Annotated in this window: 78 protein-coding genes, 6 tRNA genes and 1 pseudogene (1 of these 85 only partly in view); 41 read left to right on the top strand and 44 right to left on the bottom strand. The window is 48.5% G+C overall.

The annotated features are described in order from the left end of the window. The 8 genes and pseudogenes from EXT46_RS09275 to murB form a co-directional block, all read right to left on the bottom strand. Nucleotides 1-77: pseudogene (locus EXT46_RS09275) on the bottom strand (elongation factor Tu); the annotation flags it as partial. A 134-nt stretch (nt 78-211) separates the two neighbouring features. After that, nucleotides 212-287 (bottom strand) — tRNA-Thr (locus EXT46_RS09270). A 13-nt stretch (nt 288-300) separates the two neighbouring features. After that, nucleotides 301-375 (bottom strand) — tRNA-Gly (locus EXT46_RS09265). Between the two features lie 46 nt (nt 376-421). Continuing rightward, a tRNA-Tyr gene (locus tag EXT46_RS09260) sits at nt 422-506 on the bottom strand. Nucleotides 507-547: 41 nt separating this feature from the next. Then, nucleotides 548-623: transfer RNA gene (locus EXT46_RS09255), tRNA-Thr, on the bottom strand. A gap of 117 nt (nt 624-740) precedes the next feature. Then, nucleotides 741-1,445, bottom strand: a complete 705-nt coding sequence (locus tag EXT46_RS09250) for a type III pantothenate kinase (RefSeq protein WP_130146833.1) — start codon at nt 1,443-1,445, stop codon at nt 741-743. Next, a complete protein-coding gene (gene birA, locus EXT46_RS09245) occupies nt 1,442-2,428 on the bottom strand; it encodes a bifunctional biotin--[acetyl-CoA-carboxylase] ligase/biotin operon repressor BirA (RefSeq protein ID WP_130146831.1) in 987 nt (328 codons plus the stop codon). The genes EXT46_RS09250 and birA overlap by 4 nt, the downstream gene beginning before the upstream one ends. Beyond that, nucleotides 2,415-3,425 carry a UDP-N-acetylmuramate dehydrogenase gene (gene murB / locus EXT46_RS09240; protein ID WP_240701114.1) on the bottom strand — a complete coding sequence of 337 codons (1,011 nt, stop codon included), beginning with the start codon at nt 3,423-3,425 and terminating at the stop codon, nt 2,415-2,417. Before murB ends, birA begins: the two co-directional genes overlap by 14 nt. A gap of 136 nt (nt 3,426-3,561) precedes the next feature. On the opposite strand from murB, the gene EXT46_RS09235 reads away from it, so the two are divergent. Continuing rightward, nucleotides 3,562-5,400 (top strand): M1 family metallopeptidase, encoded by a 1,839-nt coding sequence (locus EXT46_RS09235; RefSeq protein ID WP_130146827.1) that lies wholly within the window; start codon nt 3,562-3,564, stop codon nt 5,398-5,400. 81 nt (nt 5,401-5,481) lie between these two features. Here EXT46_RS09235 and EXT46_RS09230 read toward each other — a convergent pair whose 3' ends face one another. Then, nucleotides 5,482-6,072, bottom strand: coding sequence for a DUF2057 family protein (locus tag EXT46_RS09230; RefSeq protein WP_130146825.1), 591 nt, complete (start codon nt 6,070-6,072; stop codon nt 5,482-5,484). A gap of 98 nt (nt 6,073-6,170) precedes the next feature. On the opposite strand from EXT46_RS09230, the gene EXT46_RS09225 reads away from it, so the two are divergent. Both EXT46_RS09225 and EXT46_RS09220 read left to right on the top strand, forming a co-directional pair. After that, complete coding sequence (locus EXT46_RS09225; RefSeq protein ID WP_045979365.1) at nt 6,171-6,536, top strand: histidine triad nucleotide-binding protein; 366 nt, start codon at nt 6,171-6,173, stop codon at nt 6,534-6,536. Between the two features lie 216 nt (nt 6,537-6,752). Then, nucleotides 6,753-7,409 (top strand): response regulator transcription factor, encoded by a 657-nt coding sequence (locus tag EXT46_RS09220; protein ID WP_022946419.1) that lies wholly within the window; start codon nt 6,753-6,755, stop codon nt 7,407-7,409. 338 nt (nt 7,410-7,747) lie between these two features. On the opposite strand, the gene EXT46_RS09215 is transcribed toward EXT46_RS09220, so the two are convergent. The 3 genes from EXT46_RS09215 to EXT46_RS09205 are packed head-to-tail and all read right to left on the bottom strand — an operon-like array spanning nt 7,748 to nt 8,959. After that, the gene (locus EXT46_RS09215; RefSeq protein ID WP_240701113.1) at nt 7,748-7,954 is read right to left on the bottom strand and encodes a 4-oxalocrotonate tautomerase family protein; all 207 of its coding nucleotides are present in this window, start codon (nt 7,952-7,954) and stop codon (nt 7,748-7,750) included. Nucleotides 7,955-7,964: 10 nt separating this feature from the next. Beyond that, nucleotides 7,965-8,333 carry a nuclear transport factor 2 family protein gene (locus EXT46_RS09210; RefSeq protein WP_022943678.1) on the bottom strand — a complete coding sequence of 123 codons (369 nt, stop codon included), beginning with the start codon at nt 8,331-8,333 and terminating at the stop codon, nt 7,965-7,967. Beyond that, a complete protein-coding gene (locus tag EXT46_RS09205) occupies nt 8,330-8,959 on the bottom strand; it encodes a glutathione binding-like protein (RefSeq protein ID WP_130146821.1) in 630 nt (209 codons plus the stop codon). The genes EXT46_RS09210 and EXT46_RS09205 overlap by 4 nt, the downstream gene beginning before the upstream one ends. 191 nt (nt 8,960-9,150) lie before the next feature. Here EXT46_RS09205 and EXT46_RS09200 point away from each other — a divergent pair, with 191 nt between their 5' ends. Together EXT46_RS09200 and EXT46_RS09195 are read left to right on the top strand one after the other, a co-directional pair. After that, complete coding sequence (locus EXT46_RS09200; protein ID WP_205988235.1) at nt 9,151-9,450, top strand: helix-turn-helix domain-containing protein; 300 nt, start codon at nt 9,151-9,153, stop codon at nt 9,448-9,450. 95 nt (nt 9,451-9,545) lie between these two features. Next, a complete protein-coding gene (locus EXT46_RS09195) occupies nt 9,546-11,705 on the top strand; it encodes an ATP-binding protein (RefSeq protein WP_022943681.1) in 2,160 nt (719 codons plus the stop codon). Here the strand turns inward: EXT46_RS09195 and EXT46_RS09190 are convergent. The 7 genes from EXT46_RS09190 to EXT46_RS09160 all read right to left on the bottom strand — a co-directional run bounded on the left by EXT46_RS09190 (nt 11,702) and on the right by EXT46_RS09160 (nt 18,791). Then, a complete protein-coding gene (locus tag EXT46_RS09190) occupies nt 11,702-13,111 on the bottom strand; it encodes a mannose-1-phosphate guanylyltransferase/mannose-6-phosphate isomerase (RefSeq protein ID WP_130146817.1) in 1,410 nt (469 codons plus the stop codon). The two genes, EXT46_RS09195 and EXT46_RS09190, sit on opposite strands and share 4 nt — an antisense overlap. A 55-nt stretch (nt 13,112-13,166) precedes the next feature. Continuing rightward, nucleotides 13,167-13,814, bottom strand: a complete 648-nt coding sequence (locus EXT46_RS09185) for a glutathione S-transferase family protein (RefSeq protein WP_240701117.1) — start codon at nt 13,812-13,814, stop codon at nt 13,167-13,169. 80 nt (nt 13,815-13,894) lie between these two features. Further along, the gene (locus tag EXT46_RS09180; protein ID WP_130146813.1) at nt 13,895-14,668 is read right to left on the bottom strand and encodes an amidohydrolase; all 774 of its coding nucleotides are present in this window, start codon (nt 14,666-14,668) and stop codon (nt 13,895-13,897) included. Nucleotides 14,669-14,670: 2 nt separating this feature from the next. Beyond that, nucleotides 14,671-16,401, bottom strand: a complete 1,731-nt coding sequence (locus EXT46_RS09175; RefSeq protein ID WP_130146811.1) for a DUF4153 domain-containing protein — start codon at nt 16,399-16,401, stop codon at nt 14,671-14,673. Nucleotides 16,402-16,488: 87 nt separating this feature from the next. After that, nucleotides 16,489-16,728 (bottom strand): VF530 family protein, encoded by a 240-nt coding sequence (locus tag EXT46_RS09170; RefSeq protein WP_053911091.1) that lies wholly within the window; start codon nt 16,726-16,728, stop codon nt 16,489-16,491. 147 nt (nt 16,729-16,875) lie between these two features. After that, nucleotides 16,876-18,357: an FMN-binding glutamate synthase family protein gene (locus tag EXT46_RS09165; protein ID WP_045979377.1), complete on the bottom strand. Its 1,482-nt coding sequence runs from the start codon at nt 18,355-18,357 to the stop codon at nt 16,876-16,878. 128 nt (nt 18,358-18,485) lie between these two features. Then, entirely contained in the window at nt 18,486-18,791 is a 306-nt protein-coding gene (locus EXT46_RS09160) for a DUF6482 family protein (protein WP_022945016.1), read from the bottom strand. A gap of 100 nt (nt 18,792-18,891) precedes the next feature. Here EXT46_RS09160 and EXT46_RS09155 point away from each other — a divergent pair, with 100 nt between their 5' ends. From EXT46_RS09155 to EXT46_RS09145, 3 genes are all read left to right on the top strand, one after another. Then, nucleotides 18,892-19,590: an RNA pseudouridine synthase gene (locus EXT46_RS09155; RefSeq protein WP_130146809.1), complete on the top strand. Its 699-nt coding sequence runs from the start codon at nt 18,892-18,894 to the stop codon at nt 19,588-19,590. A 61-nt stretch (nt 19,591-19,651) separates the two neighbouring features. Beyond that, nucleotides 19,652-20,029, top strand: coding sequence for a BlaI/MecI/CopY family transcriptional regulator (locus EXT46_RS09150; RefSeq protein ID WP_022945014.1), 378 nt, complete (start codon nt 19,652-19,654; stop codon nt 20,027-20,029). 1 nt (nt 20,030) lies between these two features. Next, a complete protein-coding gene (locus tag EXT46_RS09145) occupies nt 20,031-21,230 on the top strand; it encodes a M56 family metallopeptidase (protein ID WP_130146808.1) in 1,200 nt (399 codons plus the stop codon). Nucleotides 21,231-21,309: 79 nt separating this feature from the next. Here the strand turns inward: EXT46_RS09145 and EXT46_RS09140 are convergent, their stop codons facing one another. Next, complete coding sequence (locus EXT46_RS09140) at nt 21,310-21,693, bottom strand: MAPEG family protein (protein WP_130146806.1); 384 nt, start codon at nt 21,691-21,693, stop codon at nt 21,310-21,312. Nucleotides 21,694-21,920: 227 nt separating this feature from the next. On the opposite strand from EXT46_RS09140, the gene EXT46_RS09135 reads away from it, so the two are divergent. The 3 genes from EXT46_RS09135 (at nt 21,921) to EXT46_RS09125 (ending at nt 24,957) form a co-directional block, all read left to right on the top strand. Continuing rightward, nucleotides 21,921-22,775, top strand: coding sequence for a hypothetical protein (locus tag EXT46_RS09135; RefSeq protein WP_022945011.1), 855 nt, complete (start codon nt 21,921-21,923; stop codon nt 22,773-22,775). Between the two features lie 9 nt (nt 22,776-22,784). Continuing rightward, entirely contained in the window at nt 22,785-23,909 is a 1,125-nt protein-coding gene (locus EXT46_RS09130) for a DUF4785 domain-containing protein (protein WP_130146804.1), read from the top strand. Nucleotides 23,910-24,084: 175 nt separating this feature from the next. Next, on the top strand, nt 24,085-24,957 hold the full coding sequence (locus EXT46_RS09125; RefSeq protein ID WP_130146802.1) for a DMT family transporter: 873 nt from the start codon (nt 24,085-24,087) through the stop codon (nt 24,955-24,957). Between the two features lie 97 nt (nt 24,958-25,054). Here the strand turns inward: EXT46_RS09125 and EXT46_RS09120 are convergent, their stop codons facing one another. Next, nucleotides 25,055-25,576, bottom strand: a complete 522-nt coding sequence (locus tag EXT46_RS09120) for a hypothetical protein (RefSeq protein WP_130146800.1) — start codon at nt 25,574-25,576, stop codon at nt 25,055-25,057. Nucleotides 25,577-25,785: 209 nt separating this feature from the next. Between EXT46_RS09120 and EXT46_RS09115 the strand changes: the two genes are divergently transcribed. Then, nucleotides 25,786-26,253 carry a hypothetical protein gene (locus EXT46_RS09115; protein WP_130146798.1) on the top strand — a complete coding sequence of 156 codons (468 nt, stop codon included), beginning with the start codon at nt 25,786-25,788 and terminating at the stop codon, nt 26,251-26,253. On the opposite strand, the gene EXT46_RS09110 is transcribed toward EXT46_RS09115, so the two are convergent. From EXT46_RS09110 to EXT46_RS09100, 3 genes are all read right to left on the bottom strand, one after another. Further along, complete coding sequence (locus EXT46_RS09110) at nt 26,250-26,567, bottom strand: multidrug efflux SMR transporter (RefSeq protein ID WP_022945006.1); 318 nt, start codon at nt 26,565-26,567, stop codon at nt 26,250-26,252. The genes EXT46_RS09115 and EXT46_RS09110 overlap by 4 nt on opposite strands. Next, the gene (locus EXT46_RS09105) at nt 26,567-28,099 is read right to left on the bottom strand and encodes a carbon-nitrogen hydrolase family protein (RefSeq protein ID WP_045979388.1); all 1,533 of its coding nucleotides are present in this window, start codon (nt 28,097-28,099) and stop codon (nt 26,567-26,569) included. Before EXT46_RS09105 ends, EXT46_RS09110 begins: the two co-directional genes overlap by 1 nt. Nucleotides 28,100-28,170: 71 nt before the next feature. Continuing rightward, nucleotides 28,171-29,079, bottom strand: coding sequence for a LysR family transcriptional regulator (locus tag EXT46_RS09100; RefSeq protein ID WP_045979389.1), 909 nt, complete (start codon nt 29,077-29,079; stop codon nt 28,171-28,173). A 103-nt stretch (nt 29,080-29,182) separates the two neighbouring features. Between EXT46_RS09100 and EXT46_RS09095 the strand changes: the two genes are divergently transcribed. Both EXT46_RS09095 and EXT46_RS09090 read left to right on the top strand, forming a co-directional pair. After that, a complete protein-coding gene (locus tag EXT46_RS09095; protein ID WP_130146796.1) occupies nt 29,183-30,037 on the top strand; it encodes a type 1 glutamine amidotransferase domain-containing protein in 855 nt (284 codons plus the stop codon). Between the two features lie 12 nt (nt 30,038-30,049). After that, on the top strand, nt 30,050-31,204 hold the full coding sequence (locus EXT46_RS09090) for an iron-containing alcohol dehydrogenase (protein WP_130146794.1): 1,155 nt from the start codon (nt 30,050-30,052) through the stop codon (nt 31,202-31,204). Between the two features lie 40 nt (nt 31,205-31,244). Here EXT46_RS09090 and EXT46_RS09085 read toward each other — a convergent pair whose 3' ends face one another. Further along, complete coding sequence (locus EXT46_RS09085) at nt 31,245-31,931, bottom strand: SDR family oxidoreductase (protein ID WP_045979392.1); 687 nt, start codon at nt 31,929-31,931, stop codon at nt 31,245-31,247. Between the two features lie 122 nt (nt 31,932-32,053). Between EXT46_RS09085 and EXT46_RS09080 the strand changes: the two genes are divergently transcribed. Continuing rightward, nucleotides 32,054-36,226, top strand: a complete 4,173-nt coding sequence (locus EXT46_RS09080) for a DEAD/DEAH box helicase (protein ID WP_130146792.1) — start codon at nt 32,054-32,056, stop codon at nt 36,224-36,226. Between the two features lie 67 nt (nt 36,227-36,293). Here EXT46_RS09080 and EXT46_RS09075 read toward each other — a convergent pair whose 3' ends face one another. Next, complete coding sequence (locus tag EXT46_RS09075; protein ID WP_165381095.1) at nt 36,294-38,126, bottom strand: fasciclin domain-containing protein; 1,833 nt, start codon at nt 38,124-38,126, stop codon at nt 36,294-36,296. Between the two features lie 306 nt (nt 38,127-38,432). Between EXT46_RS09075 and EXT46_RS09070 the strand changes: the two genes are divergently transcribed. The 6 genes from EXT46_RS09070 to EXT46_RS09045 all read left to right on the top strand — a co-directional run bounded on the left by EXT46_RS09070 (nt 38,433) and on the right by EXT46_RS09045 (nt 46,481). After that, the gene (locus EXT46_RS09070; protein ID WP_130146790.1) at nt 38,433-40,574 is read left to right on the top strand and encodes a TonB-dependent siderophore receptor; all 2,142 of its coding nucleotides are present in this window, start codon (nt 38,433-38,435) and stop codon (nt 40,572-40,574) included. A gap of 9 nt (nt 40,575-40,583) precedes the next feature. Further along, on the top strand, nt 40,584-41,798 hold the full coding sequence (locus EXT46_RS09065; RefSeq protein ID WP_130146788.1) for a PepSY-associated TM helix domain-containing protein: 1,215 nt from the start codon (nt 40,584-40,586) through the stop codon (nt 41,796-41,798). 183 nt (nt 41,799-41,981) lie between these two features. After that, complete coding sequence (locus EXT46_RS09060) at nt 41,982-44,309, top strand: TonB-dependent receptor (RefSeq protein ID WP_130146786.1); 2,328 nt, start codon at nt 41,982-41,984, stop codon at nt 44,307-44,309. A gap of 47 nt (nt 44,310-44,356) precedes the next feature. Beyond that, nucleotides 44,357-44,644: a hypothetical protein gene (locus EXT46_RS09055; protein WP_022944995.1), complete on the top strand. Its 288-nt coding sequence runs from the start codon at nt 44,357-44,359 to the stop codon at nt 44,642-44,644. Further along, nucleotides 44,641-46,248 (top strand): PepSY-associated TM helix domain-containing protein, encoded by a 1,608-nt coding sequence (locus tag EXT46_RS09050; RefSeq protein WP_130146784.1) that lies wholly within the window; start codon nt 44,641-44,643, stop codon nt 46,246-46,248. Before EXT46_RS09055 ends, EXT46_RS09050 begins: the two co-directional genes overlap by 4 nt. Continuing rightward, nucleotides 46,245-46,481 carry a hypothetical protein gene (locus tag EXT46_RS09045; protein WP_130146782.1) on the top strand — a complete coding sequence of 79 codons (237 nt, stop codon included), beginning with the start codon at nt 46,245-46,247 and terminating at the stop codon, nt 46,479-46,481. The genes EXT46_RS09050 and EXT46_RS09045 overlap by 4 nt, the downstream gene beginning before the upstream one ends. Before the next feature lie 5 nt (nt 46,482-46,486). Here EXT46_RS09045 and EXT46_RS09040 read toward each other — a convergent pair whose 3' ends face one another. From EXT46_RS09040 to EXT46_RS09030, 3 genes are all read right to left on the bottom strand, one after another. Next, nucleotides 46,487-47,221 (bottom strand): SDR family oxidoreductase, encoded by a 735-nt coding sequence (locus EXT46_RS09040; RefSeq protein ID WP_130146780.1) that lies wholly within the window; start codon nt 47,219-47,221, stop codon nt 46,487-46,489. A 39-nt stretch (nt 47,222-47,260) separates the two neighbouring features. After that, entirely contained in the window at nt 47,261-48,187 is a 927-nt protein-coding gene (locus EXT46_RS09035; RefSeq protein WP_022944991.1) for a prohibitin family protein, read from the bottom strand. An 80-nt stretch (nt 48,188-48,267) separates the two neighbouring features. After that, nucleotides 48,268-49,140 carry an MBL fold metallo-hydrolase gene (locus EXT46_RS09030; protein WP_130146778.1) on the bottom strand — a complete coding sequence of 291 codons (873 nt, stop codon included), beginning with the start codon at nt 49,138-49,140 and terminating at the stop codon, nt 48,268-48,270. A gap of 227 nt (nt 49,141-49,367) precedes the next feature. Here EXT46_RS09030 and EXT46_RS09025 point away from each other — a divergent pair, with 227 nt between their 5' ends. Beyond that, the gene (locus EXT46_RS09025) at nt 49,368-50,462 is read left to right on the top strand and encodes a GGDEF domain-containing protein (protein WP_240701112.1); all 1,095 of its coding nucleotides are present in this window, start codon (nt 49,368-49,370) and stop codon (nt 50,460-50,462) included. On the opposite strand, the gene EXT46_RS09020 is transcribed toward EXT46_RS09025, so the two are convergent. After that, complete coding sequence (locus EXT46_RS09020; RefSeq protein WP_130146776.1) at nt 50,459-52,717, bottom strand: penicillin acylase family protein; 2,259 nt, start codon at nt 52,715-52,717, stop codon at nt 50,459-50,461. The genes EXT46_RS09025 and EXT46_RS09020 overlap by 4 nt on opposite strands. 153 nt (nt 52,718-52,870) lie before the next feature. Between EXT46_RS09020 and ycaO the strand changes: the two genes are divergently transcribed. The 6 genes from ycaO to folX all read left to right on the top strand — a co-directional run bounded on the left by ycaO (nt 52,871) and on the right by folX (nt 61,893). Next, complete coding sequence (ycaO, locus tag EXT46_RS09015; protein ID WP_026111117.1) at nt 52,871-54,631, top strand: 30S ribosomal protein S12 methylthiotransferase accessory factor YcaO; 1,761 nt, start codon at nt 52,871-52,873, stop codon at nt 54,629-54,631. Between the two features lie 142 nt (nt 54,632-54,773). Beyond that, on the top strand, nt 54,774-59,177 hold the full coding sequence (locus EXT46_RS09010) for a PAS domain-containing protein (RefSeq protein ID WP_130146774.1): 4,404 nt from the start codon (nt 54,774-54,776) through the stop codon (nt 59,175-59,177). A gap of 95 nt (nt 59,178-59,272) precedes the next feature. After that, nucleotides 59,273-60,103, top strand: coding sequence for an ammonia-dependent NAD(+) synthetase (nadE, locus tag EXT46_RS09005; protein WP_053911067.1), 831 nt, complete (start codon nt 59,273-59,275; stop codon nt 60,101-60,103). Between the two features lie 151 nt (nt 60,104-60,254). Further along, nucleotides 60,255-60,962: a dihydromonapterin reductase gene (folM, locus tag EXT46_RS09000; protein ID WP_053911066.1), complete on the top strand. Its 708-nt coding sequence runs from the start codon at nt 60,255-60,257 to the stop codon at nt 60,960-60,962. 11 nt (nt 60,963-60,973) lie between these two features. Continuing rightward, nucleotides 60,974-61,528 carry a GTP cyclohydrolase I FolE gene (gene folE / locus EXT46_RS08995; RefSeq protein ID WP_022944983.1) on the top strand — a complete coding sequence of 185 codons (555 nt, stop codon included), beginning with the start codon at nt 60,974-60,976 and terminating at the stop codon, nt 61,526-61,528. A gap of 8 nt (nt 61,529-61,536) precedes the next feature. Further along, entirely contained in the window at nt 61,537-61,893 is a 357-nt protein-coding gene (folX, locus tag EXT46_RS08990; protein ID WP_022944982.1) for a dihydroneopterin triphosphate 2'-epimerase, read from the top strand. A 28-nt stretch (nt 61,894-61,921) separates the two neighbouring features. Here folX and EXT46_RS08985 read toward each other — a convergent pair whose 3' ends face one another. Both EXT46_RS08985 and EXT46_RS08980 read right to left on the bottom strand, forming a co-directional pair. Further along, nucleotides 61,922-62,380 (bottom strand): YqaA family protein, encoded by a 459-nt coding sequence (locus EXT46_RS08985; RefSeq protein WP_130146847.1) that lies wholly within the window; start codon nt 62,378-62,380, stop codon nt 61,922-61,924. A gap of 38 nt (nt 62,381-62,418) precedes the next feature. Next, on the bottom strand, nt 62,419-62,733 hold the full coding sequence (locus tag EXT46_RS08980) for a DUF4870 domain-containing protein (RefSeq protein ID WP_045979475.1): 315 nt from the start codon (nt 62,731-62,733) through the stop codon (nt 62,419-62,421). A gap of 267 nt (nt 62,734-63,000) precedes the next feature. Between EXT46_RS08980 and EXT46_RS08975 the strand changes: the two genes are divergently transcribed. Beyond that, the gene (locus tag EXT46_RS08975; RefSeq protein WP_022944979.1) at nt 63,001-63,471 is read left to right on the top strand and encodes a DUF2721 domain-containing protein; all 471 of its coding nucleotides are present in this window, start codon (nt 63,001-63,003) and stop codon (nt 63,469-63,471) included. Nucleotides 63,472-63,603: 132 nt separating this feature from the next. After that, nucleotides 63,604-64,053 carry a cytochrome c gene (locus EXT46_RS08970; protein ID WP_022944978.1) on the top strand — a complete coding sequence of 150 codons (450 nt, stop codon included), beginning with the start codon at nt 63,604-63,606 and terminating at the stop codon, nt 64,051-64,053. A gap of 115 nt (nt 64,054-64,168) precedes the next feature. Here the strand turns inward: EXT46_RS08970 and EXT46_RS08965 are convergent, their stop codons facing one another. Continuing rightward, nucleotides 64,169-67,561: a S8 family serine peptidase gene (locus tag EXT46_RS08965; protein ID WP_130146772.1), complete on the bottom strand. Its 3,393-nt coding sequence runs from the start codon at nt 67,559-67,561 to the stop codon at nt 64,169-64,171. Nucleotides 67,562-67,723: 162 nt separating this feature from the next. Then, nucleotides 67,724-68,359 (bottom strand): cytochrome b/b6 domain-containing protein, encoded by a 636-nt coding sequence (locus EXT46_RS08960; protein ID WP_130146770.1) that lies wholly within the window; start codon nt 68,357-68,359, stop codon nt 67,724-67,726. An 82-nt stretch (nt 68,360-68,441) separates the two neighbouring features. Between EXT46_RS08960 and EXT46_RS08955 the strand changes: the two genes are divergently transcribed. Next, nucleotides 68,442-69,158: an AzlC family ABC transporter permease gene (locus EXT46_RS08955; RefSeq protein ID WP_130146768.1), complete on the top strand. Its 717-nt coding sequence runs from the start codon at nt 68,442-68,444 to the stop codon at nt 69,156-69,158. After that, nucleotides 69,158-69,457: an AzlD domain-containing protein gene (locus tag EXT46_RS08950; RefSeq protein WP_026111113.1), complete on the top strand. Its 300-nt coding sequence runs from the start codon at nt 69,158-69,160 to the stop codon at nt 69,455-69,457. Before EXT46_RS08955 ends, EXT46_RS08950 begins: the two co-directional genes overlap by 1 nt. A 33-nt stretch (nt 69,458-69,490) precedes the next feature. On the opposite strand, the gene EXT46_RS08945 is transcribed toward EXT46_RS08950, so the two are convergent. Then, nucleotides 69,491-69,679 (bottom strand): hypothetical protein, encoded by a 189-nt coding sequence (locus EXT46_RS08945; protein WP_130146766.1) that lies wholly within the window; start codon nt 69,677-69,679, stop codon nt 69,491-69,493. Nucleotides 69,680-70,019: 340 nt separating this feature from the next. Between EXT46_RS08945 and EXT46_RS08940 the strand changes: the two genes are divergently transcribed. Further along, nucleotides 70,020-70,811 carry a YggN family protein gene (locus EXT46_RS08940; protein WP_130146765.1) on the top strand — a complete coding sequence of 264 codons (792 nt, stop codon included), beginning with the start codon at nt 70,020-70,022 and terminating at the stop codon, nt 70,809-70,811. 9 nt (nt 70,812-70,820) lie between these two features. Here the strand turns inward: EXT46_RS08940 and EXT46_RS08935 are convergent, their stop codons facing one another. Then, on the bottom strand, nt 70,821-72,266 hold the full coding sequence (locus tag EXT46_RS08935) for a PLP-dependent aminotransferase family protein (protein ID WP_130146845.1): 1,446 nt from the start codon (nt 72,264-72,266) through the stop codon (nt 70,821-70,823). Between the two features lie 92 nt (nt 72,267-72,358). Here EXT46_RS08935 and EXT46_RS08930 point away from each other — a divergent pair, with 92 nt between their 5' ends. Next, nucleotides 72,359-73,306 carry a DMT family transporter gene (locus tag EXT46_RS08930; protein WP_130146764.1) on the top strand — a complete coding sequence of 316 codons (948 nt, stop codon included), beginning with the start codon at nt 72,359-72,361 and terminating at the stop codon, nt 73,304-73,306. Here EXT46_RS08930 and EXT46_RS08925 read toward each other — a convergent pair. Next, entirely contained in the window at nt 73,263-74,126 is an 864-nt protein-coding gene (locus EXT46_RS08925) for a diacylglycerol kinase family protein (RefSeq protein ID WP_165381093.1), read from the bottom strand. The two genes, EXT46_RS08930 and EXT46_RS08925, sit on opposite strands and share 44 nt — an antisense overlap. A 277-nt stretch (nt 74,127-74,403) precedes the next feature. Here EXT46_RS08925 and EXT46_RS18890 point away from each other — a divergent pair, with 277 nt between their 5' ends. The 4 genes from EXT46_RS18890 (at nt 74,404) to EXT46_RS08910 (ending at nt 76,029) form a co-directional block, all read left to right on the top strand. Beyond that, nucleotides 74,404-74,544: a hypothetical protein gene (locus EXT46_RS18890; protein ID WP_022944967.1), complete on the top strand. Its 141-nt coding sequence runs from the start codon at nt 74,404-74,406 to the stop codon at nt 74,542-74,544. A 173-nt stretch (nt 74,545-74,717) separates the two neighbouring features. Continuing rightward, nucleotides 74,718-74,808, top strand: a tRNA-Ser gene (locus EXT46_RS08920). Nucleotides 74,809-74,831: 23 nt separating this feature from the next. Beyond that, a tRNA-Ser gene (locus EXT46_RS08915) sits at nt 74,832-74,924 on the top strand. Nucleotides 74,925-75,414: 490 nt separating this feature from the next. Further along, on the top strand, nt 75,415-76,029 hold the full coding sequence (locus EXT46_RS08910) for a flavin reductase family protein (RefSeq protein WP_022944966.1): 615 nt from the start codon (nt 75,415-75,417) through the stop codon (nt 76,027-76,029). On the opposite strand, the gene EXT46_RS08905 is transcribed toward EXT46_RS08910, so the two are convergent. Next, the gene (locus EXT46_RS08905) at nt 76,007-77,122 is read right to left on the bottom strand and encodes an aminotransferase class V-fold PLP-dependent enzyme (protein WP_130146762.1); all 1,116 of its coding nucleotides are present in this window, start codon (nt 77,120-77,122) and stop codon (nt 76,007-76,009) included. The two genes, EXT46_RS08910 and EXT46_RS08905, sit on opposite strands and share 23 nt — an antisense overlap. After that, nucleotides 77,122-78,297, bottom strand: a complete 1,176-nt coding sequence (locus EXT46_RS08900) for a monodechloroaminopyrrolnitrin synthase PrnB family protein (protein WP_130146761.1) — start codon at nt 78,295-78,297, stop codon at nt 77,122-77,124. The genes EXT46_RS08905 and EXT46_RS08900 overlap by 1 nt, the downstream gene beginning before the upstream one ends. Nucleotides 78,298-78,413: 116 nt before the next feature. Here EXT46_RS08900 and EXT46_RS08895 point away from each other — a divergent pair, with 116 nt between their 5' ends. The 3 genes from EXT46_RS08895 (at nt 78,414) to EXT46_RS08885 (ending at nt 81,461) form a co-directional block, all read left to right on the top strand. Beyond that, nucleotides 78,414-78,899: an Lrp/AsnC family transcriptional regulator gene (locus tag EXT46_RS08895; RefSeq protein WP_045979413.1), complete on the top strand. Its 486-nt coding sequence runs from the start codon at nt 78,414-78,416 to the stop codon at nt 78,897-78,899. Between the two features lie 80 nt (nt 78,900-78,979). Beyond that, entirely contained in the window at nt 78,980-80,320 is a 1,341-nt protein-coding gene (locus tag EXT46_RS08890; protein WP_130146760.1) for an alpha/beta fold hydrolase, read from the top strand. 1 nt (nt 80,321) lies between these two features. After that, nucleotides 80,322-81,461, top strand: coding sequence for a GNAT family N-acetyltransferase (locus tag EXT46_RS08885; RefSeq protein WP_130146759.1), 1,140 nt, complete (start codon nt 80,322-80,324; stop codon nt 81,459-81,461). On the opposite strand, the gene EXT46_RS08880 is transcribed toward EXT46_RS08885, so the two are convergent. The 5 genes from EXT46_RS08880 to EXT46_RS08860 all read right to left on the bottom strand — a co-directional run. After that, nucleotides 81,432-82,028: a DUF938 domain-containing protein gene (locus tag EXT46_RS08880; protein WP_130146843.1), complete on the bottom strand. Its 597-nt coding sequence runs from the start codon at nt 82,026-82,028 to the stop codon at nt 81,432-81,434. The two genes, EXT46_RS08885 and EXT46_RS08880, sit on opposite strands and share 30 nt — an antisense overlap. Continuing rightward, a complete protein-coding gene (locus EXT46_RS08875; RefSeq protein WP_240701111.1) occupies nt 82,021-84,093 on the bottom strand; it encodes a S9 family peptidase in 2,073 nt (690 codons plus the stop codon). Before EXT46_RS08875 ends, EXT46_RS08880 begins: the two co-directional genes overlap by 8 nt. A 58-nt stretch (nt 84,094-84,151) precedes the next feature. Further along, nucleotides 84,152-84,721 carry a hypothetical protein gene (locus tag EXT46_RS08870; protein ID WP_022944957.1) on the bottom strand — a complete coding sequence of 190 codons (570 nt, stop codon included), beginning with the start codon at nt 84,719-84,721 and terminating at the stop codon, nt 84,152-84,154. A gap of 211 nt (nt 84,722-84,932) precedes the next feature. After that, complete coding sequence (locus EXT46_RS08865) at nt 84,933-88,055, bottom strand: efflux RND transporter permease subunit (RefSeq protein WP_130146757.1); 3,123 nt, start codon at nt 88,053-88,055, stop codon at nt 84,933-84,935. Between the two features lie 9 nt (nt 88,056-88,064). Further along, nucleotides 88,065-88,172: the end of an efflux RND transporter periplasmic adaptor subunit gene (locus EXT46_RS08860; protein ID WP_240701116.1), read on the bottom strand. It continues 987 nt past the right edge of the window; 108 of the gene's 1,095 nt are visible here — the last part of the coding sequence; the start codon falls outside the window, past its right edge — the gene reads right to left on this strand; its stop codon occupies nt 88,065-88,067.

The following is an 88,172-nucleotide window of genomic DNA, read 5'->3' as shown; positions in this document are numbered from 1 at the left end:
GTTTTACCGTGGTCAACGTGGCCGATTGTACCTACGTTTACGTGCGGTTTCGAACGTTCAAACTTTTCTTTTGCCATGACGGAACCTATAAGTTTTTGTGTATCTAGATTACATATCAAACGATCGACGCAAGCGCCGGTCAATTCAATTCTTCAATTATTGAATATTTTTTAGACAAATCAAAGGGAGTAATTCAGGAAAAGTCAGGGACTGGTGCTGATAGGCAGATTTGAACTGCCGACCTCACCCTTACCAAGGGTGCGCTCTACCAACTGAGCTATATCAGCACACCAGAAAAACTGGAGCGGGCAGCGGGAATCGAACCCGCATCATCAGCTTGGAAGGCTGAGGTAATAGCCATTATACGATGCCCGCTTTTAGGAACCTGTTCTTAACTACCTCTAACCGTCAAGAATAAAAGTGGTGGAGGGAGCTGGATTCGAACCAGCGAAGGCAATGCCGTCAGATTTACAGTCTGATCCCTTTGGCCGCTCGGGAACCCCTCCACGCTAAAATTCTTTCTAAAGCCTTTCCAAGTTGAGGAAAATGGTGCCGACTATCCGAGTCGAACGGATGACCTACTGATTACAAGTCAGTTGCTCTACCAACTGAGCTAAGTCGGCACTGCTTTAGTACGGGGCGAGATTCTAAGGCATGGTTTTGAGTGATGCAACTATAAAATCAAAAAAAGTTACGGTTTCGTGCTTAAACGTTCAATATTCGCGCAGAACTGCGGGTTTTTAAACAGTTTGCGCACCAATTCGCCACTTAAGTAAGCCTTCAAAAACAAAATGCGGCCGATACACACTTGCCCTCAGGTGGTTATGTAACGCTAAACCATCACCGCCAGTTATATATAACTGCGCCTGATCGCCATGACAATAATGTGAAAGAACATACTCCACGGCTCCCAAAGCACTGAGCAAGGCACCATTTTTTACTGCACTGGGTGTCGAGCGCCCAGGACTGATATGGCGACGCAAGCCATCAACACTGAACACCTTCTGTGCGCGACTAACAATACTGTGCTCGGTAAGATCGAGACCAGGCAAGATATAGCCACCTAAATGTTGGTGTTCACTGTTTACCACATCAATCGTCAGCGCTGTGCCCGCATCCACAATCACAGTCTCGCCTTGCGGGTTTTCACTGTAACCGGCGATCACCGCCAACCAGCGGTCAACCCCCAAGGTATTGGGGTTTTCATAAGCGCACTGCAGCTGCTGCCAATGGCCACTCACGCGAGCATAGTGCACTTGCTTACCTTGCGCTGCCGCCAATGCCAGCACCTGAGTGAGCGCACTGGATTCAGCAACAGCCGATACCAGCACCTCCTCCACATGTGACCAAGGCACTTCTTGCAGCCCCACAGCACTGAGCTCACTTTGCTCTGTGGCCAACATTAGTTTTACTGCCGAATTACCAGCATCTACTAGTAGTTTCATGTCGTCGCTCGCAAACTGATTTCGCCACCAAAATAGCGCTTACTCTGGCCATCAACACGGATCACCACCGCGCCCTGTTCATCAATACCCTCACAAATTCCGCGCCAATGGTTGTTGCCAGAGCTCAACTCCACACATTGACCGGCAAACGCATGCACATCATTCCATTGCTGATGCATATGCGTTAACCCCTGACGCTGATACTGATATAAGCGTTTTTGTAAGAAGCAAGTCAACGCCGCCACTAGTTGGTTTTTGTCTAATTCGGTCGTAAATTCGTTAAGGTCACACCAAGGTTGGTCGATATGCTGAGCCGCGTTGTCGGGCATACTGACATTCAAGCCGATACCAATCACCAAGTGACAGGGCCCCTCGGCGGTGCCGTCAAGCTCAACCAATACTCCGGCTAATTTTCGCCCAGCGACCAACACATCATTCGGCCACTTTAACTGTACTTCTAAGCCATAAAGCGCTTTTAAGCAGTCATAAATGGCCAAGCCGACGGCAATAGACAGCCCCATTGCAGCATGCATGCCATCGTCTAAGCGCCAGTAGTAACTGTAATATAAATTCGCCGCAAAGGGCGATTGCCACACTCTACCGCGACGCCCTTTGCCTTGGCGCTGCATTTCCGCCACTAATACCGTATCAGGCTCAAGGCTATTCGCCTGGATACGGCGCATAAGCTCACTGTTGGTAGAATCGATAATCGGTTGTACTTCGAAGCGCCCCGCCTGCCCTTGTAATTGCTCATACACCTCGGTAATTGCTGGTTGAGATAATAAGCTTAATGGTCGGCTAATACGGTAACCCTTACCATTGACCTTATAAATGTCGATGCCCATTTCTTGCAGCGAGTGGATATGTTTGGCAACTGCAGCGCGGCTTATGCCCAGTTCGTCCCCCAGCACTTGACCAGACAAAAAGCGTCCTTGATTGAGACGCTCTAATATAGCCAGCTTATTGCCATCAGGCGCTTTCATTGTCAGCCTCCACATGGATTTCACCTTGTGCGCCCAGCAATCGCACTTCATGCTCCAAAGCAATGCCAAAGTGCGCCAAGATAGTGCGCTGAATATGTTGAATCATTGCCATAAGTTGCTCTGCGGTGCCCGTGCCACGATTCACCAAAACTAAAGCTTGCTTATCGTGTACAGCAATATCACCAATGCAATAACCTTTTAACCCTGCTTGTTCAATTAGCCAACCCGCCGCAACTTTTTGGTACTCGTTGTCCACATCGTAACAGGGCATATGGGGGTAGCGTTGTCGAAGACTAGCCACTTGTTGGCGCGGCAAAATTGGGTTTTTAAAAAAGCTGCCTGAATTAGCTAGTTGATAGGGGTCAGGGAGTTTACTTTGGCGCACAGCGACCACTTGCTCAAAAATTTGTTGTGCTGTGGGTTGATACAGCTCTTGCAATGGCCCATAACTGGTATTTGCCTGCCAAGCTTTCGGTAACCGCAAACCCACCCGAGTAATAATAAAACGCTCTTTTAAGGCATGTTTAAATATCGAGTCGCGATAGCCAAACTCACACCCCTCAGCACGCAAAGTGTGAAAGCAACCCTCAGTAATATCGTAACCTTGAACGTAATCTACAAATTGTGCCAATTCAACACCATAGGCCCCAATATTCTGCACAGGTGCTGCGCCCACGGTCCCGGGGATCAGTGCTAAGTTTTCTAACCCTGGCATTGCCAAGGCTAGGCTTTGCTGCACCAGCTGATGCCAGTTTTCACCTGCTTCACAATGCAGTAGCCACGCATCGTTATGCTCTTCTATTACCAAGCCTTTGTTGGCAATTAACACCACGCTCCCCTGATACGGGGCTGTAAAAATAGTATTGCTGCCCTCACCCAGCACGCAAAACGGCTGCTTAAAATCAATATCATGCAGCTGCTCAGGTTCTTCGACGATCAACAGTTGTTGGCACTGGGCCGCAAGGGCAAAAGTATGAAGGCTTTGTAATGCAGGCAAAAGGCACTCTCTTGTCATTAATTTATTACTTAAGGCAAAACTAGTGTAACCCAAGGAGCTCGTCTGACATAGCTGTCAGTGCTGGTTGAGATCTGGTATAACGAGTTCTTCTTATTTCGCTCGTTCTGAGGATACTATGAAATTAAAACCACTCGCTTTGGCATTGGCCATGGCAGGCTTAAGCCAGCATGCGTTAGCAGCCCAAGATGAACACACCTATGCCAACTTAGATGAAGTTGTCTCAACTCACCTTTTTTTAGACTTAGATGTTGATTTCGCCGACAAACAACTTGAAGGCTTTGTGGAACATAGCCTAGAGTGGAAAGATAAAAGTGCGCGCACCTTGGTGCTTGATACTCGCGATTTGGAAATTGATCGCGTTATTTACGAAGACAATCAAGGCAAATGGCATAAAGCAGACTTTACCTTAGCCCCGCGCAACGATGTTAAAGGCGCCAAGCTGACTATTCGCTTCGCAAAGCAGGCTCCTAAAGTACGAATTTACTACAACAGCTTGCCACAAGCTTCTGGCTTGCAGTGGCTTACGCCAGAGCAAACTGCCAGCAAAACCCAGCCGTTCATGTATAGCCAATCGCAAGCTATCCATGCCCGTAGCTGGATCCCAGTTCAAGACACGCCAGCGATGCGCGTAACCTACAGCGCCCGCATTGAAACACCAGAAAACGTGCGTGCAGTAATGAGTGCCGACAACACCGGGGCTTTCATTAAAGACGGCGATTATTTCTTCGATATGCCGCAGGCTATTCCTCCTTATCTGATCGCTATCGGTGCCGGTAATCTGGAATACAAGGAAATGTCGCATCAAACCGCTATTTTTGCTGAGCCTCAAATTCTTGATGCGTCAGTCGCCGAGTTTAATGACACTCAGGCGATGATTGATAAGACCGAAGGTATGTATGGCGAATACGCATGGGGCCGCTACGACTTACTCATGCTGCCGCCAAGCTTTCCGTTTGGCGGTATGGAAAACCCGCGCCTATCCTTTATCACCCCCACCGTTGTCGCCGGTGATAAGAGTTTAGTGAACCTTATCGCTCATGAGCTGGCCCACTCTTGGTCTGGTAACCTGGTAACGAACGCGACTTGGGAAGATTTATGGCTTAACGAAGGTTTTACCTCATATGTGGAAAACCGCATCATGGAAGAGGTATTTGGCCGCGAGCGCGCAGTGATGGAGCAAGCTCTGGATAGCGCCGGGTTACGCGCTCAACTAAAAACCATTGACGCTCCCGATACGCGCCTAAACTTAAAGCTAAACGGCCGTGACCCAGACGATGCCTTTAGCTCAGTGCCATACACCAAAGGTCAATTGTTCCTTATCTACTTGGAGCAGCAATTTGGTCGTGACACCTTCGATACCTTTGTGAAGCAATACTTTAGCGATCACGCTTTCCAATCTGTGACTACCGACGAGTTTGTGGCCTACTTAGACAAGCATTTATTAAAAGCCCACCCTGGAGTGGTCAGCTTAGAAAAAGCAAAAGAGTGGATTTACCAGCCAGGGTTACCCGCCGATGCGCCTAACCCCACCTCTGATGTGTTTGATAAAGTAGATGCACACACTCAAGCTTGGCTAGCAGGCGATAAGCAGCTCAGCGACTTGCCAACGGCTGACTGGACTGTGCACGAGTGGTTGCACTTTTTGAACAATCTGCCGCGTGATTTAAACAATGATAAAATGGCAGAGCTAGACGCACAGTTCAACCTCACGGCATCGACAAATAAAGAAGTGGCATTTGCATGGTTTATGTTAGCGGTAGGTAATGGCTATGAAGCGATTTACCCCGCGTTAGACCAGCACTTGAGCAGCATTGGCCGCCGTAAACTCATTGTGCCCTTATACAAAGCACTTATCGCTAACGGCAAGCGCGATTGGGCGTATGACGTTTATCAGGGTGCACGCCCAGGCTACCACCCCTTAGCACAAGGTACGATCGACGCCTTATTCAAGTAACTGGGCTTTGCCAGTTTAAACGTTGCAAAAAGGGCGAGAAATCTCGCCCTTTTTGACCTTGTGACAACAGTGCTAGTTTTACTATTGTTGCTTTGCTTTTACTTTCTCCAAGAAAGCTTGGCGCTCTTGCGCACTGGCTTGCTGCCACCAAAAGTCCAGCATAGCCGCAGCACTGACGTTGTTATTAACCACAACTTGGGCCGCTTCAAGGCTCTCTTTATCAGGGTTATTGGCGCTGACTACCGTCTTCACCTGTGGTGCCTCAGCTGGCGCAACAGAAGCCATCGGCGCCGCTAATTTTTGCCCCCGCGCCTGTAAACGCACTGTCGGTGCTTCGGCATAAAGCTCGGCCGCTGCGGCATTACTGGCACGCTCAAAGATCACATCGTAATCCTCGCCCGCTTTTACCTCTAAATTTACCCAAAATGGTTCTGACTCCACCACTTGATGATCATCAAACCCACTTTCATACAAATCGCTGTATTGCAGCTTCAAGCGGTATTGCCCTGGGGCTAACTCCAATTCATCGACCGTTGAGAAAAATGACTGCTCTATCTCTTTATCATCCACCTGTAACGGAATAATTTCCTCAGGGAAGTACACCATCTCGGCCTGCACCTGAGGGGCCAAAGCCAGTGTTATTAGGCTGGTCATTATCGTTTTCTTCCACATAGTCATTTCCTTGTTAGCAAATGGATTAAGCTTCAGTTTGACACTTCTGCTTTTCTTTGTCATTACTGGCTCATCCATGAAAAGATAAGGACCACACCGTGAGTGAAGAAACCATTTTCAGTAAGATTATTAACCGCGAAATTCCAGCAGATATCGTGTATGAAGACGAACATGCTTTAGCATTTAAAGATATTAATCCCCAAGCGCCGTTCCATGTGCTTATTATCCCAAAAACCCCGATAGCCACCATTAACGATATTACCGACGAACATGCCGCCACAGTCGGGCATTTGTATGTTGTTGCTGCAAAACTAGCTAAAGAACAAGGCTTTGCAGATGAAGGTTATCGCGTAGTAATGAATTGCAATGATCATGGCGGACAAACTGTTTACCACATTCATTTGCACATGCTGGCCGGCAAAGAAATGGGTTGGCCTCCTTATCAGGATAAGAAAAAAGTATAACTTTCGCTTATCTTTTATAAGGTTAACAAATATGGGCAGAGGTAAAGAAGGTGTTATCATTGGCTCCACTGCCCTGTACCTTGCATTCTGCCTGTATATACCCAGAAGTTGAAGATTATTAATCTTTTTTCACTAATAATTCTGAGCCACCTAATACAAAAGAAGTGAGCTCCATGATACGATAGTGGCAATAATGTAAAAGAGCCGCTAACCACAATGAGTAAGACTGTCTTTCTATTACTTGAACAAGACCCCATCAACCAAATAGGCGTCAATGTCCTTGAGCCACTTCTGCGTACACAGGGACTCGAAGTCCATAAAGGCACCGACGTTGCTCAGGTTAAGCCTGGCACCACTTACTTATTTATCGAAACATCATCAGACGATGCGTGGAGTCGCTTAAAAGAGCACTTAGTCAATTTAAAAGTGGAATGTGACATTGTGCTGTTCAATCTAGATGAGAATCCAGAGCTCGCTAATCGGGCGCTACTAAGTGGTATTCGTGGCGTATTTTACACCACAGATAATGCCGATGTGATGATGAAAGGCATTCGCTTACTTCAAGAAAACCAGTTGTGGTATCGCCGTGATGTTATGTGTAACGTGCTGAACCGCATGCTGCAATTTAATAAAGATTCGCTGCACAAACTCACCGAAGGTGATATTGAGCCGGTGAAGCTGACCAAGCGCGAGAAAGCCATCGTCGCGTTAATGAGTAAAGGCGCTAAGAACAAAGAAATTGCCGAAGACTTAAATATCAGCCCGCATACGGTAAAAACTCACTTATACAGTGCATTTCGTAAGACCAAGTGTCGTAACCGTGTGGAGCTATTATCTTGGGCTCAAACTAACATGCCCAATGAATTACGCTAATCGCTAATATCAAAAAAGCCGGCTATTGCCGGCTTTTTTGTCGGTAAATTGTATCTGCGGCTAAATATAACGCATGCGCTATAAGCTGAGATAAACGCTGAGTTTTGTTGCGAAGGAATAAAAGATAACAGGTGCCTGACATAGATTGCATAGCGTTATTATGCGTAGTAAGCAACTACAGATAACCAATAAACAGATAAAGTTAGCATCTCAATATTCAGGACCACAGCCAACACGCACGTCAACATACCAGTAAGACCTTACAAGGTAGCATACCTTGTAAGGGTAAGATGCACCATTACTAGCGCGAAGACTCTGTATTAGTGTGCCGGGCGGGGCTATTCAAGCGCTGCTCGTCGGTATTGATCGACCGGCAGGCCACCAATACCCCAGCTGTCGAGTTCGACTTCATCAATCACCACCATAGTGGTCGCTGGGGACTTATTTAATACCTCAACCAGTAACTCGGTAACCCCTTTTATTAAGGCTGATTTTTGCGCTTGGGTGACTCCCTCTTGCGTTACTTTAATATTCACATAGGGCATATCCTTCTCCTTACTTATCAATAATATGAAATACTTTTGCAATAATGCGCCACTGCCCAGCACTGCGTACCAGTGACAATAAATCAACATAGTCCTGAGCACCGATAGAGCAACGCACCCTAGCCTGTGCGGTGTTGTCGCCAAGCAGCTCTATTGCATCTATGCTGTCTTGACGCTGCTCACCGCAAGAAGCGGGCGATGTACGCTGAGCGATCACCTCACGATAGGTGGGCATATCGCGATACAGCAAAGGTTGCTTATCTGCGCTCACATAAATAGCTTGGGGATGAAAAACGCTATCGAACTTCTGCAAGTCGCAGTGGTACAAGGTATCGAAGTAGCGTTGCAACAACGCAGTAATTTCTGGCAACGGCTTCATGAGGTGACCTGCTCAGACACCAGCCCTTCGGTGTGCATCGCTTTGCGCACACTTGCACGAGCATTAACTCGCTGCCAGAAGACATTAATGGCAGGCCATGGCGTCAGTGAAAAGCCAATAAACTGTGACCAGTTAATAATGACAAAGGCATAGGCATCAGCCACGGTAAAGGTATCGCCTTGCAAATATAAGCTGCCAGTACTTAACTGAGCTTCAATCGGTGCGAGACGTTTGCCAATTTTCGCCTGTGCCGCCTGGCGCTGTGTGGCTGTCAATTCAGCTCCTGAGAAAAAGGGGCTAAAGCTCTTATGCAGCTCAGAGCTTAGGTAAGCAAGCTGCTCACGAAGCTGATAGCGCTGCCATGTGCCAATGCTGGGAGCAAGCGCTAGCTGTGGTTTTAGATCGGCTAAATACTCAAGAATGGCAGGATTCTCGGTCAGTATTCTTTGGTTATCAACGGCCAGCGCAGGCACATAGCCCTTGCTATTAATTTCGCTGTAGTTACCCCCTATCTCGGTTTGACCTTTATCGGTATCAACACGCTCAAGTTTAAAGTCGACCTCGAGCTCATTGAGGATAATATGCGAGGCCATAGAGCAGGCGCCAGGTTTGTAATAAAGCTTCATTTCACGGTATTCCTGTTGTTGTCCTTGTGGAGCTTTAGATAATATCTAATGGAAATTAGATTACTAGAAGTAACCATGAATTTGGTGCTAGAATTGGGTTACCGCACAGAAACTTAGTCACTCTTATGTCATTGAAAGTTAGGCTGAATAAAAGTCCTAAACCACCCCAACCCTGTATGCTTACAGAATGTATGGCGGTCATTTCCGGTGCCTGGGCGCCCAATGTGATTTGGTGTTTACGCGCTGGACCGCGCCGCTTTAATGAGTTGCGAATTGATATCCCACCGATTTCGGCAAAGGTACTTTCAACTCGCCTAACGGAGCTATTAGAGCGCGGCGTTATTGTCCGCCATGTACGTGATACCTCTCCACCCTCGGTGGAGTATGAGCTGACCGAGCTTGGCCACGAACTTATTCCAGCATTAGACGAAATCGTGAAGGTCGGGCACAAACTTAAAACCATGGGCTATCTACAAAAGCAGTACGACTAGCACCATAACCACGGATGAGTTATGACTTTTCGCATGGTCATCGAGTGAATTTTGCGTATAGTAGTGGCTATCTAACGTAAACTTTTAACTTGTTGATGCTCGACGCAAAAGCCCTTTTTTACACCAGTGCCGCAGCCGTATTTGTTATGGCGCTACTGAACTTTATTACTTGGCGGGCCAACCGTAATTTTGTCGGTATTGGCTTGTACGTGTTTTATCCCGTGTGCTTGTTATTGGCGATTTTACTGTTCGCGTTGAAGAGCACCGTTGATGTGGGCTCACAGGCGTTAGTGGTACTGGCTAACATTAGCTTTATGCTCGGCTCCATTATTCATGTGTTAGCCATCAGCCGTTTTTTAGATTACAAAGGTTTTGTTACCACCTTATTTATTTTCGTTAGCGCTTTTTTACTCCTTGGCTTTACCTACTTTATGTTCTTCGACAGTAACTTACGTACTAGGGTGCTGCTGTCAGATTTACAACATATTGCTGAAGCACTGTGTCTAACCTACATTGTTATTCGCTACGGACGACATAAATACCCCAGCGCCAGTTTGGTGTATTTAATTGCCTTAGTGATGTGTTTAGGCATATTCAGCGCCCGCACAATTTGGATTGGCGATATCGACCGTTTCAGCCTGATCCGTAATGATTGGTTTAGTATGACGCTGCTAATTAATGGCGTGCTAGCGCCGATGCTCTACGCTGCTGGTTTGGCGTTATTCTGTAACGAGCGTCGCGAGCTTAACCTTAATCAACTCACAGCCAAGGCGCAGAAAGATTTAGAAATTCGCGGCCTGTTTTTATCTACCGTCAGTCATGAGATTCGCACCCCACTCAATGGCATATTAGGTAGTGCGCAATTGATCATGAACCAATCCAATAACCCCAAAAACAAACCCTATTGTGAAGCCATTATCAACTCAGCCGAGTCGCTTAACTTGCTCATTGATAAAGTCCTTGAGTATGCGAGCTTGGACCAAAGTGATGAAGCCCTCTTTGAAGAAGACGTAGAGTTACGCACTTGGATTAATAACCTGTGTTTGTTGCTAAGCCCGCTGGCAGAGCAAAAAGGGGTCAAGTTTGAGTTGAACTTTAACTTGCCGCGACAAGCCTGTTATTACTGCGACCACCAAAAAATACGGCAGGTACTGATTAACCTAGTAGGTAATGCCATCAAATTTACCGACCGAGGTGAAGTGATTCTACAAGTAGACTTATTGCGTGAAGGCCAAGAAGAGCACACCCTACGCTTTAGTGTTATTGATTCAGGCCCTGGCATAGAGCAAGAAGAAATTCAGTATCTAACCGAACCTTATGTGCAAAGTAGCGCCGGTAAACTCAAGGGCGGCTCTGGCCTGGGCTTAGCAATCACCAGCCGGCTGCTAGAACACTTAGGCAGCCAGCTTATTATTGATAGTGAAGTTGGCAAAGGCAGTACCTTTAGCTTTGATATGCGCTTAACTGTGGGCGAGCTTAGCCTCGTTGAGAAACGTCCGCAAACGACCCATTACCTCACCGGCCTTGATGTGTTGTTAGTAGAAGATCTCGACCTTAACCAAAAGATTGCCATAGAGTTTATGGCCGAGGACGAGCATCGAGTGAAGCTCGCTACCGATGGCCATAGCGCCATTGAACTGATGCAGCAGTATCATTTTGATGTGGTGTTATTGGACATGAATTTACCCGACTTAAGCGGCCAAGAGGTGATCCGACGCTTGAAAAATATCGACCATCGCAATCATCGCACGCCGTTTTTAGCCTTTACTGCCAGCCTCAGCCCCGATGAAGTGAAAGAATACTTGGCTTTGGGGATCAAAGACATTGTCGGCAAACCTATAAAACAAGAAAAGCTGCGCCAAGCATTAAGTGACTCGCAGTCCAGTCAAGCACCTAATTTGAGCGTTGAGCTTAAAGATGTGCTCTACGATGAAACCGCCGCAGAGCAAATGGCCAATACCTTTGAAGAGCAAGAGCTGACCTCTATTTATAATGAGTTCGTGCTTTCAGCCCGTAACAAACTGCTGCGTTGCCAGCAACTTATGGCCAGTGATAAAGAGCAGTGCATCAAAGTGTTACACCGCCAAGCCAGTACAGCTTTGCAACTCGGGTTTAATCGCTACGGCATGGCGTTAAAGAAAATTGAACGGCGATTGCTTGAGGATAAGCCGCTAGATACTCACCTAAGCGATTGCCTTGAGTTATGGCAACAAAGCTTAGAGCTGTACCTTAAATCAATGCGCGCCCAAGTCTAACGGCCATAATCATCATCAAAGCGGACGATATCATCTTCTTCAAGGTACGCACCGCTTTGCACCTCAATCACCCGCGCGACAGTGTTTGAGGCGTTGCTCAGGCGGTGTTTTTGTCCCGCAGCGATAAAAGTTGATTGTCCGGCGCTAAGCTGGCTTTGCTGGCCATCAATCTCCACCAGCACAGTGCCGCTAACAACCACCCAATGCTCAGCGCGATGTTGATGTAGCTGCAAAGACAGTCGCGTCTTGGCATGAAGCATAATGTGCTTTACTTTAAAACCTGCCCCCTCATTAAGCACCTCGTAGCTGCCCCAAGGTCGAAATACTTGGCGGTGACGCAAACGCCGCTGTGGGTATTGCTCACTGACTTGGCTAAGCAGAGCTGGCATAGTGTGCAGCTGCGATTTGGCTGCCACCAAGGTGGTATCACCGCTTTGCACCACGGCCAAATCATGCACTCCTAAGGTCGCCACTACCTGATGCTCGTCAGTTACCACTAAGTTGTTATGACTATCTTGCAGCACCGCTTCGCCAATCACCGCATTGCCATGATGATCTTGCTCTGTGTGTTGCCATACTTGCGCAAAGCTGCCTAGGTCGGCCCATTGCAGTGGCAACGGGCAAGTAAGCACCTGTTCGCTATGCTCCAGCAGAGTATAATCAATAGAGTCACTGGGCACGTGTTGCCAGGCATCGGCATCGACACGAACAAAATCAAGATCGCGGTGAAAGTGCGCCGCTTTGCGCAGCGCAGCCATCATCTGTGGTTGGTGTTGCTCTAGCTCTCGCACAAAACAGCCACTGGTAAACAAAAACATACCGGAATTCCAGTAGTAATTCCCGTGTTCGATATACTGCTGCGCTAGCGCGTATGAGGGCTTTTCCTTAAAGTGCTGTACATGAAATAGATTGGTCGCCTGTTCTGCGGCTTTACCTTTTAAAATGTAGCCATATTCTGTGGCGGCGCGCGTGGGTTCAATGGCGAACGTAAGTAGCGCCTGATCACTGTGCTGCGCTAACGCCGGTAAACGCTCAATTAAACACGCGGGATTGGCAATCGCATGATCCGCCGGGGTCACAAATAAGCTGGCACTGGGATAATATTGCTGTGCCCACAGCGCGGCAATAGCCACCGCTGCGGCAGTATTTTTGCTCTGTGGCTCGAGAATAATGGCGCAGGGTTCAATGCCTACCTCCAGTAGTTGCTGCGCGACCATAAATCGATGTTCGGCGTTACACACCACCAGCGGTGGCAGTAAGCAGTGATGCTGTACTCGCAGTGCTGCTTGCTGTAACAGTGACTGCTCACCATCGAGGCATAAGAATTGTTTTGGACGGTCTTGGCGCGATAACGGCCATAAACGCGTACCGCTGCCGCCCGCTAAAAGCACAGGTAAAATCAACATACCAGCTCAGAACTAATAATCGAATAACGATTATACCAGTTCTTCATGGCGTTGATTAAGCCTTGGGTCGATCTGGACCTGGATCTCCATACTGAGCTAGTTGCTCTTGCAGTGCCGCCTGAAATGCGGGCCGAGCACAGGCCCGCTGAAGGTACGCATTACAGGCTTTAAATTCGGCCAAGGCGTCAAAGCGCGCCACTAACCGCAGTACATCGGCCATTAAAATATCGGCGATAGAAAAGTCGGCGGCCAACCACTGCCGCTGCGTCAACACTTGCTCCATGTGCGTCAGTCGAGCGCGTAAAAAGGCATCTAACTGCTTTCGGGCTGGGGTGTCATTGCTATCACCAAAGAACTGGTAAATAGACCAGGGTAAACTAGCGGCTTCAACCGAGTTTAACGCTGCAAAAACCCATTCAATCACCTTACTCCGCTCGCTGGCAACACTGGGCATCAGTACCGTGCTTTTCTCGCCGAGATGTAACAAGATAGCGCCGCTTTCAAACACCGACAGCTCACCATCTTCGAGCCAGGGAATTTGCCCAAACGGTTGCCGGGCAAAATGCTCAGCGCTTCTATTTTTAAATGCCACAGTGGCAACGCGGTAATCGAGACCGGCTTCTTTTAATGCCCAACGTACGCGCAAATCACGCACATAGCCGCGCGGTAGTTCTGGCACCCAGTCGTAGGTGAAAAGAGTCATCTGAGTCACCGCACACCTCCTTGTTATTGCTAATCCTCTTAGCCTAGCAGCTTAAAAGTGATTATGCCGTGGCCAGGGGTTTACAAATTGAGCTCAAAGTCATCCGCATCCTGCCATGCGGGAAAAGACTCCTTATAGTCCTCTAACTGCGCTAAATCCAAGGTAACCGTAATCGTCTGGGCCTTATTATCCTCGCCATAAGCGAGCTGCTTGCCATCGAAGCGATAAGCTGCGGTGCCGCCATTGTGCTCAACACCTTGACCATCTTCACCAACCCGGTTGACCGCTAACACGTAACACTGGTTTTCTATGGCCCGGGCTTTTAATAACGTATCCCAGGCATCGCGCCGAGCAGCTGGCCAATTGGCAATATTAACCATCACATCATAATCATTACGGTTACGTTGGAATACGCCAAAACGCAGGTCATAACATACTTGAGGAAGGACTCTGACCCCTTTTACGGTGAACACCTTGCGCGCTGTGCCGGCGTCCATGTGCTCACCCTCTTTGCCTAAGCAAAATAGATGGCGTTTGTCGTAATAATCCAGCTCGCCATTGGGCTGCACCCAATATAGGCGGTTAAACTTGCCTGTCTCGTCGGCACTAATAACACTGGCGCACAAAACCGCTTGGCGGCGCTGGGCCTGGTCTTTAAGCCAAGCAATAATGCGCTCACTGTAACGCTCCACATTTGGTTCGGCGACAGCGAACCCAGTGGCGAAGGTCTCGCTCAGCAAGATTAAATCAACCTCTGGTAGCGATTGCAGCTGCGTCGCTAAGTGTGCGAGGTTTGCCTCTACGTCCAACCAGTAAATGTCATGCTGTAGCAAAGCCACGGTTAGTTTCGACATCGTTACTCCTGTTGCTCATAGATATTTACTGGCACCGATAAACGCGCCCCACCTATATTGATATGCTGCCATTGCGGCGTTGTTAAAGTAAACTCCCCTGCTGCCAAAGCCTGCTTAATTTGCTCTTCATCGTCAGTGGCGTTGGCTACCTGCAAGTGATAACTCTGCCACTGCTGTTGCTGGTTTTCGGTGAACATCACCCCTTGCAGATAATTGTGTTGCTGGTGCAGTAATAGCCATTCTAACTGCTGATCTTGGTTCACATCGGCAGCGATGAGGTACAAAGAAGCTCCCTGGCCATAATATTTGTAGAAGTTACTGCTATGGATAAACTGTAACAAGCTGGAAGGAGGTTGATTAGCTGCATCAGCAATGCGCACCCCTTGCAGCCATTGTGACTGCCATTTTTCAAAGTCGCTGGGCTCATCACGATCAGCATATAAGCGAACTATACGCGCTTTGAGAGAGTCATTGTCAGTATGCTGTTGTATTTGCTGCAGCGCCTCAAAGCCTGCCTTGCCAAGTTCCCTGTAAAAGTAATACACATCAAACTCATCGGCACTGACCTGCCCCGATTGCAACCGTTGCACTTGGCTTTGCGCACTGAGCTGTTGCAAATTAGCAAGCGGTGAATTAACCGCCAACAACGCCGCGAATAAAGCGGCGCAGCCGATAACGTTGATTTTATGCACCCAAATTAGCCACTGCTGACGCTTGATGATAATAGCTCCGCAGTAACTGAAGGCAAAGTACGTCAAGGTGGCGCTGATCAGCACTCCCCACCCCCGGCTCACTGTTAGGCCATACTGTTCAATACGCAGCCACAGGCCGTAATGTGCCAACATTGCGTATAGCGGTAAAGTCAGCAGCGCCAATAGCATCATCCCACGCCACCAGCGATAGTAAGGCAGAGCATCGGTTCGGCTGTACACGGTATTGAAGAAGAACAACAAACTCGCTTGCATCCACAGCAGCATTAAGGTGCTGTTCTCCAGCTGCCAGAGCGACTCTAATCCGGTAAATGGCAGACTGGCGATAAAGGTAATGGCCAGCACAGCAAGCACGGGCAGTAAAAATTTTGCTAAAATTTTCAGTAGCTTTTCAATATTTTCGACAGCCGAAAGCAGGCTTCTAAGGGCAATAGCAGCCCCAGCAAACGCACAGGTAAGCACTGGAATACTAACCCAAGGTTCATCGAGCAGATCAGCTAAAACTTCAATGCCAATGGTGCTGAATAGCTCGCCACCAAGAAGCAAAATAAGCCATAAAGCTAAAGCAAAGAAGCAGCATAAACTAAACTGAATAAAGTGCTGCCAAGATAGCTCGTACAACTGCCGATAGGTGATCGACTCGCCCCGGCTATATAAAGTAGCTACATTAAGTAGCTTTAACGTGGTGATTAAGGCACATAATACAAAGGTGACAATCAAGGCGTCGTTATTAAAGAGCTCTTGTTGTGGCTGCTGCGCACCGATATACATCCCCAACACACTCAACAACAGCGAGTAGGGCGCGGCTAAAGTTAAAAAGCGCCGCCAACCTGCGCGTTCTAATCGCAGGTAACATAATCCAGGAAAGACGATAGTCAGGGTAACTAAACCCACCAACCAGGTGGGCGATTGCGCTGGCCAGTTGCCATTGTCAACGGCTAAGTACAGCCACACCAGCAAGGCACTTTGCAGCAAAGCCTGAGGCACTAACCACCGTAAAATAAAGTGCTGTTTCTCGGTCATGAGTATGTTCCTATCCTTAGTCGTTCACACTCACCATACGCTATTTTTAGCACCTTGCGCAAAATCCTTATCGGGACACGAACAACATTATTGTTGGGCGTTGTATGGCCACGTGTGGAAGGTTTTAATATACAGCTGCTCTACTTCCTCTCTCGCCCAAGGCGTACGACGTAAGAACTTCAGTGATGACTTCACCGAGGGATCATTCTTAAAGCTGTTAATATTGATGTGCTGCGCTAGCACCTGCCAGCCATAATGCTCGACTAGACGAGTCACTATTTGTTCCAGCTTAACGCCATGCAGGGGGTTATTGGGTTGATTATCCATTGTACTTAGCCTTTTAAACAGGGCGCGATTGGCCTCATAGCGCTAAGAATACCATGCAATGCGCAGCGACTGGAAACTGCCGCTGTGCATTGTCTAGCGCACTGCTAATCATTGATTGTAACAACAACTCCTAGCTCTTTAGCGGCGTCATTTATAATGCGCGTACATCTCATCCAAGGTTTGCGACAAACCATCTTCTTGCACCACGCGCACATGCTGACGATTCAGACCACGTATGTTATTCACCCCACATGAGTGAGCAATCAGACCGATGCCATAGTGGATATATTTATTGTAGTTAGCAACGCGCTGAGTTTTATCAACTACATCAAGCCCTTTCATCAGTTTCGGGTTGTGGGTGGTGATCCCTGTTGGACAAGTGTCTTTGTTGCATTGCAGCGCCTGAATACACCCCAAGGAAAACATGTGGCCACGAGCCGAGACCACAAAATCGGCGCCCAAGGCAATCGCCCAGGCCACTTTGGAAGGCACAATCAACTTGCCAGAAACAATGACACGAATACGACCACGTAATCCATTACGCTCAAGCAAGTCGACCACCCAAGGCAGGCTCTCTTTCAATGGCAAACCAACCGAGTCCAGCAGCGGTTGAGGGGCAGCACCGGTGCCGCCATCAGCGCTATCAATAGTGATAAAATCTGGCGCACTGTGCTCGCCACGTTGTTTAATCAGGGCCACCAGTTGCTCAAGCCACTGGGTTTCCCCTAATACCGCCTTAAATCCCGTAGGTTTCCCCGTCACCTCACGCACGTGGTTTATCATATCCAGCAAATCACTGACGCTTTTAATTTCCGGATGTCCATTCGGGCTTATGGAGTCTTTGCCCTCAGGAATACCACGAATTTTGGCGATTTCAGCGTTGACCTTAACCCCAGGTAACATCCCGCCTTTACCGGGCTTTGCACCTTGACTCATTTTGATCTCGAACATTTTCACTTGCTCATGGGCCGCCACTTCCTTGAGTTTATGATCACTGAGCTGGCCATGCTCATCACGCACCCCATATTTGGCGGTGCCAATTTGAAAGACAATATCGGCGCCCCCCTCAAGGTGATAGGGGCTCAATCCCCCCTCACCGGTATTCATCCAGCACCCCGCTTGGCGGGCTCCGCGCGATAGCGCCAACACGGCGCGTTTAGATAAAGCGCCATAACTCATGCCAGAGATATTAAACACCGCCTTCGCGGTGTAGGGGTGGCGAGATTGCTCACCGAGCACAATCGGCTCAGGGTCGATGGCGTCTTCTTCTAAGGTGGGAAAGGCACAATTCATAAACATAATAGTGCCGGCTGGGTCTAAGCTTTGTGTGGAGCCAAATGCGGAGGTGCGATCAACATTTTTCGCAGCTTTGTATACCCAGCTGCGCTCGGCACGGTTGAACGGCATTTCCTCGCGGTCCATGGCGAAGAAATATTGCCGAAAAAACTCGCCTTGGCGCTCGAAAAAATAACGAAACCGACCAATTACTGGATAGTTTCGACGAATTGCATGCTTGTTCTGATTAACATCAACAATATAAAAATAAATCACCACCAGTACGATGATGCCCAACGCCAGTAAAAACAGACTGGTCAAAAAGTCGATGGCGTAAATGAAAAAGTCGCTCATCAGCTAACCCCTTGTTGTCCCTAATGCTATGCAGATTTACATATAGTGAGGCAATTGACCAGACTGTTAATAGGGTTATTTTCTTTCTACCTAGAGTACAGCGATTGAAACAGAAGTACGCAGCACCATTAGTAATAACCGTTTTTGCCGTAGGGCACTTCTAAAGTGTTATCTTGTTGGCGGGTCGGCTGACCACACATTTCATCGTAAGCACTGCTATGGCGCAGTACCATGGCGTGATAGGCAATATCATCGAACAGCTTTTGAATATGCAATGGGCTATTGGCTTTGAGGATCTCGCCACGAGGGTCTTTGACATAGTATTCAATATTGTTGATTACTACCGACACTTGATACAACGCCATATCCAATGAGTGGATCACTACTTTTTGAATCGGTTGATGATGCTGCAGGTTAGTAAAGTCGATACCCATGATTTGCTCCAAACATTAAGGTTTAAAGCTATACGTAAGCAAAGGCCATGGCGATTAAAGCATGCTATGATGGCCTTGCCCATTAGTTATAGTAATAATCATGTCACCGCCTATTCGTGTCGCTAAGTTTTTATCTCATGCTGGGGTTTGCTCACGCCGCCAAGCCTCAAGACTGATTACCGCCGAGCGAGTGAGGGTCAACGGTGCCTTGGCGCAACACATTACCCATGTCAGTTCCCATGACCATATCACCGTGGATGGCGAGGAAGTGCTGGGACTGGCGCCGAAACGTTATTTTGCTTATCACAAACCAGTGGGCATTGATTGCAAGCTGCAACCACACAATCCTCATAGTCTTATTCATCACCTCCCAGCTGGACCCCGTGTCTACCCGGTTGGTCGCCTTGATAAAGACTCACGCGGATTACTGATATTGACCAATGACGGTGCGCTGTGCCAACGCCTCTCACACCCCGACTTTGCACATCAAAAAGAGTATTGGGTTGAAGTTGATAAACCATTAAACCCCGAGTTTTTTGTGCACATGCGCAGTGGCATTACTCTGGGCGAACACACGACGCGTCCCTGTGTTTGCGAACCTCTTTCAACAACTCGCTTTAAAATCATCCTGACCCAAGGGCTTAACCGGCAAATTCGTAAAATGGCGAAACACTGCGGCTACCGGGTTACCGACCTTATGCGTGTGCGTATAGGAGACTATGTACTGCAACCCGAGCTGATCAACGAACACCATTTTCAAGCACTGACAGCGGAGCAGGTGTACGGATTACAAAAATAACTTGACGACATTGACTACAAGTGTAATCTTTAGTTTAAGAATTACATTTGTGAGCAATACTATGATCGAGTTGTCGAAAGCCGAATTTGCCGTTATGGAAGCCCTTTGGCAAGGCCATCCAGCGAAAGCCAGTGAGGTGGTTGCACGCCTGAGCGACGACACCCAGTGGCATGAAAAAACCATAAAAACGCTGCTAGGCCGACTAGTAAAAAAACAGGCGGTCAGCTTTGAAAAACAGGGCCGTTTATACAGTTACACACCCACAATTGGCCGCGAAGAATATACCCTCAAGCAAAGTAAAAGCCTAATACAACGATTTTTTAGTGGCCGTATTGCGCCATTAGTCAGTGGTTTTGCGAAAACAGAGCAACTGTCACAGCAAGATATCAACGAACTCAAAGCCGTTATAAAAGAGTGGGAAGACCAACAAGGAAAGTAATATGTTTGCCTGGATCATCGCCCAACAAGCTTGGCTCTCTGCGCTGTTAATAACACTTATTATTGTCGAGCGCTATGCCCTTAAATCATTGACCGCCCGTTTTATATACGGCCTGTGGCTTGTGGTTCCTGCAGCGCTCATCGCGCAACATGTTGAGCTCACCCAATCGGTGGCATCAGCCACAGTGCTAAACAGTTACATCGTGACGCCTCTACAGCAAGCGAGTACGCACGTTAGCATGAATTGGGAAATCACTTATTGGTTTGTGGTCACGGTGTTATTGCTAGGTGTTCTCATGCAGCATGCACAGTTTCAACGCCGCATAGGCGCTAAACTGACCAGCACCGCTAACGTAAGCAATGCATCACTGCCTATCTACGAGAGCACAAAAATAAACTCCCCCATGCTTGTCGGCTTTATAAGGCCACGTATTGTGCTACCCAGCTACCTGGTAACACAGCATAACCCCGATACCTTGGCTTTGATGATTGAACATGAGCTTGTGCACCTAAGACGCCATGACAACATCATTAATGCCGCTGCCTTAGGTTGTGTGATTTTAATGTGGTTCAACCCACTGACATGGCTAGGATACTTCAGCTTAAGACGCACCCAAGAGCTGGCCTGCGATGAACTGGTATTGGCAAATAAATCGGCCACACAGCGCTTGCTGTATGGCAAATCTATGGTCGAATGTGCGAGTCGTTCGCAACTGCACAGCTTGGCTTATTCATACTACGGAGATAAAAACATGATGTTACAACGCTTACATAATATGCAATCGGCCAATCGGGGTCATATCGTCGCTAAAGTGCTGAGTATTTTACTCGCACTCGCGAGCCTCACGCTGATTGCCACAACACAAGCAGGTGAAGGACGCAATCAAGACAAAGCCGACCAACCGCAAGCAGTGATGCGTATAGAACCAAAGTACCCAATTGAGGCTGCGGAACAAAAAATTTCCGGTTCTGTGGTTTTGCGATTCCAAATTGGCGAAGATGGTTCGGTGAACAATGTCTCGGTGGTGAAATCACAGCCAGCCCAAGTGTTTGACAAAGAGGCGGTGCGCGCGCTTGAACAATGGCAGTACCAGCCTTATCCGGATCCTGAGCATGAGCACCTAGTGCAACTTGATTTCAAACTCAGCAACGACGTGCAATTGCCTGACTTAACCGAGCGCATTAACGTCACTTCGCACTAATTCGCGACTAACAAAAATATAAAGCAAGACCCTTAAATTAGGTGCTTGCTTTGTGTTTTTCGTTAACACCAGAAAAGTGCTAAATACTCAGTGCGATCATAGCAATGGGGCAGGCATAGGAAACCGCCCAAATTAATGAGCGCAGCAAATGTAAATCAAACCAATAGCAAAGACAGTACAACACCCGCGCAACAATATAGCTGATAGCCAAGGTATCCATAACCGCAGCTTGTTTATTGGCGCCAATCACCACAGCTAACGCCACAGCAAAAATAATCAGGGACTCGAAGCTATTTTGGTGCGCTGCTAACGCTCTTGCGCCAAAGCCAGTAAGCGCTTGTTGTTGCGCCCTAGGATGGCGATTATCGTACCCCCCTTGCTGTTTCTGCGCCCAAGCGAGCGGCGCTTTGGCAAGTATAGGTAACACACAGGCGATCAACGCACACACAACTAATACACTCATAATCGTTCCTTTTTAAAGGCCACAGGCTTGGTACTACCCTAATCCAATGATAAGCCCGGTGCTAGGTTATTGTTTTTTACGCATCACAGCTCCTATTTTAGCCCCTAAAACAGACACCAAGGTTAAATAATTGTAAATTACAGCTTGCAATTGTACCTCTTTAGTCTATTTTCTGATCGGAGGTCACACCTCTACCCTGATGGAAATAACAATCAACAGGAACACACATGAAAATAAAACTAATCTCTCTCGCGCTTACGCTCGGAATGAGCCAAGGCGTTTTCGCAACTGAGGGCGTTGCCTTCATCCACGGCACAGGCCAGCAAAGCGATGCCTATAACGACTACTGGACCAGTGGTTTTGTTGATAAGGTGCGTCAAGGCATTGCCAACCCCAATAACTTTACGGTGATTAATTGTGACTTTGAGCAGTTTATGTGGGCCGAAGGCGCCGCAGGTTGCCTAGCCGATTCATTAAACAGCTTTATTGCCAACAAAAATATTACTGACTTAACGCTGATCACTCATTCAAACGGCGGCAATGTGGTGCGTTGGATCCTCTCCAACCCCACGTGGGATAGCCGTTACCCAAGTATCATCAATAAAGTCAATCACACCATCGCCTTGGCCCCCTCCAGTGGCGGCACCCCTTTGGCCGATGCGGTGATTGCCGGTAACACCTTTGAGCAAGGGTTAGGTTGGATCCTCGGCTACGGCAATGACGCAGTAAAACAGCAACAAGTGTCTTGGATGGCTGCTTATAATGCCGAGTGGTTAAAAGGTACGCCGAATCGCCCAACTCTCCCCTCACGTTTTGAAACAGTGATCGGCAGTGACGTTGAGTCTGCGGTGTGGGATTCGGATAGTTATTGCGGTGGTTATCAAAATCAAGTTGGCCTAGAGGTCACGCAAAACTGGCTTGATAACTGCTCCGACGGCTTTCTGGAGTGCAGTTCTCAAGCTCTAGCGGGCTCGGTATGGTTTACCGATAAATCACGCACCCGTGGCAGTGAGCCACTAAGCCACCAGCAAAGTCGTCGCGACTGCTTTGGCCTGGGCGATATGCTGAAAAACAGAATATAGGAGCCAGACATGAAATACACACTAACCCTGAGTGCTCTGGCCATGATGACCAGCGCCGCAATGGCCAATGAACAAACCATATATCAGTGGCCTAATGTATATCAAGGCGACAACACCAGCTTGCAACAGTTAACAAAAAGCAGCCATGAATACTGGCAAACGGTCAGTGGTCGAGAGCTCAAACAAGGTGTGGCTGTGCACGTCACCCAAGCCGACCACCTCATCCGCGTTGCACCAAAAGCGCGCTTTGACAGCGGCACAGTGATTAAACCGCAACAATTGCAAATGGATAAACTGCAACTGCGAGATGCAAAAAGCAACGCCTCACTGGCGCTAAAGAGCATAGCCGCGCAGCAACAAATGCAGCAAGCGGGCTTTAAAGATGGCAGTGTTGCCATTCAGATCAAAAATGTCAGTGCGCAAAACAAGCCGATGCTACAAAGTACTCAGTCACTGGGTGACGATGACCAATATCTGCTGCATGTAGTAGAGAAAGATTCACCCTATGCACTGAAAGCCCACGCCGATTTCAGAGTCGATGAACAACAGCGTTCTCTTGCTATGGATTTATCTATGGCGCAGCAGGGCAACGCTAGCAAGGCTGCCAACAATGTTTCGCTGCGTGTTCACAGCCCGGTGGATGAACAACTCTCTGCTCGTTACGCCAACGGTAAAGTGATTTTCAGCCAGCCGTTACAGCATGTAGGAGCGGCGCAAGGATTTTATGAAATAGAAGCCGACACCACAGTAAACATTAACGGCCAACAGGTTAAACGCACCATAAAACTGCCTTTTGTGTATAGTAAAGACACTATTACCATGAAAACCGCAAAAGTCAGTGCGCTCGGTAATAACCGTTTCCAAGCCAGCGTACCGGTGAGTGTGAGTGATGAAGGCCGTTACGCTATTCGCGCTACGCTGCAAGGAATGGTAGCAGGTAAGGCAACCAAGCTGGCTACTGTCGAGGTCGCGAAAGCGATAAAAGGTGTTGATACTTTTACCCTGCCTTTCGATGTTGCCACAGCGGCAACGGGGCCATTCAAGTTGGTGGATGTTGAGTTAAGTGACCACACTCGGATGCTGAAATTCACCCCCACACAGAAGTTTGTTAAAGGCCCGGTAGCCGGGTTTTAAGCGCACGATGATATGCACCCAATATCAGGCTTGGCTTGGTATTGGGTTTACCCTAGCTACGCCTACAAGCACCTTGGGGTAGTTATTACCTTGGTTAATAATGAGTATCTAATTTCCTCATTAGCCAACGCTACAACACCATGATAACTTAAAGTTTTTCTTATTGGTTGAATTCATGGCTTGGGTGTTGTTGACATTGTTAGCGGCCTTTTCGCAAAGCTGGCGCAACGCTCTGCAGAGCCAGCTGAGTTGCCATACCTCCAGCCTTGCGGTCACCCTTGCACGGTTTATCGTTGCCGGCCCACTCGCTGGTGTTTATCTTGCTGTGCTTTACCAAGTTCAACCAACCCAGCTGATCACCCCATCACCGACCTTACTCTACTACGTCGTTGGCGCAGCGCTGATGCAAATACTCGCCACCGCCTTGATGGTACGATTATTCAAAATGAACAACTACGCTGTGGGCGCAGGGCTGGCAAAGAGCGAAGCCTTGGTCGCAGCTATTTTAGGTATGTTGTTTTTTGGCTCAACGCTCTCGTTATTGGGCTGGTTTGGGGTTATTCTCGGCGCCATTGCGGTCATGCTATTGTCGGGCCCAAGCTTGCGCACTCTCAATGGGCCAACGGTGTTGCTGGGGCTTGCCTGTGGCAGTAGTTTCGCCCTCACCTCTTTATGGGTGCGCCAAGCGAGTCTCAGTTCGGGACTGACCTTTCCGCATAGTGCTGCTTGGGTTTTATTATTTGTACTTACCCTGCAAACCCTCATTTTACTGGCCTATCTCGGCTATAAAGATCGGCCCGCATTATTAAGCTTATGGCGATACCGGCGACTAACGGCTTGGATCAGCTTAACCAGCTGCATTGGCTCTATTGGCTGGTTTAGTGCTATGAGTTTAGAGCACGTCGCCTATGTAAAAACCTTGGGCCAAGTGGAGGTATTTTTCACCATGCTAATCTCCTATCTATGGCTCAAACAGCCAGTAAAACGCCGTGACAGCCTAGGCCTGCTGCTGATTGCTATAGCAGCTATTGCAGTGATGTGGGGATAACAGCGGGTTATATGTACTAACATCGCGCTGTATATTGCCACGCAGTGGAGGCTCAGTACGCACGTAGGTGAATGCCGAGCCAAAACATTTATTTCGACTATTTAATAAACGTACCCGATGTATCGAAGCCAAAGGTAGTCGACGTTGTTGTGACATCGTCTTCACCAAGCTCTGAATTATAGACGGTGATATCTGTATCACTCACTTCTATGCGGCTGATATTACTCGTCAGTGTAAAGTCGCCGATCGCTTCCAGGCTAGAATGTTTATAAACAAACCCTTTTAAGGCCAGCAGTTTATTCCCCGAGTAATACTTCACGAGCGCATAATCAACACCGTCTTTGTTGACGAAAGTGATACTCGGCGTGTGCCCTTGTATCCTGGCAGCCAAAAATGGCACCTTATTCTCATCGTAACTGAGAATATAAGTGTCTTGGGTCGGCAAGCAAATTCCTGATTTATCTTTATGGAGAAGCTTTACCTGAGTAAAATCCACATCGGCTTTGTTATTAACAACTTCAATAGGCTTAGTAACTTTGATAGCGAGGCAATCAGAAGCACTAACGAATTGGCTTAATAAAAGAAAAATAATCGAAGCGAAAAAGCGATAGCTCTTCATTGTTTAAATCTCCTAGTTTAACTTTAAAGCATCTTCCCTTACTTGTTGTCGCTGCCCGCCTTTTCTGCGTTAGCTTAGAGCTCAGCGATTAATTGAGAAAGCCTCTGTTGTATAGGCACCGCTTTTAGGCTCAAAATTGCTTATCTCATTTATTTAATAGCCATTGTATGTAGTAATATTGTTGGGCACGGATAGAAAAGGAACACCCCATGCAAGGAACTAAGCAGCTCACTTATATTACCCTTATCGTTATTCTCTTAACAATGTTCACTGCACAAGCTCATTCTGAAGATAAAGAGCTAACTTCCATAACGGATAACCCAGGTTTTAACTACTTTAAATCTACCTTATTACAAGTTATCGAGCAAAGAAGACCTGAACTATCGGGGCAGCACCACTTTTATGTGGCTCACTACCGCGAAGGCAGCGAATACACTTATATGTTTTGGCAAGAAGCAAGGCTATTTTGGATTTTACACCTAGGTACCCCTGAGGAATACGGTTGGATGTCAATGCTATTACCTAGTAGTGGCGAGTTACTGCATATCGATAAGGATGTCGTCGCCACTCAAGAGGAGGTGGGCACAAGCATTTATATGGTAAGCCAACAATGGATAAATGATAAAATTTTTAAGTGTGTGGTCGACGGTGATTTAATCACCGTCACCTACCCCTAGTTCGCCACCTTTAAGGTAATCACCCCAGCGATAATCAATAACACACCGAAATAGCGCATTAATGATGAGCTGTCGCCGTAGAAGAACACCCCAACCAAGAAGGTGCCTGCGGCGCCTATGCCTGTCCAAACCGCATAGGCAGTGCCAATTGGAATGGTCTTTTGCGCCAGCCAAAGTAAAAAGCCACTAACACCCATAAATACAATTGCCATGGCTATCCCTAACCAGCGCGTTTGTGGCTCCTGAGCCAGTTTTAACCCTACAGGCCAACCAATTTCAAATAACCCTGCGCAAATCAAATACAACCACGCCATTAAGAGGCTCCTTTAACTAACTTCACTTGGTATAGATCATCGCGACGATCCTTAAGGTTGCGCACTGTGCCTTCACTGTGGAGAATTTTCAACTTATCCATATCAAGATCGGAGAACAACAACATCTCAGTGTTAGGCGTGGCTTCGTTCAAGCAAGCATCATGAGGAAAAGAAAAATCCGATGGCGTTAATACCGCAGCTTGCGAGTACTGCACGTCTAAACTTTCCACTTCCGGTAAATTACCCACACTGCCTGCGATGACTACATAGCATTCATTTTCAATGGCGCGCGCTTGGGCACAATGGCGCACGCGTAAGTAACTGTTTTTAGTATCAGTCCAAAAGGGTACAAAGAGAATATCCAATCCCTGCTCGGCAAGAATACGCGCCAGTTCGGGAAACTCTACATCGTAGCAAATCTGAATTCCGACTCGTCCGGCATCAGTATCAAATACCGCTATTTTATCACCACCTTGGATCACCCAGTCATTGGCCTCATGAGGGGTAATATGGATTTTGCGCTGTTCATCCACTTTACCACTGCGATGACACAGGTAACTGACATTATAAATAGTGTCATTCTCAGCAACCGGCATTGAGCCGGTAATAATATTGGCGTTGTACTCCACCGCCATACGCGACATCGCATCAACGAGCGTGCTGGTATACTCAGCTAAAAAGCGAATCGCCTCGGTCTGGCTGCGATGTTCTTGTATGCCCATCAACGGCATATTGAAAAACTCAGGGAAGAGAATGAAATCGCTTTGGTAGTCGGAAACGGTATCGACAAAATACTCCACTTGCTTAAGCAGCTCATCGACGCTTTCAACACTGCGCATCTGCCATTGCACCGCACCCACACGAACAATCGATTTGGTGCTTTCAATAACCGTATCGGTAGGCTCAAAGAGAATATTATTCCACTCCAGTAAGGTGGCATAACCCACCGATTCTTCATCCTCTGGCAGATATTTCTTTAACAGCCGCTTGACCTGAAAGTCGTTGGCAAGCTGAAAGCTGAGGATTGGGTCATACACCTCTTTCCTATCCACCTTTTCGATGTATTCCATAGGCGACATCTGGGCGCGATAGTTGTGATAGAGCGGTATACGGCCTCCGGCTAAAATAGCCCTTAAATTATACTGCCGACATAACTCTTTACGCGCATCATACAAACGTCTTCCTAAACGCATGCCTCGGTGACTCGCAGCAATCGCCACATCTAAGCCGTACAATGCATCGCCATTAGGGTCGCTAAACACTCGGTCATGGCCATCGACGATATCATCATAGGTATGAGGGTTAGAGAAGCGCGCATAGTCAACCTGCACACTGAGGGCGATGCCTACTAACTGCTCATCATCAACAATGCCAATTTGCCCTTCGGGAAACTGGTCAATCAAACGGAAAATCGTGTGGCTAGGCCAGGCACCACCTAAATCGGGGTAAGCTTCGTCCATCAGTGTTTTAATCTGTGGGTATTGCTCTTTGGTCAGATTACAAATGGCTAAGCGGGTTTTTTCTACCGACATCATTCCCTCCCATGGGCACTGTAAAACTCTATTGTGGTGTTAGTGCAGGCAAAACAAAAGAGCCAATACACTTATTCGCGATGAAATGCGTAGCGATTAATGTTGGAAAACGCCATCATAATGTCTCGCGCATAGTTAACTCTAGGGTGTGCCAACGCGCCTTTACGCCAGGCCAGATAAATATTGTTTTCCGGTCCTTCGGGGCCCAACTGCACCAAACGTCCGCTGCGAATATCGTCATGACACAAGTAGTCCGGCAACACCGAATAACCCACGCCGGTGCGCACAATCCCCGCCAGAGCACGAATATCAGGGCAGGTAGCGACGATTGGCGAGCGGCAATGAGCTTTAAAAATCACATCAAAATATTCTCGAATAAGCGGTAGCTGAGCATCGTAGCTCACCACTGGTAAAGTGTTTAAAACGCTGGCATCGATTGGTGCTTGGGCAAGCGCATCGGCAAGCAAGCGATGTGCAACCAGCATCAGCCTCTCACTATCGAGCACCTGATAGTCATAAACCTTGCTATCGGGTAATGAAGCGGTGATCGCTAAATCGGCATTGCCGCTGTCCAGTGCCGAATAAATTTGCTCGCGGTTACCGGGCAAGATGGTGACCGTCACATTGCCCCCCTGCAATAGATTTGCAAGCTGCGCGGAGGCCACGTAACTAATGTATTCGGCGGGCCCGGCGAGGGTAATGGTTCCTTGCACATCGGTAGAGCGACTGCGCGTTGACGCCATTTTTTGTTCTATGGCATCGAAATGGCTACCCAACTGGGCCGCCAACTCATGCGCTATGTTGGTCGGCTCAACCCCGCGATGACGGCGCGTAAAGAGCGATTTTCCCACGGCCGACTCCACTGTTTGAATATGCGCTGTCGCCGCCGGCTGTGATAACCCCAGATTTTTCGCCGCTCGAGAGATATTCAAACAGCGATAGACTTCAACGAAGGTTCGTAATTGCACAAAGTAAGACATAAACTGATATCAGATATTTTATACCTAACCCAAATTAAACTGAATTCTGCTTATTATAGCCCTCCGCTATACTTGTCTCATCCTAAACTTGATTGGAGCAAGTATGCGTATCAAATCAATTACCACCCTAATCGCCACCGTGGCGACCTTACTAACCACCGCGACCGTTAGCGCCAATAGCAATGCAGAGCAAGTGCTGGTGCTGCTCTCCAGTGAAACGCACATGACCCTCGCCGATGGCAGTTCCTATGAAACAGGGTATTACCTCAATGAATTTGGCGTACCCGCTGATAAGTTACAAAAAGCGGGCTATGACTTGGTGCTTGCAACACCGAAAGGGAACGCCCCACAAGTAGATGAAAACTCGGTCAAAGCCATGTACTTTGGGGGTAACGAACAAGAAATGGCACGTATTGAAAAGGTCGTAGCAAACTTAGAGGGCATTAACGATACCTTGAGCCTCACTCAAGTGATCGACAATGGCCTAGACCAGTACAGCGGCGTATTCATTCCTGGTGGCCACGCACCTTTGATAGATTTGGCCAATAACCCAGAAGTAGGCACCATTTTATCGCACTTTCATCGTCAGCAGAAACCAACGGCGGCTATTTGCCACGGGCCTATCGCGCTGTTATCAGCACAGCAAAAACCCGGCGCTTACGAGCAAAAGATTGCCTCCGGGCAAAACGCATCAGCCACAGACTGGCTCTATGATGGTTACCGTATGACTATTTTCTCAAATCCCGAGGAAGCCAGCTTTGAAGCTTCGTTGGCAGGTAAAAAACTACGTTATTATCCAGCCAAAGCCATGGCCCAAGCCGGTGGCGATATGAGCTTTGCCGACAAATGGCAACCTAATGTAGTGGTTGATAGAGAGCTGATCACCGCGCAAAACCCTTTTTCCGATAACAAACTTGCCGATGCACTTATTTCCGCATTGCGTCAACGTAGCCAGTAGGGTAGTAACACCATGTTAAACTTTGAATTTAAAAACACCACAGAGATCCTCTTTGGCGAAGGCCAAAGCAAGCTTATCGCCGAGCGACTTAATAGCAATGACAAAATCTTATTGCTATACGGTAGCGGCTCGATTAAGAAAAACGGCGTTTATGACGATGTTGTTGCCGCCCTTGCCGGGTTCGAGTTTGTTGAGTTCGCCGGAGTGGAGCCTAACCCCACCTATGAAACCCTCAGTGAGGCTCTGCAAGTGGTCAAAGAGCAAGATATCAACTTTATTCTTGCCGTTGGCGGTGGCAGCGTGATCGATGGAGCGAAATATATTGCCGCAGCAGCGCACTATCCTGGCGACGGTTGGGATATTCTTGTCGAAGGGGCTGAGGTAAAAAGCGCGCTGCCTATTGGCGCCGTGCTTACGCTACCAGCCACGGGGTCGGAGAGTAACGGTAATTCGGTGGTCACCAAAAAGGCCACACAGCAAAAGCGCGCATTTGGCTCGCCTTTAGTGCAACCCCAATTTGCGGTATTAGACCCAACTTACACCTATTCGCTGCCCACTCGACAAGTGGCTAATGGTGTCGTTGATGCCTTTGTCCATGTGATTGAACAGTACTTAACCTACCCGGTGAACGCGCCGCTGCAGGACCGTTTTGCCGAGGGTATTTTGTCGACTCTTATTGAGCAGGGCCCGCAAGCGCTAAGTACACCGCATGATTACGCTGTACGGGCTAATATCATGTGGTCAGCGACCATGGCACTGAATGGCTTGATTGGTAAAGGCGTGCCGCAAGATTGGGCCACGCACATGATAGGCCATGAGCTGACAGCGCTTTATAACCTCGACCACGCGCAAACTTTGGCCATTGTGCTACCGGCGCTGATGTTTGTGAAAAAAGAGCAAAAGCGTGAGAAAATCATGCAGCTAGGACGGCGTGTCTTCGCTCTAGAAAATGCCGATGAAGAGGCACTAATCGATGCCACCATCAAAGCGGTGCAAGACTTCTTCGAGCAGATGGGGGTGAAAACCCGCCTCAGTGATTACGGATTAGATAGCCAAGCGGCTAGCGAAGCAGCTGAGAACCTGCGTCGCAATGATTTGCATGAACTCGGCGAACACGGTGATATTACCCCTCAAGTTGCCCAGTCCATTCTCGAACTGGCACGCTAAAGTGACAGGGCCGCCAAGCGGCCCTTACTTATCAATATTGCTAGCTGTCCATTTGCGTCGGCATGACATGCACCTCACGCACATTCGCCCTAGCATCAGCGCTGATAGCATAGTAAACCGCGTCGGCGATATCGTCAGCGGCAAGCTTATCCGGTTTCGGTTCGTCGAAAAATGGCGTGTCCACCATGCCTGGGGTGATAGTGGTGCAACGCCCCTGCCACTGGGCCATCTCTAGCGCCAGGTTTTGCCCAAAGCCATAGGCAAACCACTTACTCGCGCCATAAATAGACCCCTTCAATGGCATGCGCCCAGCAACCGAGCTAGTAAGAATGAATTGCCCTTGGGTTTTCCGCAAATGTGGCAAGCTGGCATGAGCGGTGTATAGCAGGGCATTAATATTAATGTCTATCATCTTCTGCCATTGCTGTGGGTCGCCCTTTTCTGTGCCCGCTTTACTCACTCCAGTACCGGCATTAGCAAAAGCCACATCCAAGCGCCCATAATGCATCACCGTACGCTCAACAACATCTTTAAGTGCATCATAATCGGTGGCATCACAGGCAAACGCTACGGCAAAGTCTTCGCCAAGCTCTTGTACCAACTGAGTAAGCTTATCCTCACTGCGCGCGGTCAATGCCACCTTATGCCCCTCAGCCACAAGTTTGCGTGCCGTGGCTTCACCAATGCCGCTGGAAGCGCCAGTGATCAACACTATTTTCTCGCTCATACACTCTCCTTCTAATTAAACTGACCTTATAGACCTTGGGGGATTAAAGGCAAAAACAACCCACTTGTGCAAAAACCTTGGCTTTGCTAGCGTGTCGCAACCACCATTGCACTGCCATAACCATGCATTTTATCGCCCTAACCGCTGAATTAAACGACACCATTGCTGAGCTATTGCACCGCTTTAATGAGCTTAGCCAAGAGCAACAACACCTTGCCCGAGTGTTAGCCGCCATTTATAAACCGATTGAGTTGCATGCCCTGACACGCATTGTGCAACATCCGGACATGGCTTCAATCGCGCCTTTCAACGACAAAACCTTGAAACATGCCATTACCGAGTTAAAAGCCTTAGAACTGGTGCAGCAAAGTCGCCACGGCGTGGTCATTAACCGTTTAGTCGCCAATTCACTGGTGCGCAGCGCCATAGCTAAAAATCATTACTTGGCGATCTTGACCGCTGCCGAGACCGTGGTTCCGGTGTTGAGTAGTTACCAGTGGCAAGAGCAAACCGCCGATCAGCGTCGCCTTATTCGCGATATGTATTTCCTTGGTGAACACAAGCGGGTGATGGAGCTGTTGGCACTGCCTAAAAACCCGCTACAACTTGATTGGCAACAAAGTCCGGCGCTGTGCGGCTTGGTGTTCTATCCCTTTAACCTTGATGAGTTCAAGACCCTGGATGCACGTTTACAGTATCAAGCCTTCGCCACCCTACTGGCAGCACATCGGCAACAAGGCCAAAGCACGGCAGTACTAGTGCAGTACTTACATCAAGCTTGTGTCGCAGTGCCGGACAACACCTGGCTACACAATCTAAAGGCGGAGCAATATCTATGGCGTGGCGATATCACTCAACTCGCGGCCCATATTAATCCGCAAGATACCGAGTTATATAGTTTATTACTGCAAGGCAGTGCTGCTTTTTTACAACAACAATTCGCAGCAGCGAAGCAGTTATTTGAACAGGCACTACAGGCCAAAAGTCGATATCAACGGCGTAAAAAGCAATACCTAGAAGGGATCTACGGACTTTTTTACCAGCTCACCTTGCTCACTCTAGGCAGTCGCCAAGACCGCAGCCCCTTGCAGACCCTAGAGCAGCAACTGGATCACCAACAACAAGACAAGCAACGCAGCGAATTTGCACTGACTATCGAGTTGGTTTTAAGGCGCTTTATGCATCATCTCAAAGGCCGTGATAGTTACCGATTTCGCGCCGATTACTTGGGGTTCTGTCGCAAAGGGGAGTTGAATTATCAGCTTTATGTGGTGTTTGCGCTGGCAGCGTACCGCTGGAGTTCGCAATCACCGGAGCCGTGGTTATTAGCGCTCAAAGACCCTGCTCAACGTTTCTTCGAACATAGCCAATGCCAGCTGTTTGGCGCTTTTTTGCAGCAGTTTGACGGCTTATCTACCGACGTTCCCATCAACATTGCGCATTTACTCCGAAGCCAAGAAAGCTGGGATATTGCCCTTGAACAGCTGCTTGCGCTTGATACTCAAACTGACAACACACGCGATGAAGACACTCGGTTAGTATGGCAATTAACCTCTGAGCGTTTTGCAGCAACGCTCAAACCAAAACAACAAAAACGCAGTAAACATGGTTGGAGTAAAGGCAAAGCCGTGTCGTTACAGCGCCTGCATAAAGAGCCTCAGAGCTTTAACCTGAGCCACCAAGACCAGGCTATCTGCGCCCAAATCGACGTGCGCACCGGCCATGACTTCTACCGCAGCAAAGAATACCATTTACCCCTTGCCAGCGCCCTACCCTGTGCCGTCGGCGCCGATAATATTGTTGATGAGCAAGGCCATGCTTTGGAGCTAGTGCAGCGCGAGCCTAGCCTTCGCATCGTCACCCATGGCGATGAGCTTAGCCTCAGTATCGCCCAGTTGCCCACCCAGATTTATCAGGCGGAGCCGCCGCTTACCTCGGTACGTATGCCTCGTCCTGGGGTGTGTGAGTTCACCATTTTTCAGCAACAGCATCTGCAAGTGGTTAATATCGTTGGCGAAGCGGGGCTCACCATACCCAGTCACGCGAAAGCAAAAGCACTGCAAAGCATCCGCGCCATTGCGCCATTGATAAACATCGAATCAGACATCGATGGCATCGGCGAAGCACTCATACAAACAGAACCCGCTGCTGAATTAGTGATCAACATTACCCCTTTGTCGTCGGGGTTAAAGTTCGACTGCGTAGTGATGCCTTTTGGCGAGCATGGCCCGACCATGAAGCCAGGGGTGGGCAGCCGCAATGTCAGTGCTCATATTGACGGTAAGCGTATTGCCCTACAGCGCGATCTCGCCTACGAACAACGTTTGCTCGAGCAACTAGATGAGCATTGCAGTGATTTTCAGGCCATGACCGACACCAGCTTGTCACAACCCGATTGGCAACCTGCGCTGGTCACTTTAGAGCAATTGCAATTGGCGTTAGCCAACCAACACCCTGATTTACCGCTCAAGCTGCGCTGGCCGCGAGGAAAAGCTATTACCTTAACGCAGCCACTAAAAAGTGAGCATTTACAACTCAGTATCAGCCAAAAAAATGAGTGGTTTGATATTACCGGCAGCGCCACATTGGACGATGGCAAGGTGCTGGAGTGGCAAGCTTTGATCACCGCTTTCGCCACCAGTGGGGGGCGCTTTATTACCTTGGAAGATAATCGTATTGTGGCGCTCAGCGAACAGCTAAAACAGCAGCTCGAAGTGCTCAGCGGGGCTGCCGATCAGGGCTTATATCACCCACTAACCAGCCGCTTAATTCGCGACCATACTACAGGTATGCGCATGCAAACTGTACCTGGCTGGGAGCAATTAGACCGCCGTATGCGTGAAGCCAACACGTTACAGCCACCACTCCCCAGCACCTTTCAGGCACATTTGCGCGACTATCAATTACAAGGTTTTGACTGGGCCATGCGTCTCGCCCACTGGGGTGCGGGAGGATGTTTAGCCGATGATATGGGCTTAGGTAAAACGGTGCAGGCTTTGGCGGTGTTAGTTGCCCGCGCCGGGGATGGCCCAGCGCTGATCATTGCCCCTACCTCGGTGTGCTTTAATTGGCAGCAAGAGGCGCAGCACTTCGCTCCGACCTTAACGCTAACACAGTTCTCAGAACTAAAAGATCACCAAACAAGAGCGCAAAAAGTGCAGGCACTTGGCGCCGGCGATGGTTTAGTGATCAGCTACCAGCAACTACAGCGTCATATTGAGTTACTTGAACCCATCCGCTGGCATAGCATTATTGCCGACGAAGCTCAGGCGTTAAAAAACCCGCTGGCTAAACGCACTCGCGCTGCGTACGCCCTAAAAGGCGAATTTAAACTGATCACCACAGGCACCCCCATTGAGAACAACCTAACCGAACTGTGGAGTTTGTTTCGCTTTATTAATCCTGGTTTGCTGGGCAACTTAAAACGCTTTAGTCGCCGCTTTACCCACGTCATTGATAATGCCGAGCAGGAGCCGGCCAAGGCCATAAAGGCACGCCGGGCACTCAAGGAACTGATCAAACCTTTTATGCTACGCCGCTTAAAGTCGCAAGTTTTGCAGGAGCTGCCGCAAAAGACTGAGATTAACCTGTTAGTACCATTGAGCGACGAAGAACAGCATTTTTATGAAGCGCTGCGCCAGCAGGCCCTTGAGCAACTGCAACAACTAGAGCAGCTCGATAACCCCGGCGAGCAACGCATCCAAATGTTGGCGCAGTTGACTAAGTTGCGTCAGGCCAGTTGTCACCCACAATTGGCAATGCCACAAAGCACCTTAACCAGTAGTAAACTCGAAGCCCTTGATGAGCTACTACAGGAGCTACTTGAGAATAATCATAAAGCACTTATTTTTAGCCAATTTGTCGGCCATTTACGATTATTGGAAGCGCATATTAAGCGCCGTGGCATCGCCTATCAATACCTAGACGGCAGCACTCCAGCCGCTGCGCGCAAAGCACGTATTGAGGCCTTCCAGCAAGGCCAAGGGGACGTGTTCTTAATTAGCCTTAAAGCCGGTGGCTCAGGCTTGAACCTCACGGCGGCCGACTATGTTATTCATATGGACCCTTGGTGGAACCCAGCGGTAGAGCAACAGGCTTCTGATCGCGTTCACCGTATGGGGCAAACACGACCGGTGACCATCTACCGACTCATTGCCAAAGGCACTATTGAAGAAAAGATCCTCGCCCTGCATCAGCACAAGCGCGAATTAGCCGACACCTTACTCAGCGATTTTGATAGCACTGCACAGCTCAGTGTCAGCGAGATGATGGCTATGCTTAAAGACACCTTTTAACTCTGTACCACAACAAGCACAAAAGCCCGCTTAAATAAGCGGGCCGGCTGTCTGCACTGAGTTGTACTTATTGCATCGGCATCAAAACGGTGTCGATGACATGGATGACGCCATTGTCACTTGCTACATCCGCCGTGCTCACCACCGACTCATCGATATATAGCGCCCCATCTTGAATTGACAAAGTGCTCATATCACCATTGGCCATAGTGACCATTGGGTTGTCTGAATTAGCAATATCAATGGCCGCATCAGAGCTTACCGTAGCATCAGCAACTACATGATATAAAAGTACATTTGTAAGCGCTTCAGGATCGGCTAACAGCGCATCTAAGGTCGCTTGGTCAAGCTTATCAAACGCCGCATCGGTGGGAGCAAACACCGTAAACTCGCGCTCTAAGTCTGCCAAGGTTTGCTCAAGCCCAGCCTCTTGCAACGCACTGACTAGGGTTGTGAAATTACCATCGGCTACGGCAACATCCACGATTGACTGCTCACTAGGCGGCATTAGCACGCTATCAATCACATGAATAACACCGTTATCAGCGGCCACGTTGGCGGTGGTTACCTGCGCATTGTCAATGTACAACATATCATTTTGCAGCGATAACGTCGCCATATCGCCATTGGCCATGGTGATCATCGGCTGCTCTGAGTTAGCCACAGCAATGGCGGCGTCTGATTGCACTGTGGCATCAGGAAGTACGTGATAAAGCAACAGATCTGATAGCGCTTCAGCGTCGGCAAATAGCGCATCAACAGTAGCTTGGTCAAGCTGCTCAAAGGCCGCATCGGTCGGGGCAAAAACGGTAAATTCACGCTCTAAATCGGCTAAAGTGGTATCCAGCCCTGTGGTTTGCAAAGCCGCCACCAAAGTGCTGAAGTTGCCATTACCGACGGCGACATCGACCACAGATTGTGCTGGTGCCGGGACTTGAACTTCACCAACAACAACAGTATCGAGCACATGGATAATACCGTTAGTGGTTTGGATGTCTGTCATGGTCACTGTGGCATCACCAAATTTTAGCGTGTCGTTTTCGACATCAATAGTTATATCTATCTGATTGCCTGATACCGTCTGTGCTTGTTGGCCACTCAAAGAAAATGCCGTGATTGAGTCTACCGAGCCACTGACAACATGCTGCAACAAAATCTCTTTGAGCACTTCAGGGTTGGCCAGTAACGTGTCGATGGTGGCTTGCCCTAATGCCGCAAAAGCCGCGTCAGTCGGAGCAAAAACAGTGAATTCCTGCGATTCGTCACTCAAGGTTGCGACCAAGTTAGTCGCTTCAAGGGCCGCCGCCAAGGTGGTGAAGTCGTCGCTGGCAACCGCTGTTTCAATAATATTCATCGTTGGCTGCTGCGGTTGTGATTGTGGCGGCGTCAATACCGCATCAATCACATGGATCACGCCGTTGTTGGCGCTAATATCCGTGGTGGTCACGGTTGCCGTGTTGACCAATAACTCGTCACCAGATAAAGACAAGCCCAATGCTGCACCATTGACTGTCGCTATGGTTGAGCCTGCGGCGTCAATTGCGGCACTTGAGCTGACCCGAGAGTCCAAAACATGATAAGTAAGGATCGCCGAGAGAGTATCAGGGTCCTCAAGCAAGGCATCAATGGTTTCTTGCCCAAGCAAGGCAAAAGCGTCATCAGTGGGTGCGAACACTGTAAATTGACTGTCGGTGTCGCTGAGAGTGGCATCTAGCCCGGTGGCCTGAAGTGCAGCGGTCAAGGTTTCAAAATCCTCAGACGCAGCGGCAACATCAACCACTGTAGTAATGGGCGCTTCGGGCGGTTCGACGACAGCAGTATCGTTGTCATCGTCATCACTACAAGCGGTAGTAAGCGCCAACAAACCTGCTATAAGCGTTAATTTCAGATAGTCTTTCACGTTTGCTTTCCTTTTTTTAAGTGAGACAGCAAACTCAACTACGTCGGTAACGATAATAAAAGATCAATAAAGTGTTACTTTATTTATACAAGTTGTGCCTACATCATCAACAAACAACTGTGATTCTTTCTATCATAAGCACATAGTAACTATCTAAATAAATTGAGATTTCTATCGTTTTCAGAGCAAGTAAAAAGCATCAAGAGTACTCCTAACTATTGCTCAATTTTATATAACCATATTGTAAGTGATAATTGTTTTCATTATACTTAAGTTCTGTTTTCAGTTTTACTTACTACAATAACTATGCGCTACTGTTCTATTTTCTTAGCTGTAATTAGCTCTTTACCGGCTCTTACTCATGCCAATACGGCCACCGAGCAAGATCAAGCGAATAACGATACCATAGAGAAAATTGAGGTAGTTGGTCGCGCGTTTTCTCTTTATCGGCCCACAGAATCAAGTTTCGGTACCCGCACCAACACGCCTTTGGAAAAAATTCCACAGTCGATTCAGGTACTGCCACAAGCATTAATAAACGATCAAGCTGCACGCCAGATCACCGATTTATACAGCAATATCGCCGGCGTTAATGCGTTTAGTTATTCAGGGGTGACCTTTCGCGGCTTTCGCCAAGACGAAATTCTCTATGATGGTGTAAAGGGCGACCCATTTAATGGTTTTGCTGTTCCCCAGCTATTTAATATTGAACAAGTCGCCGTGCTCAAAGGGCCAGCTGGCGCAGTGTATGGCAGTGGTAACCCAGGCGGCATTATTAACTACGTGACTAAAAAGCCGCAGTTTAGTGAGCAAACCACGGTAGAACTAGAGATTGGGAATGATGATTATCTTAGCGGAGCGTTTGAAAGCACCGGCGCCATCAGTGATTCCGACGCTCATGCCTATCGCGTTGGTCTATACCGCGATAGCGAAGAGCCCTTTCGCGCCAACACTACCACCGACAACACCATTGTCGATCTGGGCTATACCTGGCTGGCCACTCACGATGCCGAGCTGACGCTACAGTATACCTATATAGAACAAGAGCTAGGTGGCGCACGCTTGCGTGGCGTTCCTGTAGACGAACAAGGTAACTTCATCACCGATATTAGTTGGAATCACAACGAAGCGACTGACTTTCAAAACGTTGAGGCCCATGTTTATCAAGCCATTATAAAACATGACCTGAATGATATTTGGCGAATGGATATCACCGCACGTTACTTCGACAACGAGGAACTGCAGAATTATCATGAGCCTCGCGGCCTAGTCGATACTGACAACGACGGCGTAGCTGACTGGAGCCATCGCGAATTTCGTGATCAAATACGCGAAAATGAAGGTTTTAGTCTAACAGCCAACGCCATTGCTGAGTTACAACTTGGCGATACGCAGCATCAAATACTGCTTGGTAGTGATTGGTATAAACATGACTTTGCTGGCGATTACCGTACCGCACGACAACAAAGTAAAGGCGGCCCTGTGCCCGGGCTCGACCTACATAACCCTGAGTATGGCCTGACTTCACGCGCCGACTATAACATGGACGCCATTGCCTCTCGCTTGAGCGCGACTACGCTGACGCGTTGGGGTGTCTATGCACAAGACCAAGTCGATTTAACTGACCAATGGAGTGTGACTGCAGGGCTACGTTACGATCACTTTGAAGACCGTGATGGGCTCAATCACACCGAATTCTCCGATAGCGATATAACTTATCGTCTCGGTACGAGCTATAACATCAATGACATGTTCTTCCCTTATGCCTTGCACGGTACCGGATTTGTGCCGCAAAGCGCGAGCAATCAAGACCCTGCAGCTGGTGGCCCGTTTGACCCAGAGCACAGCCGTATCAATGAGTTAGGACTAAGAACTAAGCTTTTCGATGACAGCCTCGCGGTGAACATTGCCACCTACGATATTGTTCGCGAAAATATCTTACAGCCCAGCTTGCTCGGTGATATTGGCAATGATGGCACCGATGATCTGGTGGCCTTAGGAGAAGTGCAAAGTAAGGGGATTGAGCTGGAAGTGGTGGGAGATGTTACCGAACGTTGGGTGATCACCGCAAGCTATGCATACAACGACACACGAATCACCGAATCCAGTGATAGCATTCGCAACCAAATTCCCGACAGCGACAAGTTTGCTAATGCGCCACAAAACACACTGGGAGTCTGGACTCGCTATGAGCTGCCACAGCTTAACTCATCAATTTCCGCAGGTTTAGACTATGTCGACGAGCAAATGAGCCTAGGTGGATTGCCGGTGAAGCCTTACACCATTTACAATATGGCATGGCAAACCCAGTATCAAAACTGGCAATGGCAGCTCTCGGTTAAAAACCTCTTCGACAAAGAGTATGCATCCAGCGGCTTTATTACCCGTACAGGGCACTTCCCTGGCGAGCCTCGTCGCATTTATGTGAGCGCCAAGTATCGTTTTTAAGGAATACCAGTGAGCGCTAGGCAGTGGTTTAATGTGCACTCATGGGCAGGGCTGTTTGTTGGCGCCCTGCTTTTCGTGACTTGTTTATCGGGTACTTTAGCAACACTCAGTCACGAGCTTGAGTACCTGAGTGATAGTCAGTTTCGCGCTATCAGTGACAGTGGCGACACCGATTTTGCCGCCATTGAACGCACCTTGAATACGCATTACCCCGGTGCTCAGGTGATGTATCTAGCTCGCCACAAACAAGACTATCTCGCCACTGAAGTTCAGTTAAAAATACAAGGGTCTTTTCGCTTCGTGTATGTGGATGGTGCCACCGGTGCATTACTCGGAGAGGGGCCGTGGGCACGTATCTCGCGATTCTTGCGTAACTGGCATATGACCCTATCCATGGGCTGGACGGGGAAGCTGATCATCACCAGCTTAAGCTTACTGTTAGTGGTGTTGTTGGTGTCCAGCCTTTACGTATATCGTCAGTGGTGGCGTCACTTTTTCAAGCGCCCCGCTCCTCTCACACTTAGCAAGCGCAATAGCTGGTCCGATTGGCATAAACTCCTTGGCCTGTGGAGTTACTGGTTTATCTTGGTGATGGCACTAACGGGATTATGGTATTTAGTTGAACACGGCCTACAAACGGCGAAGATAGATCATTATGTTGCACCGCCGCCAGCAGTGACCCAATTGGCCAATCAAAATGAAAAGAGCACACGCCCGCCGCTCACTTTGAGTGCCGCTTATCAGGCGGCGAAGCAGGCCTTCCCAAGCTTGGATATTCGCTATATCAGCTACCCACAACACAGTCATCAGGCTATCCAAATTCGCGGTTACAACGACGATATACTGCTGCGCCTGCGCGCCAATAAGGTCTATTTGCACCCGGCAACGGGGGCCGTTTTAGGCATCCAAAAAGGCGAGCAACTGCCCTTAGTGCCGCGCCTAAAAGACACCGCCGATCCATTGCACTTTGGTAACTTTGCCGGCCTCGGCACTAAGCTCATTTGGGCGTTCTTTGGCGCGCTGATGACCTTTGTGAGCGGTGCCGGAGTGGTGATGGGCTGGTTACGAGTGCGACGTAAAACCTCTGCTATTCGCTGGCTAGGGGTATCCGGCGTTATCGCTATTGCGTTAGTGCTTGCCTCGGTGGTTGCCACGAGTATGTCATTTAGTGTGCGCAACGTTCCGGCGGAGTTATTTTCGCCAGTGCTCGGCGTTGAGAAGTAAGAGGGTGTTGCAATAGTGCTACCACTCTAAAAATAACAATTAATCCCTTAACTATTGAGTTGAAAGTAAAAAATTAGCGATTAATCAGCTTTATTAGCAAAAAATGAACAAATGATTATTGTTTGTACTTACATAACAGATCTATAATGCGAACGATTTTCATTTTTCATACAGGGAATTATTATGAAGTCCTCTCCCGCTCTCGCTCCCTTAGCCAGTGCTATTACTTTGGCGTTATGTGCAGCAAACAGCTTAACCGTTCACGCCGATGTTCAGGATATTGAAAAGATTATTGTCAGTGGTCAAAAAATTGATCGCGGTCTACAAGAAACCCCCACCAGCGTTGCCGTAATAACAGAGCAAACGGTAGAGCGTGAGAACCTCAATACCTTCTATGATGTCCTTGCTCGGACCCCCAACGTATCTGGAACTGACGGTGCAGGCTTTAATATTCGTGGCATTGATGCGTTTAATGTTACCGGCGGCGGCTCTGGCGGTTTAGCCAGTGTGTATATCGATGGCGCGCCTGTGCCGTACAGAATGATGCAACAAGGCGGCTTTTCTACTTGGGATATCAGCCAGGTGGAGGTTCTTCGAGGCCCGCAATCGACCCTGCAAGGCCGTAATGCACTGGCAGGCGCGGTGGTCATGAATACCCGCGATGCAGAGCAAGAATACAGTTTGAAAGCTCGCCTGGGCATGGGCGAATACGGTGCTCAAGAGGCCGCCATTGCTCTTGGAGGTGGCCTGGTTGAGGATGAACTGGCATTTCGTCTCAGTGCTGAAAAACGTGATAGTGATGGTTACAACACCAATGTGGCTACCGGTGAAGAGTCGGACTTTGACGACAATGAATTCTACCGCGCTAAGCTACGCTATACGCCGACAGCCTTACCCCAGTTTGAAGCACAACTGAGCTTTATGCACAGCGAAAACGAAAAAGGCATCGAATGGGTAGCGACACAAAGCGGTAATACGGCTTATCCGATTAACGATATCTTCGATGATCGTTACGTTTATCTCGACTCACCAACCTTTGAGTTTACCGATACCGACATGTATGCGCTCAATATGCAGTACGATCTCACTGATTTCTGGCGCCTCACTGCAATCACTACTTACTCTAACTCAAAGTATGGCTATGAATGGGATGGCGATGCGTCGATGGTTGGACCGCAATCAACACTCACCGATCGCCGCGAAGACAAAACCACTTCTCAAGAACTGCGCTTAACCTATGATGGTGAACGCCTCAGTGGGTTAATCGGGCTTTACTATTCCGATGTTGATGTTAATGACATCAGCAGTGGCGAGCGTGGTGTCACCTTTGAGCAGCTGGGTGTACGCACGTTACTGACAGCCCCCCCAGAGTTTGGCGGGCTGGGACTACCCGCTGTGTTAGCCGAACAAGTTCTGCAATTATACCGTGGCGCTGACCCCTTGTTTATTAGCCAGTCTGCCCATTATGTGCAAGGGATCACCACCACCGCCTTGTTCGCTGATTTTACCTATGAGCTAAACAACCACTGGGACGTATTCGCTGGCCTACGCTATGACCGCGAACAACAGGAAAACGGCAACACCACCGATATCAGTATCAGTGCACGCACCGAACAAGCGCTACCACAACCCAGTGACTATGCGTTTGATCCCATGCTGGCACAACTGATTGGCGGTATTAATCAGCAATTATACGCGATGGCCGCCGACGCCTCAGGCGACGAGCCCGTTGAAGACGCTGACTTTGATGCTTGGCTGCCCAAAGTGGGCGCTACGTATCGCTTCAATGATGACGTATCATCTAGTTTCACAGTGCAACGCGGTTATCGCTCAGGTGGTGTGGGCACTAATATCGCCCAGTCGACGCCCTTTACGTTCGACCCTGAATACACTTGGAACTACGAGTTAGCAATGCGTTCCGTGTGGCTTGACGACGCATTAGTACTCAACGCCAACCTCTTTTATTTGGACTGGGAAGACCAGCAAGTTGATGTCTATCTATCCAGTAACCAATATGATCGTGAGGTTCGCAACGTTGGCGCATCCCATGTCCAAGGTTTTGAAACCGAATTAAGTTACTCGCTCAACCCAAGCACTCGCTTCTATGGCGGTATTGGTTATTCGCAAACAGAGTTTGACGACTTCGTGCAACTCTTTAATGGCGTTGAGACCAATTACAGCGGACGCGAATTCGCCGGTGCGCCGCAATGGACTGCGCTAATGGGAGTTGATTACTTCTCACATCAAGGTTGGGTCGCCAATGTGAATGCCAGCTACACCGGCAGCTCCCAACGCCTATCCACACCCTTAGAGCAGGGGTTAGACCCACGCAATGACGCCCACTGGCTGGTCAATGCCCGTGTCGGCTACCAATGGCAGCATTATGGTGTGTATGCCTTAGTGCAAAATGCGCTTGATGAGCAATATGTTGTGTTAGCCCCAGCGGGACTTGGCAACCAAACCTTAGGCGCTCCGCGCACCTTCAGTGTGCGCTTCGAAGCACAATTTTAGTTAGGCATTCATCGCGCGGCCCAGCGCCGCGCTCAAGGGGCAATAATATGACAAAAAAACGCACCTTCAGTGCCACCAAGCGTCGGCACTTTCTTGCCTGCGTGTTGGCACTGCTCACCTCGGTAGTGATTATTCCGGGCATGACAACCTATTTACCTTTTGCCATGAGCGAGCAAATTCTCATGCCAATTATGCTGTTTCCGCTTATTTGGACAGCGCTATTTATGTACGCATATATGGCGGAAAAGGCATGGCATCCGTTGGCAGTAATGGTACTGCTGATAGTTATTCATGGCGTATTGAGTTTTATCGCCCTAACAGGAGCAACAGGATGAAATCATTAACCATCAAGAAGCTCTTTAATATCCATAGTTGGGTGGGAGTTATTACCGCTGTATTGCTATTTATTGTCGCCTTTAGTGGTGCTATTGCGGTATTGAGTCGCCCTGAGCTGAAAATATGGGCGAACCCCGAAATTCAGCAGGCTCCAAAAATACCAGCGCAAGCAATCACTGAGCTTGTGAATCAATACCATGAGCAAGTACCCGCACCATTCGGTGAAAATATTCATGTGTATCTGCCTAGCGGCCATAACACTCATTTACTGACCTTGTTATTTGAATCGCATCATGGTGATGATAATTACGATCAGGCTGTGGCGCACGTTTTTCAATTTCACCCCAACACCTTGGCGTTGCAATCGACTTACTATGGTCCGAGCCAAACCTTCTATGCTGAGCGCAAAACAGATGCTGCCAGCTTTATTGGCCATTTTCATGCCGACTTACATCTCGGCCGACCGATTGGGCTAATACTCACAGGGGTGCTAGGTTTGACGCTATTAGTGTCGACGCTCACCGGGCTGTTTATCCACCGTCAGTTTTTGCGGCAACTGTTTACCTTTCGCCGCCATAAAGGGACCAGTCTGTGGGTGAGTGACGGGCACAAAGTAATGGGGATTTGGGGAAGTCTCTTTCATGGCGTGATTGGTTTTACCGGGGCATTCCTTGGCCTAGCCACAGTTATTTTATTGCCAGCCGCCGCTTTGGTTAGCTTTGGCGGCGATCAAGATAAACTAGTGGAAACATTTACCGCCATTCCGGAGCCGGTCATCAGCCATCAGTATCAACCGACCCAACTGGCCGACATTCTTGCTGATGCCGAGCAGCGCTTCGCCGATGCCCATATTCTTGATGCCACGATTATGGCGCATAACGACGCCAACAGCGAAGTCTATCTGCGTTTGCTTGGCGGGGAGTCGGTGGCCTCGCAGTTACTGCATTATCACGGCGATGGCGAGTACATAAAATCAATGAGTAGCTTTGGCGATATCCCCGGCGTGTCCATCAAAGTGTTAGAGCTATTGTTTCCCTTGCACTTTGGTAATTTCGGTGGGATTTTTATCAAGCTCGTGTGGACTGCGCTGGGCTTAACCACAGCACTATTGCCACTGTCAGGGATCATGATGTGGTTAAGTAAACGCGCTCGAGGCAACAACCCGAGCTTAAGCCACAAAGCTTATCAGCGCTGGAATCGCTTTATCATTGGCAGCTGTGGCGGCTTAGTACTGGCCTGTATGTTACTGTTTCCGGCGCAAGTGCTCATCAATGCCTATGTTCCACCCACCGCGCACAATGCCGTTATCGGCCCGCTGTTTTTCTATTCATGGTTGCTCTGGTTACTGCTTGGCGCATTACCTTGGCATTATCATCGCTATTTCCAAGCGACATTAGCATGCATAGGCAGCTTAGCGTTGTTGGTGCTACCGCTTAACGTTTTACTCTCTGAAAACCACGTGTTTAATGCTGGCAGCTTATTGGTAAGTAGTATTGATATCGGCTTTTTTGCTATTGGCTTGGGTTGCTACTACGCCCTTAGACGCCTCTATAAAGGCGCCGCAACTCGGTCGCAACTTGTTAATCAGGAGCAACAAGTATGAAGCTAATAATACTCGTGTGTGTCTCGATACTACTGTTGGCCGCCACCGGGTTAGTACGTAAACACTCTAAAACCCCACTCACTGTGCTGAGCTCGGTGCTTGGTTATGGCTTAGCAGCTTGGGGATTTGTTTATGTCTACGGCGTTATCGGCGGCGCTTTCACTTTCATTGCCAGTGCCTTGTTAGCAGGGATAGTTATCGCCTTGAGCTTAGGCAAGCCTGACCAGCAATAACGGCCTTAAGCGCCACCACTGACGTCAATAAAGGTGCCAGTGGTGAAACTTGCTTGTTCACCGAGTAGCCAGGCAATGGCTTGTGCTACTTCGTGAGCATACCCACAACGGCCTAAGGGTAACTGCGGCCCAAGGCGATGCACACGCTCTGGTTCCCCACCGTCGCCATGAATATCAGTGGCAATCACGCCCGGGCGCACACCATTGACGCGGATCCCTCGCGCGGCAACCTCTTTCGCTAAGCCGATAGTGAAGCTATCCATGGCTCCTTTTGATGCTGCATAATCGAGATACTCAAAAGGCGCACCCGTGCGCGCTGCAGCTGAAGACACATTAACGATAGCGCCGTTATCAGGCATACGTGGCAATGCTGCTTGAGCACATAAGAAGGCGCTGGTTACGTTCACACTCAAAGTGCGATTGATGCGCTGTGCATTGAGTCCTGCCAGCGAGGTTTGCGCTGCCAAGATGCCAACATTATTCACCAAATGAGTAAGGCCGCCGCAATGCTCATCAATGGTCGCAAAGAGACGCTCTACCTCTGACTCTTGGCTGACGTCGCCAGCCACTGCGAGCGCTATGCCACCACCTTGTTCAATCTCTGCTACGAGTGCATGCGCGGAGCGATGATTATTCAGGTAGTTAATGACGACTTGATAACCTTGCTCAGCCAACAACCGGGCTGTTGCTGCGCCAATGCCTCGACTTGCGCCGGTGACCAGTACGGTATGTTTATTCATAACTTAACTGCACAAAAAAAGCGGCTAACGCCGCTTCTCTTATTTTTCTTTCATATTCCAAAGGATACCTTGGTCTGAGCCCATAACCGTAGTCGGCATCTGACCATTCCATTGCTGTGCACGCATGTACTCAACTAGGGTGGCATTATTCTTAATGGCTTCAGCTTTCTTCTGCATCGCTTCAGCTTCCGCTAAACCTTTTAGTTTAATTGCTTCCGCTTCGGCCTGCGCCTCGATTTTAATCGAATAGGCTTTACCGTCTGCTTTTGCTTTTGCGGCATCACGTTGAGCCATTGCGGTATTTACTTCACGCTGAGCCTCAAGCTTTTGGCGCTCTAAACGGTGCTTTTCAGCCGCCGCAAGGTTCTTTTCTGTTTGCTTGGTCTCGATAGATTGGATGTACTTTTGCGGCAATACCAAGTCTTCGATTTGCGCCGAGTCTAACTTCACCGGATAAGCTTTCATTTCATCAAGTAACAGCTCCTCAATACGAGCGATAACTTGCGAGCGGTTTTGAATCAGCTCTTCTGCTTTGTAACGCGCCAGCGCATCTTTTGTTGCCGAGCGAAGCTTCGGGTCCAAAATGCGATTTTCGAACTGGGTCAACCCGCCATAGCTTTTAAAAAGGTCAAAAGCTTCGGTGCGGATCACTGTCCAGTTGATACTCACTTCAGCGGTTAAGGGCATTTGCTCGTGAGTAGCCGCCCGTAGCTTTTCTACGTTTTTGCGTGTGCGGATTTCTAACATCTCGACACTATCGACGAAAGGTATTTTGGTGTGCAGCCCCGGATTCACTTGTTCGGTGGCTTCGCCAAAGCGTTTAATGATGCCAACATGACCTTCATCAACGGTGTACATCGCACTCATTACCAAAAATACGGCTAATACCATGGCAATGACAGAAATGATAAGTCCTTTTTTCTTGCCTACCGAGGCGGTTAAATCAGGTAGGTTATTATCGTTCATCCTCGTTGTTCCTTAATTACTTCACTGTAGGAACAACGAGTATAAATTAACCATTCACATTTGTTAACTAAGCATTCATATTAATGCCCATGATTCTCAATGGTTAAACTACGGTAAAATAGGGTGGTTACTCGCTCTTTGGGTAACCAGTTGGCGTATTCAAGCTCAAGCGCCCCGAGTGGGTCTGCCGCCAATACTGACTCGAGGTCTTGATGCTCATCAATCGCAGCCACCATCAGTGATTTCGCTTTGCTGAGCAACTGATAATATCTCTGCAGCCCTGCTTTATTGCTCATAGGCCCGTGCCCAGGGATCACCTGAGTGGAGTCATCTATTTGTGTCATCACTTGCTCAACCGCAGCTAAGATGCCGTCCACACTGCCTCCGCTATCCACATCAACAAAAGGCAAGCTACCTAAATTAAAGTAGATATCGCCCATATGCACGACATTGGCGGTATCGAAAAAAATCACCGCATCGCCATCGGTATGCGCATGGGCAAAGTGTACCGCTCTAGCATGCTCGCCGTTAAAATGTAATGTTAAGTCTTGGCCAAAGCTTAGCTTAGGTAAGTACTGTGAACCCTCACCATGCTTTTGCTGCAAACGCTTATGAACATTGTGATGGGCAATAACATGGGCACCAGATTGGGCAAACACTTCGTTGCCGCCGGTATGGTCACCATGGTGATGGGTATTGATAACAAACTCTGGCGCATTCGGGTTGAGATTTTTCAGCGCTGCTTTTATTTTTGGGGCTAACTTGGCAAATTGGTCATCAATGATGTAGGTGCCATCTTTACCTACGTGCGCGGCTATGTTGCCTCCTTGACCGAAAAGAACATGAATGTGTTCGCTCAGTTGCTGAGTTTTTATTTCTACTTCTTCAGCTTGAAGTGAGACGCTCATGGTGGTCGCCACCGCTGCCGCTGTAAATAACAAGGGTAATTTCATTGTTTTTCCTGTTGATGGTGTTGTTATTACTGTAGAGAACGCAATTGTCTGCAGTTTAGTTCATATTCGCGCTTTTGGCGGCGTCACTTTGCGGCGGTAACAGTACCCAATGACTTGTTAACAACTATCAATAGCCATATAAATCATATAGTTGCCAGCCTAACAAAATTACCCTTATGCACTATACTCAATAGTCATACGATTTTTCATCGGCAGTAGGTCGTCCATTGCAGAAGCTACCCAGCAATACACACTCAGCTGAAGGCATTTTTGAGCAGGTTGAAGAGCTCAAGTTTAAGATTATTGTACGCGTTGCTATCTTCGCTGCCGCGATTCACGCCGCTTTGATCCCCGGCTTTTATGTCATCGGCGCGACTCCTTTAGCGATTTTGAACATATTTAGTACCTTAAGCTGGCTACTCGGGATTTGGTTAATTAAAAATAACCGACAAAGTTGGGGGTTAAGGGTGGTCAGCGTTGAGGTAGTGGTACATTCAATTGCCGCCTGTGCCTTTATGGGCACGGAAACGGGCTTTCAGTTTTATCTATGGAGTGTCTCATGTATTTTAATGGTTGATTATAAAATGCGAATGGGGAGTGCAGTGGGCTTCAGCCTAACCTTGATCGCTATATTTGCTGCCATATACATTTTGTTCTCCGGTGTTGCCTATCCCTATGCGTATGGTGAGTTTTTACGCTATATCGAGGTCGCTAATATTCTTGTCGCCGGAGTGCCGATGATTTATACCCTTGCACTGATCCGCCGTATCACTTTAGAACAACGCTCTACGCTCGCAGATATGGCAGCCAAAGATTTTCTTACCGGATTATATAATCGACGCTTTGCCAAAGAGCTTATGTTGAAGTTACACAATCGCTGCAGCACAGCAGAGCAACCCATGTGTGTCGCTATCGGCGATATCGATTATTTTAAGCAGATTAACGACCAATATGGCCACGAAGTCGGTGACAAAGTGCTGGTAGCACTGTCGCAAACATTACTTGAACACACTCGCGCCAGCGATGTTGTCGCGCGCTGGGGAGGGGAAGAATTTATTATTGCCCTGCCCAATATTGATATTGATACCGCCTCGGCAAGGATAGAATCTATCCGCAGTGCCATCAAAACCATGGACGCACGGCAGGTAAGCCCCGAATTGTCATTGACTATGAGCTTTGGTCTTAGTCAGTGGCAACCACAGCAGAGCGTGGAGGACGTTATCAACGTCGCTGATGACGCTCTGTATCGCAGTAAATCCAACGGTCGTGACCAAACGACCCTAGCGGCGTCAGCGCCAATGACACTGACACAAGTCACCTAATCAGCAGCCCGAAATTCAATGCGATGCAAGGGCTCGCCAGGTAATAAAGACGTCGCTTGATGCTCAGCAAACTGCTGATAACCCGCCCGATAAAACGAAGACAACGGATGTGCCGATTGACCACCAGGAATAGCTAAAATAGCGTGTTCCAAACGCCCTGGTTGCGCAATAAATCGCTGTGAAGCGCCAAATTCTGGGCGCTGCACTGCGGGCATAAAGCTATCACCAAACCCGGGGGTAATTGGCATATCCAGCCATGAGCTCAGCAACGGTATCTGTTTGCTAAACGGATGCTTGAGCGCTAACGCATTCACTTTGCCCCATTGCCATTGCTGCATATCATCGCCAAATTTGTCACGCAAACGCTGAGTCGCGAGCGCGAAGCTGCGCATCAGTAAGCTCTGTTTATCGCCCAACTGCCAGCGCTGAGGCTGCGCCAAAAGCTGCCAGGTGGCGGGCTCAAGGTTGCGTTTGATAGGCCCTAGAGACAAAGACTCTTGTGCTAGCGCCGACTCAATATCGGCAAACACGGTGTCCATCACTGCGCTGCGGAAGTAGCGAACTAAGGTATAGCCAATGGAGTCAGTGCATGCACAGCCCCGCCAATTGCGAACCGCCTCTAAGTATGGGGACTTAGGTTCGCTCTGCAAAGTTGTCACCAATAGCGCCTGCCATTTGCCTAAAAAGCGCGCTTCGTTATCAAGTTGCAGGTCAAGGAATGCCTGTTCATCAAACTGCTCACGTGCAGCGAGACGGTCGCGGATCTGCTGCTGGCGCGCTCCTAGCGCATAGCCACCATCACCAAAGCGCTGATGCTGCTGCGCCGACATAACACGCGCATTGGCGGTCCAAATACGCCCCTGTTTAGGGTTTATCACGCGTGGTCGCTGCGGCTCATTACTAAACCAAGCTTGTTCAAACTGCTGTTCGGCGATGGCGGTATCGCTAGGTTGAGTGCGTGCTGCAATAGCGCCCATGGGCTGCCAGCCTAGCTGGCCTTGGGCATCAACAACCACTAGATTCTGCACCGGCATGCCGGCTGTATTCGCTAACTGAAAGGCTTCGGTGACCGTTTTGGTGGTGGCTAGCTCAGCTAAATCAAGGTTCAAGGCATAATCGTAATGACCCACCCAACTAAGCGCGTAGCGCTGACCACCGACTTCCCGTACCGGGCCATAGTCGCTCATGAGTAAGCGATATTGATGCACACTGCCGTCATCAAGGGCGATGCTCTCTTGTACCTCGACTAAATCAGCGTCGTCGCTAAGGCGAATCCAATCAGATGTGTCGACGTAGGCATTGGTGAATCCCCACGCAATGTGGTTATTACTGCCAACAACAATGGCGGGTGCACCCGGTAACGATACCCCAGTTACTTGGGTATCAGCAAAATTCAGCTGCGCACGATACCAAATAATGGGCACCGCTAAGCCTAAATGCATGTCGTCGGCGACCATAGGTTGGCCGCTTGTAGTTAACTCCCCCGACACAGCCCAATTGTTGCTCCCCACTTCCAAACTAGGAATGATTTCCCGTATCTGAGCATGCTGCGCTGAAGCCGGCAGCAATGGAATCGTCATCTGTGGTGCCAAGAGTTCGCTGTTATCGAGCGCTGATTGATAGGATGAAGGCTGAGTTAAAAACTGCCGCATTGGCGCACCAAACTGCTGCTCGATACGCTCTAGCACCATGTCACGGGCAAAAGTACCGGCTTGTAAATCGAGGTACATGCTGTAAATCACTAATAAGCTGTCGACTGGCTGCCAAGGCTCAATATCGGCACCCACTAACAAGTATTCAAAGGTTTTTAAACTCTGCGCCTGCTGGGCATCATTCACGCCTTGGCTATAACGCTGAAGCAATTGCTGTTGTGCGGGTTTAAGCTGAGCATAAATGCGCTTTGAGCGTTGACGTAGTTGATGGAAACGCATTTTCTTATCCAATGGCAAAGCGGCCTCACCAAAAAGCGCACTAAGTTCGCCCGCCGCATTACGCCGCAGTAAATCCATTTGAAAGAACCGATCTTGCGAATGGGCAAAGCCCAGCCCATATGCGGCATCGGCCATTGAGTGAGCATCGACAATGGCTTGCCCTAGCGCATCGCGCTTTATCGTCACCACTTTATCAATACTCTGACTTTGACCGCGACCATCTAGGCTTGGCAAACTGAGATATAAAATGGCATAAAGGAGTGCCGTTACCAGAAGTAGCAAAACAATGACTGCTATCGCTAAGCGCTTAATCCACATCAACATAATCTGTCCATATCGAGTTTATTGTTATTCTGCCCACAGCTAGTGTATGACATTTTTTAAGCTTTGTTCGTGTTAAAGGCAAGTTACCGATATAATAACGACCATAGTAAGATTTCTTCGCAATCAACTGCGTGTCGCTTTATTGAGAACATTATGACTGAACAGACTTTTATCAAAGGTAAAGACAGAGACTTAGAGTCGTCTATCTCTACCATGCAAAATAAACTCGTGGCATTAGATATCAATGTGGAGGAGGCTTTGTGGCTGAACCCAGTGGCTAACTGCTACTCGGTCCACATCCGTGATAAAGACTGTGGGGTGATGTTCACTAATGGTAAAGGGGCTACCGATAAAGCGTGTTTAGCGTCGGCACTAGGGGAGTATTTTGAGCGTTTAAGCTGCAACTACTTCTTCGCCGATTTTTACTTAGGCGAAGAGTTCGCGAACGCCGAATTCACCCACTACCCCAGTGAAAAGTGGTTTGCCGTCGACGGCGAGCAAGTGCCAGAGGGTTTGATGAACGAGCAGCTATGGGACTATTTTGACCCCGAGCGCGAACTCACCCCATCTCACCTTTATGACTTTAACTCCGGCAATACCGAGCGCGGTATTTGTGCGCTGCCATACACCCGTGTGCGCGATGAAGAAATTGCCTATATCCCCGTCAATGTCATCGGCAACATCTTTGTATCTAACGGCATGAGTGCCGGTAACACCAAATACGAAGCTCGCGTGCAAGGCCTTTCAGAAGTGTTTGAGCGCGCCATTAAAAACCAAATTATCGCTGAAGGAATTTGCCTACCCGAAGTGCCTGAAGAGGTGGTGAAGCAATATCCGAAGATTCACCAAGCCTGTGAAGAGCTACGCAGCCATGGGTTTCATTTGCGCATCGCCGATGCGTCGTTGGGCGGTAAATACCCGGTTATGAGTGTGACCCTAATCAATCCGGTTGATGGCTCGGTGTTCGCTTCATTCGGTGCTCACCCGTCATTTGAAGTGGCGTTAGAACGTACTGTTACTGAGCTTCTTCAAGGCCGTCGTCTTGACCAACTTGACGTATTCCAATGCGCCACTTTCGATAACGACGAAGTGGCGTCAGCAGAAAATATCGAATTACATTTTATCGACTCCAGCGGCCTGATTTCCTATGACTTCTTCCGTGACCAAGCTGATTTTGACTTTGTGCACTGGGATTTCAGCGGCAACACCGAGCAAGAGTACCAATTCTGCACGGATCTGATCCACGACATGGGCTACGACATCTACATCATGGATTACACGCACTTAAACGTGTACGCCTGCCGTATCTTGGTACCCGGTTTATCCGATATTTACCCTGTGGATGAGCTCATCTGGCGCAACAATAATGAGGGCGCTAAATTCCGCCAGGACTTCCTGTCACTGGATCAATACGACGCCGAACAATGGCTGGAAATCTACGACCGCTTAGAAGAAGCAGGACATAGCGATATTATCCGCGCTGCCGAATTTATCGGTGTGGTGACTGATGCCGACACACCTTGGCATACTCTGCGCATCGGCGAGCTGAAAGCGCATCTATGCCTTGCCGCACAAAGCGAGGAAGCCATTGATTGGGTCGAGTGGATTCTGCATACCGATCAAATTAGCCCAGAGCGGATTCGCTTCTTCCGCTGCTTAAAAGCGGTCTTGGAAATCAAATATGACGAACAACGAGCGTACAGCACTTATCAAAGCTCATTGGCGCTGATGTTTGGTGCTGACAATGTTGAACTCGCGATTGAAATAGCAGAAGCACGGATACAGTTCCACGGGCTTAGCTTCCCAGGCTTAGCACTTGAAGGTTTTAAAAAGCACCACGCACTGCTCGATGGCTACCGTAAACTGCACAGAGCAAAAGCGCAGTTTTGGGATCGCCAAGTAAGCGATAGCTAAACTATTTTGATGATGCGCCCAAAACCTGGGCGCATTGTTCCTATGCCCGAAAAATCAGCACCTTAGCTGATATATTAATTAGACAAGCCTCGCTACTGCACTATAGTTTAAGGTGTTGTTCAACCACTGACTATCTGCAGCCATGCCACCAGCTTCGAAAAGCCGCTTTTATGCCATTGCCTTTTACGGCCTAATCGCCCTCACCCTGGCTGTGGCTGTATTTCTCGATCACCTCAATTATCAAAAAACAGAGCAACAATATCGCCAAGATGTGCGGGAAGTAGCACAAAGTTATCGCAGCCAATTACAGGCACTGATGACCGCCAATATTCAGCTTGTACGCGGATTAATACCAGCCATCGCTGCCCAACCCAACCTCAACCAACAACAATTCAGTGTCGTTGCACAAAGCCTGTTTACCAGTTCTAAAGAACTGCGCACCATAGGTGCAGCACCAGATATGGTTATTCGAATGACCTACCCTCTCAAGGGTAATGAAGGAGCCATTGGCCTCGATTATATGGCCAACCCCAGTCAACGTGATGCAGCCTTGGCCGCTAAAGAAGGTGGAGAAATAGTAATTGATGCCCCCGTTAATTTAGTGCAGGGCGGTGTTGGCATTATTGCCCGACTGCCCATTTATCTGCAGCAGCCGAAACAAGAATTTTGGGGGCTGATATCGGTCGTGCTCGACGCCAACAAGGTCTATAGCAATGGCGGACTCGTGCAATTACAAGAACAATTCAATGTCGCCTTGTATAAGCGTAATCCAGATAAACACATGTTTGGCGATACCGCTATTCGCTATAGCGACCCCATTGAACTATCGATTAGTCTACCTAATGATACTTGGTATTTGGCAGTTCAACCACAAGCGGGCTGGCAGCCTCCTTGGGAGAGCTTTGGCTATGCGCGCATCGCGATTATTTTAACCACCTTGTTAGTGGTACTGTTTTTAGCTTGGCTTCGAGCCTTATTCTTAAAACTCATGGTCAATGAGCAGCGCCTTCAAGCGTTATTCGACCTTTTTCCGCTAGGTATCGCGTTATGTGATGCCAAAACGGGCCGCTATATCAATGCTAATAAAGCCTTACTAAACTCGCTCGATACCCACTTACAACAGCTAAAACAACAACACTTCGCCAACACTCTGCGCTTCAACGAGCGCACAGTACCGGCCTTAGATCAATTGCGCCATGGTCAACATATTGTTGCGGGAGAAGCTCTTTGGCAAAACAACGCCACCTTCCCGGTGAATGTGAATGGGGTGCAATTTACCAATGCTCAGGGTGAACCTTTTGTGTGGCTACTCATTGAAGATTTGCGCGAAAAGAAGGCGACACAAGCAGAAATACTTGAAAAGAGTCAGCGCCTAGCACTCATCGTTGAAAATATCGGTGTTGGAACCTGGGATTGGCAAGTACAAAACGGCGAAGTGACGTTTAACGAGCGTTGGGCGCAAATCATTGGTTATGAGCTCGAAGAGCTCACCCCCATCAATATTGATACTTGGCTCAATCACACCCACCCTGATGACTTAAAAGAATCAGGACTACGTTTGGAGCAACACTGGCAGGGACACAGTGAACAGTATGTATGTGAAGCCCGAATGCGTCATAAACTAGGCCATTGGGTGTGGGTTCTGGATACCGGCCGAGTCATTGAATGGTGCGATGATGGTCGACCAAAACGTATGATTGGCACGCACTTAGATATTAGCTCACAAAAGTCGACAGAAGCGGCACTGCGCCATGCTAAGCAAGAGATCGAGCGCTTCTTTGAGCTCAGCGCTAACTTTATGGCTATTCTCAACGTACATGGCTTTTTCGAACGCGCCAACTCACGCATATACCGGGGCTTGGGCTTTACAGCCAGTGAAATACTTGCCAAGCCGCTACTCGACTTTGTCGCCTGTGATGATAAAGAGCGCGTACAACAACAATTTGATAAGTTGAGCCAGCAGGACAATGAAACTCAATTTGATTGCTACTTGCTTACCCACTCACACAAACAGCTGCTGTGCCGTATTAACTTGGCTCTGGATCAAGAGAATAGCAAAATTTATATGGTTGCTAGCGACATCACTGAGCAGCAACGAATCAGCAAGCAGCTGTTGACGCATAAACAAATGCTCGAAGCAATGAGTACCCAGGCACGCATTGGCGCATGGGAGCTGAATAACGATACTAACCACGCGTTCTGGTCCAAAGTGAACCGCGAGATTCATGGCGTCGATGACAGCTACCTGATCACCGCAGATAATCTTTTTCACTTTTTCACACCCAGTTCCCAATCCCAGTTAAATACGCTTATTACTCGCACCATCAATGACCGTCAGCCGTTTTGTACTGAGCTACAGATAGTCACAGCTCAAGGTGCTAAAAAGTGGGTACGCGTGCGCGGTGAGGCGGAGTTCGACCAGCAACGCTGTATTCGCATCTTTGGCTCTACCCAAGATATAGATGGCGAAAAGCGCGGCCAGCTCGCACAACAGCAATTAGCACAACGTAATAGCGCTTTAGCAGGGCTCACGGTCGATGACGCGATTCTCAATGGTGATTTAGACGCGGCTAAACACATTATCACCCGCATGGTCAGCCGCACCTTAAACACCCACAGGGTCAGTATCTGGTTGTTTGACGATGCCCATCAAGAAATGCATTTACTGTCGCTGTACGAGCAAGACAAAAACAGCCATAGCGAGAGCGGTGTATTAGTCGGGGAGCAATACCCAACTTACTTTGGCGCGATACAAAAGCGAGCAGTATTAAGCATCAGTGATGCTCACAATGATCCGCTGACCAGGGAGTTTTTACAGGACTATCTGCAGCCGCTCAATATTCATGCGCTTCTCGACTGTGCCATTCCTGGGCGCCATGGCATGGTCGGCGTGGTGTGCGCAGAACAGCTTCATGAACCGCGTGTGTGGAGTGAGAATGATGAAAACTTTCTTATAGCTATCGCTAATATCATCGGTGGTGTCTATGCCAACCACGAAAGACAACTAACGGAAATTGCCCTTCGCAACGCGAAAAATAAAGCTGAGCATGCCGCGCTCGTAAAAAGTGAGTTTCTTGCCAGTATGAGTCATGAAATACGTACGCCGATGAATGGCGTATTGGGTATGTTAGAGCTACTGGATCACAGCACATTAAATGACTCGCAGCATCATCACCTGCAACTAGCCCGCTCTTCTGCCAACACCTTATTAAGTATTATCAATGACATATTGGATTTTTCTAAAATTGAAGCGGGCAAGGTAGAAATTGAACACATAAGTTTTGATATTCACCAAGTGTTGTCACAGGTTGTTGAGTCGCTAGCCTTGAAAGCACAACAACAAAACAACCGTTTATATCTGGATGCGCATCAGCTACCACAGCAAATAGTTGAGGGTGATCCCAACCGCTTGCGCCAAGTGCTGGCCAATTTATTATCGAATGCGATTAAATTTACCGAAGACGGTGAGATAACGATTACCGCAACACTTGATGAGCATGGGTTATTTACATGCAGTGTCCAGGACACCGGCATTGGTATCTCTAAGCAAGCTCAAGCGCAGTTATTTGATGCCTTTACCCAAGCTGATAGCTCCACCACCCGGCGCTTTGGCGGCACCGGTTTAGGTCTTGCCATTGTCCGTCAGCTGTGTCAACTCATGCATGGCGATGTCAGTGTGAAAAGCACTGTGGATCAAGGCAGTACATTTACGTTCTTCATTCAACTGGAAGCCGATGAGCAATCTTCCGTTACTCAACACTTGTTGGGTGAGCATGTGGCTATTTTCTGTCATGATCGCCAAGAGAGTATCCTAGCTCGGCAACACTGTGAGTTGATGGGAGCAAAGGTCACCTGCTTTACGGGTGGCAATGACTTGCTTGAGCATTTGGCTAACCAAAGTGTCGAGCGCCTCATTATCGATGCCGAACCGCTATTAAAAAAGACCCATGAGTTACAGCATCGACTGAAAAGCACGCTTAGTGAACAATGCCAGCTGTTGGTCTTAGCGAATATGGAACAAACGAATGAGGTCAGCGAGCAACTGGAATTTGAACACTTCCGATTAGCGTTTCATCCATTAACTAGTTTTGATATTTACAGCGGTTATACGCGCTCAGAAGAGACTGGTGCGCAGCAGCTCACGGGGACTATTAACTGTTTGCTTGTAGAAGATAACCAGGTCAACCAAATTGTTACCTCATCCTTATTGGACAAACATGGTTGCAACTACGAAATTGCCAATGATGGACAACAAGCGATAACACGCTTGCAACAGTGTCCTTCGGGGTATTTTGATGTGGTGCTGATGGATTGCCAAATGCCCATTCTTGATGGCTACCAAGCAGCCTCTCAAATCCGCCAAGGTAAGGCCGGAGAGCAACATCAAAACATTGCGATTATTGCCCTGACCGCCAACGCAATGGAGGGCGACAAGGAAAAATGTTTGCAATCGGGTATGAACGATTATTTGAGTAAGCCCCTTAAGCCAGACGCACTCTACGAGAAGCTAACCATCTGGGCACATATGGCATCGCCGTGTGAATAGCACGAGGCAAAATAGCAACCCCGAGGTCGGCGCTTTAATTTTTTTGTAAATGCTTACATAATAGCTGCTTACCATCTTGCTCAAGCGGGGGAATTATGCGAGCCGAAATCGTTGCCGAAATGAGAGTGCAACCTAGCATTGATGTCCAACAAGAAGTTACTCGTCGGGTGTCATTTTTAAAACACAAGCTTCAACAAGCCCACTGTCGCACCTTGGTGCTTGGCATCAGTGGCGGTGTTGATTCCTCTACTTGCGGCCGTCTTTGCCAGCTTGCCATTGAAGAGCTCAACGCCGATCACGATACTGAACAATATCAGTTCATTGCCGTGCGCTTGCCTTATGGCGTGCAAGCCGACGAGGATGAGGCGCAGCTGGCGCTCGATTTTATTCAACCCAGTCAGCGTGTGACCGTGAATATCAAACCCGCTACCGACCATATGCACGAACAGGTGCTAAGCAGCCTCGCTGGCAGTGATTTAAGTTTACCCGCACAAAGCCATATTGATTTCGTCAAAGGTAATGTCAAAGCACGCCAACGCATGATTGCCCAATATGAGCTAGCGGGTCTACATCAAGGTTTAGTCGTTGGCACCGATCATAGCGCGGAGAATATTACCGGGTTTTATACTAAGTTTGGGGATGGTGCGTGCGATCTAGCGCCGCTGTTTGGCTTATCTAAACGCCAAGTACGTGCGCTTGCTCAACACCTCGGAGCGCCTGACGCCTTAGTTACCAAAGCACCGACCGCCGACTTAGAGTGCGATCGCCCCGGCCTCACAGACGAAGAAGCACTGGGCTTGAGTTATGACCAAATCGACGACTTCCTTGAGGCGAAACCCTTAAGTGCAGAAATAGAGCAACGCATAATCGCCATATATCAGCGCACTCAGCATAAGCGTCAACCGATTCCGACCATTTACGATTAGTGCACATAGCCCATGTCAGTACATGGGCTATGACTACCACAAAACTAACCTCAGGCGTAAATGATCGACCGCTCTCGCCCATGCGTAAACACTGCAATCCTTTTGTCATTTGTTTATAGTAAGAGCAGTTCACGCTTAAACTGAAGAAGTTATGTCCTTTCCAATTTTAATAACCGGGGCCGGACAACGTATAGGTCTTGCCCTTGCCCAGCATTTCGTAGCTGAGCAGCACGATGTCATTATTACCTACCGTACTCGGCACAATGCAGTAGATGAGTTAGCGGCGCAAGGTGTTACTTGTATTCAAGCAGATTTTAGTGACGATGAAAGCATTGTGCACTTTATCAATGAGTTACGAGTCCACACGCCAAAGTTACGCGCTATTATTCATAACGCATCAAGTTGGGATAGTGAGAGTAAAAACGATGACTACGCAGCCTTGTTCGATAATATGATGCGTATTCATGCCAAGGTACCTTACCTTATCAACCAACATTGCCAAGACATGCTCGAGCACAGCGATGGCTATGGCGACATTATTCATTTGACCGACTTTGTGGTCGAGACAGGCAGTGCCAAACACCTTGCCTATGCAGCCAGCAAAGCGGCATTGGATAATTTAACTAAGTCATTTGCGGCCAAGTACGCACCACATATAAAAGTGAACGCTATTGCCCCTTCGCTGATTATTTTTAACGAGGGCGACAGTGAACAGTATAAACATAAGACATTACAAAAATCCCTCATGGGCATTGAACCTGGATGTCGAGAAATTATTAATGCTGTCGAGCTTCTGCTAACCAGCGACTATATAACCGGACGCAGCTTAGCCGTTGATGGCGGCCGTCATCTAAAGTAATTGAGAACATTATGCACGACGAATTAAAACAGAGTTACCAACAATTAATCTCCGCCGTTGGCGAGGACCCACAACGCGAAGGCCTACTAGATACCCCCAAGCGTGCAGCCAAGGCCATGGAGTACCTAACTCAAGGCTACCGTCAGACATTGGCAGAAATCACCAATAATGCGGTGTTTACCTCTGATGCTGATGATATGGTTCTGATCCAAGATATAGAGCTTTACTCAATGTGTGAGCATCACCTGTTACCCTTTGTCGGCAAAGCACATATTGCTTACATTCCCGACGGTAAAGTCTTAGGGCTTTCGAAGTTTGCCCGTATCGTTGATATGTTTGCCCGTCGCTTCCAGATCCAAGAGCAATTGACTCATCAAATCGCTCAAGCAGTTGAAGAAGTCACTGGCGCCAAAGGCGTTGGCGTGATCGTTGAAGCTAAGCACATGTGTATGATGATGCGTGGGGTCGAAAAGCAAAACTCTAAAATGCGTACGTCAGTTATGCTCGGTAATTTCCGCACTGATCCGAAAACGCGCAATGAATTTCTGCAGCTAGTGAAGAATTAGGACACACCATGACCAACGCCATTATCAATGTTACTAATCTCCGGCTAAGAACCTATATTGGGTTCAACCCCGAAGAACGGGAAAAAAAGCAAGATGTTGTGATTAATATCGAGATCCACTATCCGGCAGATAAGGCGTGTACCAGTGATGAGGTGCAAGAGGCACTCAACTACAAGACCGTCACCAAGGAAGTGATCGCACTGGTAGAGCAAGGACAGTTTCTACTTTTAGAAAAGCTAGTCGCGGATATCTTAGCGCTCTGCCACCAGCACCCTAGTGTACATTACGCTAAAGTACGGGTGGACAAGCCACATGCGTTGCGATTTGCCGACTCTGTATCGTTGACCTTGGATTGGCACGCTTAGCTGTCCAGCTTATGATTAAGCACTCGCATTAATTGGCGAGTGCTTCCCCCCCGCCATACAATGACTGTATGCCAAGAGCCATCAATATAACCACCCAATACCGCACACCTTTACCGATACTGACAATAGCAACAAACAGCCAAAACCGGACTCGAAAGATACCACCTATCACGGTGAGTGGATCGCCAATCACCGGTAGCCATGCGAAAAACAGGCTATACACACCGTAACGATGAAAACGGCGTTTCGCTTTTTCCATCGCTGCGGCTGAGACCGGAAACCACTTTTTGTGTTGAAAGCGTGTAACTTGGGTCCCCAAGGCATAATTGACACAGCTACCAAGAACATTCCCGAGTGTTGCAAACAACCATAACAACATTAGGTGATAGCTCCCTTGCGTCACCATCGCAGTAAGTACCAATTCCGATGAGCTAGGTAGGAGCGTTGCCGACACAAAGGCGGTTAAAAATAAACTAAAATAGGCCAGCAAAACGCTCCTGTATTGCTATTTTTTATGTCTAATGCTTATAAAAACTTAATACACAGCGGATACTTAAACTCTTTGCCTTCGTAGGCTTTGATGCTAGCAATAATCACCATTACGAACGAGAAAATGGCGACTAAAGGCAGTAGCACAACCCCAATAGCAACAAAGATAAGTAAGAAGCAGACGATGAAAGCAATAAGCATAGTTAGCTGAAAGTTCAATGACGCGCGGCCATGACGGTCAACCACTTCCATCTCATCTTTTTTCACCAACCAGACAATCAACGGGCCAATGATAGATCCAAATGGCACTATAAAACCCGCGAGTGCGGCTAAGTGACACAGCATCGCCATGGTTTTCTCATCATTACTTTGCTTGTTGTTATTGTTTGCCGGTGGCGGGGTGTCATTCTTCTCTGGTAATACGGGTTCCATATTCTCTCCTGCTTTATGGGTTTGGTATTCAGATTCGCAGGTTTTCTTGCTTGTGTCTAGATACCCGCTCGGTATTAATAACAAACCAGATGCGTATAGGTGGCTCTGTGAGGACAGCCTAAGCATTGGTATTACGGCGTATTAGCGCTAGACTAGGGCTCTTGTAATATCATCGTCGGAGTTAACGTGGGTACTGAAGTTGTTAATATTTTAACCATGGCAAAGGTCATTCAAACAGCCGTCGCTCCGGTATTTCTAATCACAGGGATTGCGGCCACCCTTGGGGTACTATCAAACCGCTTGGCGCGGATCACCGACCGTGCTCGTGCCTTGGAGAGAAAACTAAAAATCAGCAGCGATGAAGAGTTTAATCGCTCACTAGCAACAGAGCTGCGCGCCCTGTTAAAGCGTGCGCGTTGTATTCATATCGCTTTTAGTTTCAGTGTACTCAGCGCTACCTTAGTGAGTGCTGTCGTTATGCTGTTGTTTATGGCAAATATCCAAGCCATTAACCTTGGTACTGCTATTGCTGGGTGTTTTATGGTCGCGATGCTGCTGCTTATATTGGCATTTATCGCGTTATTAGGAGAAGTCTTTTTAGCGACTAGAAGTATGCGCAGGGGCATGATATTCGCAGACATTGATCTCGGAGAATAACCACAATTGCACATACCTTCAGCGTTTAGTAGGACTTATTAGTCATTGCAGCGATTATTAGCGCACTTGCTCTTGTGTTCACCGTCCTGCTTAGGTAAAAAGAAGGTTGTTTTACGAAAAGGGGCAAATGGAATGAAACTAAAAACATTATTGGCGGCGACTCTTATCGCCACATCGGGTTCAGCACTAGCAAACTCCGTGTTCGAGAAGCCGGAAGATGCGATTGAGTATCGGCAGTCGGTCTTTTCATTGATCCGAGTGCAAATTGGTGACATGGGCGACATGCTTAAGGGTAAGGTTCCTTTTGACGCGGCGCGCTTTCAACAACGCGCAGATAATGCTGCAGCGCTATCACAAATGCCTTGGGAAGCGTTCACTGCGGGCTCAGACCAGGGTAATACCGATGCCTTAGCAGCCATCTGGGAAGACAAGGCCACCTTTGATAAAAAAGCCAACACCTTTGCACAATATGCCCAAGAACTTGCTGTTGCTGCTAAAAGTGGTGATAAAAAGCAAATCGCTCCTGCTTTTAAAAACTGGGCGAAAGGCTGCAAAGATTGCCACAAGTCATTTAAAGACTAAACAAACCCGTTCATGGCGGTATCAATCAGTATGAAGCTCAAGCTGATTATCATGATAGAACACCTATAAAAAACGGCGCCTTCAGGCGCCGCTTTTATGTCCATCGCTCAACGAATTAGCTGCGACGACGACGCAACCACATCAGTGGTGCCATCAGTAGCGCTAGCCACCCTAATGAGCCCGAGCTAGTGCTCTTCTTCACAGGAACTTGAGGCTGTGGTTCTGGTTGCTCAGATGCTTCATCAGCTAGGTTAGTGACATTGACCATCACCGTTGCCGTGTTAGAAATATTGCCGCGGGTATCTGTGGCAACAACTTCAAACATCACCTGTTCAAGACCACTGTCGTAATCAAGCTGTTCGGCATTGGCCACAACGACCTCACCATCGCTGTTGATATCAACGGCGGTCGAGCTTGAGCTCACAACAATAAACTCTGAAATAGCGCCAGCAAAGGTCGCATTGCGCTCAGCGGTAAGTGTACCAATGACCGTACCTTGCTCAGTGTTTTCGTCTACCGAGAACTGCGCATCAGCCAAACTAGGCGCCACTTGCATATCATTGCGTGGTGAAGTGACAATGGCTTTGGCACCATTGGTAGATAGAATAGTGAAGTTAGCGTCAGCAAATAAGAACTGTGCACTTTCCCCTGGAGCAATACTCTGTACTTCATCACCTTGAGCATCGACTGCCATTGCCACAATTTGTGCAGGTGCGAAGTTATAGTTACCTTGAGCGGTATCAACGGCGTTACTGCCACCTGTTGGGAAGTTATCAGGCGCAGTTCTGAAACGTACCGTAGCATTGACATTGCCCAAGTCCGCCGCAGTCAAACCATAATCACCAATACAATTTTGCAGTGTTACGTAGTTAGTCGCACTGTCGAAGTACAAGTTACTAAGGTTACCGCTTAATTGACCATAAGGCGTTGTAAAGGTAATAGGTGTAGGTGTCGGGCCATCAAACAGCGAGTAGTTCACTGAATGTGCTGTGACATCCCAGCGGCCATCACCATCCATATCAAAATCTGCGGCAAAGCCACCCATATCAGCGTGGGCTACAGGCTGGTCAACAACCAAAGTTGTAAATACGCCATAGCCTGATTCACAGAACGAGGCTGGCACAGCCAATGTCTCGACACTGCCTGCAACAATATCTAAACGACCACCATCACCCACTTTGTCTGTTACTGTATTCTCAACAATCACCGGTGTCAGCTCCGCCGCACCTTGGTTGTGCAGTGTATAAACGACACCTTGCTCACCTTTTTCAGCGCTGATCACAGGTTTTGCCGCTGCACGTGGAAGTACATGATAAACCAAGTGCAAGGCCTGTTCACCGCCTTCACTAAAGACCAAGGCACCATCTAGCTCTGAGTCTGTCAGCAACTCAGTCGCTGCTAAGGTGTCAATATTGCTGCCACTTAGCTGCCACTCTGGTAATGTTGTAGGGTCAATAGTCATAGCCACTTCAAACTCGACGGATTGGCCCGCCGGAATAGTCACTGAGGTGGGATACTCAGCCATTAAGCTGCCGCGTTCAACATCATCTGCAAAACGCTGCTCTAAACTGAGCTCATATGTCTTAGCACTGCTTGAGAAGTTCTTAACTACCACGGTTTTAGTCATCGTGGTTGTCTCACTTAAGCTTTGCAGCCCAAATGATAACGCAGCTTGGTGCGTGTCTTTTGCCCAAGCCGCTACCGGTAGGTTCGCAGCCTTTTCAACGTCAACCAAACCAGAGCCAATGGCGCTAATCGGTGCCATTGCTGCGTTCTCATCAAGCGCACGTGGGGTGACGGTAACATCAAGGTTTGCCGCGTTCATCAAGGTTGCTTTAAGTTCCATCGCGTTGCGCTCTGGTAAAGCCTCTTTAAGCATACTGATAGCACCCGCGGTAATTGGGCCTGAGAATGACGTGCCTGTTGCTCCAGAAAGCCCTGTGCCTGTGCCAGGCTCGGCGGTCATGATATTAACACCGGGGGCAGTGATCTCAGGTTTTAATAGGCCGCTGACCGAAGGTCCACGAGAGGTGAAATCGGCCATCGCACCAGGTGTTGCCACTAACTCAGAGGAAATATTGAAGCTAGCGCCGCCTTTCAATTGCGCCCCAGTGGCAAAAGTAACCCCCACTGATGGAATACTCACTGCTTCGTCAAACCCGCCCATAGGCGCAGGCGTGCCATCATCAACGTTATTGGCGATAATCACAAAAGCAGCGCCCTTAGTTTGGGCAGCCAGTACTTTATCAGTGAAGTTACAACCACCACGGTCCACTACTACAGCCTTGCCTGTAAAATCAACACCTTCAGCAAAAGGCTCACAAGCGGTTTGGTTGGCATCTGGATAAACCAGCTCAATGTCATCGCTGCTAAAGCTGAACGCACCTGGGCCAAAATTGGCGCCCTGAATGACAGCTTCTTCACCTGCCACTGTGCCTTCAGCCACACGAGTCTCATCCGTTGGGTGAGTCATGGCTCCCACGGAAAGTGCATTTTCAGTGGTGCTTGGGCCACCAACGATAAATGGATATGCACCATCGTTGCCGGCAGAGATAACTACACTTGTACCTAACTTGGCGGCACGATTAATAAATAAGCCTACCGCATCTTCCGCAAGGTCACCGTAATCGCCACCTAAAGACATGTTAACTACATCGACGCGGTCTTCAATATCCATGTCGCCATTGGGGTCCATCGCTGATTCTAGCGCCAGTAATTGTGCAAGCCCTGGACAACCACCGCCACACACGGAATACACAAACAACTCTACATTAGGTGCAATCCCCGTTACCGAGTGTGAAACATGTGTACCGTGGCTCGTGCCGAAGTCAATCGGATCGGCATCATCATTAAAGTAGTCATAACCACCTTTAACAATACCTTGCGGCCAAGTTACCGTCGTTGGGTCTGCAGTGGCTGCGTCATAAGCCGCTTGCGTGCCCTCACCACCAAACACTGCGTGGGTATAATCAATGCCGGTATCAAGCACAGCCACTCGGACTCCTTCACCAGTTGCGATTTGGCTCTCAACTAAGGGCGTTGCTTTAATGTAATCAGCGCTATCAGCAACATTAAGCTCGTAGTCGTAAACCGGGTAGATTTCTTTCACATCCTCGTGTGCCAGCACTTTTCTCACTTCGGACTCATCGCCGTTAACGACAAGCGCATTAACCAGCTTAGTAGTGCGTGTGATCACATTGAGATTTAAATCGGCGCTTTGAATATCACTTAATACGCGCTCTTGTGCTTGCGAGATATTCGCACTTTGCGTGGCTTGCTGATCTTTGCTTACAGAAAACATCGGCTCACTGTTAAGCTCAATAAGCCAAGATACAGCGCGTTTGTTCTGTTTTTTGATTTCGCCAAGTTGGCGCTCAATTTTGCTTTGATGCTGCGGTGTAAAAATTTTATTCTGTGGTTCTAGCTCTGAAGCTGCGACTTGAGTGCCAAGCAAGGCAGACGACACGCCCAGTGCTAATGCACTCAATTTGAGTTTATTTGAAGCCATAATTTTCCTCTGAAAGACATCATTATTGTTGTTGTTCAATTGCAACTATAATGAAAACAAAAAGAGGAGCAAGATTAAATTAATGTAAAACCATTATAAGCAAGATAGAAAGCGGGCTATGCCCGCTCAATGGGTCACCATGAATATGTAACAAAGTATGTTTTAGACAAGACTTACTAGTGGCTCGTAACCCCATGTACATAACAACGCAGCCAGTATAGCTGCAAAAACGACGAACGCGGGCCAAGCAGGCTTGACTGCCGTTGTTTCTTGCAATGCATTATTGCGACCGGTAATCATCGCTGGCACCAGTCTTTTACCTTTCAATGCATAAATCACAATAGCAGCAATATGCAAAACAATGGCGGCTAGGATCAAGTCAAAGTTTTGATGGTGCACAGAGGAGGCCCATTCAACCCAATCATAAGACACATACTGGACTAAAGGGCCATCGGTAAGAATATCGTCTGTGGTCATCAATCCGCTGAGCAATTGCACCAATAACAGCGCAAAAAATACCAACACCATATAGCTACCCGCCGCATTGTGTCCGGCCACTTGTTCGCTTTGTCTGAGCGCCCTAAACACGGCTTTGGGTGAGTGTAATAACCGGCGCAAACGAGCACTTTCGCTACCAAAAAGCCCCCACAATAGACGAGTTGCAAGCAGTGCTAAGGTAATGTAGGCAAGCACAAAGTGTAGCGCCATCTCTCCTTCTTCCGCAGAGAAATAGAGGCCTGCGAGACACAGTACTAACCCCCAATGAAAAAAGCGTATAAACCCATCCCAAACTTTCATTTTTGACTCCTTAACTTGGCAATATTGCGATTATGCCAAACTCTGTGTCATGCTGCGTGCTTGATCGTAAAAAACTTTGCTTATGTCTGCTGTTACAAACGCTAAAAACCGAACCCGCTTACATCGACTGGCCTTTATCAAAGGTCAGCTCGATATGTTGCCGCTAAACTTAGCGGTTTTACCTTGGGGGCTATTATGTGGCTCGTTGGCAATGCAAAATGGCTTCAGCGCCTGGGAAACGCAATTGATGTCGTTGTTGGTCTTTGCCGGCTCGGCGCAACTGGTGGCCATCGAGCTTATCGCCGATCATACGCCACTGCTGACACTGCTGTTTACCACCTTCATTATTAGCTCTCGCCATTTTCTGTATGGTCTGGCAGTACGCCAGAAGGTGATTAGCCAACCGCTGCGCTGGCGCTTGCCCGTCAGCTTCGTGTTAACCGACGAGCTATTCGCCTTTTCCCATCACCGCAAGGCATATCAAACGAAAACTCGCCTTATTTATGCGCTCAGCGCCGGCTTTAGCTTTTATGTGGCCTGGAATATATGGACTTTACTGGGCATCTTAGCAGGGCAACTATTACCCGATTTAACCAATTTAGGCTTAGACTTTGCCATCGCCACCACTTTTATTGCCTTGGTTGTGCCCACCATAAAAAACAAAGCAACCTTAGCCTGCGTGGTGATCACCGGGATTTGCGCCGCCACTTTCAAGGCTTGGGGCCTGGAACTCTGGCTGGTACTCAGTGCCCTAAGTGGTATGGCAGTGGGCTACGTGGTCAGTAAGGATAGCCAATGATACTCACTACCATAGTGCTTATGGCATGTATCACCTTTGCCAGCCGTTACCTGTTTTTACACCGCGCCTTACCCTTTCGGGTCGGGCCGAAACTGCAGCGCTTTTTAAGTTTCAGTGCGCCGGCGGTACTGACCGCTATTTGGGTGCCCATTGTCCTCCTTCCTGAGGGGCAGTGGCATATTAGTTATCGCAATCCTTATTTACTGGCCGCCGTGCTGGCCATTATTGTTGCCTATCGCAGTAAAAGTATCTATCTCACTACCTTAGTAGGGATGGCTGCTTATTTTCTACTGCGCTAAAAACAAAAAAGGGGCTTTCGCCCCTTCCTAACTTTACTCGTTGAGGTAATCGTCAAAATCATCGTAGCCGAGATTTTTCCGCAACTTACGCTGCTCTAGATAATCATCGAGCTTCTTTTTGACCTTGCGCTTACGACGGTCATGTTGGTTACGCCCCATCGCTTCGTATTCATCTTCAACAAATTCGTCATCAAACGCATCATAGGAATATGTTTTACCCACAATACACTCCAGTTAATTACAATCATTGTGCGCAGTTAAACCTTAGTTTCACCACGACCGAGAGCCGAGGCCCTTGAAGTGAATAAATAGCCGCAAATGGCAAAACTGGAAAGTGAGATTTTTTTATCGTTTCAACAAATATCTTTTATTGATGATGATCATCAATGTGCGACTTTCACTAACATCTTGCTAAAAACGGCTAAAAGTTAGTTGTTTTTTTAATCTCTAGTAAAGGCTAATTTTATAAGCCTAATTAAACTATTGTTTATTATGAAAAAATAATTTTGGCATCGAATTTGTAATAAAGCTCTCGTAACAACAATCAACGGGAATAATGACAATGAAAACGACAGCAGCCCTTCTTTTGGCATCCATGACGGTAACCACAGGCGCACTGGCACACGAGCAAAAGCCAGACAACCTCTCATTTGGTTCGCAACAGTGTGATATTGAGTTTAAAAGTGATATTCGTATCAACCCGGAACGCATACAAATCACCAATGTCGATAATCAACACATGGTCTACGATGGTCAGCAGCTCTTGGTCGATGGCCAGGTTATGCCCCTGACTGCAGCTCAGCAGCAAGCACTGGATAACTACTCTCAGCAACTACGTAGTTATGTGCCTGAGGTTGCCCAGATTGCCCTTGATGGTGTGAAAATAGCCGGTGTGGCCATTGAGGAAGTGAGTGCAGCGTTTGGTATTGAGCATAATGACGCGTTGCAGCAGGTCGTGGATAACATTGGCAGCAATATCGAGCATAGCTTTTATCAAAATGGCGAGTTTGTGATGGGCAAGCAAAGCTTTGATGAGCTAGGAGACGATATTGAGCAACAATTCGATGAAAACTTTGAGCAAGCCGTTGAACAGGCGATGGTGCAATCCATGGGCAGTGTGCTGATGGCGCTGGGCTCACAAATGGTTAGCTCAGGTGGCGACATGGATGAGTTCGAGCAACGCATGGAGCGCATGGGTGAGCAAATTGAACAGCGCGTTGAGCTTCAAGCCGCCAATATTGAACAGCGCGCAGACGCCCTGTGCCATTCATTCTCAGAGCTGGCCGAGCAAGAGGCACAGCTGGTGAGCATGGTCCCAGAACTAAGTGACTTCCAGCTCCTAATTACTAAATAGCTGAAAGAATCACCCCTTTCGCACTTGCTGGCAGAGCGCTCCCAACCGCGCTACTGCCACTTCCACTTTATCGCTCCAAGGAATACCATAACTCAGGCGCACACATTGACGATACTTATCGGTAGCACTAAATATTGAGCCCGGTGTGATGCTGATCCCCGCGTCCAACGCCAAATGAAAAAGCTCAATCACGTCGTACTGGCTTGGTAACTGCAGCCACAATACACAGCCGCCCTTGGGGTTGGTCATCCGCGTTTTTTCCGGAAAATGCTGTAACACCAGCGCCCGCATGCGCTCCTTGTTCAAGGCTAAACGCTGGCGTAGTGTACGTAAGTTTTTGTCGTAATCGCCACTGCTCATAAACTCGTACAGGGTCCACTGATTCATCAACGATGATGAACAGCTAATCGCCCGCTTTAAGCGTCGCGCTTGCGCTGCATACTTACCGGCAATCATCCACCCGACGCGATAACTCGGCGCCGCTGTTTTGGAAAGCGACGAGCAGGTGATCACTTGCCCGCTGCGAGAAAAGTATTGCGCCGGTTTAGCATGACTATGTTCATACGCCAATTCACCATACACATCATCCTCAATAAGCACCGCCCCTCGCTCCTCAATCATGCGCACCAGTTGCTGGCGACGCTCATCGGACATTTGCGAGCCCAAGGGGTTGCTAATTGTAGTAGAGAAAATACAGGCTTTGATGTCGTGCTCTGCAAAGGCACGCGCCAAATCATCTGCACAGACACCTTCTTCCGGGCACATTGGGATCTCTATGGCTTTCAGTCCCAAACTTTCAATCATCTCAATGATGCCGAAGTAACAGGGCGATTCGATGGCGACAATATCACCCATTTGCGTAACGCATTGCAACGCAATATTTAATGCTTCTTGCGCGCCATTGGTAATAATGAGTTCGTCACTATTCACACCGATGGCAAAATCTAAATATCGACCAATGATCTCTTTTTTTAACGGTGCAAAGCCATCCAGTGGGCCATAGTTAATCGCTTGATCGCCAGCTGCGTTCATCACCTTGCGCATGGTTCGGCTCAGTACTTTATCGGTGGCACTCACCGCCACCGGGTTGGCGATCCCCAGCGGGATCACGCCGGGCTGATGTAAGCCATCAAATACCTGCTCAATCAATGCCTGCTTGTTAACTGCCACGGGCGAGCGCGCCAGTCGCGAGCGCTTTGGCTGGCTGCACGGGAGTACCGCCGCATTTAAGTAAAACCCAGACTTTTCCCGGGCGCTAACCACCCCTTGACGTTCTAGCTCCTGATACGCTTGCTGTACCGTAGGAATACTAACCGAGAGCTTCTGCGCCATGGCCCGTAGCGAGGGAAGTTTTTCCCCTGCATTCAAGGTGCCGTGTTGCTGCATATCTTTAATCAGGTCGACAACTTGCTGATAAAGATAAACAGCGCGCTGCTTATTAATCGTCCGCGACATAATCTGTATAGGTGTCAAAATCACTTTTCTGTGTATGTACAGTATACAGAATCACTTTAAAATACCACCTTTTACGATCACGAGAATTCATCATGAACAACATCCTGCTTTATGTGGTCACTGTGCTCATTTGGGGCTCAACTTGGCTGGCGATTGAGTTTCAAATAGGTAGCGTCCCCGTGGAGGTATCACTATTGCTGCGCTTTGCCATAGCAGCGCTATTGATGTGGGGGTATGTGCTCATCAAGCGCCTCCCTATGCGTTTTAATCGCCGCGATCATGTCTTTTTTGCCCTATTAGCATTGTGTAATTTTGGCGTGAATTACCTTATTCTCTATTGGGCACAAGCCTATTTAACCTCGGCACTAGCCTCGATTGCGTTCAGTATGCTGTTGTTGATGAATATCATTAATACCAAGCTGTTTTTCTCTCGTCCCATCGCCAAACGCATTTATTTTGGCGCCCTACTGGGCGTGGTAGGGATTGCCGTACTGTTTTGGCCGGCAATTTCGTCGTTGGATCTAAACAATGGCGTATTAATTGGCTTGCTGCTGGCGTTGTCCGGTACTTTAGTGGCATCGTTAGGGAATATGGTCAGTGTTCGTAACTCACAAGCCGAGGTCGGAATTTTACAAGGCAATGCTTGGGGCATGTTGTATGCAACCCTAGGTTTAAGCTTATATGTATTACTTACTGGCGCCAATGTCGACTTCGCAACAACCACAATGAGTTACTGGCTATCGCTGCTTTACTTAAGCACCTTTGGTACGGTCATCGCCTTTGCCTGCTACTTCGTGCTATTAAAAAATATTGGCCCTGAGAAAGCCAGTTATGTGATCGTCTTATTCCCGCTCGTAGCCGTAGTATTAAGCACCCTATTTGAAGGCTTTGTATGGCAAGCGAACACCGTGTATGGCTTTGCCTGTGTACTACTTGGTAATGCCATTGTGCTCACGCCAGTGCACAAAATAACGGCTCGCTTTCGTAAGCCCCGTGTTACCGAGGTACCACAAAAAGCAGTGCGTCCGCTTGGCAGCTAATCACGGCGGGCGTGGTGCCAAGATATTCGCCATCGGCTTCAATACCCAACCCTACAGTTGTCACCTCACAGCGCTTTATAACCGCTGTGGTGATCTGTGCAAGGCGGGTATGCGCGCCAATGTAACTAAGTAATAGCGCCACGGCTTGGCGCAGTGGCGCGCCTTGAGCAACACTAAGGTAACTTAGGGCGCCGCTTGTCACATTGGCATCCGGCGCGACCTTCATGCCACCACCAAAAAACTGACCGTTGGCAAAGCAGCACATCAGCTGGCGTTGGTTTGTCACCTTGCTATCAATTTCTACCCTGACCTGCGGGTTAGAGTAGGTATACAAATGCTTGAGCCCCTCCCAGCTGTATCGCCAACGGGCTAATCGGCCTTTTTTATTTTGCGTTGCGCGCACCACCTCAGCGTCATAACCAACTCCAGCCACATTAATAAAGTAACGATCGTTGATTAGCCCTAAGTCGATACGCTGCGCCGGTGCCCGCAAAGCTGTAGCTAACCAATGCGCTTGGCTAACACGCCACTGCCGAGCAAAGTCGTTGCCACTGCCACAGGGGATCAATGCCACCTCAACAGCAGTGTAGGCAAACGCATTAACAACCAAGTGTAAAGTGCCATCGCCACCGAGCACCACGACCCTTGTTAAATCATTGCTAAACGCTTTCAAACGTTTTAAGTCACGCGCAAAATCCCCGGATGTAGCCAGGCAGGAATAACCAATAGCCGCTTGCTGCAAGCATTTTTCGAGTTGGTCGAGCGCCTTTTTTTGATAACTGGGGTGATAGACCACCAACCAAGATGAACAAGTCGGCAAATGGACTCCTTGAAACAAATATGTTTTATCTGAATAAATATGCAGCCTATTTTAATGCAGAAAGCTTATCGAGCTTTAAACCCTTAATATAATAAGGATCGAGGTAAAAGCATACAAATATAATCATGCATAAAACACGCTAAAGCGAAACTTAACAAAAGCAAAATACATAAAAAAAAATTATGCGAAAGGGCCAAAATTTATCGTTTTATTTTTAACCACTTCAGCCTCACAATAGCCATGTTTTCAGACACAGACATAGCGCGGAGCAACCAAGATGAACCCAGTAAACACATTAAACCAAACGGCAGCAAGCCAAGTTGCAGTGAAGCCCAGCAAGCGCAAAGCAAAAATGCTGGCAAAGTTAAACCGCTTCGGTAAGGAACTCGCTCTTAGTGGCGTCGTTCGCTACAAGTAATAAGTTAGCTTAATGTTACTTTGGGTGTAAGGCACCAACCAGCTTTACACCCTCAACCTTCCCCTCATCGCAGTCTAAAATACCCTCTATTTCACTGAATTAGCACAAAAATCAAGCAAACGACCGTTTTTCTATTTACACCTGCGTTTTGCCTCAGTATTATCCTAGCCCATGGAGAGATGGCAGAGCGGTTGAATGCACCGGTCTTGAAAACCGGCATGGGTTAATAGCCCATCTAGGGTTCGAATCCCTATCTCTCCGCCACATTTTACAAACTGATTCGCGCCGGAGAGGTGGCCGAGTGGCTGAAGGCGCTCCCCTGCTAAGGGAGTATAGGGTTTGTAGCCCTATCGAGGGTTCGAATCCCTCCTTCTCCGCCATTAGTTAAGTTAAAAAACCGCACATTGTTGCGGTTTTTTGCTTTTCGGCGTTCAGTCGCAAGCGTCCGGCCTCCGGCGTCTCAGAACTTGCGAAGCAATACTTCGATTTCTTCGACCCTTCTCCGCCATTAGTTATAAAAGAACCCGCACTAGCTGCGGGTTTTTTTATAACTAAATTTCGAGAAGGCGGACTTGGTGAGCCCCCTCCGTTCGACAAAATGTCCGGAACATTTTGAGCCGCGAAGGCGCCCGTAGGGGCGAGTACAGGACGTGCGAGCGCTTATCCCGACAACCGCTATCAAAACCCGACCACCTTACTCGCGGCTTTTTATAATTAAATTTCCAGTAGGCGGACTTGGTGAGCGCCCGTAGAGGCGAGTACAGGATGTACGCGCGCTTATCCCGACAACCGTTATCAGAACCTGGCCTTTACTTTTTCACCACGTTTGCCACCATAGCGCCCCGTTATCAACAGCGATGAATATTCACTATGCTACTACACACCCAAGACGCAGAGTCTAGCCAACAACTTTATCAGCACCTTGTCGGTGCCATCACCCCTCGCCCTATTGCTTGGGTCAGCACCCGCAGCGCCACTGGCGTCGATAATGTCGCTCCTTACTCATTTTTTAGCGTGGCCAGCTGCCAACCGCCGGTGTTATCAGTTACTCATGTGACACCGCGTACAGGAGAGCCGAAAGACACATTGAAAAACCTACTGGCAACCAAAGAATGTGTCGTTAATATCGTTACTGAAGACTTGCTCACGGCGATGAATCAAAGCTGCGCCAACTACCCAAGTGATATCAGTGAATTTACGGCCGTGGGTATTGATAAACACACTAGCCACAGTGTATCGGTGCCAGGCGTTGCCGCTGCGCCAGTACGCTACGAGTGCACGCTGCGAGAGGTGATTGAACTTGGCTCAGAACCGGGAAGCGGGCAGGTGATGTTGCTTGACGTTAAAACCATCGACATTGACGATGCTCTGTTGGTCGATGGTCGCATCGCACCGGAACGTTTGCCCACTATAGGGAAGCTAGGTGGCGATGCCTACGCACATACCACCCGTCAAAGCGTGCTTAGTCGCCCAGTACTCGATTAGTGACGCTGAGTAACGCCGCAATATCTTGCTCATCATTGTAGATGTGCGGTGAAATACGAATACCCAAGCGGCGTTCATCGACGCTGATACAGGCTTTGTTTAGTTCCGCTAGCAGGGCCTGTTGATGACGTCCGCCATGGACAATCAGGGTACCACTGCGCTTCTCGGGCTCCTTCGGCGAGACAATCCACTGCTGCAGTTGCGACCACAGCAATTGTTGCATGGCCAGGTTATGGTTACGCACCTTATCGATGCCGTACTCATTGAACCAGCTAATACTGTGCGCGGCCAAAACATAAGGTGCAATATTGGGGGTGCCGCCCCAAAAACGTAAGGCACTGGGATGGTAGTCAAAATGATGAATATCAAATTCAAAAGGATTGCTGTGGGAAAACCAGCCCACGTCTTTGGGCTGACAGTGCGCTAATTGCTGCTCACTAACCCATAAGTAAGCGGCTCCTGGCCCACCACAGAGCCATTTTACGCTCGAGCCGATCATAAAGTCGGGTGCCACTGCGGTTAAATCCAAAGGGATCACCCCCGCTCCCTGAGCTACATCGATTAGCGACAACACTCCCCGCTTTTTCGCGTACTCACAGATATGAGCAACCGGGGCCTGCTGCCCAGAGTTGGAATACACCTGACTAACAAACACCAAATCAACCTCAGTGTCTAAGTAATGCTGCCATACCTGAGCATCACTGACATCTTCGTGAGCCGGTATAAATCGCAGCTGACAATCCTCAGGTAAGGCTTTTTGCAGCACAAAGCCCATGCTCGGGAAGTCTTGCTCACTGAGCAGCACTTTGCATCCACCTCTCGTTAGCCGTGGGTGGGCCATCAGCAGCTTGGTCAATGCACTGGATAAATTAACCTGCGGGCAAAATTGCCCAGCAGAGCTATTAAACAACCTCGCGAGTGCTTGAGTAAACTGTTCAATAGCCTGCAGCCATTGTGACCAAGGCTCTTGTTGGCCCTGCTGCCAAGGCGCAAAGAATGCCTCATTGAAGGCGTGCTGTGCGGTTGTTAATGGCCGACCCACCGAGTGGCTGAGTAAGTAGGGCCCTTGTGGTAATGCAAAGGTATCTTTCATTAGTTGTCCACCAACGCCGTTAATGTGGCGATATCGTGATAACGGGTGTGAATATCATCGCGCTCACGCGCGGCGCGCTTATCGCGCAGGTTAGCGAGTTCGGCTAACAGCACAGGTAAGGGCGGCCCACTGGCCGTTACCTTAGTTTGATGCTGGCTACCAAGATTTTCATTAGGAATACGAATATACTTATCAACCAGTTGGTTATGATGCTGAATTGCCGTTTGCCCATGCAATTTACACACCCTCAAAAATGCTCTGAGGTTTTGCTGAAACCAAGAACTGCTATGCTGCTGCGGTGCCACCGCTAAAAACTCATCCATAATCGATGGCAAACGCATGCAATTGCGCAGTACGCGCTGATCTTCTGGCATCATGTATAAAAACTTCTCTACCAGCATTTGTGAATAAGCCGGTTCATTAGCACAACATAACCCCAACAACATATCGATTACGTTAATACCAGCAAAATCACCGGCATTGGCGCCCCGATAGACCTCTTTGCCAACCCGATAAGGCTTGTAGTAAGGGCGCACGGCATAAAAGAACTGCTGTGCATCAAGGTGCTGAAATAAATAGCGGTTACTTTCCAGTACATCTTTTAGCGCTTGTTCAGCCACTAACAATAAATCAGGAACCACAGGGTGAGAAATACCCAAAGGCTGGATACGCAACAACGCATCGGCGGCCCGCTTGAAGGCCACTATGCCCTTAGTGTTGTAGTCAACAAACAAGCGTTCATCGGGCAGATCAGTAAAGCGTTTATATTGGCCATTAATAGCGTGATTATGAGTGGTTAAATGCGCCGTTGCAAAGCGAGGGGTAACGCCTATGGACGCGCCAATGTGCATAGCCAGAGTCGACGCTTGTTGCAGCGGAGAATGCGTTTCTCGTGACGGCTCGGTGATTTCATGACGCCGACACGCCGCCATATATAAGCCAACATTGCCGAGCAAATCAAAGGCACTATCGAAGCCCTCATCGGTATTGCCCTCATCAACTAAATTAGCTATTAACGCGTCTCCTTCGTCTGTGAGTTGCTGCTTCAGTGCATCGCCGACACCATGGACATTGGCACGATCGGCCTGTGCTTGGTAGCGCTGTTCTAATTGATTATTAATTTCGACAAAGCGACTGCGGATCCAGTCATCAAATTGCTGTGCGTGCGGTGTCATAGAAGCTACTAAAATAATGCCTTACATAAGGTAAAAATAGCATAAAGCCGGTGGTGCTTTTTATTAACCTCCACTAATATAAACGTATAAAAACAATAAAAATCACCATTTAATTAATGATAAATAGCGATAACCACTCAAAAATTAAAATAGATGCCAAAGACCTGCAGTTACTTGCGCTGCTGCAAGACAATGGCCGGATGAGTGTCAGCGAGTTAGCGCAGCGCGTTAATCTGTCAGATACTCCTTGTATTCGCCGCATCACTAAGCTGCAGCAAGCCGGCTATATTCGTGGTTACCATGCCCGTTTAAATGCCCAACAACTGGGGTTTCATGTTACCGTCTATGCGCTTATTAAATTGCAGCAAAACTCCGCTCAGGCCGCCGATAACTTCGAAAGCCAGGTGGATGGCTTTTTAGCGGTGCAGGAATGTGCGGTGATCACCGGTGAGTACGATTATTTGCTAAAAATTATTGCCAAAGATCTCGGTGACTACGAACACTTCGTCAAACATACTCTCGGAGGCCTTGCGGAGATTGCTGCCATTGACTCCACCGTGGTTTTAAAACAACGTTTCTCTCGCTGGCAGCTGCCGCTGTAGTTGTATATACAGGGCGCTACCAGCTAGCTGTCAGTACAGTGCTTTGGTATGCTGCTAACTTGGATTAATGGAGTACTCCCATGCGTATCATTATTTTTATGCTGATGTTGATCAGCGGTGTAGGCCACAGCAGCGAAACTTGCCTCGATATAGTCACCGATGTCGACACTATAATGGCGGCGAAAGAACAAGGCCGCTACCGCTACGCCATTGGTGATGGCCAAGCTGCGGTTGATATCAGCGACAACCCTAGCTTTGCTACCTATTTACGCCGTGCCAATCAGTGGCTAAAGACACACAACCCCCGCGCCCACACTCCTTGCCCCGTAAACACAGCCACAGTGCAACTGTTGCAGCAGCAACAACAGCTTCCTGCCAATACTCAGGTGCATCATTTACTCAGCCCATTTGAGCTGCGTCAGCATAATAATGACAAGGTCGCGTTGCTGTTTCACGGCCTCACAGACTCCCCTTTTAGCTATCATAGCCTCGCAGCCTATTTATATCGCCAAGGTTTCACCGTGCGGACAGTACTGTTACCAGGCCATGGAAGTGCCGCAGCTCAGCTTCAGGACGCCGAGTTTTCGCAGTGGCAGCAACTTGCTCGCTATGCCATAAACCGTGCCGCTAACGAGTTCGAACAGGTGGTGATTGGCGGCTACTCAACCGGTGCGGCGTTAGCCATGGCCGAGCTTGTAGCAGAGCCTGATAGAGCCAATATCCGCGCCCTTATGCTTTGGTCTCCCGCCAGTGAACCACATAATAAAAATGGCTGGCTAGCAAAGTGGATTGATCGGGTACCGTTCGTAAACTGGATCGATAAAGACGCCGACATAGATTTCGCCAAATATGAAAGCTTTCCTTTCGCTGCCGCAGCCCTAGCCCATCAAGCCATGTCGCGTATTAGTCAAGATACGCTGGCTGAAGCCGAGCTACCCAATATTCCGTTATTTGTTGTTCAAAGCGAGGTTGATACCACCATTGATGCACGCGCGACCTTAAATATGCTTAAGGTATGGCATGACCCGCAAAAGCGTCCGCAAACTCGGCACGATATGTTGGTATTTTATGGTCAACAAGAAACTGCCAGAGCATGGTTAGGGCCCACGATCGATATTCGTAGTTATTCTTGTCAGCGCGGGCATCCCCCTTGTGAGAACGTTATTGATATCTCTCATATTGGTGTGGTCAATGCGCCACAGCACCCGTACTATGGTCGGCAAGGGCTATACCGTAATTGCGGCAGCTACTTAGAGGATGATGCCCGCTACCGCCAATGCAAAGTGGGTGAGGTGATCGTCGGTGAGCGCACCGCCGCTAACCTCTCGCAGCAGCAGCCGCTCAAACGCCTGACCTATAACCCGTTTTATGCGCAGCTAGAGCAAGATATGAGCGCGTTTTTAGCTCGGGTCATGCAGTAACATGACGGCACTGACGCATCGCTTCTTTACGTCGGTCACCGAGGTTGGACAACCCACTTGGCAACGGTTTTTCAGCGCTCACCCTTTTAGCCAATATTCGTTTATTTACGCCCTAGAGCAATCCGGGAGCGCCTGCGCACAATCCGGCTGGCAGCCCTACCACCTAGGTTTATACCGAGGTGAGGAGCTGGTCGCCCTATGTATAGGCTATATAAAGTCTCACTCTTATGGCGAGTATGTATTTGATTGGAGTATTGCCGAGGCCTATCAGCGATACGGCTTTGACTATTACCCTAAATGGCTTAGCGCCATCCCCTTTACGCCCATCACCGGCCCGCGTATCGCTTACCGTGATATTGACCCACAACAAGCGGCTGTCGCCCTCGCCAACGCCCTAGATCACGAAGCCGAGCGACAACAATGGTCGGGGTGGCATATCAACTTTTACAATGACGACGTCAGCCAACACTTGGCAAATACTCCTTTACTAAAACGCCAAACAGTACAGTTTCAGTGGCGCAATAACGGCTATAATAACTTCGAACACTTCTGTAGCGCACTGAAGTCTCGTAAGCGCAAACAAGTGTTAAAAGAACGAGCACAGATTGCGGCGCAGCAGTTGCGGGTACAAGTGCATCAAGGCCGGGAAATTAGCCCCGAGTTAATGCATGCAATGATCCGCTTTTACCAGCAAACCTACCTCAAGCGCTCAGGCCACCTGGGCTATTTAAGCGCAGATTTTTTCACCCAGCTACTCACGCTGATGGCTGACCATTTGGTCATTATCAGCGCTTGCCACCAAGGCACCATCGTCGCCGCAAGCCTTTATCTGCGCGACCAGCAAACCTTGTACGGTCGATATTGGGGTTGCGATGAGCAATTCCAGCACTTGCACTTCGAACTATGCTATTACCAAGGTATTGAATTGTGTATAAACGAGGGGCTAACAACCTTTAATAGCGGCGCTCAAGGGGAACATAAAATCGCCCGTGGCTTTGCGCCGATTTTCACCCACTCCTGCCATCGCTTTTGTGACAGCCCATTCACCGCCGCATTAACGGACTTTGTGGCTCGCGAAAGTGCGCAGCTAGACTTGTATAGACAACAATGCTTAGCGCTTAGTCCGTTCAAAATGCAGTAACTGATTATTCGCAGGCATCGCTACATCATCAATTAAGGTCAGCCCCGCTTGCTTGGCTAAGGTGACCAGCCATTGTTGCTCCCTAATACCACTGCGTGGATCGCGTTGTTTGAGCATGGCATCAAACTGTGCATTGCTGGCACTGGTGAACTGACCTTGGTACTTAAAAGGCCCGTAAATACATAACTGGCCATGCAATGGCAAATGCTCACTAACCCCTGCAAAGAACGCCTCAACCAGCGCTTCGCTAACAATATGAAGGGTATTGGCAGTGAACATACCATCTGGTTGCGATACCGGCCAAGGCTCACCGATATCGAGAGACAATGGCGGTAACAGGGTGTCACACTGTGCCTCTTGCAACCATAGCTCGATGCCATCATGGTTAGCAGGTAAATCGCTGGTTTGCCACAATAAGTGCGGCAATCTAGGAGCGAAATAAGCAGCATGCTGGCCAGTGCCCGAGCCAATCTCAAGCACCTGCTCAGTATTTTTAAAAATACGCTGTAATTGCGCCAATATTGGCGCTTTATTGTTTTCACACGCCTGTGAAAAAGGTTTATTGATGCTCATCTTCAGCCAAAGTATGTAGGAAGAAGTTAAACTCAAGGGCTTTCTCTTGCAGGCTTTTGAAACGCCCAGAAGCCCCACCATGACCCGACTCCATGTCGGTTTTAAATAACAATAGATGATTATCGGTTTTGTATTCGCGCATTTTCGCAACCCATTTCATCGGTTCCCAGTACTGCACTTGTGAATCATGCAGCCCAGTGGTTACCAAAATATGGGGGTAATCCTGCGCCTTGATATTATCGTACGGGGAATAAGCCGCGATGGTTTGATAATCGCCCTCGTCGTTGGGGTTACCCCATTCATCATACTCGTTGGTGGTCAGCGGAATGCTCTCATCCAGCATGGAGGTCAGCACATCAAGGAAGGGCACATGACAGCCAATCGCACGATACAAATGCGGAGCTTGGTTAATGACCGCTCCCATCAGTAGGCCACCGGCACTGCCGCCGCTGGCGAACACTTTATCTTCGGCACCATAGCCCTTGGCAACCAGCGCCTCGGTAACATCAATAAAGTCATTGAAGCTATTTTGCTTATGTTTGAGCTTGCCCGCTTCATACCATTGCCGGCCCAGCATCTCTGAGCCACGAATATGCGCAATAGCATAGACGAAGCCACGATCGAGTAAACTCAGGATGGTGCTAGAAAAGCTTGGATCAATGGTAATGCCATAGGCACCATAGCCATACTGTAACAACGGGTTGCTGCCATCGCCATTAAATAAATCACGGCGGTATACCAAAGAAACAGGCACTTGCTCACCGTCACGCGCAGTGATAAACAAGCGTTCGCTGGCGTAGTCATCGGCATTAAACTCACCCACCACCTGCTGCTGCTTCAACAAGGTTTTCTCACCCGTGGCCAAATCAAACTCAAACAAGCTACCCGGCGTTGTTAAGCTCGAATAAAACACCCGCGCCTTACTCACATTCGGCTCGGGATTCATGGCCACACCGGCAAAGTAACAGGGGTCGGCAAATTGCAGTGGTATGGGCGTTCCCGCCACCTTGCCTTGGCGGTGCTGGTACACCACAAAGCCGATCTGCCCTTGCTGGCGCTCGGTGAGCAACCAATAGTGCTCAAACAGCTCGACACTCTCTAACAGCACATCCTCGCGGTGGGCAACGAGCTCTTGCCATTGCTGTAAGTCGGCTAATTGCGCGGCAGTGGCTTGCATAAAGCGGAAGTTCTTCGCCTGCCAATTGCTGACAATATAAAAGTGCTCACCTAGCTTATCAATATCATACAGGTGTCCTTGGGTGCGCGGCAGCAGCTCCGTTACTGCAGTACAAGGATTATCGGCATCAATAGCAAAGGTATGGCTGGTTTCTGTGGCTTCTAAATCGATAAAGATCAGGCTCTCGTCACGGCTTTTGCCCAGCCCCATGTAAAAGCTGCGGTCACTCTCTTCGTATACCAGCACGTCTTGCTCTTGCGCCGTACCTAAGCGATGACGAAACACCTGATAACCCAGCAGTGTTTGTTCATCTTTACGCACATAAAAAACTGTTTGGTTATCGTTGGCCCAGACTACCTGGCCTTCGGTGTTAGTGAGTGTGTCGCTAAGCAGCTCACCGGTGGCGATATCTTTAAACGCCACGGTGTAGATACGTCTTCCCGAGGTATCTTCGGCATAGGCAAGAAGCTGCTCATTGGGGCTCACTGCCACCTCACCTAAATCATAGAAGTCATGGCCTTGTGCAAGCTGATTAACATCCAACAGTAGGGTTTTATTTTCACCATTAAAACTGGTGGCACGAAAATGTCGGCCGTACTCTTCATCACCACTGACTTCGCTGTGATACCAATAAGCGCCATCTTTGACCGGCACGGTATTGTCATCTTTCTTAATGCGCCCTTTGAGCTCGGCGAACAGCTGTTGCTGGCGCTGCGCAGTAGACGAAAGCATTTGCTGACAATAACGATTTTCCGCCTCTAAGTGCGCGAGAACTTCGGGGTTTTCACGCTTATCGTCACGCATCCAATAGTAATCATCTTGGCGCTGCTGACCATGGTGGGAAAGTAAGTGGGGAACCTTTTTGGCGATGGGTGCTTGCACAAATGACCTCAATACACTGAAACTGAGCCGTCAGTGTATCATTTGCTCAACAGGGCGACTATTCCTCTACTTCTTGCCAAGCTGTTTGCCAATTTAAGCCAACGCCTGGTTCGTATTGATCGTGGTTTTTACCACCCAAACGACACAGTTCGGTATACGGCCAAGGCTTGCAACGGTACACCTTACCAGTCGCTAAATGCAGTACTCGGTCACCAGCGCGATAGGACTCGTGGTTAACAGGAAAAATGTGATCATAGCCGGAAGCCATTTCTCCTACCTGATCTTGGCTTTTAGCTACACAGTTATAATTAATGACTACCTCAGTAATGCCACAGCGACTACTGGCATAAATTTCATTACCACGATAGCCAACAATCAATCCTTGCTCGGTCATGCGCCCAGCCTGCATTAAAGGAATATGAGTGTTAATGTATTGCGCCACTTCACGGGACCAATTCTGAGGTTCCCCTTGCTGGTCCGATTCAATATTGATGACAAAACTGAGATCTTTGACTAGCCCTTGGGTGTCGTATACTTCTACTTCAACCACGTCGCCACGGAACAACTGAGTATGGCTACTAAGCGTGCCCACGCTGATCCATTCACTTTCGGGTAAAGACTTCACCATTGCAAACCTCACAATTTGGCTTTCCTAAACAAACCAGGTAGCAACCCAATAAAGCTTAATTAAAACTTAAAGGTAACTTAATTTTTAACCAGCTGAAAGATTAATATTCTACTTTCACCCTTTGCCATAGCGCAATAAAGTATTGGTTTATTGAAGCAATATAATACTTTGATACTAAAAAAGGGAAGTCTCCTTCCCTTCTATTAGTTGCTTACGCCTTTGCCGCTTTTGGCCTGCGACTGAATAACTGCCAGAACTTAACAAATGCTCGGCGCACGTCAGCCAGTATCATATATAAGCAAGGTACTAAAATGAGTGTCAGTAAAGTTGCGTACATTACCGCAAAGCCTAATGCTACGGCCATAGGGATGACGAATTTAGCTTGTAGGCTGGTTTCGAACATAATGGGTAAGACACCGGCAAAGGTAGTAATCGACGTCAGGGTAATAGCACGAAAACGGGCGCAGCCACCCTCAACCACTGCCCTGGCCGTGCTGTGTCCTTCACGGCGCGCTTGGTTGACAAAGTCAGTCATTACCAATGAGTCATTGATAACCACACCGGCGGCGGCGATTAGGCCGAAGAAAGACATGGTACTGAGGTCAAGGCCGAACCAAAAATGTCCCCACAATGCTCCTGTTAAGCTGAACGGGATCACCGACATCACAATGAGTGGCTGGCTATAACTCTTCAGCGGCACAGCTAAAAGAATATAAACAATGATCATTCCCGCAATGAAAAACAGCATTTGCTCATTTGCCTGCGCTTGCTGCTCTTCAATGGAGCCGCCAAGCTCAGTTTTAACCGAAGGAAAGTCCTCTTTTAGCTGTGGCAGTAGGTCTTCTTTAATGCGTTTAACAACGGCTGTTGGCTCCACCATTTCTTCATCGATGCTGCCATACACATAGACGGTGCGGTAACCCCCCTCGCGGCGGATATAGCTCACACCCGGGCGCTCTTGAAGTTCAACCACATCACCTAACATCACTTCTTGACCGCTAGGAGTCATCACTACGGTGTGTTTTAACGATGAGAACGCCTCGCGCGTCAGTTTAGGGTAACGCACCATCACCCGTACTTCTTCACCATTGCGGATCACCCGTTGCGCTTCACCACCATAGAAACTTGCCCCAACTTGATTAGCAATATCTTGCAAATCTAGACCCAAGTCATAGGCCACTGGCTTGAGACTAAGCTGCACTTCCTTGCTTGCTGGGTCGATGGTTGAACTAATATCAAACAACCCCTTTTGCTGTTGCAGCATGGAGATAAACTGACGCCCAGCGGCATTAAGCGTATCAATATCGGAACCAAACAATAGGTAACCGAATTCGCCGTCCCCTCCCGGGTTACCGTTGACATCATCTTGGATAGTCAGTGATTTAATGCCGGCTATTTCTGGCATAGCTTCGCGCCAACGGCGCGACAGTTCAAAAGCGTTATAAGGGCGAATTTCCTCTTCAACGAGTGGCGCCAAAACTGTGGCTTCCGTGCGACCTTGGTTAAACACCAACAAATCACGCACCATTTTTTGCCCAGCTTGTTGTTCTGTTTCGCGATCAACTTCACGCACCATGGCTTCAATTTTTTGCACCGCTCGGATAGTTTGCATGTCCGAGGCATTGTCGTTCATCTCGATATTAATTTGCGGGAAGTCATGCGGCACTTTTGGTGTGGGAACCATGCGCACATGGTTGCTGGCTATAAGTGTAAAACTGAGCACTAACATACCGATGAAACCCAATAGCACCACCCAACGCCACTCGATGCACTTTTCTACCGTGCGTCGGTAAGGGCCATTAACGAAAGCAAAGAATCGAGTGTTAAAGCGCGTTCTGAACCCATCTTTTTTAATAGGTGGGAACTTAGTATGAGCGATGTGCGCAGGTAAAATCAGTTTTGATTCAATCAAGCTAAACGCCAAACACGCCATCACTACCACGGCGATACCGAAGAAGAAGGCTCGTTCAGGACCACTTGATAGTGTAAACGGCGCGAATACCGCCATCGTAGTAAGCACCCCGAAGGTCGCCGGTGTGGCGACACGTTTAGCGCCGCGCACCACATTTTCAACGCCACCGCCTTTTCTCTCAATTTCTGTATAGGCACTTTCGCCTATGACAATGGCATCATCCACCACGATTCCAAGTACCATGATAAAGGCGAATAACGATACGATATTGATACTAATGCCAAATAACGGCATGGTCATCAGGGCACCCAAGAAACAGACTGGTAAGCCCACCATCACCCACAGAGCCAATTTAAAACGTAAAAACAAGCTCAACATAATGGCCACCAAAATGGCCCCTTGGAACAAGTTTTTCAGCATCATGTCCAAGCGCGCATTGAGGTAGTAAGTCATATCCATCAAGGGGACAAGACGCACTCCAGAGGGGAGCGACTCATTCTTACTGTCGATATAGGCTTTAACTGATTCGGCTACGGGAATCATATTTTGTTCTTTGGTTGCTTTCACGCTGAGATAAATGGCGTTTTTACCATTGAACTTGAAATAACGCTCACCCTCGGTGAAACCGTCTTTTATTACCGCCACATCTTGCAGTAGGACCTTAGCGCCATTAGCACCAACTTTCACTGGAATAGAGCGGAACTCCTCACCAGAGTATGACTGCGCCTCTACACGCACAGAGATAATGCCGGCATCGGTACGTAATTGACCAGCGGAGAAGTTAGCCGAATAACGCCTTACCGCACTAGCCACATCATTAAGTGTGAGGCTATAACGGCGCAAAGTATCAGGCTTGATTTCAATAGCAATCTCATCGAGTGGCACATCGTTTTGCACCAACGACACATTGCTTAGCTGTAGTAACTCATCCTCAATGTTATTGGCTATAGGCTTGAGTTCTGTCAGAGGTAAATCAGCCACCAAAGACATGCCTATGACATCTTGGCGGAACTCTACTTGGCTAATGGTGACAGGCTCCATTCCCGCAGGAAAGGTCGCGATGCCATCAACACGCAGCTTAACTTTATCTAAAACATCGGTGAGCTCAACATCTGGGTCTATCTCTAACTGCGCGCTTCCTGAGTTGCGAAAGGCACGATACACCCCTTTTTCGATTTCAGTTACATCCTTAAGTGACTCTTCAATTTTGATCAGGATGCTTTCTTCAATCTCTTGTGGTGACGCCCCAGGGTAATTAGCCTGAACGGTGATATAGTTGACTTCAACATTGGGAAACATCTGCCGCTGGATGGTCATGTAACTCACGATACCCATAATGATGATGAATAACATCATCAAGTTGGCAGCCACAGGGTTATTGGCAAAGTAAGCGATAATGCCGGTTTGTTTTTGCTGTTGCATTATCGGCTCCTACAGTTGATCCGTTGTCTTGGGGCTATTTTCAGAGCTACTTACAGCTCCGGCAATACGCACTTCCATGCCTTCTTGCGGGTACTCAGGCAAAGTGACAACCACACG

This window comes from Pseudoalteromonas sp. CO325X, from assembly GCF_004208955.1.
Classification (GTDB): Bacteria; Pseudomonadota; Gammaproteobacteria; order Enterobacterales; family Alteromonadaceae; genus Pseudoalteromonas; species Pseudoalteromonas ruthenica.
This window is presented reverse-complemented; position numbering and strand designations above follow the sequence as displayed.

What these genes read in the sequence shown, in the direction of transcription:
- EXT46_RS09250 (WP_130146833.1), bottom strand. Translation starts at nt 1,445, where the DNA reads ATGAAACTACTAGTAGATGCTGGTAATTCGGCAGTAAAACTAATGTTG.
- birA (WP_130146831.1), bottom strand. Translation starts at nt 2,428, where the DNA reads ATGAAAGCGCCTGATGGCAATAAGCTGGCTATATTAGAGCGTCTCAAT.
- EXT46_RS09235 (WP_130146827.1), top strand. Translation starts at nt 3,562, where the DNA reads ATGAAATTAAAACCACTCGCTTTGGCATTGGCCATGGCAGGCTTAAGC.
- EXT46_RS09230 (WP_130146825.1), bottom strand. Translation starts at nt 6,072, where the DNA reads ATGTGGAAGAAAACGATAATGACCAGCCTAATAACACTGGCTTTGGCC.
- EXT46_RS09220 (WP_022946419.1), top strand. Translation starts at nt 6,753, where the DNA reads ATGAGTAAGACTGTCTTTCTATTACTTGAACAAGACCCCATCAACCAA.
- EXT46_RS09215 (WP_240701113.1), bottom strand. Translation starts at nt 7,954, where the DNA reads ATGCCCTATGTGAATATTAAAGTAACGCAAGAGGGAGTCACCCAAGCG.
- EXT46_RS09210 (WP_022943678.1), bottom strand. Translation starts at nt 8,333, where the DNA reads ATGAAGCCGTTGCCAGAAATTACTGCGTTGTTGCAACGCTACTTCGAT.
- EXT46_RS09205 (WP_130146821.1), bottom strand. Translation starts at nt 8,959, where the DNA reads ATGAAGCTTTATTACAAACCTGGCGCCTGCTCTATGGCCTCGCATATT.
- EXT46_RS09200 (WP_205988235.1), top strand. Translation starts at nt 9,151, where the DNA reads ATGGCGGTCATTTCCGGTGCCTGGGCGCCCAATGTGATTTGGTGTTTA.
- EXT46_RS09195 (WP_022943681.1), top strand. Translation starts at nt 9,546, where the DNA reads ATGCTCGACGCAAAAGCCCTTTTTTACACCAGTGCCGCAGCCGTATTT.
- EXT46_RS09190 (WP_130146817.1), bottom strand. Translation starts at nt 13,111, where the DNA reads ATGTTGATTTTACCTGTGCTTTTAGCGGGCGGCAGCGGTACGCGTTTA.
- EXT46_RS09185 (WP_240701117.1), bottom strand. Translation starts at nt 13,814, where the DNA reads ATGACTCTTTTCACCTACGACTGGGTGCCAGAACTACCGCGCGGCTAT.
- EXT46_RS09180 (WP_130146813.1), bottom strand. Translation starts at nt 14,668, where the DNA reads ATGTCGAAACTAACCGTGGCTTTGCTACAGCATGACATTTACTGGTTG.
- EXT46_RS09175 (WP_130146811.1), bottom strand. Translation starts at nt 16,401, where the DNA reads ATGACCGAGAAACAGCACTTTATTTTACGGTGGTTAGTGCCTCAGGCT.
- EXT46_RS09170 (WP_053911091.1), bottom strand. Translation starts at nt 16,728, where the DNA reads ATGGATAATCAACCCAATAACCCCCTGCATGGCGTTAAGCTGGAACAA.
- EXT46_RS09165 (WP_045979377.1), bottom strand. Translation starts at nt 18,357, where the DNA reads ATGAGCGACTTTTTCATTTACGCCATCGACTTTTTGACCAGTCTGTTT.
- EXT46_RS09160 (WP_022945016.1), bottom strand. Translation starts at nt 18,791, where the DNA reads ATGGGTATCGACTTTACTAACCTGCAGCATCATCAACCGATTCAAAAA.
- EXT46_RS09155 (WP_130146809.1), top strand. Translation starts at nt 18,892, where the DNA reads ATGTCACCGCCTATTCGTGTCGCTAAGTTTTTATCTCATGCTGGGGTT.
- EXT46_RS09150 (WP_022945014.1), top strand. Translation starts at nt 19,652, where the DNA reads ATGATCGAGTTGTCGAAAGCCGAATTTGCCGTTATGGAAGCCCTTTGG.
- EXT46_RS09145 (WP_130146808.1), top strand. Translation starts at nt 20,031, where the DNA reads ATGTTTGCCTGGATCATCGCCCAACAAGCTTGGCTCTCTGCGCTGTTA.
- EXT46_RS09140 (WP_130146806.1), bottom strand. Translation starts at nt 21,693, where the DNA reads ATGAGTGTATTAGTTGTGTGTGCGTTGATCGCCTGTGTGTTACCTATA.
- EXT46_RS09135 (WP_022945011.1), top strand. Translation starts at nt 21,921, where the DNA reads ATGAAAATAAAACTAATCTCTCTCGCGCTTACGCTCGGAATGAGCCAA.
- EXT46_RS09130 (WP_130146804.1), top strand. Translation starts at nt 22,785, where the DNA reads ATGAAATACACACTAACCCTGAGTGCTCTGGCCATGATGACCAGCGCC.
- EXT46_RS09125 (WP_130146802.1), top strand. Translation starts at nt 24,085, where the DNA reads ATGGCTTGGGTGTTGTTGACATTGTTAGCGGCCTTTTCGCAAAGCTGG.
- EXT46_RS09120 (WP_130146800.1), bottom strand. Translation starts at nt 25,576, where the DNA reads ATGAAGAGCTATCGCTTTTTCGCTTCGATTATTTTTCTTTTATTAAGC.
- EXT46_RS09115 (WP_130146798.1), top strand. Translation starts at nt 25,786, where the DNA reads ATGCAAGGAACTAAGCAGCTCACTTATATTACCCTTATCGTTATTCTC.
- EXT46_RS09110 (WP_022945006.1), bottom strand. Translation starts at nt 26,567, where the DNA reads ATGGCGTGGTTGTATTTGATTTGCGCAGGGTTATTTGAAATTGGTTGG.
- EXT46_RS09105 (WP_045979388.1), bottom strand. Translation starts at nt 28,099, where the DNA reads ATGTCGGTAGAAAAAACCCGCTTAGCCATTTGTAATCTGACCAAAGAG.
- EXT46_RS09100 (WP_045979389.1), bottom strand. Translation starts at nt 29,079, where the DNA reads ATGTCTTACTTTGTGCAATTACGAACCTTCGTTGAAGTCTATCGCTGT.
- EXT46_RS09095 (WP_130146796.1), top strand. Translation starts at nt 29,183, where the DNA reads ATGCGTATCAAATCAATTACCACCCTAATCGCCACCGTGGCGACCTTA.
- EXT46_RS09090 (WP_130146794.1), top strand. Translation starts at nt 30,050, where the DNA reads ATGTTAAACTTTGAATTTAAAAACACCACAGAGATCCTCTTTGGCGAA.
- EXT46_RS09085 (WP_045979392.1), bottom strand. Translation starts at nt 31,931, where the DNA reads ATGAGCGAGAAAATAGTGTTGATCACTGGCGCTTCCAGCGGCATTGGT.
- EXT46_RS09080 (WP_130146792.1), top strand. Translation starts at nt 32,054, where the DNA reads ATGCATTTTATCGCCCTAACCGCTGAATTAAACGACACCATTGCTGAG.
- EXT46_RS09070 (WP_130146790.1), top strand. Translation starts at nt 38,433, where the DNA reads ATGCGCTACTGTTCTATTTTCTTAGCTGTAATTAGCTCTTTACCGGCT.
- EXT46_RS09060 (WP_130146786.1), top strand. Translation starts at nt 41,982, where the DNA reads ATGAAGTCCTCTCCCGCTCTCGCTCCCTTAGCCAGTGCTATTACTTTG.
- EXT46_RS09055 (WP_022944995.1), top strand. Translation starts at nt 44,357, where the DNA reads ATGACAAAAAAACGCACCTTCAGTGCCACCAAGCGTCGGCACTTTCTT.
- EXT46_RS09050 (WP_130146784.1), top strand. Translation starts at nt 44,641, where the DNA reads ATGAAATCATTAACCATCAAGAAGCTCTTTAATATCCATAGTTGGGTG.
- EXT46_RS09045 (WP_130146782.1), top strand. Translation starts at nt 46,245, where the DNA reads ATGAAGCTAATAATACTCGTGTGTGTCTCGATACTACTGTTGGCCGCC.
- EXT46_RS09040 (WP_130146780.1), bottom strand. Translation starts at nt 47,221, where the DNA reads ATGAATAAACATACCGTACTGGTCACCGGCGCAAGTCGAGGCATTGGC.
- EXT46_RS09035 (WP_022944991.1), bottom strand. Translation starts at nt 48,187, where the DNA reads ATGAACGATAATAACCTACCTGATTTAACCGCCTCGGTAGGCAAGAAA.
- EXT46_RS09030 (WP_130146778.1), bottom strand. Translation starts at nt 49,140, where the DNA reads ATGAAATTACCCTTGTTATTTACAGCGGCAGCGGTGGCGACCACCATG.
- EXT46_RS09020 (WP_130146776.1), bottom strand. Translation starts at nt 52,717, where the DNA reads ATGTTGATGTGGATTAAGCGCTTAGCGATAGCAGTCATTGTTTTGCTA.
- ycaO (WP_026111117.1), top strand. Translation starts at nt 52,871, where the DNA reads ATGACTGAACAGACTTTTATCAAAGGTAAAGACAGAGACTTAGAGTCG.
- EXT46_RS09010 (WP_130146774.1), top strand. Translation starts at nt 54,774, where the DNA reads ATGCCACCAGCTTCGAAAAGCCGCTTTTATGCCATTGCCTTTTACGGC.
- nadE (WP_053911067.1), top strand. Translation starts at nt 59,273, where the DNA reads ATGCGAGCCGAAATCGTTGCCGAAATGAGAGTGCAACCTAGCATTGAT.
- folM (WP_053911066.1), top strand. Translation starts at nt 60,255, where the DNA reads ATGTCCTTTCCAATTTTAATAACCGGGGCCGGACAACGTATAGGTCTT.
- folE (WP_022944983.1), top strand. Translation starts at nt 60,974, where the DNA reads ATGCACGACGAATTAAAACAGAGTTACCAACAATTAATCTCCGCCGTT.
- folX (WP_022944982.1), top strand. Translation starts at nt 61,537, where the DNA reads ATGACCAACGCCATTATCAATGTTACTAATCTCCGGCTAAGAACCTAT.
- EXT46_RS08980 (WP_045979475.1), bottom strand. Translation starts at nt 62,733, where the DNA reads ATGGCGATGCTGTGTCACTTAGCCGCACTCGCGGGTTTTATAGTGCCA.
- EXT46_RS08970 (WP_022944978.1), top strand. Translation starts at nt 63,604, where the DNA reads ATGAAACTAAAAACATTATTGGCGGCGACTCTTATCGCCACATCGGGT.
- EXT46_RS08965 (WP_130146772.1), bottom strand. Translation starts at nt 67,561, where the DNA reads ATGGCTTCAAATAAACTCAAATTGAGTGCATTAGCACTGGGCGTGTCG.
- EXT46_RS08960 (WP_130146770.1), bottom strand. Translation starts at nt 68,359, where the DNA reads ATGAAAGTTTGGGATGGGTTTATACGCTTTTTTCATTGGGGGTTAGTA.
- EXT46_RS08955 (WP_130146768.1), top strand. Translation starts at nt 68,442, where the DNA reads ATGTCTGCTGTTACAAACGCTAAAAACCGAACCCGCTTACATCGACTG.
- EXT46_RS08940 (WP_130146765.1), top strand. Translation starts at nt 70,020, where the DNA reads ATGAAAACGACAGCAGCCCTTCTTTTGGCATCCATGACGGTAACCACA.
- EXT46_RS08935 (WP_130146845.1), bottom strand. Translation starts at nt 72,266, where the DNA reads ATGTCGCGGACGATTAATAAGCAGCGCGCTGTTTATCTTTATCAGCAA.
- EXT46_RS08930 (WP_130146764.1), top strand. Translation starts at nt 72,359, where the DNA reads ATGAACAACATCCTGCTTTATGTGGTCACTGTGCTCATTTGGGGCTCA.
- EXT46_RS18890 (WP_022944967.1), top strand. Translation starts at nt 74,404, where the DNA reads ATGAACCCAGTAAACACATTAAACCAAACGGCAGCAAGCCAAGTTGCA.
- EXT46_RS08910 (WP_022944966.1), top strand. Translation starts at nt 75,415, where the DNA reads ATGCTACTACACACCCAAGACGCAGAGTCTAGCCAACAACTTTATCAG.
- EXT46_RS08905 (WP_130146762.1), bottom strand. Translation starts at nt 77,122, where the DNA reads ATGAAAGATACCTTTGCATTACCACAAGGGCCCTACTTACTCAGCCAC.
- EXT46_RS08900 (WP_130146761.1), bottom strand. Translation starts at nt 78,297, where the DNA reads ATGACACCGCACGCACAGCAATTTGATGACTGGATCCGCAGTCGCTTT.
- EXT46_RS08895 (WP_045979413.1), top strand. Translation starts at nt 78,414, where the DNA reads ATGATAAATAGCGATAACCACTCAAAAATTAAAATAGATGCCAAAGAC.
- EXT46_RS08890 (WP_130146760.1), top strand. Translation starts at nt 78,980, where the DNA reads ATGCGTATCATTATTTTTATGCTGATGTTGATCAGCGGTGTAGGCCAC.
- EXT46_RS08885 (WP_130146759.1), top strand. Translation starts at nt 80,322, where the DNA reads ATGACGGCACTGACGCATCGCTTCTTTACGTCGGTCACCGAGGTTGGA.
- EXT46_RS08870 (WP_022944957.1), bottom strand. Translation starts at nt 84,721, where the DNA reads ATGGTGAAGTCTTTACCCGAAAGTGAATGGATCAGCGTGGGCACGCTT.
- EXT46_RS08865 (WP_130146757.1), bottom strand. Translation starts at nt 88,055, where the DNA reads ATGCAACAGCAAAAACAAACCGGCATTATCGCTTACTTTGCCAATAAC.